Origin of the sequence: Microbacterium sp. NPDC057659, assembly GCF_042799915.1 — a bacterium.
Classification (GTDB): domain Bacteria; phylum Actinomycetota; class Actinomycetes; order Actinomycetales; family Microbacteriaceae; genus Microbacterium.
In genome coordinates, this window is record NZ_JBHVHU010000004.1 from 111,423 (window position 1) to 219,069 (window position 107,647).

The following is a 107,647-nucleotide window of genomic DNA, read 5'->3' on the forward strand; positions in this document are numbered from 1 at the left end:
GGCTGTGACGCCGTGTGACGGGCTGATTCGGGTGGCACCGGCGGACGCACGTACCGTGTTCGAGTCCCCCAAGAGAGGAACTCGATCACCATGTCACGACGCATCACGTCCGTCATCGCCGCCGCTGCGGCAGCCACCGCACTCGTCGCAGCCCTTGCTGGCTGCGCGTCCAAGCCCGCCGCCGACGGCACGTCGGACACCGCCGACAAGGTGGTCAAGGTCGGCGTCGTCGACAAGAGCACCGCCCAGTGGCCGGCGTTCGTCGAGGCCGCGAAGAAGGAGGGCATCACCGTCGAGCTGGTCGACTTCGCCTCCTACGAGCAGCCCAACCCCGCTCTCGCCGAGGGTGAGCTCGACCTGAACCAGTTCCAGCACATCGTCTACCTGGCCGACTACAACGTCTCCTCGGGCAAGGACCTCGTGCCGATCGGTGCGACTGCGATCTACCCGCTGGCGCTGTACTCGTCGAAGTACGACGACGTGAAGGACATCAAGAAGGGCGAGACCGTCGCGGTCCCCGATGACGCGTCGAACCAGGCTCGCGCCCTCCTCGTGCTGCAGTCCGCCGGACTCATCGAGCTGAAGAGCGGCGGCACGACCTTCTCCGACCTCGCCGACGTCGACAAGGACAAGTCCAAGGTCGAGGTCAAGGCTCTCGAGGCGGCACTCATCCCGCAGTCGCTGCCCGATGTGGCCGCCGCGATCATCAACAACGACTTCGTCGAGCAGGCCGGGCTGAAGTTCTCCGACGCCATCGCGCAGGACGACCCCACCGACCCCAACGCGCTGCCCTACGTCAACATCTTCGCCGCGCGCGCAGAGGACAAGGACAACGCGACCTACCTCAAGCTCGTCGACATCTTCCAGAACGACCCCGGTGTGCAGAAGGGCCTGCAGGAGGCGTCGGGCGACACCGCCGTGGCGCTGAAGACGCCGGTCGCCGACCTCGAGGACGCGCTGAAGAAGGTCGAGAAGGACACCGAGTCCGCGAAGGAAAGCGACTGACTCCAGACTGAGAGAGAATCGGGCGGTGCACCATCGCGCCGCCCGATTCCGCCGTTCACAGGAAGTACCCCCGACCATGGCCATCGTGACCCTGTCCGACGTCACGAAGACGTACCCGCCCGCCGACAAGAACGCCACCGTCGTCACCGCAGTCGATGACGTGACGCTCGACATCGAGAAGGGCGACGTCTTCGGCATCATCGGCTATTCGGGCGCCGGCAAGTCGACGCTCGTCCGCCTCATCAACGCCCTCGAACCGGCGTCGTCCGGCTCGATCACCGTCGACGGCATCGACATCACGCGTCTTTCCGAGCGCGAACTGCGCAGGGTGCGCAGCGGCATCGGCATGATCTTCCAGCAGTTCAACCTGTTCTCGTCGAAGAACGTGAAAGCCAACATCGCGTATCCGCTGAAGCTGGCGGGCTGGAAGAAGAGCGACATCGACGCCCGCGTCACCGAACTGCTGGCCTTCGTCGGCCTGTCGGACAAGGCCAAGGCCTACCCCGAGCAGCTCTCCGGCGGGCAGAAGCAGCGTGTCGGCATCGCCCGCGCACTCGCCACCGGCCCCGACATCCTGCTCGCCGACGAGGCGACCAGCGCGCTCGACCCGCAGACCACGCACGAGGTGCTCGAGCTCCTCAAGCGCGTGAACGAGGAGCAGGGGGTCACGATCGTCGTCATCACCCACGAGATGGACGTCATCCAGACGATCGCGACCAAGGTCGCCGTGATGGAGGGCGGCCGTGTCATCGAACAGGGTGATGTGTTCGATGTGTTCTCGAACCCGCAGAACCCGGCATCCCAGCGGTTCGTCGGCACCGTCATCAAGGGCGTGCCGTCGCCGGCCGAGGCGGCTTCGCTGCGCGAACGGCATGACGGGCGGCTGGTGACCTTCTCGTTCCGCGACGGTGATTCGTCGCAGGCGCAGGTCTTCCTGGATCTCGCGAACGCCGGGCTCGGCTTCGAGCTGGTCTACGGCGGCATCAACGACATCCGCGGACGCGCCTTCGGCCACCTCACGCTTGCGATCAGAGGCACGGATGCCGCGATCGATGCGGCACTGTCGACGATCGGCGCGCATGCGCAGGTCACCGAGCTCGAAGGCGAGGCGCGCTGATGGACAGGCTCAACGAGCTGTGGCCCGAACTCTGGCAGGCGGCCCTCGAGACGCTCTACATGGCGACCTTCGCCCTCATCATGGCGGGGGTGCTCGGCACGTTCATCGGAATCGCCCTGTACCTCACCCGTCGCGGCGGCCTGCTGCCGAACCGGGTGATCAGCTTCATCCTCGAGCTGTTCGTGAACTTCTTCCGGCCCATCCCGTTCCTGATCTTCATCGCGGTCGCACAGCCGCTCACCAGGGCCGTCGTCGGCGTCGGCATCGGCACCACGGCAGGGGCCTTCGCGATCGGCCTCGCGGCGTCCTTCGCCATCGGACGGATCGTGGAACAGCACCTCGTCTCGGTGTCGCCCGGGGTGATCGAAGCGGCGCGCGCGATGGGCGCCGGTCCCTGGCGCATCCTGTTCACGGTCGTGATCCCCGAGTCGCTCGGTCCGTTGATCCTCGGGTACACGTTCGTCGTCGTCGCTCTGATCGACATGACCGCCATGGCCGGGGCTGTGGGCGGTGGCGGGCTCGGCGCGTTCGCCCTGACCTACGGCTTCCGGCGCTTCGAGCCGATCGTGATGTGGGCGGCGATCATCCTCATCGTCGTCTTCGTGCATCTGGTGCAGCTCCTCGGCACGAAGCTGGCCCGCAAGGTCATGCGGCGCTGAGCGATCCCTCGGGTTCCGCATAGCGGGATCGCGTAGCGTCCTGTGACATGAACGTGGTCGACGTCATCGTCGTGGTGCTGCTGATCGTGGCACTCCTCAGCGGCATCCGCGCCGGCCTTTTCGCCGTGCTCGGCATGCTCTGCGGCCTGGTCGCCGCAGGCCTGGCCGCGCCTTGGGTGCTGCCGTGGGTCTCCGGTCTGACGGCGTCCGGCGACTGGCACGGCTTCTCCGTCGTCGGCGCTGCCGTGCTGCTGCTCGCGCTCGGCGCGGGCATCGGGGCCGCGATCGGCGCCGTCATCAGAAGCGGTGCCGACAAGCTCAAGCTGCGCGGAATCGAACGTCTGCTCGGCGGGGTGCTCGCCGTCGTGACAGCGGCTCTCGCGCTCACCCTGACCGGGGCGGGCATCGCCGCGGCGGGCATCCCCGTCGTGTCGTCCTCCGTCGCATCGTCCGTGGTCCTCCGCACCATCGAGGACACCACGCCGCCGCCGGTCGCGGACGCGATGGCCCGCCTGCAGTCGGCGGTGCTCGGCGACACCACGCTGCCGACCATCGACGGGCTGCTCGACGAGAGCGACCTGGCGAAGGCTCCTGACCCCGACGAGATCGATACGGACGACCCGGCCCTCGCCGCCGCTGCGCGCTCGGTCGCGAAGGTCTCGGGCATGGCACCCGCCTGCGGCATCGTCTCCAGCGGCTCCGGGTTCGTCGTCGCAGACGACCTGATCGTCACCAACGCGCACGTCGTGGCCGGCGTGGACGCGCCGATCGTCGAGCTGCCCGGCGAGCCCGCGCGGGACGGCCGCGTGGTGTACTTCGACCCGGTCGACGACCTCGCGGTCGTCTCGGCGGACGTGACCGCCCGCCCGCTGACGCTGTCGGACGCGCTGAAGGCCGGTGACGGTGGCGTCGTGCAGGGGTATCCGCACGGTGGCCCGTTCCGCACGATCCCCGCAGGCGTCATCAGTTCGAGCACCCTGCTGATCGACGACATCTACGGCGGGAACGCCACCGAGCGCTCGGTGTACACGCTTCGGGCCGACGTGCAGCCGGGCAACTCCGGCGGACCGCTGCTCACCCAGGGCGGTGCTGTCGCCGGCGTGGTCTTCGCCCGCGACGAGGTGCAGCCCCAGGTCGGGTACGCGATGACGAACGCCGAGCTGCTCCCCGTGATCGCACGGCTCGACTCCCGGATGCGTGCGGTTCCGACCGGCGCCTGTCACGGCTGACTACGACGGCCGCTCCCGCAGCGTCCGCTTCGTGACGAACTCACGCGGTGTCCCGCTGAGCGGGTCGATGAACCGCAGTTCTCTCGCGAGCAGCTGCAGGGGCCTGCCGAAGTCGTCCGGCGCCTCGGGCAGCAGATCAGGATAGAACCCGTCGTTCAGGATGCCCGCGCCGAGAGCCGACAGGTGCACGCGCAGCTGGTGCATCTTGCCGCTGTGCGGCCGCAGCATCGTGTGCACGACGCGATCGTCGAAGTCGATCAGCTCGATCAATGTCTCGGAGTTCGGCTCGCGCTCCGAGTCGCTGCGCACGCAGACGTGCGCGCGCAGCTTCTCGATGTGATTGCGGTACACGATCGGAAAGCGGATGCCCGAGAGCGCAGGCTCCGCGGCATCCCAGTCCTCGGGCAGAGCGGAGACCGCCTCGTAGACCTTCTCGACCGTCCGCTTCTCGAACAGCAGCTGGTAGGCGCCACGGGTCTCGGGGCGCGTCGAGAACATCAGCAGACCGGCCGTCGCGCGGTCGAGCCGGTGGATCGGTGTGAGATCGGCGTTGTCCAGCAGGTTGCGCAGCCGCACCAGCGCGGAGTTCTGCAGGTACTTGCCACCGGGTGTCGTCGGAAGGAAGTGCGGCTTGTCGACGACCACGAGGTCGCGGTCCTGGTGCAGGATCTCGACCTCGAAGGGGATCTCGCGCTCCTCGGGCGGCTCGCGGTAGTACCAGACGAACTCCTCGGCGCCCAGAGGCGTGTGCCGCGTCAGTGCCGAGCCGTCGATCGCGACGATCTCTCCGCGGTCGAAGCGCCGAAGCAGCCGCTCGGGATCGAGGTGCGAGAACCGCTCGGCCATGTACTGCGCGACCGTGCTCCACGGCCCCTCCAGCGGCACGTGCAGCCGCGTCGCTCCGACGCCGTCGCGTACCGGGAGCGGTGACGCCATCGCCATCAGACGTCGAAGCTCAGGCTCAGCTTGCGCAGCAGCCCGGCCAGTCGTTCCCGGTCGGGGCGGGGGAGCGCCGCCAGCAGGGTGGCCTCCGCATCGACCAGCCGGGTGATCGCGGCATCCACCCTGACCTTGCCGTCGTCGGTGAGCGTGACGAGCACGCTGCGGCCGTCACCGGGGTCGGCCTCGCGGCGCACCAGGCGACGGGCGACGAGGCGGTCGATCCGGTTGGTCATCGTGCCGCTGGAGACCAGGGTCTGCTGCAGCAGCTGCTTCGGCGACAGCTGGAAGGGCGAGCCCGCGCGGCGCAGTGCCGAGAGCACGTCCCACTCCCAGGACTCCAGGTCGCTGCGGTGGAACACGTCGCGGCGCGCGCGATCCAGGTGGCGGGACAGCCGGTCCACTCTGGACAGCACCTCGAGCGGCGAGAAGTCGAGGTCGGGACGCTGGGTCTGCCACGCCGCGACGATCCGGTCGACCTCGTCGCTCGCCCGCTGCTCGCCGATGCTCATCCGTCCATTATCGCGGCAGGTCGAGGGCCGGCGGTTCCGCGGCGCGGGGCGCGGCGAGCAGCTGCATCGTGAAGAACAGGCTGTGAGGATCGTCGGTGTACGAGCCGAAGGGCTCGCACTCGTCGAAGCCGGCCTTCGCGTAGAGCCGATGCGCGGGCCAGAAGTAGTCGCTCGCGCCGGTCTCCAGCGACACCCGCTGCACGCCGCGCGCGCATCGTCGATCAGTGCGCGGAGCATCGTCGATCCCACACCGCGGCCGCGTGCAAGGGGAGTCGTCCGCATCGACTTGAGCTCCTCATGGCCCGGGTCCAGCGGGACGAGTGCCCCGGTGCCGACGAGTTCGTCGGCCACGGTCGCGGAGAACAGGCGAACCGTCGGCGCGAACAGCTGGGACTCGTCCAGCGCGTGCCTGCTCTCCGCAGGTGCAGTCGGCGCCAGGTCGCGCAGATGGTCGGCGAGGAAGCGCTCGAGAGCAGGGGTCGGCACGTGCACACGGGTGATCCGGATCGTCATGGTTCCACCGTGGCCCACGCCCGTTACGGTGACGTTGCCGGCTGGTTCCGCGCCCGTCACGCGCGGCGACGCATGGCAGACTTGACGGGCGGCCCGCTCCGGTGGACCGCGGTCCGCCGTGGTGTAATGGCAGCACGACAGCCTTTGGAGCTGTGAGGTTCAGGTTCGAGTCCTGGCGGCGGAGCATGACGCAGAACAATCTCGCCATCATCGTCCTGGCCGCAGGACAGGGCACCCGCATGAAGTCCAAGCGCCCCAAGGTGCTGCACGAGATCGGCGGGCGCCCGCTGGTCGGCCACGTGCTCACCCAGGCAGCCGCGCTGGACGCGTCGTACGTCGAGGTCGTCGTGCGGCACGAGCGCGACCAGGTGGTCGCGGCGCTGACCGCCCAGTACCCCGAGGCCGTGATCGTCGATCAGGATGAGGTGCCCGGCACCGGCCGCGCCGTGCAGGTCGCGCTCGACGCGCTGCCGGCCGACTTCGACGGCGATGTCCTGGTGCTCTCCGGTGACGTGCCGCTGCTCGAGGCCGACACGCTGCGCGCCCTCATCGACGGCCACCGTGCGGCATCCGCAGCCGCCACCCTGCTGAGCGCGGTCCTCGACGACCCGACCGGCTACGGCCGCATCATCCGCGACGCGGCGGGCGGCGTGCAGCGCATCGTCGAGCAGAAGGACGCGGATGCCGCAGAGGCGGCCGTGCACGAGATCAACGCGGGCGTCTACGTGTTCCGCGCCTCTCAGCTGCGCACGCACCTGGCCCGCATCACCCAGGACAACGCCCAGGGCGAGCTGTATCTCACCGACGTGATCGGGCTGCTGCGTGACGACGCCCAGCCGGTCGCGGCGGAGATCGCCGTCGACGCGGCATCCACCTTCGGCATCAACGACCGCATCCAGCTCGCCGAGGCGGGCAAGGTGCTGCGGCAGCGCATCATCCGTCGCTGGCAGCGGGAGGGCGTCACTGTCGTCGACCCTGAGACCACCTGGATCGACGACGACGCCGTGCTGGCGCCCGATGTGACGATCCTGCCGAACACGCAGCTGCTGCGGGCCACCAAGGTCGAGTCCGGCGCGATCATCGGTCCTGACACGACGCTGGTCGACTGCGAGGTCGGCGAGGACGCGGTGGTCAAGCGCACCGACGCGACCCTCGCCGTGATCGGCGCACGCGCCACCGTCGGTCCGTTCTCGTACCTGCGCGCGGGTACCGTGCTCGGTGAGGGCGGCAAGATCGGCGCCTACGTCGAGACGAAGAACGCCCAGATCGGTGAGGGCTCCAAGGTGCCGCACCTGTCCTACGTCGGCGACGCGACGATCGGCCGCGGAGTGAACCTCGGCGCCAGCACGATCACCGCGAACTACGACGATGTGAACAAGCACCGCACCGAGATCGGCGACGAGGTGCACACCGGCTCGCACACGGTGCTCGTCGCGCCCGTTAGGCTTGGTGCTGGAGCGAAGACCGGGGCCGGTGCCGTCGTCCGCAAGGACGTTCCGGCGGGTGCACTGGCCATGAGCGTCGCCCCTCAGCGCAATGTCGAGGGGTGGGTCGAGAAGAACAGGGCCGGCACGGCCGCGGCGGATGCTGCGGCACGGGCCGAATCGGCGGAATAGGCGGACCCATGGGGCGCAAGAAGAAGACGATCGAGCTGGACCGCGAGAACGGCGTCGCGCCGGGTCTGATCGCCAAGACCAAGAAGCGGCTCGTCGTCGCGGGCGGGCGATCGGTTCCCGAGCTGACGCGACAGGTCGCGGGTGCCCTCGGCACCGAGATCGCGCCTGTCGAGCACCGGACGTTCGCGTCCGGTGAGATCTACGCCCGGTTCGAGGTGTCGATCCGCGGCTGCGACCTGTTCATCGTGCAGTCGTTCGGCGAGCCGGTGAACGAGTGGCTGATGGAGACGCTGATCATGCTCGACGCCGCCAAGCGCGCGTCGGCCAAGCGCATCACCGTCGTCGCCCCGTACTACCCGTACTCCCGTCAGGACAAGAAGGGCCGCGGCCGCGAGCCGATCAGCGCCCGCCTCGTGGCCGACCTGCTGAAGACCGCCGGCGCCGACCGCGTGATGAGCGTCGACCTGCACGCCGCGCAGATCCAGGGCTTCTTCGACGGACCGGTCGACCACCTGTTCGCCAAGCCCGTGCTGCTGAAGCACTTCGAGGAGACCCTCACCGCGGAAGACCGTGAGACGCTCACGATCGTCTCGCCCGACATGGGCCGCGTGCGCGTGGCGGACACCTGGTCGGACAGCCTTGACGCGCCGCTCGCGATCATCCACAAGCGCCGCGACCCGAAGGTCGCCAACCAGGTGTCGGTGCACGAGATCGTCGGCGCCGTCGACGGTCGCACCTGCCTGCTGGTCGATGACATGATCGACACCGGTGGCACGATCGTCAAGGCCGCGCAGGCGCTCAAGGCCAACGGCGCCCGCAAGGTGATCGTGGCCGCCACTCACGCGATCTTCAGCGACCCGGCATCCGATCGTCTGCAGGACTCCGCGATCGACGAGGTCGTCGTCACCGACACCATCCCGCTGACCGAGTCGCGCCGGTTCCCCGGGCTTACGATCCTGCCGATCGCGCCGCTGCTCGCGACCGCGATCAAGCAGGTGTTCGAGGACGGCTCGGTCACGAGCATGTTCAACGGCGAGGCGTGACGCGCCTTATCCCGTTCATGGGTTCTCTGGAGAGTTCTCATAGGCCCGCATCGGATGCTGGACTCATGAACTCCCAGACGACCCGCACTCTGACCGCTCTCGCCGGCGCCGCCGGCGTGCTGCTGCTGGCCGGATGCTCCGGCGCGGCGGACGCCGACACCTCGACCTCGGCCGGGTCGTATCAGGACGGCACGTACACCGCCGAGGGGTCGTACCAGACGCCGGAGACGGTCGAGACGATCTCGGTGACCCTGACGCTGTCCGGGGGCACGGTCAGCGACCTCGAGGTCACCGGCGATCCGCAGGCACCGGAGACCGAGCAGTACCAGGGGCAGTTCATCGACGGCATCGACGCGCTCGTCGACGGCAAGAAGATCGACGATCTGAAGGTCGATCGCGTCGCCGGGTCGTCGCTGACCAGCGCCGGCTTCGACCAGGCGATCGAGAAGATCAAGAAGCAGGCCGCCGAGTAGCGTGACCTTCCCTGCCCCGGTCTCACGCGATGCGGTCCGGGGCGTCGAACACCGGCAGGGAGTGAGACCGGAGCCATGGAGACCTGGCGATTCGAGGCGATCGGCACGGTCTGGGAGATCGAGTCCGAGGAGCGGCTCGGTGTGCGGGAGCGGGGTGCGGTCACGACGGCGATCGAGTCCTTCGACGCCGAGTGGTCGCGATTCCGTGCCGACTCCGTCGTGTCCCGGCTCGCGGACGGGGGAGAGGCCCCCGTGCCGGCGGACGCCGCGGCGATGCTGGACCTGTACCGGGAACTCTCGGATGCCACGGCCGGCGCGGTGAACCCGCTCGCCGGTGCGAGCCTCGCGGCGCTCGGCTATGACGCCGAGTACTCGCTGGTCGCCGGTGCGGCGCGGGCAGCACCCGCGGACTGGACCGAGACCCTGCGCTGGTCGGATGCCGCGCTGTCGCTCTCCGCGCCTGCAGCGATCGACGTCGGCGCGCTCGGGAAGGGACGCCTGGTCGACCTCGTGCTCGCCACGCTGCCCTCGGGCGGGCGCGTGGTCGTGGATGCGGGCGGCGACCTCGCCGTCCGCGGCGGCAGCATCCGCATCGCTCTGGAGCATCCGTACGACCCGACCCGTGCGATCGGCGTCGTGGACGTGGGCGACCTGGCGCTGTGCGCCTCGGCGACCAACCGACGGGCCTGGGGCGACGGCCTGCATCACGTCCTCGACGCACGCACCGGCATCCCCGTGCGCACCTGGGCGGCGACCTGGGCGCTCGCGACCGACGCGATGCTCGCCGACGCCGCGACCACCGCCCTGTTCTTCGACGGCGGCCCGGCATTCGCAGACTCCCACGGCATCGACTGGGTGCGGATGTCCACCGACGGGCGCATACAGGCGTCCGCGGGCTTCCCCGGCGAGCTCTTCGTCCGGGCACCATAGGGGAGACTTGTGCCTGTGATCAGTTCTCTCACCGCGTCGCGTCAGCGCGTGCTGGCCGTGCTCGCGGCGATCTCGATGTACAGGTTCGTGCTGTTCGCGCTGATCGGGCTCGCCGTCATCGCCCTCGGGCTGTCGTTCTTCGACGAGATCGGTCCCACCGCCGTCGAACTCCTCGCGACCTTCGTGGTTCTCGCGCTCGTGATCTCGGGAGTGGATGCCGCGGCGCAGCGCATCCTGCGGCTGCCCTGGCGCGTCGAGTCCTCTCTGGTCACGTCGCTGATCCTGCTGTTCGTGCTGCAGCCGCAGCTGACGCTCCCCGGGTTGGGTGGGATCGCGCTGGCGGGCGCACTGGCGAGCCTGTCGAAGTACGTGATCGCGTGGCGCGGCAGGCACATCCTCAACCCGGCGGCTTTCGGCGCCGCGGTCGTGTCGGTCTTCGGCCTGGGCACGACGGCGTCGTGGTGGGTGGGCACGCCGGCGATGGCCGTGCCGGTCGCCGTGCTCGGCCTGCTGGTGCTGTGGCGCACCGAGAAGGTGCGCGTCGTGCTGCTGTTCGTCGTGATCGCGGTCGGCACGTCGGTGGTGCGGCAGGCGGTGCAGCTGCCCGCGGCCGGACTCGACTTCTTCCTCGGCGACTCGATCGGCATGGCGCTGCTGCAGTCGCCGATCCTGTTCCTCGGCGCGTTCATGCTCTCCGAGCCGCTGACGCTTCCGCCACGGCGCTGGCAGCAGTTCTGGGTCGCCGCGGTGGTCGGCATGCTGGTGGGGTGGCCGATCTCGATCGCCGGCCTGCTCACGCTCGGTCAGGAGCGCGCCCTGCTGATCGGCAACCTGCTCGCCTTCGCATTCGCCCTGCGCGGTTCGGTGCGTCTGGTGCTCGAGAAGCGCGAGTTCGTGACGCCCACGGTGCAGGAGCTCACGTTCCGTACGAAGAGCCGGCTGCGGTTCCTCGCCGGGCAGTACCTCGAGCTCGACGTGCCGCATCACCGGCCGGATGCCCGCGGTACACGGCGCGAGTTCAGCATCCTGTCCGCGCCCTCCGACCTGCCGACGCTGCGCATCGCGTACAAGAACGGCGATCAGCAGCATCCGTCCAGCTACAAGCGCGCGCTCGCCGAGGCGCAGCCCGGCGCGGTGCTCGCGGTGACGGGCACCTGGGGCGACTTCGTGCTGCCGCGCGGCGAGGCGCCGGTGCTGATGGTCGCCGCAGGCATCGGCGTCACGCCCTTCGTCTCCCAGCTGCGCGAGCTGCACGGCACCGGCGCGGATCGCGATGCCGTGCTGATCTACGTCGCCTCGGATGCCGCGGAGCTGGCGTTCCGCGACGAGCTGGCCGCGACCGGCGTGCCGGTGATCGTGTTCACCCGCGATCGTCCGCTCGATCTGCCGGCGCACTGGACCTGGGCTCGCGGCGTGCGTCTGGACGCCGACGGCCTGGAGCAGGTCGTCCCCGATCTGCCGACCAGGCACGCGTACATCTCCGGACCGCCCCGCCTGATCGCCGACCTGGCCCCCGCGCTGCAGAAGGCCCGCTCTCTGACCACCGACGCCTTCGCCGGTTACTGAGACGTCGTCCGTCCCGCGGGACTTCCGTTCGGGCCTGACACGGGGTGCACCCGTACGAGCCTCATGCTGCGGGCGAAGTCCGGCTGGGGGAGGTGGGGAGGCGCACGAGGAACGTGGTGTCGCCGGGCTCGCTCTCTACGGTGATCGTGCCGCCGTGACCCTCGACGATCGCCTTCGCGATCGCGAGGCCCAGGCCCGTGCCGCCGGTCTGCCGCGCCCGTGAGGCATCGCCGCGTGCGAACCGCGCGAACAGCTCCTCACGCACCTTCGGGTCGATGCCGGGTCCGTCGTCGTGCACTCGCAGCTCTGCTCCGCCGGGCACAGCCGCGAGACTCAGCGTGATCGTCGTCCCGGCCGGGGTGTGAGTGCGGGCGTTGGCGAGCAGGTTCCCGACCACCTGATGCAGGCGTCCGGCATCCCCGTCGACCGTGATCGGCTCCTCGGGGACATCGAGCTCCCAGGCGTGGTCGGCGGCGGTCGGGCGAGCATCCGTGAGCTCCTCGACCGCGAGCATCGTGAGGTCGACCGGGGCATGGCCGAGCTCGCGACCCTCGTCGAGGCGCGCCAGCAGCAGCAGGTCCTCGACCAGGCGCGTCATCCGCAGGGACTGCGCCTGGATGCGCTCCAGCGCCGTGTGCGCTGTCTCGGGCAGCTCCTTGTCGCGCAGCGACAACTCGGAGTAGCCGCGGATCGACGCCAGCGGCGTGCGCAGCTCATGGCTCGCGTCGGCGACGAACCGCCGCATCCGCTCCTCGTTCTGCTGCCGAGCGGCCAGCGAGGTGTCGACGTGGTCGAGCAGCGTGTTCAGCGCGGCGCCGACCAGGCCCATCTCGGTGCGCGGATCGGCCTCCTCGTCGGCGACGCGCTCGGTGATGGACACCTCACCGCGATCCAGCGGCTGGTTCGCGACCCGGGTCGCGGTGGCGACCACCGCGCGCAGCGGACGGAGTCCGACGCTGATCGTGACCGCGGTGGTGAGCGCGAGCAGGATGAGGCCGCCGAGCGTGGCCAGGGCGATCACGGTGAACAGGCGCGCCATCGTCGCCTGGATGTTCGCGCGGGAGAGCCCGGTCACGACGGTGGTGCCGTCGGGCGTGTGCGTGACGATCAGCGAGTACGAGCCGAAGTCGGGCAGAGACACGGTCGCCGAGTTGGCGGTCTGCAGAGCGTTCTGGATCTCGAACAGATCCCCTGCGCTCAGCTCCTTCAGCGTGGACGGCGGGGTCAGGATCGCTCCGGACGGAGAGCCGCCGGGAGGGGCGACGGCGAGGAGCAGTCCGGGTCCGCCTTGATACCGCTGTCCCTGCAGCACCTGCTGCGCGGTGAATCCGCCTGGATCGGCGGAGAGCAGTTCCGCCTGTCTCACGAGTTGGGTCGTCGCCTTCGAGTTCGCGACCAGCTGCTCGTTCAGCTGCTCGTTCATCGTGGTGCCGAGCGTCACCGTCGTGATGATCGCGACGATGGCGAGGATCAGCGACACGAAGCCGATCACCGCGGCCATCAGCCGCGCCTGAAGGGTCAGTGGGCGGCGCGACACGGGCACTGCCTCACTGCGGCGCCGCGGTTCACTGCGGCGCCTTGATCATGTAGCCGACGCCGCGCACCGTGTGCAGCAGGGGAGTGCGCCCGGCGTCGATCTTCTTGCGCAGGTACGAGATGTACAGCTCGACGACCGAGGACTTCCCGCCGAAGTCGTAGCTCCACACGCGGTCGAGGATCTGCGACTTCGACAGCACCCGGCGCTCGTTGCGCATCAGGTACCGGAGCAGCTCGAACTCGGTGGCCGTCAGTTCGATCTCGTCGTCGCCGCGGAACACCTCGTGGCTGTCCTCGTTCAGCGACAGGTCGGCCACGCGCAGGATGGCCTGCTCGTCGTCGGCACGCACCTGACCCGAACGGCGGATGACGGCGCGCAGACGCGCGATGACCTCCTCCAGACTGAACGGCTTGGTGACGTAGTCGTCGCCGCCCGCGGTGAGGCCGGAGATGCGGTCCTCCACGGCGTCCTTGGCGGTGAGGAACACCACGGGGACGAGGTTGCCGGACTCGCGCAGCCGGCGCAGCACGCCCATGCCGTCGAGATCGGGCATCATCACGTCGAGCACGAGCGCGTCCGGCTCGAAGTCCCTCGCCACCTGCAGTGCCTCGAGGCCGCTCGCGGCGGTCTTGACCTCCCAGCCCTCCATGCGCAGGGCCATGGCGAGCAGGTCGGTCAGCATCGGCTCGTCGTCGACGGCAAGGATGCGCAGCGGGGAGCCGTCGGGACGGCGCAGCTCGGGGTGTTCGTTCGACATGTCCCCATTGTCATACCGCTGTCATCGAGAATCCATAGGTTCCGCTATGCGGCGCCTGTGAACAGACCCGTCGTCCGGATCATCCGACCGATCGTCCGCGACCGGCGGGGCCGCTGTTCCGGATGTCGGTGGTGGCCTCTATCGTCTGGGGGATGACAGAACAACTGATCATCAGCGCGCTCACCGTCGCCGACGTCGTCGAGGCGATCGGCCGGGCGCGACGGGAGGAACGCAGGATCACGGTGGTGGGCGGCGGCCACGGACCGTGGTCGCACGTCCCCGACGCGGGGATGCGCATCGAGCTGTCGGCGATCGACGGCATCGAGGTCGACGGGACGACCGTCCGCGTCGGCGGCGGGGCCACATGGGGAGCGGTGGCGGCGCGTCTCGGGGAGGAGGGGCTGGCCATCAGCTCTGGCGACACGGCATCCGTCGGCGTCGGCGGGCTCACGCTCGGCGGCGGCATCGGATGGATGACGCGGCTGTGGGGCCTCGCGGTCGACCAGCTCATCGGAGCGCAGGTCGTGACGGCATCCGGCGAGGTCGTCGAGACCTCTGCCACGGAGCATCCGGACCTGTTCTGGGCTCTGCGCGGCGGAGGCGGCAACTTCGGAGTCGTCACGCGATTCGACTTCGCCGCGCACCGGCTGCCGGCGATCGTGCACGGCGAGTACTCCGGCGCGTCCGATGCCGCGGCACTGCTGCGGAGCGTGCGCGAGGTGCTGCGCGATGCGCCGCGCGAGCTCACCGTGACGTACATGGATGTTCCGCCGATGGATCCCAGCGCACCGGCCGGAGCCCGTCTGACCGCGGTCTGGGCGGGAGCCGAGCAGGACGCGCTGCGCGGGGCGCTGGCACCGGTCGGTGCTCTCGACGGCGTCGAGGCAGCGATCACGACTCCGGCGTACCGCGACGTCCTCATGACGATGCCGGAGCCGGAGGACCCGGATCAGCGGCCGCCCGGGTTCATCGGCGGCAACGGTCTGTACGCCGAGCTCGACGACGATCTCATCGATCGGCTGGTCGCGTTCCGCGCGGCCCACCCGGCCTCGGTCGTGTTCCTGCGCTCGCTCGGCGGCGCCTACGGCGCGGTGCCTCAGGAGAGCACCCCGTTCCCCGCACGGCACGCCACCTGGTTCGTGATGGCGGGCGGGTTCGACATCCCCGGTCTCGTCGACGACGAGGCGCGCGCAGCCATCGCCGCCGACTGGGCCCTGATCGAGCAGGGGCGGCTCGCGGAGTACGGCAACTTCGCGGCCACCGAGCGGCCGGAGGCCGTGCCCGGCATGTTCACCGACGACGCCTACCGGCGGCTGTGTGCGGTGAAGGCGGAGTGGGACCCGCAGAACGTGTTCCGCCGCAACCACAACATCGTCTGAACAGAAGGACGGGCCCGGATGCACAGCATCCGGGCCCGTCCTCGAGAGCAGTGAGGATCAGTGCGTGTCCTCGGCCTCGATCTCGGTGCGGTCGCCCGACCACAGCGTGTGGAAGGTGCCGGGCTTGTCGACGCGCTTGTACGTGTGTGCGCCGAAGAAGTCGCGCTGACCCTGCACCAGGGCGGCGGGCAGACGGTCGGCGCGGATGCCGTCGTAGTAAGACAGCGACGAGGAGAACGCCGGGGCCGGGATGCCGGCCTGCGCAGCGGCCACGACGACGCGGCGCCATGCTGCCTGTGCGCGGGTGATCGCCTCGGCGAAGTACGGCGCCGTCATCAGCACCGGCAGGTCGGGGGCCTCGGCGTAGGCGTCCGCGATGCGGTTCAGGAACTGGGCGCGGATGATGCAGCCGGCGCGCCAGATCTTCGACACGGCGCCGAGGTCGATGGTCCAGTCGTACTCGGCGGCGCCGGCGCGGATCTCATCGAAGCCCTGGGAGTACGCGACGATCTTCGACGCGTACAGCGCCAGGCGCACGTCCTCGATGAACGCGTCGACGTCGGTGACGGCGAAGGTCTCGTCCGGTCCGGGAAGGGCGGAGGCAGTGGCGCGCTGCTCAGGGTGGCTGGACAGCGACCGGGCGAACGTCGCCTCGGCGATGCCCGAGACCGGAGTGCCCAGCGAGAGAGCGGTCTGCACGGTCCAGGCGCCGGTGCCCTTGGCGCCGGCCTGGTCGAGGATCACGTCGACCAGCGGCTTCCCGGTGGCGGCGTCCACCTGACGGAGCACCTCGGCGGTGATCTCGATCAGGTAGGACTCCAGCTCGCCCTTGTTCCACTCGGCGAAGATCTCGGCGATCTCGGCGGGGGACTTTCCCGTGCCGCGGCGGATCAGGTCGTAGGCCTCGGCGATCAGCTGCATGTCGGCGTACTCGATGCCGTTGTGCACCATCTTCACGAAGTGACCGGCGCCGTCGTGGCCGATGTGCGTGACGCAGGGCTCGCCCTCGGCGACGGCGGCGATGGAGCGCAGGATCGGGCCGAGAGTGACCCAGGACTCGTCCGAGCCGCCGGGCATGATCGAGGGGCCGTTGAGCGCACCCTCCTCGCCGCCGGAGATGCCGGCGCCCACGTAGTTGATGCCGGTCTCACGGACGGCCTTCTCGCGGCGGATCGTGTCGGGGAAGTAGGCGTTGCCGCCGTCGACGATGATGTCGCCGGGCTCGAAGACCTTGACCAGCTCGTCGATGACGGCATCGGTCGGTCCGCCGGCCTTGACCATGATGATCGCGGTGCGCGGCTTCTGCAGGGCGGCGGCGAACTCCTCGTAGGAGAACGCGGGGATGAATCCGGCCTCGGGATGCGCGGCGACCAGCTCGTCGGTCTTCGCGCGCGAGCGGTTCAGGACCGCCACGGTGTTGCCCTCGCGGCTGGCGAGGTTGCGGGCCAGGTTGGACCCCATGACGGCGAGTCCGACGACTCCGATGTTGGCTGCGGCTTCGGGCACGTGTGCGCTCCTCGATATCGCGGAAGGAAGAGCCTTCAGGATATCGCCGCGGGCGTCCGGCGGCCGGACGTGTGACGCGGACTCAGTCCTTGCGGTAGCCCGAGCGGCCCATCGAGAACAGTGCGCCGAAGGTGACGACGGTGGCGCCGACGGCCATCAGGCCGATCAGCCAGGCGATCGCGTGGGACCAGAAGGCGGCGTCGAACATGCGAAGGGCTCCGTTCAGCGGGACGTGAGTTTCCAGCGTATCGGGTCTTCGGGTACGATGGAGGAGTTCCTCGGCGAGGGATGCCTTGCGCGTGCGCAGCATCCGTGATCGACGCGGCGATGTGGGCTCTGCGGTCGTGGCGACCGGGTGGGTTTCGCTTTCCCGTGTCTGTGCCGAGAGATCGACCACCAGACCATCGCGCGGCGCTGACCGCGTGTTTTGAAGGAGAACCTCATGTCCGAAGAGAACACGGTCCACGCCGAGCTCCGCTCGAGCTTCGGCAAGGGCTTCGCCCGCCGCCTCCGCGCCGCCGGCAAGATCCCCGCCGTCATCTACGGCCACGGCACCGAGCCCGTGCACGTCGCGCTGCCCGGCCACCAGGTCAGCCTGATCATCCGCCGCGCGAACGCCGTGCTCGACCTCGACATCGAGGGCAAGGGCCAGCTCGCCCTGGTGAAGGACGTCCAGAAGGACCCGGTGCACCAGATCATCGAGCACATCGACCTGCTCGTCGTGAAGAAGGGTGAGAAGGTCACCGTCGAGGTTCCGATCGTCGTCACCGGTGAGTCCTTCTCGGGCACCATCGTGACCGTCGACGTCGCGACCATCACGCTCGAGGTCGAGGCCACCCACATCCCCGAGCACGTCGAGGTCAGCGTCGAGGGCCTGCAGGAGGGCGCGCACATCACCGCCGGCGACGTCACCCTGCCCAAGGGCGCTTCGCTGGTCGGCGACGCCGAGCTGCTGCTCGTCGGCATCTCCGTCCCGGCCGCTGAGGTCGCCGAGGAGAACGAGGCCGAGGAGGCCGCTGAGGCCGAGGCCGCTCCGGCCGAGGAGGCCGCCGCGGAGTGATCCGCGCGTGAATTCGACGGAGGGGACGCGAGCATCGGTTCGCGTCCCCTCCGGCGTATCACCGACACTGTCTGCTGAGAGAGGACGACCATGGCATCCACCTGGCTGGTGATCGGCCTGGGCAACCCGGGCCCGCGCTACGAGGCGACCCGGCACAACATCGGGCAGATGGTCGTCGACGAGCTCGCCGAGCGTCGCGGCGAGCGATTCCGCGAGCACAAGGCGGGCGCGCGTGTCGTGGAGACCTGGCTGCGCCCCGGCGGCGACAAGCTGGTGCTGGCCAAGCTCAACTCGTTCATGAACGTCTCCGGCGGGCCCGCGGCCGGACTCGCGAAGTTCTACTCCGTCGACCCCGAGCACGTCATCGTCGTGCACGACGAGCTGGACATCCCGTTCGACACTCTCAAGCTCAAGACCGGCGGCGGGCACGGCGGACACAACGGCGTCCGCGACATCGCCAAGGCACTCGGAACCCCGGAGTTCCCGCGCGTGCGCGTGGGCATCGGCCGCCCGCCCGGCCGGCAGGATCCCGCGGACTGGGTGCTCGCACCGTTCGGCACGACGGAGCGCAAGACGCTGCCGATCCATATCTCGGATGCCGCGGATGCCGTCGAGCTCCTGGTATCGGACGGCCTGGTCGCCGCACAGCAGAAGCACCACGCACCGCGCTGAACGGGTGCAGGACGCTTGTCGTCAGAACGCCGTCATTGTGCTGGCGGCGCCGAATCCGGCCCCGATGCCTGCAGCCAGGAAGAAGACCACCGGACCGACTGCGGCGAGGACGAGGCCGGTGATGCCGAGCCCGCGCCCACGGCGCTTCGCCGCCGCGGCGATGCCGAGGACGATGGCCGTGATGCCGACGGCAGTGCCGACCCAGAACGCGATCTCCGTCCACAGCACCTGCGTGCGTGCGGGGGCGAGTGCGGCGAGGTCGTCGTAGTTCCCGGAGGTGTTCATGAAGAACTCCGGCGCCGCCGAGCCGATCTGCGCACCGAACACGGCGCCGATGATCGGGATCAGGATGAGAGCGATCAGACCGAGCGCCAGCGACACAGCGCCGAGCCCCGGCGATCCCTTGGCGGGTGCCTGCGGCGGCGTGTATCCGCCGATGGGCGTCTGGTAGCCGCCCACGGGCACGGCGTAGGCGCCCGGCGGGGGTGCATAGCCGGGTTGCGCCTGGGGTGCGGGTTGCGCCTGGGGTGCGGGAGGCGCCTGCGGCACAGGAGGAGCTGGTGTCTGACCCGACCCGGGGTAGGCGGGCGGCTGCGGCGGGAAGGGATCGGTCACGCCCCTAATCCTAGGCGTGACCGATCCTGATGCTCAGCCTTCCGCGGCCGCAGACAGGGCCGTGCGCGCGGCGCGCCGCCAGTCCCGCGCGATTCTGCCTGCAGCGGTGTCCAGCTCGGCGACCACGACCGATTCGCTGCCGTCGCCGCGGACGGCCCACCGGCCGTCCGGCGCGACGACTCCCGACGGCGAGGTCTCGTCGCCGGCGCCCGCCGCGTACGCGACCCAGTACGAGTTCGTCGCGGCGTGCCCGGCCGCCTCGACGGCGAAGACGCCCGGTGCCTGCGAGAGCCCGGTCGTGGCGACCAGGACGCAGTCGACGCCGGCCTGCTCGTAGCCGGCGAACAGCTCAGGGTAGTGGCTCTCCATCCCCAGCGTGCACCCGAAGCGCACCCCCGCGACGTCGAAGACCACAGGGCGGGTCCCGGCGCGGTACAGGTGGGACGCCTTGGTGTGCGACAGCATCCGCTCTTCGTAGCAGTCGACGAGCACACCCTCGTCGGAGAACACGAACAGGGCGTTGGCAGGTCGGTCGTCGTCCTCGGATAAGCGGATGCCGCCGACGACGGCCCAGATCCGGTGCTCGGCCGCTGCGGCGGATGCGGCGGACAGCTGCTCAGCGACCACCGCGCGATCGACCGCGCTCCAGTCGGCGTCGTGGTCGTCGACGCCGACGGACATGCCGCGTCGAGTCGGCGACGTGAGAGCCCCCTCCGGGAAGAGGACGAGGGCGGCGCCCGCCGACGCCGCGGCCGCGATCAGTCGGCGCACGCGCCCACCGGCGGCGCGCAGCTGCTCCGCAGAGCGCGGGTCGTCATCGAGTGCGGTCTGCGCCACGGCGACAGTGATCCGCCGCCCTGCAGGGTCATCAGGGCCGACCAGACTGCGGCGTGCCGCCGCATAGGACTCCCCGGTGCGGGCCGAGCGCTCCCTGACCCGTCGCTTGAGATTGCTGTTCTTCGTCATCACGAACCTCCGCGTCGAGGACCTGCGCATCCCAGCTGCGGGTTCCCGACGGAATGAGGAACGTGAGCGGCTCGAGCGCAGAAGACCCTTTGCCCCCATGGCCGCCGGCGCTGGGAGCCGACTGCGGAGGTTCGGCGGGAGCCCCGCCAGTCAGGAAGCTATCACGCAGCTCCGACAGAGCGACGAGGCGCGCAGCGTGTCACACGCGGCGGAGCAGGCCGACCCTGTCGTACACATCGCGCAGCGTGGCATCCGCCACCTCGTCGGCCCGGGCGGCGTTCGCCGCGAGGATGCGGTCGAGCTCAGCGGGGTCGTCGAGCAGCTCGAGCACGCGCTCACGCACAGGGCCGAACTCGTTCACCACGACCTCGGCGAGACCCTTCTTGAAGTCGCCGTAGCCGCGGCCCGCGTACTCGTCCTCGATCGACTCCATCTGGCGGCCGGTGAGGGCCGCGTAGATGGTGAGCAGGTTCGACACACCGGGCTTGTTCTCGCGGTCGTAGCGCACCGATCCCTCGGCGTCGGTGACGGCGCGCATGATCTTCTTCGCCGACTTGGCCGGGTCGTCCAGCAGCCACAGCACGCCGGCGTCGCTCTCGGCCGACTTCGACATCTTGGAGGTCGGATTCTGCAGGTCGTAGATGCGCGCGGTGTCCTTCTGGATGACCGCCTTCGGCACCGTGAACGTCTTGCCGAAGCGCTTGTTGAAACGCTCCGCGAGGTCGCGGGTGAGTTCGACGTGCTGCTTCTGGTCGTCGCCGACCGGCACCAGCTCGCTCTGGTAGAGCAGGATGTCCGCTGCCATCAGCACCGGGTAGGTGAACAGCCCGACCGAGGTCGAGTCAGCGCCGTAGCGGGCCGACTTGTCCTTGAACTGCGTCATCCGGCCGGCCTCGCCGAAGCCGGTGATCGTGGAGAGAATCCACGCGAGCTCGGCGTGCGCGCGCACGTGCGACTGCACGTACAGCGTGGACTTCGAGGGCTCGATGCCGGCTGCGATGTACTGCGCAGCGGTGCGGCGCGTCTTCTCGCGCAGCTCGGCCGGATCCTGCGGCACGGTGATCGCGTGCAGGTCGACGACCGAGAAGAACGCGTCGTACGAGCTCTGCATGTCGCGCCACTGCAGGAGCGCCCCGATGTAGTTGCCGGCCTGGAGGGAGTCGGCGGAGGGCTGCATTCCTGAGTAGAGGCGAGGTTTGGTCACGCTGTCAATCCTATGGGGCGGATGCTGCGACCCCGAGCCGTCGCCGACGGCGGTGCACTCACACCGAGGCTGCGACCCGCGCCTGATCGGCTGTGCGCAGGAGCGTCGCGTAGACCGCCACGGCGAGCGTCGTCGCGACGTACAGCACCACCGCCTGCAGGGCGTACGCCGGGTAGTGCAGGATCCACGGCGACTGCGTCGGATCCGTGGCATGCGCGGGGTTGTCCTCGATGTAGGGGACGATCACGCCGACACCGTAGCCGACGGTCTGTCCGAGCGCATAGACGGCGATCCCGGCGATCAGGGCTGCTGCGGCCCGACCCGTCCGCGTCCGCCACACCTCTGCCGCGGTTCGCATGCTGGTCCGCCGAGCCCACCGAGCGGAGCCTGGTGCGGCGACGGAGGACAGCACCGGAGCGACGATGAACGCCGCCGTCACAAGCACGAGCAGCAGCCCCGTGCCGAGAAGCAGGAGCTGTTCGCTGCCGGCCCGGCTGCGCATCAGCTGCGGGACGAGCAGCAGCGCGAGCAGGGGGATGCAGGCGAACAGACAGACGAGCCAGGTGCGCAGCAGGATGTGGAGCTTCATGCGACCCACGATGGTTCCTCCGCCCGGCGACGACCACCGGGGCACCCGTCGAGTGCGGTAGGGAAAACCCTCGTCGTGCTGACGTCCGCGCCCCGATTCCCGATCCGATCAGTACGTGTAGTCCACGACGACGGGGGAGTGGTCGCTCCAGCGCTCCGCGTAGGTGGCGGCGCGTGCGACGCGGTAGTTCGTCGCCCGCGCAGCGAGGGCCGGGGTGGCCAGGTGGTAATCGATCCGCCAGCCCGAGTCGTTGTCGAATGCCTGGCCGCGCATGGTCCACCACGTGTACGGGCCGTCCACGTCGCCGTGCGTCGCGCGGCCGACGTCGATCCAGCCGAGGCCCGTGCCGCTGCCTTCGGACACATAGGGGCGCGTGTCGCTGAGCTGTCCGACCATGCCACGGCCGATGCCCTCCTGGCCTGCCACGGGCTCGCCCGCGGCACCCAGGAAGCGGTCGAAGTAGGCGCGCTCGCGCGCGAGGTAACCCGACTTCTTGACGTTGCCCTTCCAGTTCAGGATGTCGAGCGGGCGGTGCCCGACGTTGAGGTCGCCGGTGACGAGCGCGAGGGCGCCGTCGGCGCCGAGCTGCGACATCCGCTGCTCCATCGCGTCGAGGAACTTCCACTTCTCGACCTGCTTGGGGGAGTCGGCCTCGCCGGAGTGCACATAGGCGCTGACGACGGTGAGCGGCAGACCGCCGAGGTCGAAGTCGGCCTCGAGCCATCGACCTGCGGAGTCGAAGTCGTCAGCTCCCAGCGCGGTGCGCGAGGCGATCGCGGGCTCCCTGCTCACGACGGCGACGCCGGCGCGCCCTTTCGCCGTGGCCTCGTCGTGCACGATCGACCAGCCGGGGAACGCGGCCTCGATGTGCTCGTCCTGCGCGCGCACCTCCTGGACGGTGAGGATGTCGATGCCGGCGTCGTCGAGCCAGCCGTGCATCCCGTTGCGGACGGCGGCACGGATGCCGTTGACATTGACCGAGGCGATACGCAGATGTGGCATCCATCCAGCCTATCGACGGGTACGGACATCCCCATCTGGTGCGCCGGTGCCCTCCCGTCGCGGGGCGGGGGAGAGCAGTCCCTTCTTCGGTGCGGGCGCAGGCGGCGCCGCTGCCTCGACCTGCTTGAGCTCCTCCTGCGCGTCGTGCAGCGCACGGTCTGCAGCCCAGCGCCGGAACCAGGGTGCGCTCGCCCGTTCTTCGACCGCGGTGCGCAGTCGCACCTGCGCGGCCAGCAGCAGCGCCTGATGCTCCTTAGCGAGCCGCTCGGCCTCGGTCTGCGGGATCAGCGCGACGTGGTTGTCGTGTGCGCCCACCGCGATCCAGGAGGCCGCGACCAGCAGCACGATGCCGATCAGGCGGAACCACAGCAGCAGCACGATGAAGAAGATGAACGTGATCAGCAGCGTGTTCGTCGGCGTGTACCCCAGGAACAGGCCGAAGCCCAGCTGCAGCACAGTCGTGGCCGCAGCACCCAGGAACGCACCGGGGAGGATGCGTCGCCAGGTGAGTTTCGTGCCGGTGAGGAAGCGGAACAGACCCGCCATCAGCGCGGTGTTCACCGCGTAGAGCACGGCGACGGTGAGCAGCCAGACCGCCAGCTTGAACAGCGCGGAGGAGCTGCTCATGCCGATCAGGCCGAAGAGGAAATCGAGCGAGACGGTGCCGGCAGTGCCGAGCGCGGTGCCGATCAGCAGACCGGCGCCGAACGTGATCGCCGCCAGGAAGTCGAGGGATTTCAGCAGGAAGTAGTTGCGCCGATCCGGCGGGATCCCGAACACGCCGCGCACAGCGCGACGCGCGAACGAGATCGCCCCGATCGCCGTCCAGATCAGGGTGCCGAGGGCGATCGCACCGGTGATGCTCAGGGTGCCGGCGGAGTTGGCGGCGATCTGCTTCACGTCTTCGGCACTGGCGAGGCCGTTGTCGCTGATCAGGTTCGGGACGTAGTGGTTGATGATCCCGATGAGATCGTTGATGGCGTCCTGGTCGTTGCCGAGCCAGAGCCCCGCGAGAGCGAAGGCGACGTACACGGCCGCGAAGGTCGCGAACAGGGTCTGGTAGCTGATGCCTGCCGCGAGCAGGAAGCCCTCGTGCTGCAGGAAGTTGCGCCAGACCCGCACGGGGAACCACGCCAGTGTGCGTTGGGTGATCTCCGTGGCGCGGGAGATCGGCTCGTCGAACCGCTCGCGCAGGCTCTCCTGGGTGGCCTCCCAGCGCTCGCGCAGATGCTGCTCCTCGCGAACCGCCCGCGCCGCAGCGCCGCGTCGTGCGCGGGCGCTGGGCGCGGGCGTGTTCGAGGACTCCGAGTCGGTCACGATCTCAGAGTAGCGAGCGGTTCAGCGTCCGCCGCGCAGCACAGCCTGCTTGACCTCGGCGATGGCCTTGGTGACCTCGATGCCGCGGGGGCATGCCTCGGTGCAGTTGAAGGTGGTGCGGCAGCGCCACACGCCCTCCTTGTCGTTGAGGATGTCGAGGCGCACGTCCGCGTTGTCGTCGCGCGAGTCGAAGATGAAGCGGTGCGCGTTCACGATCGCGGCCGGACCGAAGTACTGGCCGTCGGTCCAGAACACCGGGCACGAGGAGGTGCACGCGGCGCACAGGATGCACTTGGTGGTGTCGTCGAAGATCGCGCGATCGGTGATCGACTGGATGCGCTCCTTGCCCTTCTCGGGGGTGGAGTTCGCGACCAGGAACGGCTGCACCTCGCGGTAGGAGGCGAAGAACGGCTCCATGTCGACGATCAGGTCCTTCTCGAGCGGCAGACCCTTGATCGCCTCGACGTAGATCGGCTTCGAGATGTCGAGGTCCTTGATCAGCGTCTTGCAGGCCAGGCGATTGCGACCGTTGATGCGCATCGCATCGGAGCCGCAGATGCCGTGCGCGCAGGAGCGGCGGAAGCTCAGCGAGCCGTCCACCTCCCACTTGATCTTGTGCAGGGCGTCCAGCACGCGGTCGGTCGCGTACAGCTCGACGTCGTAGTCCACCCAGTGCGGCTCGGCGTCCTTCTCGGGGTCGAAGCGGCGGACGATGAAGGTGACCAGGAACGACTGCACACCACTGTCTGCTGCCGCGTCCACGGCCTCGGCCGCGGCGTCGACCTCGGGTGCCACGAGAGCGTCGGACATCAGTACTTCCTCTCCATCGGCGGGTACCGCAACTCGCCGTCCTCGTTCTTGGTGAAGACGACGGGCTTCCAGTCCAGCTTGATGTGGTCGGCCGGAGTCGACGAGTGCGGGTCGCCGGTCAGGTAGGCCATCGTGTGCTTCATGTAGTTCTCGTCGTCGCGCTTCGGGAAGTCGTCGCGCATGTGGCCGCCACGGCTCTCCTCGCGGTTCTGCGCGGCGTAGACGACGACCTCGGCGATGTCGAGCAGGAAGCCCAGCTCGACGGCCTCGAGCAGGTCGGTGTTGAACCGGTTGCCCTTGTCGTCGACGTGCACGTTCTTGTAGCGCTCGCGCAGCTCCTTGATGACCCCGAGGACGTGCTCGAGCGACTCGTGGGTGCGGAACACCTGGGCGCCCTTGTCCATCTCGTCCTGCAGCTTCTTGCGCAGCACGGCGATGCGCTCGGTGCCGGCGTTGTTGCGCAGGCCCTCGATCATGTCGCGCACGCCGTCGACCGCGTCATCCGGCAGCGGGGTGAACTCGGCCGTCTTGACGTACTCGACCGCGTTGCGACCGGCGCGCTTGCCGAACACGTTGATGTCCAGCAGCGAGTTGGTGCCGAGGCGGTTCGATCCGTGCACCGACACGCAGGCGCACTCGCCGGCGGCGTACAGGCCGGGGACCGTCTCGGTGTTGCTCTGCAGCACCTCGGCGTTGTTGTTGGTCGGGATGCCGCCCATCGCGTAGTGCGCGGTCGGCATGACCGGCACCGGCTCGACGACCGGGTCGACGCCCAGGTAGGTGCGCGCGAACTCGGTGATGTCGGGGAGCTTCGTCTCGAGGACCTCGGCGCCCAGGTGCGTGCAGTCCAGCAGCACGTAGTCCTTGTGCGGGCCGGCGCCGCGGCCCTCCGCGACCTCCTGCACCATGCTTCGGGCGACGATGTCGCGCGGGGCGAGGTCCTTGATGGTGGGGGCGTAGCGCTCCATGAAGCGCTCGCCCGAGGCGTTGCGCAGGATCGCGCCCTCACCGCGGGCGCCCTCGGTGAGGAGGATGCCGAGTCCGGCGAGTCCCGTCGGGTGGAACTGGAAGAACTCGAGGTCCTCCAGCGGCAGACCCTTGCGCCACACGATGCCGACGCCGTCACCGGTGAGGGTGTGCGCGTTCGAGGTGGTCTTGAAGATCTTGCCGAAGCCGCCGGTCGCGAAGATCACGGCCTTGGACTGGAACACGTGCAGCTCGCCGGTGGAGAGGTCGTACGCGACGACGCCGGCGATCTGCGTCTTGCCCTCGGCGTCCTTCACGGTGACGAGGTCGAGCACGTAGAACTCGTTGAAGAAGTTGATGCCGAGCTTGACGCAGTTCTGGAACAGCGTCTGCAGGATCATGTGGCCGGTGCGGTCGGCGGCGTAGCAGGCGCGGCGCACCGGCGACTTGCCGTGCTCGCGCGTGTGCCCGCCGAAGCGCCGCTGGTCGATCTTGCCCTCAGGGGTGCGGTTGAACGGCAGTCCCATGTTCTCGAGGTCGATGACGGCGTCGATCGCCTCCTTGGCGAGGATCTCGGCCGCATCCTGGTCGACCAGGTAGTCACCGCCCTTGACGGTGTCGTAGGTGTGCCACTCCCAGTTGTCGTCCTCGACGTTGGCGAGCGCCGCCGCCATGCCGCCCTGCGCCGCACCGGTGTGCGAGCGGGTCGGATACAGCTTGGAGATGACGGCGGTCTTCGCACCGGGGCCGGCCTCGATGGCCGCCCGCATCCCGGCGCCGCCGGCGCCCACGATGACGATGTCGAACTGGTGGTAGTGCACGCCGTCGCGGACGACGGAATCCTGGGTCTGCGAAGTCACTCGTATGCCTATCTCTTTACTTGCCGACTGCCTGGCAGGTCTCCCACATCACGCCGTCCTGGAGGACGCCGTTGCAGGGGTCGAAAGTGAACACCACGAGGGTGCCCAGCACGATCAGCAGGGCGGCGGCGAGGCCGATCGCCCAGACGAGCGCCTTGCGAGCGCCCTCGTGCGTGACGTAGTCGTTGACGATCGTGCGCATGCCGTTGCCGCCGTGGATCAGGGCGAGCCACAGCATCAGCACGTCCCACCACTGCCAGAACGGCGTGGCGTACTTGCCGGCGACGAAGCCGAAGTCGACGCCGTGGATACCCTCGCCGACCATGAGGTTGACGAACAGGTGGCCGAAGATCAGCACGATCAGCACGACACCGGAGAGGCGCATGAACAGCCATGCCCACTTCTCGATGTTGAAGCCGCGGCGGGTGCGGGCCGGAGCGGGAGCGACGGTGGTGGTCATCAGTTGCCTCCGAACGCGAGCATGAGGTGCCGCGGGATGAAGCCGGCCATCAGCACGACCCAGACGCCGAGCACGCCCCAGAACATCTGGCGCTGGTAGCGCGCGCCCTTCGACCAGAAGTCGATGAGGATGATGCGGAGGCCGTTCATGGCGTGGAACACGATGCCCGCCACGAGAACGACCTCGCCGACCGCCATCACCGGGTTCTTGTAGGTGCCGATCACCGCGTCGTACGCCTCGGGCGAGACGCGGATCAGGGACGTGTCGAGCACGTGCACCAGAAGGAAGAAGAAGATGGCGACTCCGGTGATCCGGTGAAGCACCCAGGACCACATGCCTTCGCGGCCCCGATAGAGGGTGCCGCGGGGGGTCTTGGATGTCGTCTCCGAAATCGACGGTGTCAAGCGAGTGCTTGCGGACACGTTCGTCCTCCCTGATCGATCCTGATCGATGTGACTCGGGGCGCGCCACAGCGGGCACGCGTGATCGGCTCCATCCTATTCCTGTTCGTTCGCTGGGAGCGAGCAAGGCACACCTAACTATCTTGATGTCAAGATTTCTCGGCGCCGGTACCCTGAAGGCATGAGAGAGCCCATCGAGGACTTCTACGCGGTCATCCCCGCCGGCGGCATCGGCAGCAGGCTGTGGCCGCTGTCCAGGGCGGATGCCCCGAAGTTCCTGCACGACCTGACCGGATCGGGGCACTCGCTGCTGCGCGACACCTGGGACCGTCTCGAGCCTCTGGCCGGTGCGGATCGCATCGCCGTCGTCACCGGGCGGGCGCACCGCGCCGCCGTCGAGGAGCAGCTCCCCGGCATCCCCGACCACAACGTCTTCCTGGAGTCCGAGCCACGGGAGTCCGCCGCGGCCATCGGTCTGGCGGCCGCCATCCTGCATCGCCGGAACCCCGATGTGATCATCGGCTCGTTCAGTGCGGATCACGTGATCCGCGGGTCGCGGGTGTTCGAGTTCGCCGTTCGGGATGCCGTCGAGGTCGCACGAGAGGGCTACATCTGCACGATCGGCATCTCGCCGACCGAGCCCGCCGTCGGCTTCGGCTACATCAAGCGCGGCACGGAGCTGCTCGTGGAGGGTGCCCGCGAGGCCGCGCTGGTCGAGCGCTTCGTGGAGAAGCCCGACCTCGAGACGGCAAAGGGCTATCTCGCGGAGCGCACCTACCTGTGGAACGCCGGCATGTTCATCGCCAAGGCGAGCGTGCTGCTCGACGAGCTCGCCCAGAACGAGCCCGAGCTGCACGCCGGCCTGCGCGAGCTCGCCGAGGCCTGGGACGACCGAGAGCTGCGCGGGCCGGCGGTGGACCGCATCTGGCCGCGACTGAAGAAGATCGCGATCGACTACGCGGTCGCCGAACCCGCTGCCGAACGCGGCCGTCTCGCGGTGGTCCCCGGTCACTTCGACTGGGACGACGTGGGCGACTTCGCCTCGCTCACCAAGCTCATCACCAACGGTCGCAAGAACGACCTGGCGGTGCTGGGGCCGAAGGCCCGTGTGCTCAGCGACGCCGCCAGCGGCATCCTGGTCAGCCAGACGACACGCGTGATCAGCCTGGTCGGCGTGAAGGACATCGTCGTCGTGGACACCCCGGACGCACTGCTGGTCACGACCGTCGAGCACGCCCAGCGTGTGAAGGGCGTCGTCGAATCGCTGAAGCTGACCGGTCGCGGCGACGTCCTCTAGTGCGGCGCGCCCAACGGATGCGGGCGCGCATCATCTCAGCTTTGTAACCTTTCGCCACCCGATACCGTGGTGTGTTCGAAACAGTAGGTAACTTTGATCGATCCGCGATGGGCGCGGATCTTTCCCGGGAGGCTCGAGTGACCATCTCCACCACCAAGAAGCTCATCGGCGCTACCCTCGCCGCGGGCGTCGTCTTCGCACTCGCCGGCTGCGGCCAGGCACCCACCGACGCCGGCAGTGGCGACGGCGCGAAGAAGAGCGACTTCGTCCCCTGCATCGTCTCCGACGCCGGCGGCTTCGACGACAAGTCCTTCAACCAGCTCTCCTACGAGGGTGCGCTGAAGGCCGCCGACGAGCTCGGTGTCAAGCTCAAGAAGGCCGAGTCGAACGCCGAGACCGAGTACGCGCCGAACATCGACAACATGGTCTCGGCCGGCTGCAACGCGATCGTCTCTGTGGGCTTCGCCCTGTCCAAGGCCACTGTCGACGCCGCCAACGCCAACGCCGACATCGACTTCATCCTCGTCGACGACGCCGCCGACAACGACTTCGACGGCAAGAAGGACGCCGAGAACGTCAAGCCGCTGCTGTACGACACCGCACAGGCCGCCTTCCAGGCCGGCTACCTCGCCGCGGGCTATTCGAAGGCCGGTAAGGTCGGCACCTTCGGCGGCCAGGAGTTCCCGACCGTGACGATCTTCATGGACGGCTTCAAGCAGGGCGTCGACTACTACAACAAGGAGAACGGCACCAAGGTCGCCGTGGTCGGCTGGGACGGCAAGACCGGCTCCTTCACCGGTGGCTTCGAGGCCAACCAGGGCGCCAAGACCGTCGCGAAGAACATCATCGACCAGGGCGTCGACGTGCTCCTCCCCGTCGGCGGCCCGATCTACCAGTCGGCGCTGCAGGCGATCAACGAGTCCGGCCGCGACATCGCGCTGATCGGCGCGGACGCCGACCTGTTCGTGACCGACCCCACCACCAAGGACGTCGTGCTCACGTCGATCCTCAAGGCGATGGACCTGTCGACCTACCAGGCCGTGATGTCGAGCGCCGACGGCAAGTTCGACCCCGAGGCCTACGTCGGCACGCTCGAGAACAAGGGCGTCGGCATCGCCCCGCTGCACAACTTCGAGAGCAAGGTCGACCCGGCCCTGGTCAAGAAGGTCGAGCAGATCAAGCAGGACATCATCGACGGCAAGATCACCGTCACGTCCTACCTCAGCAAGTAAGAGGACCCCGCACACGGGGAGGCCGGCTCGCACCGGCCTCCCCGCTGTCGTCTGCCCGGGTGATCCCTGGGCGCGACGGCAGGTGATGAATAGGATCGGACACATGAAGCTCGAACTGCGCGGCATCACGAAGAGGTTCGGCGCGCTGACAGCCAACGACCATATCGATCTCACCGTCGAACCCGGCGAGATCCACTGCCTGCTCGGAGAGAACGGCGCCGGAAAGTCGACGCTGATGAACGTGCTCTACGGCCTGTACCAGGCCGATGAGGGGCAGATCCTCATCGACGATGAGGTGCAGCAGTTCGCAGGCCCCGGCGACGCCATGAAGGCGGGCATCGGCATGGTGCACCAGCACTTCATGCTGGTGCCGGTGTTCACCGTCGCCGAGAACGTCATGCTCGGTCACGAGCAGACGCGCTTCGGCGGGCGCCTCGACCTGGCCGCGGCGCGCAAGCGCGTGCGGGAGATCTCCGATCGGTTCGGCTTCGACGTCGACCCGGACGCGATCGTCGAGGATCTCCCCGTCGGCGTGCAGCAGCGGGTCGAGATCATCAAGGCTCTGTCGAGGGACGCGCACATCCTCGTCTTCGACGAGCCGACGGCCGTGCTCACCCCGCAGGAGACCGACGAGCTCATGGCGACGATGCGCCAGCTCAAGGAGCAGGGCACCGCGATCGTCTTCATCACCCACAAGCTGCGCGAGGTGCGCGAGGTCGCGGACCGCATCACCGTCATCCGGCTCGGAAAGGTCGTCGGCGAGGCCTCGCCCACCGCCTCCAATGCCGAGCTCGCCTCGCTGATGGTCGGTCGCGCCGTCGAGCTGACCGTGCACAAGGACGCACCGCAGCTGCGTGACAACGCGCTGATCGTCGAGGGACTCACGGTGCGGGATGCCACCGGCACCGTGCTCGTCGACGACGCATCGTTCGAGGTGCACGGCGGCGAGGTGCTCGCGATCGCCGGCGTGCAGGGCAACGGCCAGACCGAGCTCACCGAGGCACTGGTGGGCCTGCAGGATCACGTCCGCGGCAGCATCCGTCTCCAGGGCGAGGAGCTGGTGGGCCGCAGCGTGCGCCAGATCCTCGACGCCGGTGTCGGCTTCGTGCCCGAGGACCGCGGTGTGGACGGGCTCGTCAAGGAGTTCTCGATCGCGGAGAACCTCATGCTGGACCGCTCGTCGGGCGCCCCCTTCGTCAAGGGCGGAGCCCTGCAGCTCGGCGCCCTCGACGCCTTCGCCCGGGAGAAGATCACCGAGTTCGACATCCGCACACAGGGGCCGGCGCAGCCCGCAGGACGACTGTCCGGCGGAAACCAGCAGAAGGTCGTGCTCGCACGCGAGCTGAGTCGCGACCTGTCCCTGTTCGTCGCCGCCCAGCCCACCCGCGGCGTGGACGTCGGATCCATCGAGTTCATCCACAAGCGCATCATCGAGACGCGCGACGCGGGCGTGCCGGTGATCGTCATCTCGACCGAACTCGACGAGGTCGCCGCTCTGGCCGACCGGATCCTGGTGATGTACCGCGGCCGGATCGTGGGCATCGTGCCCGGTGACACTCCCCGTGAAGAACTCGGCCTGATGATGGCAGGCGCCGTCAATGAAGGAGCCAGCGCATGACCGCCGCGCAGACCCTGCAGCCGGAGACCACCGCGGCCGCCCCGAAGCCCTCCAAATGGCACGAGGCCTGGCAGCGCGTCGTCACAGGCAATGCGATCATCTCGGTGCTCGCCGTCGTCGCCGCAGTCGTGGTGGGGTCGATCCTCATCGCGATCACCGATCCCGACGTGCAGGAGGCGGCGTCCTACTTCTTCGCGCGGCCGATGGACACGATCGCGGCCGTCTGGGAGTCTGTCGCCGGCGCCTACGCCGCGATGTTCCGCGGCGCGGTGTACAACTTCAACGCCGACTCGTTCGCGATCGGCATCCGCCCGCTCACCGAGACGCTGAAGTTCGCCACCCCGCTGATCGCAGCGGGCCTCGGCGTCGGCCTGGCCTTCCGCGCGGGCCTTTTCAACATCGGTGGCCAGGGCCAGATGCTGATGTCCGCCGCCGCGGCCGGCTACGTCGCGACGGCGATGGACATGCCCTTCCCGCTGCACATGCTGGCGGCGATCGTCGCCGGTGTCGCGGCCGGTGCGGTCTGGGCGGGCATCGCCGGCTTCCTCAAGGCGCGCACCGGCGCGCATGAGGTCATCGTGACGATCATGCTCAACCACATCGCCGTGTACCTGCTGGCGTGGATGCTGGCGACGCAGGGCGTGCTGCAGCAGCCGGGCTCGAGCAACCCCAAGACCGCTCCGATGGCCGAGACCGCCGTGCTGCCGCCCCTGCTGGGGCCGTCGTACAAGCTGCACCTCGGCTTCATCCTGGCCCTGATCGCCGTGGCGGTCACGTGGTGGCTGCTGGAGCGCTCCAGCCTCGGGTACCGGTTCCGCGCCGTGGGCGAGAACCCTGCCGCAGCGCGCACGGCGGGCATCTCGGTGGGCCGGATGTACTTCCTCGTGATGCTGATCGCCGGTGGCCTGGTCGGCCTCGCCGGCGTCAGCCAGGTGCTCGGCACCGAGACCGGCGGGTTCGCCGGCGGCATCGACGCGGGCATCGGCTTCGACGCCATCACCGTCGCGCTGCTCGGTCGCTCGCGACCGCTCGGCATTCTCTGGGCCGGCATCCTGTTCGGCGGATTCAAGACCGGCGGATTCACGATGCAGGTGTCCGAAGGCATCCCGATCGAGATCGTGCTGGTCGTGCAGTCCCTGATCGTGCTGTTCATCGCGGCTCCGCCGCTGGTGCGCGCCATGTTCGGCCTGCCCCAGCCCGGAAAGCCGACCCGCAAGCAACGTCGCATCGCTAAGAAGGAGGTGGCGGCATGAGCACCACGATCGAAGCTCCCGAGATCGGCGCACCTCGCACCGTCACCGTCGTCTCCTGGAAGACGCCGATCATCTTCATCGTGATGACGGCGCTGTTCGCACTGCTTCCGCTGCTCGCCCCGCGTGAGGGCGACAGCACCTTCCGCTTCGGCTCCGGCAGCGATGCCATCGCCATTCCTGACCTTGTGGTCCCGGCCACGGCCACGGCCTGGGTGTGCGCCCTGATCATGGCCGCAGTATCGGTCGTCGCCGTGCTGCTGGCGTCCCGCCGCCGCTCGGTGCCGATGTGGCTCACCGCGATCTACGTGCTCGTGCTGATCTTCGGGTTCCTGGCATGGGCGGCGGCCGGCAGCGGCAGCGTTCCGATGGTCGGCCTGCTCAGCGGCGCGCTCGCGCTGGCGACTCCGCTGATCTTCGGCGCCCTGGGCGGCGTGATCGGCGAGCGCGCCGGCGTCGTGAACATCGCGATCGAGGCGCAGCTGCTCGCCGGTGCGTTCTGCGCCGCGATCGTCGGCTCGATCACCGGTACGCCCTGGGCGGGTCTGGTGGCGGCCATGGCGGCAGGCCTGCTTGTCGCGCTGGTGCTCGGCGTCTTCGCCATCACGTACTACGTCGATCAGGTGATCGTCGGTGTCGTGCTGAACGTGCTGGTGGTCGGCATCACCACGTTCCTGTTCCGGCAGGTGCTGGCCCCGAACCAGGCCACGATGAACACGGTCACGCCGTTCAAGGCCATCGCGATCCCCGGGCTCAGCGAGATCCCCGTGATCGGACCGATCCTGTTCCGGCAGACGGTCGTCGTGTACCTGATGTACATCGTCGTCTTCGCGGTGTGGTTCGGCATGTACCGCACCCGCTGGGGCCTGCGTATGCGCGCGGTCGGAGAGCACCCGCAGGCCGCGGACACGGTGGGCATCAACGTCGCACGCACCCGCTACATGAACGTGCTGATCGCCGGGGCGATCGCCGGGATGGGCGGCGCGTTCTACACGCTGGTGTCCGTGCCGAGGTTCAACCCCGAGATGACCGCCGGCGCGGGCTTCATCGCCCTTGCCGCGGTGATCTTCGGAAAGTGGGACCCGATCCGGGCCACGATGGCCGCGCTGCTGTTCGGCTTCGCGACGAACCTGCAGGGCGTGCTGAGCGTCATCGGCTCGCCGGTGCCCAGCCAGTTCATGCTCATGCTGCCCTACGTCGTGACGATCTTCGCCGTCGCCGGACTGGTCGGGCGCTCGCGTCCGCCGGCAGCAGACGGCGACCCGTACATCAAGTCCTAGGAGGACGGAAAGAGATGACCGACATCGACTGGGACGACCTGCGTCAGGTCGCGACCGAAGCGATGCAGAAGGCGTACGCGCCGTACTCGCGCTACAAGGTGGGCGCGGCCGCGCTCGTCGACGACGGGCGAGTGGTCGCCGGATGCAACGTCGAGAACGCCTCCTACGGCGTGACGCTGTGCGCGGAGTGCGCGATGGTCGGAGACCTGCACATGTCCGGCGGCGGCAAGCTGGTCGCGTTCGTGTGCGTGAACGTGGAGGGGAAGACGATCATGCCGTGCGGCCGCTGCCGTCAGCTGCTCTCCGAGCACGCGACGCCGGGGATGCTGCTCGAGACGGTGTCCGGCATCCGCACGATCGACGAGGTGCTGCCCGACCGCTTCGGTCCCGCCGATCTGGAGGATGTCCGATGAGCGCTGTGGAGCCCTTCGACGCCGTCGACGTCATCCGCTCGAAGCGTGACGGCGGGGCCGTCCCCGAAGACGCGCTGCGCTGGATGGTGGACGCCTACACCCGCGGCTACGTCTCCGACGCGCAGATGGCCTCGTTCGCGATGGCCGTGTTCCAGCGCGGCATGGAGCGTGACGAGATCCGCGTGCTCACCGACGCGATGATCGCGACGGGGGAGCGGATGAGCTTCGCGGCCCTCGGCAAGCGCACCGTCGACAAGCACTCCACCGGCGGCGTGGGCGACAAGATCACCCTGCCGCTGGCTCCGCTGGTCGCCGTGTTCGGCGTGGCCGTGCCGCAGCTCTCGGGCCGCGGCCTCGGACACACCGGCGGCACGCTGGACAAGCTCGAGTCGATCCCCGGATGGCGCGCGGCGCTGTCGAACGCGGAGATGTTCGCGCAGATGAAGTCCGAGGTCGGCGCGGTCATCTGCGCCGCCGGCTCCGGGCTCGCTCCTGCGGACAAGAAGCTCTACGCGCTGCGCGACGTCACCGGCACGGTCGAGGCGATCCCGCTCATCGCCTCGAGCATCATGTCGAAGAAGATCGCCGAAGGCACGGACGCACTTGTCCTGGACGTGAAGTTCGGCTCCGGGGCGTTCATGCAGGACATCGACCGCGCCCGCGAGCTGGCCCGCACGATGGTGGCCCTCGGCACCGACTCGGGCGTCGCCACGACCGCGCTGCTGACCGACATGAACGTGCCCCTCGGGCTCGCCATCGGCAACGCCAACGAGGTGCGGGAGTCCGTCGAGGTGCTCGCCGGCGCCGGCCCCGCCGACGTGCGCGAACTGACCGTCGCGCTCGCCCGCGAGATGCTCGCGCTGGCCGGTCAGCCGGACGCCGACGTCGAAGCCGCGCTGGACGACGGTCGCGCGATGGACCAGTGGAAGGCCATGATCCGCGCGCAGGACGGCGATCCGGATGCCGCGCTGCCGACGCCGCGCGAGACCCATGTCGTCACCGCGCCGGAGTCCGGCGTCGTGACCCGCATGGACGCGCTGCCCTTCGGCATCGCCGCGTGGCGCCTCGGTGCCGGGCGCGCGCGTGCCGAGGACCCGGTGATCCACGCCGCGGGCATCGACCTGCACGTCAAGCCCGGCGAGACCGTGACCGCCGGGCAGCCGGTCTTCACTCTCTCCGCCGAGGATCCGGCGCGGTTCGCCCGCGCTCTGGAAGCGGTGGACGGCGCCTGGGCCGTCGGGGCAGAGGCCCCGGCATCCGGTCCGCTGGTGCGCGAGCGCATCACCGCCTGAACCGAACGCACCCCTGAACCGAACGCTTCCCTGGAGGGACGACGACATGACCATCGACCAGAACGGTGACGTCCGCGTGCAGGGCGCCTCGCTGCGCGGCCTGCCCAAGGTCTCGCTGCACGACCACCTCGACGGCGGCGTGCGCCCCGAGACGATCCTCGAGCTGGCGGATGCGCACGGCGTGAGCGCACCCGCATCCGATCCGGCCGCCCTGCGGCGCTGGATCGCGAAGCAGAGCGACTCCGGCTCGCTGCCGAAGTACCTCGAGACGTTCTCGCTGACGACTGCGGTCATGCAGAACGCGGATGCGCTGGCGCGAGTGGCGCGCGAGTTCGTCGCCGACCTGGCCGCCGACGGCGTGATCTACGGCGAGGTGCGCTGGGCGCCCGAGCAGCACCTCGTCGGCGGGCTGTCATTGACCGACGCGGTCGACGCCGTGCAGCGCGGCATCGAGGAGGGCGAGGACGAGGCGGATGCCGCAGGCCGCAGCATCCGCGTCAGCCAGATCCTCTCCGCCATGCGGCACGACGACCGCACCCGCGAGATCGCCGAGCTCGCGGTGTCGTACAGGGGCCGCGGCGTCGTCGGCTTCGACATCGCGGGTCCCGAGGACGGGTTCCTGCCCGCCGCGCACCGCGATGCGTTCGACTACCTGGCCGGGGAGTTCTTCCCCGTCACCGTGCACGCCGGTGAGGGTGCGGGCCCGGCATCCATCCGCTCGGCGCTGCTGGACGGCCGCGCGCTGCGGCTCGGGCACGGCGTGCGCATCGCAGAGGACCTGCAGATCATCGACCACGAGGGCGACGAAGTGCAGGTGCAGTTCGGCGATCTCGCCCGCTGGGTGCGGGATCGTGAGATCCCGCTGGAGCTGTCGCCGTCGTCGAACCTGCAGACCGGGGCGTCCGCGCTGTGGGGCGACGACCTGGCCGACCACCCGTTCGACCTGCTCTACCAGCTCGGCTTCGCGGTGACCGTGAACACCGACAACCGCACCATGAGCGGTACGTCGCTGACGCGCGAGCTGGCCCTGCTGGTGGATGCGTTCGGGTACGACCTGGAGGACCTGGAGACGTTCCAGTTCAACGCCGCCTCGGCGGCCTTCCTGCCGGTCGAGGAGCGCGAGGAGCTCGTGGAGATCATCGCGGAGGGCTTCGACCGCTGAGTTCTGCCAGGGTGGGGTGATGAGCTCCGTCTTCATCGCAGGTCCCGCTTCCTGGAACTCGCTCGTCGTGCTCGATCGGCTCCCGGAGCCGGTGCCGCACATGCAGTTCGCCGAGGACTCCTGGGAGACCGTCGGCGGTACCAGCGCGGGCAAGGCGCTGAGCATGACCGCGCTCGGCCGCCCCGTGCTGCTCTATGCGATCAGCGGGACGGACGAGCCCGGCGCGCGCGTGCGCGCCGCCGTGGCGGATGCCGGGGTGCCGGCGCTCTGGGCCGACGGCGTGACGGAACGGCACCTCAACCTGATGACGAGGGCGGGGGAGCGCGTGTCGCTGTACCTCGCGTCGCCGGAGGCCACGGACGGCGCCGGCGATGTCGTGCTGACGGCCGCGATGGCGGATGCCGACGTGTTGGTGCTCGACCTCGCCGCCGAGCCGCTGCGCCTGCTGCCGCTCGCCCAGCGCTCCGGCCGGCCGATCTGGGTGGACGTGCACGACTACGACGGCGAGGCCGAGTTCCACCGGCCGTTCCTCGCCGCCGCCGATGTGGTGTTCTGCAACGCCGACCGATTGAACGATCCGATCGCGTTCCTGCGTGCGACTGTGGCGGCCGGCGCGAGGTTCGCGGTCTGCACGCTCGGCGCTGAGGGCGCGGTCGCGGTGGATGCCGCTGGCGAAGTCCACCGGGTGCCGGCGGTTCCCGTTGAGGTGCTCGACACCAACGGCGCTGGCGATGCATTCCTGGCCGGCGTACTGCATGCGCACCTGGAGGGGGCTGCGCTGCAGGAGGCTCTGACCGCCGGGGCGCGCTCCGCGTCGTCCGTGCTGCGCACACGGCACCTTCATCCGCTCCTGGACGACGTGCTCGGCTGAGCGGCTCCTTCGCGAGGACCGATCAGCGCAGGGCGTCGGCGAGCGAGCCGATGGGCTCGGCGAGCTGCCTCCGCATGTCCTCGTCCGAGATCGTCGGCGTGCCGTCGCCGTCCTGTGGGCCGTAGTCGCCGAAGGACGCATGCGAGGCGCCGTCGATCTCGACCATCTCCGCGTCCTCGGGCAGCAGATGCCGGGCATCCGCGATCTTCTGCGGCGTGGACAGGCCGTCCTCGCTGCCGGACAGGCTCAGCGCGGGAAGGTCCGAGTCCGAGAGGTCGTTCGCGCAGTACGAGCCGAAGAGCACGAGGGCGTCGGCGTCGGGTGCGAGCTGGCAGGATCGCACGCCGCCGAGGGAGTGTCCGCCGACCATCCACGTGTCGATGCCGGGTGCCGCCGAGGTGAAGGCGTCCAATCCGCGCAGGTCGAAGAACGCGAGGTTCAGCCACGGGCGGGTGATGACGACGGTGATCCCGTCCTCGGCGGCGAGGTCCTGCAGCTTCGAGATGTACGCCTCGGGCTGCACCTTCGCGCCGGGGATGAACACGAGGCCTACCTCTGAGCCGCCGTCTGCGGGGGCGAGCACGATGCCTGCCGCGGCGTCGTCGTCGATCGTCAGCGCCGGGTTCGCCTCGGCCGCGGCGAGCGGCTCGGGTTCGGCCTGCATGACGCCGACCTGACTCCAGATCACGGTGCCGCCGACCACCAGGACGACGAGTCCGAGCAGGCTCCACAGCACCCAGCGGAGCACGCGTCTGCGGCGCTTCGCGGAGGTCATGAGCGGGCGACCCCCGGGTGCGTGCGCAGGTACCCCTCGAACGCCTCGTGCGTGCTCATCGTCGGAGTGTATCCGAAGTCCCGCTTCAGCCGGTCGTTCGCGAGGACGGGGCGCCAGCGCAGGAAGGGCACCTTCTCGGGGCCGTGCTCGGTCAGTCGCAGCATCCGCCCGATCCGCAGACCCGCCGCGAGGGCCCAGGCGGGGATCGTCATCATCGGCTTGCCCAGGCGACCGGCGATCTCGGGGACGGTCATCCGGCCGTCGCCCGCGACGTTGTAGATGCCGGCGGGCCCGCCGGTCGCGGCGCGCACCATGGCGCCGGCGACGTCGTCGACCCAGACGAACACGAACGGTGAGTCCGAACCGGCGATGCGCAGCAGCCTGCGACCGTCCCAGAGAGCGGTGATCTGGTTGTGCACGGCCGGTCCGAGGATCGTGCCGATGCGGAAGATCACCTGCTCCACCTCGGGATGCGCGATGCGGGCATCCGCCAGCATCTCCTCGACGAGGCGCTTGTGCCTCGAATACGGGAAGGCGTCGTTACCGCGCAGCGGCCAGTCCTCTGTGATCCACTCAGGGTTGTCACCGTGATAACCATAGGCGGCGCCGGAGGAGGAGACGACCAGCCGCCGCACTCCGGCCTCGACACAGGCGGCCAGCACGTTCGCCGATCCCTCCACGTCGACGCGGTACTCCATCGCGGCGTCGCGACCCGGGTTCACGATCGCGGCCAGATGGACCACGGTGTCGATCCGGTGCTTCCGCAGCGTCGGCGCGAGGGACGCCGGATCTGTGACGTCGAAGGACTCGGAGACGACGCCGGGCACCTCGGAGGCACGGAGGTCGCCGCTGACGACGAGGTCGACGTCCGGATGCGCGGCGAGCAGCCCGGTCACGTGCGAGCCGAGGAAGCCGGCTCCGCCGGTGACGAGGACGCGGGTCATGCGGGTTCTCCCGTGGTCGGTGCGGCGGCGACGGCGTGCGGTGACGCGTCCCCGGTCGCCGAGCCGGTGCGGCGCTTCGTGTGGGCGGCCCAGAGCGCTGCGACGATCAGGCCGGCGATGATGTCCCAGATGCCCCACCAGCCGGCGACCACGGCCATGCCGCCGAGGCCGCCGAAGAAGGTGAACACGATGCCGAGGCCGAGACCGGAGTTGCGGATGCCGACCTCGAAGGTCAGAGCCTTGCGCTCCCTGGTGCCCATGCGGCCGACCACGGCCGTGCCGTAGCCGAGCGCGAGTGCCACAGCGTCGTGAGCGGCGACCACGAGCAGGACCGTGCCGATGACGCTGATGAACACCGCCCAGTTGCCCGCCAGGGCGCCGACGATGAAGCCGAGCAGGGCGATCAGGCTGAACCAGCGCACGAACGGCTGCACCTTCGCGGCGAACCGGGGCGCCTTCGCGCGCAGCAGCAGGCCGATCACGAAGGGCACGCCGATGATCAGTACGATCTCGAGCAGCATCTGCCACGGGTTCAGCTCGACCGCGTGCAGCAGCGTGCGCGCCTTGGGGTGCAGCGAGCCCCAGAACGCGATGCTGAGCGGCATCGCGACGATGTAGATCAGGTTGCCGACGGCCGTGAGCGACACTGACAGCGCAACGTTGCCGCCGGAGCGGTGCGTGAGCACCTGCGAGATGTTGCCGGGCGGGCAGCAGGCCACGAGCAGCATGCCGAGCGCCATCGAGGGCGTCACCGGCAGCACCAGTGTCAGCGCGAACGTCACGATCGGCAGCAGGAGCAGCTGCGCGACGATCGCGAACGCGAAGGGCTTCGGGTGCCTCGCCACGACCCGGAAATCGCGGGGCGCGGTGTCCAGGGCGATGCCGAACATGATCAGGCCGAGCACGACGTTGAGAATCATCAGCGTGCCGGGGGTGAAGTTCAGGACCACCTCGTCGATGTTCATGCCTTCTCCAGCGCCTTCTTCTGCTTGCGGACCGCTGTGCGGTACGCGTGCTTGTTCACGTAGTACGACATCCGGTCCAGCCCGAGATACCTGTAGCCGCCCGTGAGGTCGGGCCAGGGCGATCCGGTGACCCGCTCGCGGAACCGGCGCGCGCGCTCGGGGGAGCGCTCCTCCGCGGCGAGGTACGCCGCGACCAGCTCGGCCTGCTCGTAGCGTCCCTGCCAGCCGATCCCGGACGCCTCGATCATTCCCATCACGTACAGACCGTTGAACGACGGCGGGAAGACGTTCAGGAACAGCTGCGGCGCGGCACCCTTCCAGTGCAGATGCTCGCGGTCGACGAACGGGTAGTCCAGCGTGTAACCGGTGGCCAGCAGGATCAGGTCGTAGTCGCCCGACGTGCCGTCGGCGAAGCGCACGGTGTGTCCGTCGAACCGGTCGATGCCCGGCCGGATGCGGAGGTCTCCCTGTCCGAGGTGGTTCAGGATGAGCGTGTTCACGATCGGGTGCGACTCGTAGATGCGGTAGTCCGGCTCAGGGAAGCCGAAGCGCACAGGGTCGCCGGTGAACGCCTTCAGCACCCGGGCGTCGATCGCCTGTTTGATACGGGCCGGCAGCGGGCGCCCCTGGTTGAGAAGGTCGCTCGGCCTGCCGAACAGGTAGCGCGGCACGAAATAGTAGCCGCGGCGCACGCTCATGTCGACGGATGCCGCATGGTGCACCGCATCGACGGCGATGTCGCATCCGGAGTTGCCGGCGCCGATGATCAGCACCCGCTTCCCGTCGAGCTGCGTCGCGCTCTTGTAGGCGCTGGTGTGCATGATCTTCCCGGCGAACTCGCCGGGGAACGACGGCACGTGCGGCTCGGCGAGCGTGCCGTTGGCGAGGATCACGCCGTCGTAGCGCACCGGATCGAGTCCGGCGGGATGCAGCATCCATCCGCCGCCCTGGGTGGGCGCGAGGTGCTCGACCTTCGTGTCGAACCGGAACAGCTCGCGCAGCCCGAACTCGTCCGCGTACGCGTCGAAGTAGTCCTTGAGCACGCGGTGCCCGGGATAGTCGACGTCGGAGTCCATCGGGAACTCGGCGAACTCGGTCGTGGTGCGTGACGAGATCAGGTGCGCGGACTCGTACATGGTGCTGCGCGGATTGCTGATGTCCCACAGGCCGCCCACGTCGTGCGAGGCCTCGTAGCCCTCGACGATGATGTCCTGTGCCTGCAGCGCCCTGGCAGCTGCGAGTCCGGAGGGGCCGGCGCCGATGACGGCGTATCTCTTCATTTCTCTCCCGCACGACGACGTGCTGCTTCTGTCGCCCCCCGGTCTCAGTGATCCTAACCCGGGTGGAATCCGGTTCCGAAACCGGTGGCACTCGGCTCAGATCAGGAGAACAGGGCCACGATGCCGCGGATGAGGACGACGACCGTCCCCGCCCAGGCGCACATCAGCATCACTCGACGGGCGAGGGCGACGGGGACGCGCCGGGCCAGCCAGCCTCCGAGCAGCATCCCGGCGGCCGTGCAGACGCCCAGCACGACGAGATCCATCGGCGGTGAGGAGGGCAGCCCCCTGAGCGCCACGGACACCAGCCCATAGCCGAGGAAGATCACCTGTGCGCTCGCGGCGAACCGACGCTGCGGCCAGTCGTCGCCCAGCGCGTAGGACGCGAGCGCCGGGCCGGACAGGCCGCTCGACGCGTGCATGAACCCGGCAAGGGCACCGGCCCCGATCGCTCCGCCGCGCCCGCGCAGGTGCCGCGCGACGCCGCCGAGCCGCTGCGCGCTGAGGGCGAGCAGCCCCATGAGCCCGATGAGCAGCAGCAGGGCGGCATCCGGCAGCACCAGCGCGGTGAGCGCGCCGAGCGGAGCCGCCACGAGACCGGCGCCCAGCAGCCATCTCGTTGGTGGCCAGTCCACGTCGCGCCATGCGCCGGGGAGGGCGAAGAGCGAGGCGATCACGGCGAGCAGCACGGCGATCGTGACGCCCTCGACGGGCCCGTAGACCAGGACGACGGGGCCGATCAGCACGAGCACGAAGGCAAGCCCCGTGACGCGCTGGATGACCGCGGCGATCACTGTGACCGCCGCGGTCAGAGCGAGCAGCATCAGGGCGTCTGGCGCTCGTCCAGCAGGGCCCGGACGGCCGCCTCGAGGTCGGCGACGGCGGCGCGCGCGGCGTCGGCATCGTCGGCCCTGGCGTCGATGTAGACCTTGAGCTTCGGCTCGGTGCCGCTGGGGCGCACGATCACGCGCGATCCGTCGGCGAGCCGGTAGCGCAGCACGTCGCCGGCGGGCACACCGGACGCCCCGGTGGCGAGGTCCTCGGCGGATGCCACTGAGCGGTCTCCGAACGCGGCGGGCGGCGCCTGCCGCAGCGAGGTCATGAGCCCCGAGATCACCGAGAGGTCGTCGACGCGGATCGACACCTGCCCGCTCGCGAACCATCCGATCTGCGCGGCGAGCTCGTCCAGGAGCCCGGCGATCGTCGTGCCGCGCACGCGGGCGTCGGCCGCGAGACCCAGCATCGCGACGGCGGCGGAGATGCCGTCCTTGTCGCGCACGGTCTCCGGGTTCACCAGGTAGCCCAGGGCCTCCTCGAAGCCGAAGGCGATGCCGGGCGCGCGGGAGATCCACTTGAAGCCGGTGAGCGTCTCGTGGAAGTCCAGGCCGTGGGCCGCGGCGATCGCCCCGAGGCCGGGGGAGGAGACCAGCGAGCAGGCAAGCGATGCGCCGACGGTGCCCTGAGCGGCCTTCGCCGCCCGCAGGCCCAGCAGCAGCCCGACCTCGTTGCCGGTCAGGCGGCGCCAGCCGCCTTCGGCCGTGGCATCCGGGATCGCGACGGCGAGGCGGTCGGCATCCGGGTCGTTCGCGATGACGAACTCGGCGTCCGCGGCGCGGGCGCGCTCGAACGCGAGGTCCATCGCGCCGGGCTCCTCCGGGTTCGGGAACGAGACCGTGCGGAAGGTCGGGTCGGGCTCGCGCTGCTCGTCGACGACGCGCGGCGCCGGATATCCGGCCTTCTTGACGACGCGCGAGAAGGTCTCCCAGCCCACGCCGTGCATGGCGGTGTACACCCAGCGCATCTCCTGCACGCCCAACGGCGCGGGGGAGACTCCCGCGGTCTCGGCGATGTAGGCCTCGACCAGGTCCGCGCCGGCGGTCTCGTAGGCGTCGGAGCGCGGCAGCGCGCCGACGTCACCGGCATCGGCGACGCGCGCGATCTCGGCTGCGATCTCGGCGTCGGCGGGCGACACGATCTGCGATCCGCCGTCGTCGCCGCCGAGGTACACCTTGTAGCCGTTGTCGTTCGGCGGGTTGTGGCTGGCGGTGACCATCACGCCGGCGTCGGCGCCCAAGTGCCGCACCGCGAAGGCGAGCACCGGGGTGGGCAGCAGCCGGGGGAGCAGGATCGCACGCAGGCCCGCGCCGGCGAACAGCTCGGCGGAGTCGAGGGCGAACCGGCGCGAGTTGCGGCGGCCGTCGTAGCCGATCACCACGGTGGGCGCGCCGGCGGAGCGGCCCTTCAGAAACTCTGCGAAGCCCGCCGCGGCCTGCGAGACCAGCACCCGGTTCATCCGGTTGCTGCCGGCGCCGAGCGCGCCGCGGAGCCCCGCGGTGCCGAACGCGAGACGACCGGCGAACCGGTCGGCCAGATCTGCGGCGGCCGCCGCGTCGCCGGAGGCGGCACGGGTGATCACACCGGCGAGCTCGTCGCGGGTCTCCGAGTCGGGATCCTGTCGCAGCCAGGCGCGGGCGGTCGCCAGCAGTTCGGCGTTCACAGCGCCTCGATCACGCGGGCGAGCAGCGCCGAGATCACCGGCTCGGCGGCCTGACCGGCCTCGATCACCTCGGCGTGGCTGAGCGGCGTCTTCTGGATGCCGGCGGCGAGGTTGGTGATCAGCGAGAAGCCGAGGATTTCCATCCCCGCCTCACGGGCGGCGATGGCCTCGAGCGCGGTGGACATGCCGACGATGTGACCGCCGATGGCCTTCGCCATCTGCACCTCGGCCGGGGTCTCGTAGTGCGGTCCGCGGAACTGCGTGTACACGCCCTCGTCGAGCGAAGGGTCGACGGTACGAGCGACGTCACGGAGGCGCTGCGAGTACAGGTCGGTGAGGTCGATGAAGGTCGCGCCCTCCAGCGGCGAGTCCGCGGTGAGGTTGATGTGGTCGCTGATCAGCACCGGCTGACCGGGCTTCCACGTCTCGCGCACGCCGCCGGCGCCGTTGGTGAGGACCATGATCTTCGCCCCGGTCGCCGCGGCCGTGCGCACCGAGTGCACGACGCGGCGCACGCCGTGGTCCTCGTAGTAGTGCGTGCGCGCGCCGATGACGAGCACGTTCTTGCCGTCGGGGGTGCGGATGCTGCGCAGCGTTCCGACGTGGCCCTCGAGGGCGGGCTTGGAGAAGCCGGTGACCTCGGTCGCCGGGATCGTCGCGACCGTTTCGCCGATGAGCTCGGCGGCCTTGCCCCAGCCCGAGCCGAGCGTGAGCGCGATGTCGTGGTGATCGACCCCGGTCAGCCGCGCGATGTCGGCGGCGGCCTGTGCTGCGATCTCGAACGGGTTCGCGTTCGGGTCGTCGAGGGGGTTCGTGAGAGTGTCTGGCATGAGACCACTCTAGGAACGTGAGGGCCGCGCTGCCAGCTTCGGGCGGTGTGCGGCAGTCCGGCGTGTACTGCGAGAATGGTACTCATGGCTCATTCCCCCTTCGTGAACAGGCAGAGCGTCGCCGTCCTCGGCGGCGGCCCCGGTGGTTACGAGGCCGCGCTCGGTGCGGCCCAGCTGGGGGCGGACGTCACCCTCGTGGAGCGCGTCGGCGTCGGCGGCTCGGCCGTGCTCACCGACGTCGTGCCCTCGAAGAGCCTGATCGCCACGGCGGATGCCGCGGTCGCGATCTCCGAGGCATCGGACCTGGGTGTGCAGTTCTACGCGAAGGGCGAGCATGGCAAGCCGCTCAAGCCCGAGATCGCGATCAACCTCGCCGCCGTCAACAAGCGGCTGATGGCACTCGCCGGCCAGCAGTCCGAGGACATGCGCACCGCGCTGCTGGATGCCGGCGTCAAGATCCTCTCCGGCCACGGCCGCCTCGACGGGCACAACGCGATCGTCGTGTCGACGGCCGAGGGCGGCACGGACTTCGACCGCGTCGAGGCCGACACCATCGTCGTGGCCGTCGGCGCCGCGCCGCGCGAGCTCGACTCGGCCAAGCCCGACGGCAGGCGCATCCTCACCTGGACCCAGCTCTACGACATGAAGGAGCTCCCCGAGCACCTCATCGTGGTGGGCTCCGGTGTGACCGGTGCCGAGTTCGCCTCGGCCTACATGAACCTCGGCGCGAAGGTGACGCTGATCTCCAGCCGCGACCAGGTGCTTCCGGGCGAGGACCAGGACGCCGCAGCCGTGCTCGAGCGGGTCTTCAAGCGCGGCGGCATGCAGGTGCTGTCCAAGTCGCGCGCAGACCGGGTCGAGAAGACCAAGGACGGCGTGGTCGTCACCCTGTCCGACGGCCGCACCGTCGAGGGCAGCCACTGTCTGATGGCGGTCGGCTCGATCCCGAACACGCGCGGCATCGGACTGGAGCAGGCCGGCGTCGAGCTGACCGAGTCCGGGCACATCCGGGTGAACAAGGTGGCGCGCACCTCGGTGTCGAACATCTACGCCGCCGGTGACTGCACGAACTTCTTCCCGCTGGCCTCCGTCGCATCGATGCAGGGCCGCACCGCGGTGTTCCACGCCCTCGGTGACATCGTGATCCCGCTCGAGCAGCGCAGGATCACCGCGAACATCTTCACCGCACCCGAGATCGCCACCGTCGGCTACTCCGAGAAGGACGTCCAGGACGGCGTGATCGAGGGCATCGTGCACAAGCTGCCGCTGGCCGCCAATCCGCGGGCGAAGATGATGGGCATCCGCGACGGCTTCGTGAAGCTGATCGCCAGGCGAGGGTCGGGCACGATCATCGGCGGCGTGATCGTCGCCCCGAAGGCGTCCGAGCTGATCTATCCGATCGCGGTCGCCGTCGAGCGCCGGCTCACCGCCGACCAGGTCTCACGCGTGTTCGCGGCCTACCCGTCGCTCTCCGGCAGCATCACGGACGCCACCCGGGCGATGCATCAGGTCGCGATCTCCTGACCCCTGAAACGAGAAAGGGGCGCCCCGCGGGGCGCCCCTTTCTGTTGTCCGAGCTCAGCTGATGGTCAGCAGCTGGTGCCCGGCGGCGACCGTCGCACCGGCGTCGGCGCTGATGTTGCCGATCACGCCGTCCTTGTGAGCCTGAAGCGGCTGCTCCATCTTCATCGCCTCGAGCACCACGACCAGATCGCCCTTGACGACCTGCTGGCCCTCCTCGACGGCGATCTTGACGACCGTGGCCTGCATCGGCGACTTCACTGCGTCGCCGGAGGCGCCGGAGTTCGCGGTGGTGGCGTGGCTGCGACGCGACGGCGGCACGGCCGCAGGGCGTCCTGCGGTGCCGGATGCGACGGCGACGCGGTCGGGCAGGCTGACCTCGAGGCGCTTTCCGCCGACCTCGACGACCACGGTGTGGCGTCCCGGTGCGGTGGCCGGATCCTCGAGTTCGCCGTCCCAGGCCGGGATGTCGTTCACGAACTCGGTCTCGATCCAGCGCGTGTACACGCCGAACTCGCCGTTCTCGGCGGTGAAGGCGGGGTCGCGGACCACCTTGCGGTGGAACGGCAGCACCGTGGGCATGCCGGAGACCTCGAACTCGTCCAGGGCGCGGCGCGCGCGCTCGAGGGCCTCGGCACGGTCGCGCCCGGTGACGATGATCTTCGCCAGCAGCGAATCGAAGGCGCCGGAGACCTGGTCGCCGGCGGTGACCCCGGAGTCGAGGCGGATGCCGGGGCCGCCGAACGTCTTGAAGACGTGGATCGGGCCCGGCTGGGGGAGGAACCCGCGTCCCGGGTCCTCACCGTTGATGCGGAACTCGAGGGAGTGTCCCTGCGGCTGCGGGTCGTCGTAGTCGATCGTGCCGCCGGAGGCGATGCGGAACTGCTCGCGCACCAGGTCGATGCCGGTGACCTCTTCGGAGACCGGGTGCTCGACCTGCAGGCGGGTGTTCACCTCGAGGAAAGACACCGTGCCGTCGGCTCCGATGAGGAACTCGCAGGTTCCCGCGCCGACATAGCCGACCTCCTTGAGGATGGCCTTGGACGCGGAGTACAGAAGCTCGTTCTGCTCGTCGGTGAGGAACGGCGCGGGCGCCTCCTCGACGAGCTTCTGGTGCCGGCGCTGCAGCGAGCAGTCGCGGGTGGAGATGACGACGACGTTGCCCGCGGAGTCCGCCAGGCACTGCGTCTCGACGTGCCGGGGCTTGTCGAGGTACTTCTCGACGAAGCACTCCCCACGGCCGAAGGCGGTGACCGCCTCGCGGGTGGCGGACTCGAACAGCTCGGCGACCTCGTCCAGCTCGCGGGCGACCTTCAGGCCGCGGCCGCCACCGCCGTAGGCGGCCTTGATGGCGATCGGCAGGCCGAACTCCTGAGCGAAGGCGACGACCTCGTCAGCTCCGGCGACCGGACCGGGGGTGCCCGGTGCGAGCGGTGCGCCGACCTTCTCGGCCACGTGGCGGGCGGTGACCTTGTCGCCGAGCGCCTCGATCGCCTCGGGCGACGGACCGATCCAGGTCATGCCCGCACCGATCACGGCGCGTGCGAAGTCGGCGTTCTCGGCGAGGAAGCCGTAGCCGGGGTGCACGGCGTCGGCACCGGCGCGGCGGGCGACCGAGAGGATCTTATCGATCTGCAGGTAGGTCTCCGCGCTCGTGGCGCCGTCGAGGGCGTAGGCCTCGTCGGCGAGTCGCACGTGCATGGCGTCACGGTCCTGGTCGGCGTACACGGCGACAGAGGAGATCCCGGAGTCCCGGGCGGCGCGGATGATGCGTACGGCGATCTCGCCGCGGTTCGCGATGAGCACCTTGGCGATATCAGGCATGGGTTTCAGCCTAGCGAGTGTCGGGCCGATCTATTTGACGACTCTCCACAAGAAAATCACGGTTTCATGTCGGGATGCCTTCAAAGGGGGGATTTCGCGTTCCAGAGGTCGGTCCACACCACGCCGAGCTCGCCGGACAGCCGGCGCAGTGTCGACAGCGACATCCCGACCACGGTCGACGGGTCGCCCTCCACCCGGGTGATGAACGGTCCGCCCAGGCTGTCCACCGTGAACGCCCCCGCGACGTGCAGAGGCTCGCCGGAGGCGATGTAGACGTCGATCTCGGCATCCGTGACGTCGGCGGCGAACGTGACCGCGGCCTCGGCGACCGCGTGCGCCTCGACCGGTTCGGCGCCAGGGCGCACGCGGAACACCGAGTGTCCGGAGTGCAGGATGCCGGTCTCGCCGCGCATTCCGTGCCAGCGCCGCCGTGCCTCCTCGGGCGTGTAGGGCTTGCCGAGCACCTCGCCGCCGATCTCGAACATCGAGTCGCCGCCGATCACCAGGCCGTCGAAGTCCGGAGCATCCGCCTGCAGTGCGCGCACGACATCGGCCGCCTTCGCGCGTCCCAGCAGCAGCACGAGCTCCGCGGGAGCGAGCGGTGCGCCGCGGTCGGCCTCGGCCGCCGCGGCGACGGCGTCCTCGTCGACGCCGGGGGAGCGGGTCTCGGGCTCGATGCCCGCCTGCCGCAGCAGCATGAGGCGGGCGGGGGAGGTGGATGCCAGGCAGACGCGCATGCCTCCACGGTATCTGGGAAGATCGAAGGATGACCTCTTCCGCGGGCGAGCTGCTCGATCTCGACATCACCGGTTTCGCGCACGGCGGCACCGCCATCGCCCGTCACGAGGGCCGTGTCGTGTTCGTCGCCGACGCCATCCCGGGCGAGCGCGTGCGCGCCCGCCTCGCCGAGGCGTCGAAGAAGTCGTTCTGGCGCGCCGACGCCGTCGAGGTGCTCGAGCCCTCGCCGCACCGGGTGCCGCACATCTGGCCGGAGGCCGACATCTCGCGCGCCCCGGCCGACCGCGTCGGCGGCGCCGACCTCGGCCACATCGAGCTGGGTCATCAGAGGGTGCTCAAGCGCCAGGTGCTGCAGGAGGCTCTGGACAAGTTCGCCGGCACCGGCCTGACCGCCCCCGAGGTGGTGGGTCTCGACGAGGGCGACGGCAAGGGGTGGCGCACCCGGATGACCCTGCACGTCGACGACGCCGGCCGTGTCGGGCCGTATGCCGCCCGCAGCCACCGCGTGATCGAGGTCGGCTCGCTCCCGCTGGCGCGCCCCGAGTTGGCCGAGGCGGCCGGCGCGCTGGTCGGCACGCCCTCCGCAGGCCGCATCCTCTTCGTCGAGCCGGCCGACGGCCGCGCACGTGTGCTGCCTCGGCCGGACCGTCCGACCCGGTCACGGCGCGGCGCGCGCGCCCACCGGCCCGAGCCCGAGGTGATCGTCGAGAAGGTCGGGACACGCGAGTTCCGCCTCGACGTCGACGGCTTCTGGCAGGTGCATCCGCTGGCGGCGTCCACTCTCGACACCGAGGTGCGCGCGGCTCTGGAGGGCCGCGTCGATCCGGATGCCACGCACTTCGACCTCTACGGCGGCGTCGGCCTGTTCGCCGCCGCGCTCGCCGATCTCGGCGCGACCGACGTCGTCACGGTCGAGTCCGATGCCCGCGCCACCGCGCATGCGGAGCAGAACCTCGCGCCGCTGGACGTGCAGGCCATCACCGCCCGTGTGGACCGGTTCCTGGCATCCGTCCCCGAGGGCGGTCGCGCCGGCACCGTCGTGCTCGACCCGCCGCGCTCCGGGGCGGGGAAGGCCGTCGTCGAGGCCGTCCACGGGCTGGCGCCGGAGGCGATCGTCTACGTCGCCTGCGACCCGGTCGCCCTCGCCCGCGACCTCGGCACGTTCCGTGCGCTCGGGTGGGAACCGGACCGCCTCAGCGCCTTCGATCTGTTCCCGCACTCGCACCACTTCGAGACCGTGGCGCGTCTGACGCGCTGAGCCGCGTCGACCTCTGAGTATCCTGATTCCATGAGCACCGTCGCCCTCATCGACGATCACGAGTCGGTACGTCTGGGCCTCGAGGCCGCCTGTCAGCGCGACGGGGAGCAGCAGGTGATGTTCTCCGGCGGCACCGTGAAGGACTACCTGCTGTGGCGGGCATCGGCCGGCGCGCCGCCCGTCGATGTCGTCGTGCTCGATCTCACGCTCGGCGACGGCACCACCGTCACCGAGAACGTCGCGACGCTCGTCGCCGACGGTGCGAGCGTCGTGATCCACAGTGTCGCCGACCGACCCGCAGCGGTGCGCGAGGCGCTGGTCGCCGGCGCGGCGGGCGTGGTCAGCAAGTCGTCGGCGCTGGACGACGTGCTCGATGCGATCCGCACCGTCGCCCGCGGCGACGCCCTGAACAACGTCGAGTGGGCCAGCGCGGTCGACGGCGATCGCGAGTTCGCCGACGCGCAGCTGTCCACCCGTGAGCGAGAGGTGCTGCGTCTCTACGCAGCCGGCCTTCCCCTCAAGGTCGTGGCGGAACGGCTCGGAGTCGCCTACTCCACGGCCAAGGAGAACATCAGCCGCATCCGCGTGAAGTACGTCGAGGTCGGTCGTCCCGCACCGACCAAGGTCGCGCTGCTTCGCCGCGCAATGGAGGACGGCATCGTCGCCCCGGACGGGGCCCCGCGTGGCGGTTGACGCCCGCGGCATCCGGGAGGCGTGGAACGAGATCCCGTCGCCGGGTGCGGCGGGAGCCGGGCTGGAGCGGTTCACCGGCAACCGGATGGAGCGCATCCTCCAGATCGTCATCGCGCTCGGCTCCGCGGCGCTCGGCGCGCAGGCCTTCCTCTCCGCGATCAGCACCATGTCGAAGGCCGATGCCGCGCACCTCGCGATCCTGAACCTGGTCTTCCTGCCACTGGTGTGCATGATCGTGGCGTGCCTGACCGGTCATTTCGTGCGTGTCGCGTGCGGAGGGTTCGCCGTCGCCTACATGCTCGCGCTGGTGCTCTGGCCCGCCGTGGTGATCTCCTCCGGGCGGGGCGCCGCCGAGCAGCCCTGGATCTTCTTCCTGGTGAACATCGGGGTGCTCGCCGCGGTCGCGGCGTTCCCGTTCGGCCTGCAGTTCGTCTGGGCGGCGGCACTGCCGCTGGCCTACGGATGGGTGCGCCTGCTGCAGGGCGGCTTCTCGCAGGAGTACTGGATCACCACCGCGTTCGATGTGACCTTCACGCTCATCCTGGGCATGGTCCTGGTGTCGCTGGCGTGGATGTTCCGCTCGGTCGCCGCCGGCGTCGACGAGGCGCGCGCCAAGGCCGTGGAGACCTATGCCGCGGCCGCGGCCGCGACCGCCGCCGAGGAGGAGCGCGTCGCGCTCGCCGCGCTCATGCATGACAGCGTCCTGGCGGCCCTGATCGCCGCCGCGAGGGCCGAGAGCGACCGGGAGAAGGATCTGGCCGTCGGGATGGCGCGTGAGGCGCTCACACGGCTCGCGAACACCGAGGCGTCGGTGGCGCAGGAGGGCAGCGACGAGCCGGTGAGCACCACGGGGATCGTGGCCGAGCTGCGGCGCACGCTGTCCGAGCAGGGCGCGGATGCCGTCGTGGAGGAGCGCGGCGAGCCGGGTAGCGTTCCCGGAAAGGTCGCCCGCGCGCTCGTCCTCGCGGCCAGGCAGGCGATCGGGAACGCGCTGGCGCACGCTGGCGGGCGTGGGCTGCACGTGATCGTGGATGCCGCAGGCGCGGGCATCCGGGTGATCGTCACCGACACAGGGCCCGGGTTCGACCCGGACCACATCGGCGAGGACAGGCTCGGCATCCGTGCGTCGATCCTGGCGCGGATGGCAGCGGTGGCGGGCACGGCGCGGATCGCCTCAGGGGCTCAGGGCACCACGGTCACGCTCACGTGGGAGGCCGCATGAGACTCACCGTGCGCAGCATGGCCACCGGTCTGGCACTGGGCTTCGCGGTCTACTTCGCGGCCCGCGGTGTCTGGTGGACACCGGTGCAGCCCGAGGTGCCGCTGTTCATGGTGGCCGCCATCGGGCTCTACATCGCCACAATGCTCACGGCTGTCCTGGCCGGCACCGATCGGGAGGTGCGGTTGCCGCTGTGGTGCGGCATCCTCTCGATCGTCACGGCGATTGCGGTACCGCACCTCGTTTCCGTGTCGTTGAGCGAGTCCGACCGCGTCGCCCCCTTCGCCACCTGGTACATCGGTGCGACGGGGCTGCTGGGCGTCGTGTGCATCGTCCGGCGCCGGTTCCTGATCGGCTGGCTGATCCTGCTGATCCTCGCGATCTCCTCCTGCGCGCACATGGGAGTCGTGAACGCGTTCACGCTGGGTCTCGTCGGCTCGATCACCTGGGTGGCCGTGGCGCAGCTGCTGGTGCTGTTCTGGGATCGCGCGGTGCGTGACACCGAGCGCCTCGCGGACATCCAGCAGGCCGTCTCGGCCTGGCATGCCACGCAGCAGGTGCGACAGCGCGAGCGGCGGATGCGGGTGCAGCTGGCGCTCGCCGTGGCAGGCCCGCTGCTGGCCAGGACGGTCGCGGCGCACGGTGCGCTCGACTCCGAGGAGAAGGTGCGGGCGCGTATCGCGGAGGGGCGGCTGCGCGACGAGCTGCGCGGCGCGAGTCTGCTCAACGATGCGGTGCGCGAGGCGATCGCCGACGCGCGCGGCCGTGGCATCACCGTGACGGTCTTCGACGAGGGCGGTCTGGACAACGTGGACGAGCATCGGCGAGACGAGATCCGCGACGAGCTCGCCGGCGTGCTCGCGCAGGTCAGCACCGATCGCGTGATCATCCGTGCCGCCAGCGACGAGGTCATCGCCGTGACGGTCGTGGGCCGCGGCGGCGCCGGCGGATCCCGGGACGACGACGAGGTCGACCTCTGGCACGAGATCCCGCGGAACCGTCAGGATTAGACGTCTCTCTGCACGTGAGCGTTCTCAGTGGAGGAGAATCCTCGGAATGAGAAAGGGCGAGGGGCGGCGAAGCCGCCCGCCCCTCGCCAACGCGGACGAGTTACCCGAAAACTGTCCGCATGTGGACGGTTTCTCGCTTGCCTACCCTGGGACAAGGAGACCGTCTAACGCGAAGCGTTGCATCTAGTCTCGCGGGCGGAAAGAACATTGTCTGTAGGTATTTCGGGGGACAAATCCGGCTTTTTTCGCCTTTTTCGGTGTCGAAAGGCGGAATTCAGCCGGAGAAACGCCCCCAGGGGATGTCCCGCCGAAGCGGCGTGCGCATCGGCCGACGCGTGCTCATCCAGGCGGAGACGCGCGCCTCGTCGGCGACCGCGCCGGCGACCTCGGTCGTGTACGCCTCGCTGACGATCGCGACGAGTGCCGCGAGCTCCTCATCGGTCGGGTTGCCCCGCACGACCTCGACGATCGGGACGTCGGACTGTTCGGGCTGCTCGGTCACAGCGGGATGTTCCCGTGCTTCTTGGGCGGCAGCTCGGCCCGCTTGCCCTTGAGAGCCCGCAGGGACTTCGCGATGGCCACGCGGGTGTTCGCCGGCTCGATGATGCCGTCGATCTCTCCGCGCTCGGCGGCGAGGAAGGGGCTGGTCACGCTGTAGGTGTACTCGTTGGCGAGGCGCGTGCGCACGGCGGCGACATCCTCACCGGCCTCCTCGGCGCGCTTGATCTCACCGCGGTACAGGATGTTCACCGCGCCCTGACCGCCCATCACCGCGATCTCGGCGGTCGGCCAGGCGAGGTTGACGTCCGCGCCGAGCTGCTTGGAGCCCATCACGATGTAGGCGCCGCCATAGGCCTTGCGCAGGATGACGGTGACCAGCGGCACCGTGGCCTCGGCGTAGGCGTAGATGAGCTTCGCTCCACGGCGGATGACGCCGGTCCACTCCTGGTCGGTGCCGGGCAGGTACCCGGGGACGTCGACGAGGGTCACGATCGGGATCGAGAACGCGTCGCAGAAGCGCACGAACCGACTGGCCTTCTCACCGGCCTCGATGTTGAGCGTGCCGGCCATCTGCGAGGGCTGGTTGGCGATGATGCCCACCGAGCGGCCCTCCACCCGGCCGAAGCCGATCAGGATGTTCGGCGCGAACAGAGGCTGCACCTCGAGGAAGTCTCCGTCATCGACGATGTGCTCGATGACCGTGCGCATGTCGTAGGGCTGGTTCGGGGAGTCCGGGATGATCGTGTTCAGCGCGCGGTCGGCATCCGTCGTCTCGAATTCGAACGCGGTGTCGTACCCGGGGATCTCGGCCATGTTGTTGTCCGGCAGGAAGCCGAGCAGCGTGCGTGCGTAGTCGATCGCGTCGTCCTCGTCCTCGGCGAGGTAGTGCGCGACACCGGAGCGGGTGTTGTGCGTGTACGCACCGCCGAGCTCCTCCATGCCGACGTCCTCGCCCGTGACGGTCTTGATCACGTCGGGACCCGTGACGAACATCTGGCTGGTCTTGTCGACCATGATCACGAAGTCGGTCAGCGCCGGGCCGTACACGGCGCCGCCGGCGGCCGGGCCCATGATGATCGAGATCTGCGGGATGACACCAGAGGACCGGGTGTTCATCTTGAAGATCTCGCCGTACTTCGACAGGGCGAGCACGCCCTCCTGGATGCGGGCGCCGCCCGAGTCGAGGATGCCGATGACCGGCATCCCGCTGGTGAGGGCGAACTCCATGACCTTGATGATCTTGTCGCCGGAGACCTCGCCGAGCGAGCCGCCGAAGGTGGTGAAGTCCTGCGAGTAGACGGCGACGGTGCGGCCGTGGATCGTGCCGATGCCGGTGACGACCGAGTCGCCGTACGGGCGGTTCCGGTCCATGCCGAACGCGGTCGAGCGGTGCCGGACATACTCGTCGAACTCGACGAAGCTGCCGGGATCGACGAGAAGCTCGATGCGCTCGCGGGCGGTCATCTTGCCCTTGGCGTGCTGCTTCTCCTGGGCTTTCTTCTCAGGATCGACGACGGCTTCGGCGTAGCGGGCGCGGAGGTCCGCGATCTTGGCTGCGGTCGTCGAGAGGTCAGGCGTGTCCGTCACAATTCCACACTAGCGCCGGCCGCGGGAGCGCCGTTGGATGCTCGCCACAACGGATTCGCAGATCCTTTGGGTGTTCGGTTCTTCTCGCCGATCAGTTCTTCGGCGTCCAACTGCCCCGCTCTGCCAGAACTGCCCGATGGGCAGACACGACGGCAGGGGCGAGACGCTCACACGACGAACCGCCATACGTACTCCAGCCCGTCATCGGGGCGGAACCACGCCAGGGTCACCACCACGTCATCGAGATCGGCGGAGCACAGGCACAGCTCGAGCCGCTCTGCGGGCAGCACCTGTCCCCACAGGTCGGTGACGATGCCGGCGCCCGGAACGTCGTGGAACACGCGCACGAAGTCGACCGGCTCCTCGCCTCTGTTGACGACGACCGGATGCGCGCGCTCGGCGCGCTGGATGCGCCAGGGCACGCGGTAGGCCGGAACGGATGAGGGCAGGCGGGGGAGTCCGAGGGTCATGCCGTCAACGTAGGAACGGCTCCCGACGAAGCCGTTCACCCACCGGCATCCGTGGTCGGCACTGTGCAGGACTGCGCGCTACTCGTCGCTTGTGGAGAGGATCTCCGGCGCCTTCTTCTGGCGCACGACGCCGGTGACCTTCCGGCCCGCCCAGCCCACGCCGCGCACGGCGGTGCCCGCAGCGCTCGCGGCGGCGGCGCCCACGAGGCGTGCACCGTGCAGCATCCGCAGCTCCAACCTCTGCGCACCGGGCACCGGCTCGAGCTCGGCGGGCAGCTCCAGCGGCGCCTGGCCGAACGCTCGCCGCGACGAGGTCAGCACGCGCCGGCCGAGCACATGGTTGCCGGCACCTCCGATCGCGGCACCGATGCCGAACGGCAGCGCCTTGCCGAGGAACGACGCCCCGCCGTTGACTGCGAACTGCTTGATGAACATGCTCTTCAGGCGGTCGACCAGCGGCCCGACCGCCGCCCTCGGCAGCGACTTCGTCACCAGCTCGCCCCAGTACGCAGACCGCGTGCCGCCCTTGCCGACAGCCTGCTTCGCGAGCTGGGAGACGAGGTCGACCCCCTCCTTTCCGAGCATGAGCGTCATCACCAGCGCGCGTGCGCGGTCGGGGTTCTCGATCGGGATGCCGTGCACCTCTGCCACGGACTGGGCGAACAGTGCCGTCGACTCCACGAACCCCAGAGTCTCGACGCCCGACAGCGTCAGCGTCACACCGGTGCCGATACCGGGCACGACCGCGGTCGCGCCGACGGCTGCGCCTCCGGCCGTCACGGCGGCGAGGTAACGCAGCTCGAGGATGCGCACGATCTCGGCCGGCGTCGCGTTCGGGCTGCGCAGGCGGATGCTGCGGATGTGCGCGACCACCAGCGGACGCTGCACCGCGAGCACCCGGTCGACGCCGCGGATCACGAACGGATGCTCGTCGGAGCCGGCCGGCGGCAGCCCGGTGTCCCAGGCGGAGTCCGCGGGGAGCGAATGGATCTTGTGCACCTTCTCGCGCATGCGCCGATCCTATGCACTCGCACCTGCGAAACACCCCCGGTCGAGGGAAGGCGAAAGCCCGGCCCCCGCGAGAGGAGCCGGGCTTTCAGGAAGTCGGGGTCAGACGAACAGGTTCGCCCGCTCGAGGTCCTCGGCGAAGTCGATCTCGACCGCGTACAGGTCGGACACGTCCATCGGCTCGATGAGCACGCCGTCCTCGGCGATCGCCAGCTCGAGGCCGCGCTCGAAGTAGTCCTGGTCCTCGACGCGCTGCAGCTGGCGCATGAACGCCTTCTTGTGCGCAGACGAGATGTAGTTGATGCCCACGGCCTCGCCGAGGCCGCCCTTGACGGTCTTGGACAGCTCCTTGATGAAGCCCTCCGGGGTGACGGTGTACTTGACCTCTTCGTCGCTCACCTTCGAGGTGTTGACCGTGACGAACGACTGGTCGCGCTCGATGAGCTCGATCGCGCGACCCAGGATGCGCGGGTCGAAGACGACGTCGCCGTTCATCCAGAGCACGCCGCCGCGACCGGTGACGCTGAGCGCGCGGAGCAGGCTCTTCGAGGTGTTCGTGACGTCATAGCGCTCGTTGTGCACGTAGTTGACGTTCGGGAACGACTCGATGATGGTCTCGGCGCGGTAGCCGACGACGGTCGTGATCCGTGCGTCGCCACCGAACGCGGCGCGGATGTTCTCGTGCTGCTGCTGCATGATGGTGCGGCCGTCGTGCAGCTCGGTGAGCGGCTTGGGCAGGGCGCGCCCGAGGCGCGAGCCCATTCCGGCGGCCAGGATGACGGTCTGAAGAGTCACGAATGCTCCTAAAAAGTATCTGTGTTCACTGTCGATTCATCGACGGGACACCTCTTCGTGCCGGGTTCATGCTACCGAAGCGCCCTGGGAGAGCCCCGGCGGGGGAGGCGGCGTTGCCGTTTCGTGATCGAGTACACACCGGACACTCAGGAACGCTCGCCACGCGAAATACCGCGTCTCGTAGACCCAGGGAAGCCCGAGGTCGGTTGATAGCGTAATAGATGTGACTGCTTCTTCCCCCGCTCCCGGAGACGACCCCGTGAAGGCCCCCGCTGCCGCGAAGGACGGCGCTGCGGCACCGACGAAGAAGACCACGGCGAAGAGGACGACCTCAGCCAGGAAGGCCGCCGCACCCGCCGAGAAGGCTGCGGCGAAGGCGGATGCCGCGAAGCAGGATGCCGAGAAGACGGCGGCCGTGAAGAGCGCGGCGCGCACGACCGCCGCCGCGAAGAGCGCCGCCGCAAAGAAGGCGGCCGGTTCGACCGCCGCCAAGGCGGCCGCCGTGAAGACGGCGACCGCCCGCACCGCAGCATCGAAGACCGCGGCCAAGACGACCGCGGCGCGGACCACGGCGAAGAAGACGGCTGCGGCGAAGACGGCCACCGCGGAGCGGGACGAGGAGAAGGCCGCGACGAAGGCGGCCACCAAGACGACCGGTACGAAGGCGGCGGGAACGAAGGCGGCGGCGGCGAAGAAGCCCGCTGCCAAGCGGCCTGCGGCGAAGACCTCGGCCGCTGCCGAGGCGACCGCGACGAAGACGACCACGGCCAGGAGCACGGCCAAGACGGCGGCGGCGAAGTCCACCGCGGCGAAGAGCACGGCCACGAAGAGCAGTGCGGCCAAGAGTGCGACCACGCGGACCGCGGCGAAGACGACGGGGGCCGCGACGGCCGCGAAGGCGACGAAGAAGCCCGCGGCGAAGAGGCCTGCGACCACGACACGCCCTGCTGCGAAGACCGCAGCAGTGGCCGCGGCGGCCGGGGTGGTGGAGACTGTGGCTGCAGACGCCGTGACGACGGGTCCTGGGGAACCCGCTGTGAAGGAGATCATCGTGGCCGAAGAGACTCCGCAGACCGAGGCGCCGCCGCAGGACGACACGGTCGTCGCCCCCGCGGAGGCGGTCGCGGTCGCCGTGGTGCCGGAACCTGAGTCAGAGCCCGCAACGACAGGCGGGGCTGAGCCCACAGTGGCGGCAGCCGAGCCCGAGCCGGCGCCCGCGGCGGCAGCCGAGCCCGCGGCGGAGCCTGAGCCTGCGCCCGCAGCACAGGCTCCGGAGCCCGAGCCTGCCGTGGACCCGGCGCCCGTGTCTCCCGTGGACCCTGACGACGTTGCCGTGCCGGCGGTGATGATCCGCGGTCTGGTCAAGCACTTCGGCGATACGCACGCCGTCGACGGCGTGGACCTGACCGTCCCGGCAGGTTCCTTCTACGGCATCGTCGGACCGAACGGTGCGGGCAAGACGACGACCCTGTCGATGCTCGCGGGGCTCCTGCGGCCCGACGGCGGCAACATCATCATCGGCGGCGTGGACCAGAAGGCCGACCCGCTGGCCGCGAAGCGGGCGCTCGGCGTGCTGCCGGACCGGCTGCGCACCTTCGACCGGCTCACCGGCCGCCAGCTGCTGCACTACTACGGTCTGCTCCGCGGGCTCGACTCCGGCGTGATCGAGAAGCGCGTCGCCGACCTCGCGCGTGCGTTCGATCTCACCGAGGCGCTCAGCCGCGTGGTGTCCGACTACTCCGCGGGCATGACCAAGAAGGTCATGCTCGCCGGAGCGATGATCCACTCACCGCGGGTCCTGGTGCTCGACGAGCCGTTCGAGTCGGTCGATCCGGTCTCCTCCGGCGTCATCCTCGACATCCTCCGTGCCTACGTCGAGCACGGCGGCACCGTGATCCTGTCCAGCCATGGCATGGACCTCGTCGAGCGGGTCTGCTCGCGCGTCGCGATCATCGTCGGCGGGCAGGTACTCGCCGAGGGCACGATCGACCAGGTGCGCGCGGGCCAGTCGCTGGAGGCCCGCTTCGTCGAGTTGTCCGGCGGCGGCGCCGAGGTGGAGGGGCTCGAGTGGCTGCACACGTTCTCCGCCTGAGGCTCGCCCTCCTGGCAGGGTCGCTGCGCACCGGTCGTCCGGTGCGCACGATCCTCGGTCTCCTCGCCGTCGCAGCGCTGACGATCGCGACGTGCGTCGCCGTGCTCAGCCTCGGCGACGGGTCGATCGACACGGCACGCTCGGTCATCGTGCTCGGCGGTGCCGCCGTCTTCCTCGCCTTCCTGGCCGGCCCCGTGCTCGTCGGCACGGAGGATCAGCTCGATCCCCGCAGGTTCGCGGTGTTCGGAGTCGACGAGAAGCGGATGCCGTGGATGCTGGCTCTCGCATCTGTGATCAGCATCCCGAGCGTCGCGCTGCTCGCCGTCGGCGTCTGCGTGATGATCGTGGGCATCGGGTTCGGCGCGCCATGGCCCGTCGCCGTGCTGTCCACGCTGCTCGGCGTCGCGGTGACGATCGTGGCCGCCCGCATCGGCATGGCGGTCAGCGCGCTGCTGCTGCCGGAGCGACGCTCCCGCGAGCTGACCGCGCTGTTCGCGCTGGCGCTGATCGTCATCGCGTTCCCTGTAGCGGTGTTCTTCGCATCGATGGCATGGGACGGCGCCGTGCCCGCCGCCGTCGCCACGGCGACCTCGATCATCGGGATGACCCCGCTGGGCGCGGCGCAGGGCTTCCTGTTCTCCGTCGCCGACGGCGACGCACCCGCCGCCTGGGTGAGCGCGATCGTCGGCCTCCTCACCGTCGGGGGAGCGGCCGCGCTCTGGGCCTGGCTCGTACGCCGGCTGCTCACCACGGTGGAGCGACCCGTGGCGGCCCGCGAGCGCTCCGGCCTCGGCTGGTTCGCCGTGCTCCCCTCGAACGCGTTCGGCGCGGTCGCGGCACGCAGCCTCGTGTACTGGCTGCGCGATCGCCGCTACATCGTCAATGTCATCGTGGTGCCGATCGCCGGCATACTCACCGTGCTGCCCCTGGTGGTCGCGGGGGTGCCCGTCGAGATCGCCGCCCTCATCCCCGCGCCCCTGATCGCGCTGTTCCTGGGGTGGCTGCCGCACAACGACGTCGCCTACGACTCGACCGCGATCTGGGTGCACATCGCCAGTGGCATGAAGGGCGTCTCCGACCGCCTCGGCCGGCTCGTGCCGATGGTGCTGCTCGCCCTGCCGCTGCTGGCGGTGGCGGTGTCGATCACGTTGGCGGTGGTCGGGGACTGGTCGCTGCTCCTGCCGTTCACGGGCGTCGTGGCATGCCTGTTCCTCAGCGCTCTGGGGATGTCGAGCCTATCCTCCGTGCTCGCGCCGTACGCGGTGTCCCGGCCTGGGGACAGCCCGTTCCAGCAGCCGCAGCGCTCGTCGTCCTACGGGTCCTACGGCGCGGCGATCACACTGCTCGCGGCGATGGTGCTCACGATCCCGGCCGGATGGCAGTTCGTGCTGACACTCATCGAGGGCGATCAGCACGGTCCGACGACGTTCTGGACCGGCATCATCGTGGGCGTGCTCGCGCTGGTCGCGGGCGTGAGCGTCGGCGGGCGCATCTTCGAGCACAGCGGCGAGCGTCTGATGGAGTTCGCCGAGACCACCTGATCGCCCCGGGGCGCCCCCGGGGCGGTCGCGGCGATTAGACTCACCGTCATGAGTACTCCGCTTGACAGCCCCGATCAGGGCGGCGTGGCAACGCTTGATCGCGAACTCGAGGAACTCCTCAAGGAAGAGCATTTCGAGCCGGGCGACCACGAGCGCTTCTCGCACTACGTGAAGAAGGAGAAGATCCTCGAGTCCGCCATCACCGGCAAGCCGGTGCGGGCGCTGTGCGGGAAGAAGTGGACCCCGGGTCGCGACCCGGAGAAGTTCCCGATCTGCCCCACGTGCAAGGAGATCTACGAGTCGATGGTGGGCTGAGACCGACGCTCAGACCGCGTCGACGCCCTTCGTCTCGTCGCTTCGCCGGTTCCTGAGCGAGCGCAGCGAGACGAAGGGCGCTCAGGAACCGGGTTGCCCCTATCGGGCCTCGACGAACATCGTGGGAATCGCCGGGTCCGACTTGCTGAGCGCGAGAGCGCGGATCGGCAGCTCTTCACGAACACGCAGGTGATGCGCGCGAGCGGACGCGGTTCCCTCGGCGCCCTCGTGCGACGGGTCGATCTCACCGTTCTCGACGAGCACCACCTGCAGCGCGCGGGCATCCGGATGCTCGGAGGGCACGTCCAGCTCGTCGAAGCCGGCGGACACGGCGATGGTCTCGGCCGTCGCCGTGCCGTGCTCGAGCGAGCGGAACGCCGCCTTCCTGCCGCCCTTCGAGGCCTTGTCCGTCGACGCCTTCGCGACCGGCACCCATGAGCCTGCGGCATCCTGCCGGGCGACGAGCTTGTAGACCATGCTCGCGGTGGGGTAGCCGGAGCCGGTGACCACCGACGTGCCGACGCCGTAGGCGTCGACGGGCGAGGCGGCAAGGGCGGCGATCGCGTACTCGTCCAGGTCGCTCGTGACGGTGATCCTGGTGCCGGTGGCGCCCAGTTCGTCGAGCTGCGCGCGCACCTCGGCGGCCACGATCGGCAGATCGCCGGAATCGATGCGCACACCGCCCAGCGACGTGCCGGCCACCCGGATCGCGAGCTCCACGCCAGCGCGGATGTCGTAGGTGTCCACGAGCAGGGTGGTGTCGGTGCCGAGTGCCGCGATCTGCGAGCGGAAGGCCGATTCCTCGTCGTCGTGCAGGAGCGTCCAGGCGTGCGCAGCGGTGCCCATGGTCGGGATGCCCCAGCTGCGCCCGGCCTCGAGGTTGCTGGTCGCGCCGAAACCGGCGATGTACGCCGCGCGGGCTGCGGCGACCGCCGAGTGCTCGGCCGCGCGCCGCGAACCCATCTCGGCCAGGGGCCGCTCGCCGGCGGCGATGCTCATGCGGGATGCCGCCGTGGCCACGGCCGAGTCGTGGTTGAGCACGCTGAGGGCGAGCGTCTCGAGCACCACGGCGTCGGCGAAAGTGCCCTCGACGGTGAGGATGGGGGAGCCGGGGAAGTACAGCTCGCCCTCGCGGTAGCCGCGGATCGTGCCGGTGAAGCGGTAGTCCTCCAGATGCGCGAGCGTGGCGGCATCCACCACGTCGTTGTCGCGCAGGAACCGCAGCTCGTCCTCACCGAAGCGGAACTCGCGCAGCAGCGCGAGCAGCCGGCCGGTGCCGGCGACGACGCCGAACCGGCGTCCGCCGGAGAGACGCCTCGAGAACAGCTCGAACACGCACGGACGTGCGCCCGTTCCGTCGCGCAGAGCCGCGGCCAGCATGGTCAGTTCGTAGCGATCGGTGTAGAGCGCCGTCGACGTCGTCATGAGGTCGAGTTTAGTGACGGCGCGTCGGCGGCTCCGTCGCATGAAAGTTATTTGCGCGGACGCCTAATCTAATGAATACTACTTCCAGGTTCGGGATCACCCGTGACTGCTCAACGAAGAACAGGGATGCACAATGAAAACTCGCGTGATCTCCGTCGTCGCGCTGGGCGCGGTCGCCGCGCTGGCTCTCGCCGGATGCTCCAACGGCAACTCCGGAGACTCCGGCGACGCCGTCGACGGCAAGGGCAAGACGATCACCGCCTGGGTGATGCAGGGCACGAACCCTGACTCGTCCGCCTACCTCGACGCCGTGTCGAAGGCGTTCACCGAGAAGACCGGCGCCAAGGTCAAGTTCGAAGAGGTGCAGTGGGCCGACGGCCACCAGCGCTTCGTGACCGCCATCGCCGGCGGCACCGCGCCGGACGTCGCCGAGACCGGCACCACCTGGACCCCCGAGTTCGCCGACGCCGGCGCTCTCGTTCCCATCGACGACTACGTCGCCGAGGACAAGGGCCTGAAGGACGACCTCGTCAAGGGCCTCGCCGAAGCCGGCACCTACGACGGCGAGCTCTACGGCATGCCCTGGTACGCCGGTGTCCGTTCGATCGTGTACCGCGCCGACATCTACGAGGAGCTCGGTCTGAAGGCTCCCACCACCTGGGACGAGATCGTCTCGAACGGCGAGAAGATCAAGGCCGCGCACCCCGAGATGGCTGCGTTCGTCGTTCCCGGCAATGCCGAGTTCGGCGTGTACCCCTGGGTCTGGGGTGCAGGCGGCGAGGTCGCCGTCAAGGACGGTGACAAGTGGAAGTCCGAGCTGGACTCGAAGAAGTCGCAGGCGGGCCTGACCTTCTACACCGATCTGGCACTCAAGCACGGCTTCTCGACGCCCGGCGCGACCACCTGGAAGGAGACCGACGTCCGCGACGCGTTCACCCAGGGCAAGGTCGCCACGATGCTCTCCGGCTCGTGGACCCCGAAGTCGCTGATCGAGTCCAACCCCGAGCTCGAGGGCAAGCTCGGCGTCGCCGTGATCCCCGGTGAGGACGGCGGCATCGCCCCCTCCGTGCTCGGCGGATCGCACCTGTCGATCTTCGCGGACTCCAAGGAGCCCGACCTGGCGTGGGAGCTCGTCAAGCTGATGACCGTCGGCAAGTTCGCGTCCCAGTGGGCCGACTCGACCGGCTACTTCCCCGGCCTGGAGTCGCTGATGAAGGACGCCGTGGAATCCACCGACCCGCTGATCGCCCCGTTCGCGAAGCAGATGGTCGACGGCGGAGCATCCGTGCCGGTGACCCCGCAGTTCGGCGCCGTCCAGGCCAAGCAGACCACCAACACGATGATGCAGGAGATCCTCAGCGGTCAGAAGACCGTCGCCGAGGCGTCGAAGGACGCCGCGGCTGAGATGACCGACCTGCTGAACACCAAGTAGGTCGCATCTTGACCACGTCGCTCCCCGCGACGATGTCCGCGCCGGAGAAGGAGACCGCTCCTTCTCCGGCCGGCGGGCGTCGTCAGAAGCTCTTCTCGATCGCCCGGACGCGCCCCTGGCTGCTGCTCGGGCCCGCACTCATCGTGCTCGGCGTGCTGCTGCTGTGGCCGCTGGTGCAGGTCGTGCTGCTGTCGTTCCAGGACTACGGCCTCCGCGAGATCCGCCGGGGGACGACCAACTTCATCGGCCTCGACAACTACGTCGAGGCGCTCACCGACCCGCAGCTCTGGGCCGTCGTGGTGCCGAACACCGTCGGCTTCGCGATCGTCTCGGTGTTCACCACCGTCGCCTTCGGCACGCTCGTCGCGCTGCTGCTGGCGAGGCTTGGCCTCGCCTGGCGCACCATCGTCGGCAGCGCGATCATGATCGCCTGGGCCATGCCGGCCGTGACCGGCACGTACGTCTGGACCTGGATCTTCGACGCCGATCGCGGCGTGTTCAACGCCGCGCTGCAGTCCATGGGCGTGATCGACGGACCGGTGAACTGGTTCACCAACCGCTGGGCCTTCTACGCCATCGTGCTGCTGAACGTCGTGCACCACGGCTTCCCGTTCGTCGCGATCACGGTCCTCGCCGGTCTCCTCGGCGTTCCCAAGGAAATGATCGAGGCCGCCGAGATCGACGGCGCCGGTGCATGGCGCCGATTCTGGAAGATCATCTTCCCGACGCTGCGGCCGGTGTTCTCCGTCGTCATCATCCTGTCCACGATCTGGGACTTCAAGGTGTTCACGCAGGTGTTCCTGATGCCAGGAGGGGCCGGATCGAACAGATCCGTGCTCAACCTCGGCGTGTGGTCGTACGTGGAGTCCTTCGGCCAGAACAGGTACGGGTTCGGCTCCGCGCTCGCCGTGCTGCTGACCCTGGTGCTGCTGGTGATCACGATCGTCTACATCCGCACCCTTCTCAAGGAGGACCAGCTGTGAGGAAGTCTTCGCCCCTCGGCCGGTTCGGCATCGTCGTCGCGGTGATCGGCCTGCTGCTGTTCACCCTGTTCCCGGTGTACTGGATGATCATGAGCTCCTTCGACAAGAAGGCCTCCAGCGGCGGCGGCAATCTGCTGCCCCGCGAGTTCACCTGGGACAACTTCACCTACGTGCTCACCGACGGCGGGTTCGACGTGTTCCTGCGCAACTCGGCCATCGTCGCTATCGTGACCGTGCTCGCCAGCGCCCTGCTTGCTCTGCTCGCCGCCGTCGCGGTCACCCGGTTCCGCTTCAGGTTCCGCACCTCCATGCTGCTGATGATCCTGGTCGTGCAGATGGTGCCGCTCGAGGCGCTCGTGATCCCGCTGTTCATCCAGATCAAGAACCTCGGACTACTGAACACGCTCATCGGCCTGATGATCGTCTACGTCGCGCTGTCGCTGCCGTTCGGCATCTGGATGCTGCGCGGGTTCGTGGCAGCCGTCCCCATCGAGCTCGAGGAGGCCGCGTACATCGACGGCGCCTCCTGGTGGCGGATGTTCCGCTCCGTGCTGTTCCCGCTCGTCATGCCCGGGCTGGTGGCCACCAGCGTGTTCTCGTTCATCACCGCATGGAACGAGTTCATCTTCGCAATGACGCTGCTCGGCGGAGAAGTGGAACAGTACACTGTGTCGATCGGGCTCCGTCAGTTCTTCGGTGAGCACTCCAACGAATGGGGCTACATCATGGCGGCCTCGACGCTGATCACCCTTCCGGTGATGGTGTTCTTCGTGATCGTTCAGCGCCGACTCAGCGACGGTCTCGTCGCCGGCGCTGTGAAGGGATGACCCGTGGTCGATGACCTGACCCGCCTGGCGAACGGGGTCGTGTGGCCCGGGTTCCTGGGCAGCACCGTGCCGCGCTGGCTCGAGCGGGAGCTCGGCGACGGCCTGGCCGGCGTCGTGTACTTCGCGCAGAACCTGCTCGGCGACACCGCCGCGCTCAGCGCCAGGATCCACGAGATCGCCCCCGGCGCCCTGATCGGGATCGACGAGGAGGGCGGCAGCGTCACCCGGCTCGAGACCGCGACGGGCTCGACGGTCCCCGGTGCCGAGCAGCTCGGCTTCGTCGATGACGAGGCCGCGACGCGCGCGACGGGCGCCGAGATCGGTCGCCGGTGCGCGGCGATCGGAGCCGACGTCGTCCTGGGGCCGGTGGCCGACGTGAACACCGACCCGCGCAACCCGGTGATCGGCACCAGGTCCTTCAGCGACGACACCGACGTGGTCTCCCGGCACACTGCGGCCGAGGTGGTCGGCATCCAGTCCACCGGGCTCGCGGCGTGTGCCAAGCACTATCCCGGCCACGGCGACACCCATGTCGACTCGCATCACGATCTGCCGCGGATCGACCTCACTCCCGAGCAGATCGAGGCAGAGCATCTGCCGCCGTTCCGGGCAGCGGCCGAAGCCGGTGTGCTCTCCATCATGACCGCGCACATCGTGGTCCCGGCCTGGGGCGAGGAGCCCGCCACACTCAATCCGCGCGTGCTGGGCATGCTGCGGGATGCCGGCTTCGACGGCGTCATCGTGACCGACGCCCTCGACATGGCGGCCATCCGCGAGACCGTCGGGCTCGGCGGAGGCGCGGTGCGCGCCCTCGCAGCCGGCGCCGACCTGCTGTGCATCGGCAACCCGACCAACCCGGGACCCGCGATGCTGCCCGATCAGGACGAACGCGACTTCCACGCGGTGCGCGACGCGATCGTCGCTGCGCTGCGCTCCGGCGAGCTGTCCCGCGAGCGCGTGGAGGAAGCCGCCGGTCGTGTGGCGCGGATGTCGGCTGCGGTCACAGCGCGTTCCGCTGCCGAACCGGCCGACTTCGACGCGGCATCCGTCGTGCGACGCGCGGTGACCGTCGTCGGCGACCTGCAGTCGCTGCCGGATGCGCCGACGACGGTGGTCGACGTCCGCCGCCGCTCGTCACTGGCGGTCGACAGTGCTGCGGGGCACGTCGCGGAGGCGCTCGCCGCCGGCGGCGAGATCGTGCGCCTCGATGCCGAGCGGGCCGAGGAATCGGATGTCGCCGACGCCGAGCGTCAGGTCTCGTCCGGACGCACCGTCGTGCTGGCCGATCGCCTGGACGAGCAGTCGCCGCAGCGGGCACTCGTCGAGCGCCTCGTCGCAGCTCGTGCGGGGACGACCGTCGTCGACGTGGGCTTCGGCCCCGCAGTCATCGACGACGCACCGGTCGTGCAGGTGCGCGGGGCGAACCTGATCGGTGCCCAGGCCGCCCGACAGGCGTTGATCGGCCAGTGAGATGAGGGTGTGCGCGCTGCAGTCCGGCACCTCGGCCGACGGCATCGACGTGCTCGTGGTCGAGGCGGAGCCCGAGGGCGACGCACTGGTGCTCCGGACCGTCGACTGGCGCACCGTGCCCTGGCAGCCGGAGCTGCGGCGCAGCATCCTCGATGTCACGCATGGAGCGTCGATCGACGCGGCGGCCTGGTGCGCGCTGGACTGGCGACTCGGTGAGGCTTTCGCCGACACGGTGCGCGACATCCCCGACCTCGACCTCGTCGTCTCCCACGGTCAGACCGTCTACCACTGGGTGGAGGACGGGCATGCCCGCGGCACCACTCAGCTGGGCGAGCCCGCCCCCATCGCCGAGGCCGCCGGATGCCCGGTGCTCTCGCACCTGCGCAGCGCGGACATCGCCGCGGGCGGCGAGGGCGCTCCGCTGATGGCGCTGTTCGACCGGCTGTGGCTCGGTCCGATCGCCGAGGCGTCGGGCGAGGGCATCGCGACCGTGAACATCGGCGGGATCGCCAACGTTCAGGTGGTGCACCCGGACGGCCGCGTGCAGGCCTGGGACAGCGGACCTGGGAATGCGCTCCTCGACGCTCTGGTCGAGCGGCGCACGGGCGGCGAACAGGGCTTCGACCGCGACGGGGCGCTGGCTGCGGCCGGTACGGTCCGTCCTGAGCTGATGCGGGCGCTGCGCGCTCACCCCTACTTCGCGCTGCCGGCGCCGAAGAGCACCGGCCGGCATGAGTTCCATCTCGGGCTGCTCGACGATGCGGCGCGGTCCGAGGCCGCGGAGCCCCTGTCGGATGCCGACGCCGCGGCCACGCTGGTCGAGCTGACGGCATGGAGCATCGCCGAGGCCCTGCGCGCGTCCGGCGCGACGAGTGCGATCATCTCCGGCGGCGGCGTCCGGAATCCGGTGCTGATGCGTCGTCTCGCCGAGCTCGCCGCGCCCGTGCGGATCAGTTCCAGCGCGGAGCACGGAGTGGACCCGGACAGCAGGGAGAACCTGATGTTCGCCGTGCTCGGAGTGCTGTCATGGCACGGCATCCCGATCTCCCTCACGACGACGGGATCGCGGATCGCCGGCCGGTTCACCGCGGCGCACGCGCCGCTCGGTCTGCCGCGCCCGCGGCCGGCCTTCGCCCGTGTGGAGGTAAGACGATGACCCAGGACGACGACCTTCGCGTGTCGCTGCAGACGCTGTCGACGGAGCGCGCCGATCCGGCGTACGCCGACCTGGACGTGCGCAGCACGGTGGATCAGGTGAGCGTCATGATCGCGCAGGCCGCGCAGGCCGCCGAAGCCGTGGCCGGACGCTCCGCAGAGATCGCGGCGGCGGTGGACGGCATCGTCGCGCAGCGCGCGAAGGGCGGCCGGCTGATCTACATCGGTGCCGGCACCGCCGGGCGCATGGGTGTGCTGGACGCGAGCGAGATCCCGCCGACCTACGGCACAGCCCCCGAAGAGGTCGTCGGACTGATCGCCGGGGGAGAGGTCGCGGTCCGCGGCGCCGTGGAGAACGCGGAGGACGACGACGTCGCCGGCGCCGAGGCCATCGATCGGATCGGACTCACCGCGGCCGACGCCGTCGTCGGGATCTCGGCATCCGGTCGTACCCCGTACGTCGCCGGCGCGCTCGAGCGGGCGCAGCGGCTCGGCGCGTTCACGATCAGCCTGGCCGGCAACACCGATGCCGCGATCTCGCGCGGCGTCGACGTGGCCATCGAGATCGACGCCGGCCCCGAGGCCGTTGCGGGCTCGACGCGCCTGAAGGCGGGCACGGTGCAGAAGCTCGTGCTGAACACGCTGTCCACGCTCGCGATGGTGCAGGAGGGCAAGGTGCTCGGCAACCTCATGGTCGACGTGCAGGCGACCAACGAGAAGCTCCGCGTGCGTGCGGAGCGCATCGTCATGCAGGCCACGGGCTGCGACAGGACCGTCGCAGCGGACGCGCTCCGCCGGGCGGACGGCTCGGCGAAGGTCGCGATCCTGATCGCCGCCGGCGCTGACGCGGACGCCGCGCACGAGTTGCTGGCCGAGTCGCACGGACGCCTGCGCCCAGCGCTCGCGGCCCTGGGCGCGCCCGCAGGAGGGAACAGCATCGCGTGACGGACCCGCTCGCCGCCCTGCGCGTCGACCCCTCGGGGTTGAGCGCTGCCGAGGCGCGGCTGGCGCAGCGCATCGCAGCCGATCCCACGATCGTCGTCGACCTGGCGATCACCGACCTCGCCGTGCTGTGCGAGACGTCTCCGGCGACGGTGGCCAGGTTCGCGCAGACACTTGGCTTCTCGGGGTACCGGCAGTTCCGCATGGAGGTGGCGCAGGCCGTCAGCAGGGAGCAGGCCGACCGGGAGCGGTTCGGCATCGACGACGAGGACATCCTCGCCGACGATGACGCCGGCAGTGTCGCGTCGAAGATCGCCTATCAGGAGATGCGCGCGATCGAGCAGACCGCGCACGGGCTCGACCCCAGGCAGGTGGACGAGATCGCCGCACTGATCGGTGCAGCCACCCGCACCGACGTGTTCGCCATGGGGGCGTCCGCGCTCGCCGCGGTCGACCTGTACCTCAAGCTGGTGCGCATCGGACACACCGCCTGGCACGGTTCCGACGTGCACCTCGCGCTCGTACAGGCGGCTCAGCGCGGTCCGGGTGACGTGGTCGTCGGGATCTCGCACAGCGGGACGACGCGCGAGGTCATCGAGCCGATGGAGATCGCGCGGGCGGCGGGAGCGACCACGGTCGCGATCACGAATGCACCGGACTCGGCGATCACCCACCGCGCCGACCACGTGCTGCTGACCAAGGCCAGGGAGTCGCCGTTCCGCATCGGCGCGATGGGCAGCCGGATCGCGCAGCTCGCCGTCATCGACATCCTGTTCACCCGCGTCGTGCAGGCGCACGGCGATTCGGTGCGCACCGCACTGCAGCGCACCCGCGAGGTCATCGAGACGCACAACCTCGGCGCCGACTGACGGCGATCAGCCCAGGTGGTCCCTGGTACTCGACATCACCCGTGTCGCGAGGCGGTTCGCCCTCGCCAGCGAGCCCTCCAGCGACAGCCCGCTGACGAGCCCGGCGAGGAATCCGGCCGCGATCGCGTCCTCGGCACCGATCGGCTCGATCATGCGGAAGTCGATCGGCGGAGCTTCGGCACGCGTGCCGCCGTCGAACGCCGTCGCTCCGGTGGGGTGGGTGACGACCAGATGGCGCGGTTCCGGCAGCAGCGCGCGCAGTGCTCCGGCATCCGTCGCGCCGAACACGCTGAGCGCGTCGGCCTCCGAGACGAACACGACATCGGCGCGGCGGGCGAGATCCGCCAGCGCCGCGCGCCCGACGTCCTCCCGGCCGAGCCAGAGCGGCGGCCGCCAGTGCACGCTGAATGAGCGGATGCCGGACCCTCGGTCGTCCTGGAACAGCGACTCCTGGGCGAGCAGCGCGGAGGAGGACAGCGCCGACGTGACGCCGGTGGTGTGCACGATCCTCGCCTGCTCCAGCAGCGAGCGTGCGGCGGGCGTCTGGAGCGTCTCGCGGGAGAGCAGGCTCCCCGCCGACGAGCTGCGGTAGTAGTGCATGCGGTCGGCGATGCCGGCGGCCTCGGCGGAGACCTCCTTGACGTACAGGCCGGTCGGCGCGTGCGGATCGCGCTCGACGGCCGACGTGTCGACCCCGTACCGGCCGAGCTCGGCGAGCAGGAACTCGCCGAAGCCGTCGTCGCCGACGCGGCCGACGACGGCGGAGCGCACGCCGGCGGTCTGCAGGGCGATAGCCACGTTCAGCTCTGCTCCGCCGAGCGAGCGCGCGAAAGTCTGGGCTTCGGCGAGTGGTCGGGGTGGTTCGGGCGTGAACACCACCAGTCCCTCGCCCACGCTGACGACGGTGACGTCGGATGCTTCGGGCACGTCTCAGACACTACGGCCAACGGGGCGAGCACGGCAATCGCGATAGGCTGGACCATCATGAACGACGCTCCGATCGGCATCTTCGATTCCGGGGTCGGCGGGCTCACCGTCGCGCGGGCCATCCGGGCCCAGCTGCCACAGGAGTCCCTGGTCTACATCGGCGACACCGCGCACTCGCCGTACGGTCCCAAGCCGATCGCCGACGTCCGCCGCTACGGACTCGAAGTGCTCGACACTCTGGTCGAACAGGGCGTGAAGATGCTCGTGATCGCCTGCAACACAGCATCCGCCGCCATGCTGCGCGACGCGAGGGAGCGCTACGACGTCCCCGTCGTCGAAGTGATCGGCCCCGCCGTGCGGCGCGCGGTCTCGACCACCCGCAACGGGCGCATCGGCGTGATCGGCACGGTCGGCACGATCGGCTCCCGGGCCTACCAGGACATGCTCGAGGTGAACGAGCGGCTGGAGGTGTTCACGGCCGCCTGCCCGCGCTTCGTCGAGTTCGTCGAGGCCGGCATCACGGGCACCCCCGAGGTGCTCGCGACCGCGGAGGGCTACCTGGCGCCGCTGCGCGAGGCCGGCGTCGACACCCTCGTGCTGGGGTGCACCCACTACCCGTTCCTGCGCGGCGCGATCAGTTACGTCATGGGAGACGGCGTCAGCCTGGTCTCCAGTGACGACGAGACCGCTGCCGACGTCTATCGCCAGCTGGTGGCGGGCGACCTGCTCGCCTCACCGGATGCCCGGCCGACCCACGTGTACGAGGCGACCGGCGACTCCGCCGACGACTTCGCGGCCCTCGCGAACCGGCTGATGGGCCGCGAGGTGCGCGACGTGCAGCTTGTGCAGACCGGCGTCATCACGCTCCCCGACCTGTCCTTGGAAGGAAACAATGTCTGACATCACCCGGGCCGACGGCCGCACCACCGACCAGCTGCGCGAGATCACCATCGAGCGCGGGTGGAGCGCGCAGGCCGAGGGCTCGGCGCTGATCAGCTTCGGCGGCACGAAGGTGCTGTGCACCGCATCCTTCACCAACGGCGTTCCGCGCTGGCTCACCGGCAAGGGCAAGGGGTGGGTGACCGCCGAGTACGCGATGCTGCCGCGGGCCACCAACAGCCGCAACGACAGGGAGAGCGTGAAGGGCCGCATCGGCGGACGCACCCACGAGATCTCGCGCCTGATCGGCCGGGCGCTGCGCGCCGTCGTCGACACCAAGGCGCTCGGCGAGAACACGATCGTGATCGACTGCGACGTGCTGCAGGCCGACGGCGGCACCCGCACCGCCGCCATCACCGGCGCCTACGTCGCGCTCGCGGACGCGATCGAATGGGGTCGCGAGAAGAAGTTCATCGGGAAGAACTCCACGCCGCTGCTGGACTCGGTGGCCGCGGTGTCGGTCGGCATCATCGACGGCGAGCCCATGCTCGACCTGGCATACGTCGAGGACGTGCGCGCAGAGACCGACATGAACATCGTCGTCACCGGCCGCGGTCTGTTCGTCGAGGTGCAGGGCACGGCCGAGGGGGCGCCTTTCGACAAGCGCGAGCTCGACGCCCTGCTCGACCTGGGCGTGGCCGGTTGCGCCGAACTGAAGGACCTGCAGCTGAAGGCGCTCGCGTGAAGATCGTCCTCGCCACGCACAATCCTCACAAGGTCGACGAGTTCCGTGCGCTGGTGAGCAGCGTGCGGCCCGACCTCGAGATCATCGGCTACGACGGCCCGGAGCCGGTGGAGGACGGCGTGACCTTCGCCGAGAACGCCCTCATCAAGGCGCGTGCCGCGGCTACGCACACCGGGCTGCCCGCCGTGGCCGACGACTCCGGCATCTGCGTGGACGTGCTGGGAGGGTCGCCCGGCGTGTTCTCCGCGTACTGGGCCGGGCAGAAGAAGGATGCGGTCGCCAATCTCGAGCTGCTGCTGGACCAGCTGCGCGACATCGCCGACCCGCACCGCGCCGCGCAGTTCCACGCCACGATCGCGCTGGTCGTCCCCGGCGGTGCCGAGCAGACCGTGGAGGGCGTCTGGCCGGGGCGCCTCGCGCACGCGCCGGCAGGGCCTGGTGGGTTCGGCTACGACCCGATCTTCATCCCGGACGGGCAGGACGCCGGTGCCGAGCGCACCGTGGGGGAGTACACCGCCGACGAGAAGCAGGCCGACTCGCATCGCGGCCGCGCCTTCGCGGCCCTTCTTCCGCTGCTCGAGCAGCTCTAGTCGGTACTGAGAATCATCCCCATTCCCGACTAGGCGAAAAGGCCCTTCACCAGGGAGTTCCCGGCCTACCCTTGAGGCATGCACGATCACGCCCCCACTGACCTCCGGTCGTCGAGCAATCGCCGGCTGCTGACGATCTCGCTGTGCCTGACGGCCTCGGTGATGATCGTGCAGGTCATCGGCGCCATCATGAGCGGGTCGCTCGCGCTGCTCGCCGACGCCGCGCACATGTTCACCGACTCGTCCGCGCTGGTGATCGCGCTGATCGCGAGCACGGTCGCCGCACGCCCGGCGGATGACCGGCGCACCTTCGGCTACCAGCGCGCCGAGGTCTTCGGCGCGCTGATCAACTCGATCATCCTGATCGTGCTCGCGACCGTCGTCGCGGTGCGCGGCATCAGCCGCCTGCTGAACCCCGAGGACGTCGAGGTACAGGGCGGCGTGATGCTGGTCGTCGCGATCGTGGGCATGCTCGCCAACGCGATCTCGATGTGGCTGCTCAGCCGTGCGCAGAAGCACAGCATCAACGTGCGCGGCGCCTACCTCGAGGTGATGGGCGACCTGATCGGCTCGGTCGGCGTCATCATCGCCGCGATCATCATCACCACGGTCGGCTGGATGCAGGCCGACGCGCTCGCATCGCTGTTCATCGCGGCGATGATCGTGCCGAGGGCGATCTCGCTGCTGCGCGAGGTGTTCTCCGTGCTCGCCGAGTCGGCGCCCAAGGGCACCCAGGTCAGCGAGATCCGCGAGCACCTGCGGGGCTACGACGGCGTCGTCGACGTGCACGACGTGCACGTGTGGCAGCTCACCCGCAGCGCGCCGGTGTTCACCGCACACGTGCAGGTCGAGCCCGATGTGCTCACCAGCGGCCGCTCGGCGGTCCTGCTCGACCAGTTCCACAGCTGCCTGTCGGATCATTTCGACGTCGAGCACTCCACCTTCCAGCTCGAGCCGGCGGACCGGTCCGAGTGCGAGGCGGCGCACGACTAGCTCTCCCGGCGCAGCTCCGAGACGCTCTTGTCCGGTCGCAGGCCGCGCCAGCGCGCGTGCCGCAGGATGCCGCCGGGCGTCCAGTTCGCGAACTCGACCTCGCCGACCACTTCCGGTCGCACCCACAGGGCGTCCGAGGCCTCCGGCGCCGGCACCTCGACGGGCGCCTGGTCGACGCGCAGCGGCTGCAGCCGGGTGAGGACGTCGCGCAGCATCCGATCGGTGAACCCGGTGCCCACCCGGCCGGCGTACCGCAGCGCGCCGCCGTCATCCGGCACGGCCAGCAGCAGCGATCCGAACGTGCCTGCGCGGTCTCCGTTGCCCGGGCGGATGCCGATGATCGCGGCCTCCTGAGTGCGGGTCAGCTTGAGCTTGAGCCAGGCGGGCGAGCGCGCGCCCTCGCGATAGGTCGACTCCGGATCCTTGGCGACCACGCCCTCCAGCCCGAACTCGCGGCTCGCAGCGAGGGCGGCGTCGACGTCGTCGAACACCGGCGCGACGCGCACCGGCGCGTCCAGTCCCTCCGCGACCTGCTCCAGCAGCTCCCGGCGCTGCCGCAGCGGCAGGCCGGTGAGGTCGTGCCCGTTCAGCCGCAGCAGGTCGAACAGCAGGTAGACCACCGGGGTGCGCACCACCTCTCGCTCGATCTCGCGGGCCCTGGTCAGGTGCATCCGATCCTGCAGACGGCTGAAGCTCGGTCGCCCCTCGGCGTCGAAGGCGACGATCTCGCCGTCGACGACGGCGTCCTCGGCGGGCAGGTGCGGGGCACCGTCGGCGGTCAGCTCCGGGTAGCGTGCGGTGACGTCGGTGCCGCTGCGCGCGTGCAGCTGCATCCGCTCACCCGACCAGGTGCCCAGCGCACGGATGCCGTCCCACTTGATCTCCGCCCAGCCGTGTGTGCGGGCGCGGCCCGCGGTGCCGGTCTCGGCGAGCATGGGCCGCGGCGCATCCGCATCCTGACCGGGTTCTGAGCGCCCTTCGTCTCGTCGCTTCGCTCCTCGCTCAGGATCCGCGGAGCGAGACGAAGGACGCTCCGGATGCCGATGCGACCGGCTCTCCTTCATCCGGTGCAGCAGCCACTGCGACTTCTCCCCGCTGCCGGAGGTGCGGATCAGCGCGAGCCGCGTCGTGCCGAGCCGCCCGCCTGGGCGGCCGGTGAAGGTGCCGATCACCTCGTCGTCGCGCCACTTCTCGAGGTCGACGGTGCCGGTGTCCCAGATCGTCATGTCGCCGGCCCCGTACTCCCCGTGCGGGATGGTGCCCTCGAACTCGAGGTACTCGAGCGGATGCGGCTCGGTCATCACGGCGAGGTGGTTGCGGGCGGGGGTCTCCGGCACGCCCTTGGGCACGGCCCAGCTGATCAGCACGCCGTCGCGCTCGATGCGCAGGTCGTGATGCAGACTGCTCGCGTGGTGCTCCTGGATCACGAACCGTGTGTCCGGCGACGCGGCACCCGCGGTCCTCGGCATCGGCTCCGGCGTCTTCGCCGCATCGCGCTTGGCGAGATACGGGGCGAGCGCGGCGGCCGCGGGTGCACGCTTCGCCTCGTCGCTGTGCTCCTGGCTCGGGAACCGGGCTTCGGCGAACGGGTCGATGCCGGCCGCGACCCGCGCGAGCACCTCGTCGAACTCGAGCTGCGCGAGGCCGGGATCGTCGAGTTCCGCCCAGGTGCGCGGCGCCGCCACCCATGGCCTGGTCCTGCCGCGCAGCGAGTAGGGCGCGATCGTCGTCTTCGACGCGTTGTTCTGGCTCCAGTCGATGAAGACCTTGCCGGGGCGGAGCGCCTTCGCCATCACGCTCGTCGCGAGGTCGGGATGATCGGCCTCGATCATCCGCGCCAGTTCTTTCGCGACGGCGGATGCCTGCTCGCTGGTCTGCGCCCCCGTGCCGTCCTCCTCCACGGGCAGCGCGGCGTACAGGTGGATGCCCTTGCTGCCGCTGGTCACCGGCACCGGTTCGAGCCCCATGCCGGTGAGGATGCCGCGCGCGATGCGCGCGATCTCCGCGCACTCGGCGAGTCCCGCGCCGGGACCCGGGTCGAGGTCGAGCACGAGCCGGTCGGGGCGGCCCCGGCCGCCGGAGGGCGTGAACCGCCACTGCGGCACATGCAGCTCGAGGGCGGCGACCTGAGCGAGCCAGACCAGCGTCGGCACGTCCTCGGCCAGCGGGTACTCCTTCGTGCCGTCCGAGTGCTCGATCGGCATCCGCCTGACCCATGAGGGTGCGCCGGGTTCGAGCTGCTTCGTGAAGAAGGACGATGCCGGCGCATCGGCCGTGCCCACCCCTTCGACCCAGCGCTTGCGGGTCACGGGCCGCCCGCGCAGCAGGGGCAGCATCGCCGGCGCGACGCGGGTGACGTAGTCGATGATCTCGCCCTTGGTCGTGCCGGTGGAGGGGTAGACGACCTTGTCGAGGTTCGTGATGCGCAGGCGACGGCCGTCGATCTGCACGATCTGCCCGCCGGATGCCATGACGAAAGGCTAGGGCAGATCGCCGGCGGCCGGTATGTCAAGGGGGCTGGCCCGCACCGACGCCACTGGTGTGTACTGGTGCCATGAGGACGATCTGGAAGGGCGCCCTGACCTTCGGGCTGGTGAACGTGCCGGTGAAGGTGTATTCGGCGACCGAGGACCACGACGTGTCGCTGCACCAGGTGCACGACGCCGATGGCGGACGCATCCGCTACCAGCGCGTGTGCGAGGTGTGCGGACAGGTCATCGCCTACGCCGACATCGACAAGGCGTACGTCGACGAGGACGGTCAGACGGTGGTGCTGACCAAGGACGATCTGGCCGCCCTGCCCGCCGAGAAGAGCCGCGAGATCGATGTGGTGGAGTTCGTCCCCACCGAGCAGGTCGATCTGCTGACCCTCGACAAGGCGTACTACCTGGAGCCGGACTCGAAGTCTCCGAAGGCGTACGTGCTGCTGCGCAAGACGCTCGAGCAGACGGATCGCACGGCGATCGTGCGGTTCACGCTGCGGCAGAAGACCAGGCTCGCGGCGCTGCGCGCGCGGGGCGACGTGCTCGTGCTGCAGACGCTGCTGTGGGCCGACGAGGTGCGCGAGGCCGCGTTCGAGTCCCTCGAGGAGGACGTGAAGATCAGCAAGAAGGAGCTCGAGCTGTCGGCATCGCTCGTGGACAGCTACTCCAGCGACTTCGACCCAGAGGAGTACGTCGACGAGTACCAGCGCGAGCTCCGCACCCTGATCGACGCGAAGATCGAGGCCGGCGAGGGCTTCGACGTCGCTGAGACGTTCGCCGAGGAGGGCGCGGCGGAGGGTGGCGAGGTCATCGACCTGATGGAGGCGCTGCGCGCCAGCGTCGAACGGTCGAAGGCCGAGCGCGCGAAGGATGCCGGATAGCCGGCATCCCTCTGCACGGCTGGTGCGCTAGTGCTTGCCGTCGCCGTCGAAGTCGGGCGCGCGGTCGAAGACCTCGGGGTCGAGGACGAGCGCCGAGGTCTCGGGAGCAGTGACGCCCGCGGCCTTGTTCTGCGCGGCCTCGCGGCGCACCTTGCGGCGCTCGGAGAGGTAGTGCCAGATCGTGACCAGCGCAGTGCCGAGCACGGCGGCGATCAGGATCAGGTCGATGTAGGACTGCACGAACTCGCTGAGCCACGGGATGTAGGCGATGACGTAGCCGAACATCGTCAGGCCGAAGCCCCACAGCACGGCACCGATCAGGTTGTACAGCGAATAGCGCTTCCACGGCATGTGCCCGACGCCGGCGGCGACAGGGGCGAAGGTGCGCACGATCGGCACGAAGCGGGCCAGCACGATCGTGAGCCCCCCGAAGCGTTCGAAGAACGCGTTCGTGCGCTCGACGTTCTTCATGCTGAACAGGCCGGACTCCTTGCGCTCGAAGACCGCCGGTCCGCCCTTGTGGCCGATGTAGTAGCCGACCTCACCGCCGATGAACGCCGCCAGCGCGATGAGCAGCGACACCACCCAGATGTTGATGCCGAAGACGTCGTTGGTGTGCGTGAGCAGACCGGAGATGACCAGGAGGGTGTCGCCGGGCAGCAGGAAGCCGATCAGCAGGCCGGTCTCGGCGAAGATGATGAAACACACGACTGCGAGCGCCCAGGGCCCCGCGCCGCCGATGATCGTGGCGGGGTCGAGCCAGGGGATGAGTCCGGCGTGGTGCAAGGGAGGCTCCCGTCGAATGCTGTGAAAGCGGGCATGCGGGAACGACCGAAGAACGGCACCCCTGCCCGGGATCAAGCATAGGGGCGCGCGGCGTCGCGCAGGCTGTGACTCTGCCTGATGATCCGCGGCCGCTCAGTAGACTGGGGGAGCCGCGCGGGAGTGGTGAAATCGGTAGACACGCAGGATTTAGGTTCCTGTGCCTTCGGGCGTGTGGGTTCAAGTCCCACCTTCCGCACTCGGGGCCGAGACAGGGCCGCAGGTCCGGTCTCGGATCCGAATCCGGAAGTCAGGCACCTCGGATGACGGGGCCCCGCCGGCGTGGAGGCTCCGCGCGACGCGAAGCGGCGGGTGGAGGGCGCCGGAGGGACTCAAGTCCCACCTTCCGCACTGGGGTCCGGGCAACCCTGTGGATAACTTTCGAGGCCTCTTCGCGTTTTCTGCCACGATGCCCTCGTGAGTCATCCCTCCGTCGTCGTCGCCGAGCGCGTGCGGCGCCGTCTGCGCCTGGAGAACACCGACCCGTCCACCGCGCCGGATGAGGCCCGGCGGATCGCGCAGGCCGAGGTGCGGCGGCACAACGACATGGCGCTGGCCCGCGGCGAGCTGTTCATCGACGACGAGCCGGCGCTGGTGCGCGACGTCCTGGCATCCGTGTCCGGCTTCGGGGCGCTGCAGCCGCTGCTCGACGATCCCACGGTCGAGGAGATCGTGATCAATTCGCCGGAGCGGATCTTCGTGATCCGCGACGGCGAGAAGATCAGGCTCGACTTGCGGCTCACCGACGCGATCGTGCGCGATCTCGTCGAGCGGATGCTGCACTCCACAGGCCGCCGGGTCGACATCAGCATGCCGTTCGTCGATGCCTCCCTGCCCGACGGCTCGCGCCTGCACGTCGCGATCGCGGACGTGGTGCGCGGCTCATGGGCCGTGAACATCCGCAAGTTCCTGCCGCAGCACCGCACACTCGACTCGCTCGTCGCGGCGGGCTCGATGCCGCCGGAGGTCGCACGGATGCTGCGCTCGGCGATCGCCGAGGGACGCAGCGTGATCGTGTCCGGCGCAACCCATGCGGGAAAGACAACGCTGCTGGGCGCGCTGCTGGCCTCCTGCGCGGACGAGCAGCGCATCATCACCGTCGAGGAGACCTTCGAGCTCGCCGTGGAGGGCCCCGATGTCGTGGCGCTGCAGGGGCGTCAGGCCAGCTTGGAGGGCAGCGGCGAGATCACGCTCCGTCGCCTGGTGAAGGAGGCGCTGCGCATGCGGCCGGAGCGGCTCGTCGTCGGGGAGGTGCGCGACGCGGAGGCCCTCGACCTGGTGCTGGCGCTGAACACCGGAGTACCCGCAGCCGGGACGATCCACGCCAACTCCGCTGCCGAGGCGCTCGACAAGCTCTGCCTGCTGCCGCTTCTCGCCGGCCGCAACATCGATCGGTCGTTCATCGCGCCGGCGCTCGCCGCATCCGTGTCCCTCGTCGTGCACGTCGTCCGCGAGGCCGACGGGCGCCGCAGCGTGGCCGAGATCCTGGCGCCCACCGGTGAGGTCTCCGGCGGGCGCATCCTCACGCGTGCGGTCTACCGGGCCGAGGGAATCGTATGACCCTGTTGCTCGGTGCGACGCTCGCCGCCGGACTCGTGCTCGTGGTCTCGCCATGGCTGTGGCCGGCGGGCGTGCGCGACGCGCGTCCGGCGCGCACCGGTGCGCTCACGCGACTGCTCGGCGAGTCCGGCTACGGACGGACCTCGCCTCGCACCCTGATCGCCGTCATGATCGCCGCGGGTCTCGGCGCGGCGGCGATCGCCTGGCTGCTCACGTCGCTCCCAGTGCTTGGCATCCTCGCCGGCCTCGCGGGAGCCTCAGCCCCGGTGCTGTTCCTGCGCGGGCGGCGACTGCGGCTGCGCAGGGCCCGCAGACAGCTGTGGCCGGACGTCTGCGACCTGCTCGTCGCGGCGATCCGCGTCGGTCTGTCCCTGCCCGATGCCGTCGCATCGCTGGCCGAGAGCGCACCGCAGGCGCTGCGTCCGGCGTTCGCCGTCTTCGCCCGCGACCTGCGAGCCACGGGTCGCTTCGAGAGCAGCCTCGACCGGCTGAAGGCGACGCTGGCCGATCCGATCGCCGATCGGATCATCGAGACGCTGCGGATGGCACGCCAGGTGGGCGGCACCGAGCTGACCGGCGTACTGCGCGCGCTGTCCTCGTCGGTGCGCGCGGATGCCGCACTGCGCGGCGAGGTCGAGGCGCGACAGTCCTGGATCCGTGGTGCCGCCGTGCTCGGCACGATCGCGCCCTGGGTGATCCTCGCGCTGCTCGCCATGCGTCCGGAGGGCGCTCGCGCGTACTCCACGCCCGAGGGCGTGCTCGTGATCGTCGTGGGCGCGATCGTGTCCGTCGTCGCGTACCGGATCATGCTGCGGATCGGCCGGCTTCCCGAGCCTGGGAGGTGGTTCGGATGAGCGGTGTGACCGATGCCGCCATCGCGGTCCTGCTCGGCGGGGCGCTCGCCGCGGGTCTGATCGCGATCCTGTTCGCACTTCCGCGTTGGCGTGCGCTGCCGCTGGATCGCCGCATCGCGCCCTACGTGCGCGACGTCGTGCCCGATGAGCGGCTGCCCGCCGGAGTCCTCCCCAGTTCAGGTGTGCTGCCGGTGAGCGGGCGACGGGCGCGGGATCGCGTGCAGGCTGCATTCGAGCGGATGCTGGGCGGCGGCGAGGCACTCCGCCAGCGACTGTCGCAGGCCGGCAGCGACCAGGAACCGGCTCGCTTCCGAGCCCGGCAGCTCGGTTGGGGCCTGACCGGCCTCCTGCTCGGCGCGATCGCTGTGGTCGTGCTGGCGATGTCGGGGCGGCTGAGCGTGCCTGCGGCGCTGCTGCCGATCATCTGCGCGGCCGTCGCCGCGGTGGGCTATGACGCCCAGCTGACCGCGCGCGCGAAGGCCCGCCGTGCACGACTGGCCGATGAGCTGCCGACCATGCTGGAGTTCCTCGCCCTCTGCCTGTCGGCGGGGGAGTCGCTGCCCGATGCGCTGAAGCGTGTGTCGTCGATCGGCACCGGCGAGCTCACCGAGGAGCTGCGGAGGGTCGTGCTCGCCGTGAACACCGGGTCGCCGCTCGCGGACGCGCTGACCGAGATGGCGGCTCGACTGCAGCTGCCGGCGCTGAGCAGAGCAGTCGATCAGCTGGTCGCGGCACTGGAGCACGGAGCACCGCTGGCCGGGGTGCTGCAGGCGCAGGCCGGCGACGCCCGCGAAGAGGCGAAACGCGTGCTCATCGAGCAGGCAGGGCGCAAGGAGATCCTCATGCTCCTGCCGCTGGTCTTCCTGATCCTGCCGCTGAGCGTTCTGTTCGCGATCTACCCCGGGATGTTCATACTGCGGCTCGGCCTCGGCTGAGCCCCGATCGGAGGAAACACATGAAGACCATCAGACGCTGGTTCCGCGACGCGCGGGAGCTTGCCGCCGATGAGCGCGGGGACGTCCCGGGTTGGGTGCTGGTCACGCTCATGACGGCTGGACTTGTGGTCCTGATCTGGGCTGTCGCCGGCCCGGCGCTGACCGATCTGTTCAAGCAGGCGATGTCCAGCGTCTCGGGCATCGGCTGACCGCGACGTGTCGAGACGGGAGCGGGTTCTGAGCGATGACAGCGGGTCCAGCCCCGTCGAGTTCGTCCTCGTCGGCGCTCTGCTCACCGCCCTCACGCTCGCTGTCCTGCAACTGGGGTTCGCCGTGTATGTGCGCAACGTGGTGCACGACGCAGCCGTCGAGGGAGCGCACTACGCGGCTCTCGCCGACACGACCCTCGCGGAGGGCGCGAAGCGCACCGAGCAGGTGATCACGCGGGCAGTCGGCACCGGATTCGCCGAAGACATCGCTGTCGGCGAGAGCGCCCGCCTGGGTCACCCGACCGTCGTGGTGCGGGTGCGTGCGACCCTGCCCGTGATCGGCCTGATCGGCGTCCCATACGCGATGGAGGTGGAAGCGCATGCGCCGGTGGAGACTCTGGGCGACGGATGACGAGGGCTCGGCGGCGCTGGAGTTCATCACCGCCGGCGTCCTGCTGCTCGTCCCGCTGGTCTACCTGGTGATCGCGCTCGGTTCCGTGCAGGAGCAGACCCTGGGCGCCGAGGCCGCCGCGCGGCACACCGCGCGGGCCATCAGCCAGGCGTCCGATTCCGCGTCGGCGACGGCACGCGCCGATGCCGTGCTCGCCAGCGTGCGCGAGGAGTACGGCATGGGCGACGTCGACGTAGCCCTGAGATGCGTGCCCGCCGGAGGCACCTGCCCCCGGGCCGGAGCGACCGTGGTCGTGACGGTCTCCACCCGCATGGTGCTGCCGTTCATGCCGCCGATCGCCGGGCTCGACGAGATCACGGCGATCCCGATCGAGGCCTCCGCCGCCCAGAAGACCTCCCGACTGTGGGGCTCGGAATGACCAGGGCGACCCGCATCCGCCGAGCCCTCGCCGACGACGAGGACGGCAGCATCCTGCCGCTCATCCTCGGCTACGTGGTGCTCGCGATCGCCGTGATCTTCGTGTGCGTGTGCGCCACCGACATGTACATCGCGCAGAAACGGCTCGACGCACTCGCCGACGCGGCGGCCCTCGCCGGGTCGGACGGCTTCAGCCTGACAGCCGAAGACGGCGGGGTGCGCGCCGAGCTCACCGACGAGCTGATCCGTGAACAGGCCGAGGCGATCGTCTCGGCGACCGCACCCGAGGCCGCACTCGTCTCGGCCACGAGCCCGGACGGTGTCTCGGCCCGCGTGACGGTCGCCGCGGCGTGGCATCCGCCGCTGTTCTCGCCGTTCGTCCCCGACGGCGTGCCGCTGCGCGCCACGGCGACCAGCCGCACGGCGCTGGAATGACCTACTCCGCGGGTCGCGGAGTGAAGCGCGGGATCCAGCGGATGAAGCCGACCGCGCCGAGCAGACCGACCACTCCCATCGCCGCCGCCGCGAACGGCAGCGCGAACAGGGCGGTGATCGCCGACACCAGCAAGGGCGCGATCGCGCCGCCGGCATCCGTCAGCGTGCGCCACGAGCCGAGGTAGGCCGCGGGATCCCGCTGCGGCGCGGTGTCCGCGCCCAGCGTCAGCAGGATGCCGCTGGAGAGTCCGTTGCCCACGCCGAGCACGGCCGCGAGCATGCCGAACCACAGCGTCGCGGCGTCGCCGTCGTGCGTGAGCGAGAGCACGAGGAAGCCGCAGCCCATCAGGATCATCGCCGGCATGGCCGCCCAGAGGCGTCCGAACCGGTCCATCACCTGTCCGCTGGCGTAGAAGAGCGCGAAGTCGATCGCGCCGGATACACCCACGACCAGCGCGATCGTCTGCGCGTCCAGGCCGAGGGAGACGCCCCACAGCGGCAGCACCACCTGGCGGGCGGAGCGCACGGCCGAGAGCGCGGCGGCCGCCAGACCGAGCCGGCCCAGCACACCGCGGTTCTGCCACATCGTGCGGAACACGCCGCCCGGTGCGGTCGGGATGCCGCCCGTGACCGCCTCGCCGGTGTCCTCCCGCATGCGCGAGTCGACCACGGGGAGCGGGGCGAACTCCTTCTCCGGATCCGGTCCGAAGGTGACAAGCACCACCATGGCCACGAGGCAGATCAGGAAGAACCAGATCGCCGCGTACTCGGTGCGGAACAGTCCCAGCAGCCCGGCGGCGACGAACGGGCCGATGAACACGCCGAGCCGGTAGCTGCCGCCCAGCAGCGACAGCGCCCTGGCACGGAACTCCAGCGGCACCCGCGTGGTCATGAACGCGTGCCGCGCCAGGCCGAAGGCCGCGGCGCAGAAACCGAGGAGGAACACCGATGCGGTGAATCCCCACAGCACGGGGGAGAGCAGCATCCCCGCCGCGGCACCCATCGACACGATGCCCGCGATCACCATCGTCCAGCGCTCGCCGAACTTCGCCACCGCCCACCCCGCAGGCAGGTTTCCGCACAGCTGGCCTACGACCAGCGCGGAGGCGACCAGAGCGGCGAACGCGACGTCGGCACCGAGCCGGGAGGCGACGATCGGGATCAGCGGGATCACGGCGCCCTCGCCGAGTGAGAACAGCAGCGTCGGTGCATACACCATCGGCCCGAACTGTCTCAGGACCGTGGATGCGCTGCTCACGCCTTCCACGCTACTGCCGCCGGACGACTCGGTCGCACCGCGCGTCAGCAGCGCTCGAGCAGATAGCCCTTCTCGTCGGGCCCGACGAGAAGACGGTCGCGCAGGACAGCGCGGTCCGGGAGCACCTCAGCGGCGCAGGCGGCATCGAAGTCGTCGAGCGTGTCCGGGTACTCGATGTCGATCAGGTTCTCGCCGTACACGTCGGTGTAGGCCGCGCACTCCTCGAACGCCGCGCACTCCTCCGCGACGGCGAAGTCGAACCCGGCTTCGTCGTGCATCCGCGCCGAGTACTCGGCGGCGTTCTTCTGGCCGATCAGCAGCCCGGACTCGTGCGCGATCTCCGCGAGACCAGCGGCCGTCTGCACGGCGGCATCGACGTCGAATGCGCCGCCCGAGCGCGTGAAGCTGTCGAGGTTGTCCAGCTCCACGGCGTCGAAGCCCGCATCGCCGCAGTCCTCGATCCAGCCGCCGACGCGCTCCACGACCAGGCGGCGCACCCCCGCTTCGCCGAGATCGAGCAGGGCCTCGTCCGGCCAGTCGGGGTCGTAGACGATCTCGCCGCCCGAGCGCAGCAGCGCGTCGGCCGGCCAGTCGCCGAGTTCGCCGGGCTGTGTCTGGAACGCGTTGACGTAACAGATCGAGAACACACCGGATGCCGGCTGCGCAAGCCTGTCCCTGGCGACGATCGCGGTGCCGTTCGGAGGTGCGTACGGCGTGCCGAGCTGATAGTCGACGCCGCCGGCGGGCAGCAGACCCGTCGAGACGGAGGAGGTGCACCCGGACAATGCGAGCGCGCCCGCCAGCAGTGCGGCACAGCAGAATCGGCCGCGGACCGTGGAGGAGAGCACAGTTCAGGCTACCCGCGCCGATCGGCACCGGACCCGTGCGGCGGTAGGCTGGTGGGACCATGCTCGAACTCGATCTCTCCGCCGACATCCAGGCCCTGCGACTCACCTTCGGCGACATCCGCGAGGTCGTCGACGTCTCCCGACTGCGCGACGAGATCGCGCGACTCAGCGAGGAGGCCGGTGCGCCCGACCTCTGGGACGACACCGAGCGCGCCCAGAAGGTGACCAGCGCCCTCAGCCACCGTCAGTCCGAACTCGCCCGCATCGAGGGCATCGCCCGGCGCCTGGACGACCTCGAGGTGCTCGTCGACCTCGCGAACGAGATGGGCGACGAGGACTCCGCGCAGGAGGCCCGCGCCGAGCTCGCGACCCTGACCGAGACCATCAACCAGCTCGAGGTGCAGACGCTGCTCGACGGCGAGTACGACGAGCGCGCCGCGATCGTGACCATCCGCTCCGGCGCCGGCGGCGACGACGCCACCGACTTCGCCGAGATGCTCATGCGCATGTACCTGCGCTGGGCCGAGCGCCACAAGTACCCCGTCAAGGTCATGGACACGTCCTACGCCGAGGGGGCCGGAATCAAGTCCGCCACCTTCGAGATCGACGCTCCGTACGCCTTCGGCACCGTCTCGGTCGAGGCAGGCACGCACCGCCTCGCCCGCATCAGCCCGTTCGGCTCCGCCGACAAGCGCCAGACGTCCTTCGCCGCGGTCGAGGTCATCCCGCTCATGGAGGAGGCCACCGAGGTCGACATCCCCGAGGGTGACATCCGCGTGGACGTGTTCCGCTCCTCCGGCCCGGGCGGCCAGTCGGTCAACACGACCGACTCCGCCGTGCGCATCACGCACCTTCCGACCGGCATCGTCGTCTCGATGCAGAACGAGAAGTCGCAGATCCAGAACCGCGCGGCCGCCATGCGCGTGCTGCAGACCCGCCTTCTGCTGCTGCAGAAGGAGGAGGAGGCCGCGAAGAAGAAGGAGCTCGCCGGAAACATCACCGCGAGCTGGGGCGACCAGATGCGCTCCTACTTCCTCTACGGCCAGCAGCTGGTCAAGGATCTGCGCACCGGCTACGAGTCGGGCAACCCGGCGAACGTCTTCGACGGCGACCTCGACGGCTTCATCTCGGCCGGCATCCGGTGGCGCAAGCGCCGCGACGAGGACGACTGATCCGCGTCAGCGCGCCGCGCCCTCCAGGGTGCCGGTGACGACGTCGCCGTCGGTGTCGTAGACAACGCACTGCACGGCGCGATCGTCGTCCTGGTTCCAGGTGTCCTCATTGGGCCAGATCCCGTAGTACTCCAGTTCGGAGTCCTCGAAGGGTGTGCCGACGAAGTCGGTGAACGCCTCACGGCAGGTCTCCGTGGCCTCGAGCTCGGTGGCCTTGTCGCCGGGGTAGACGTCCTGCGACATCTCGTACTGGTGGAACACCTCGTCCGAGTGCGGCTCCGAGCACGGCACGACGACGATCTCGCCGCTGTCGTCGGTGTACGGCTGGTCGCTCGGCATGCAGTCGCCGACCTCGAGCTCCCACCAGTCGATGACCTCCGATCCCGGCGGCGTCGCGCCGGAGGACGACGCGGGGGCCGGGCTGGTGTCGCCCTGCAGCTCCTTGATGCCGCTGATCATCGCGGTGGACACGAGCATGGTCACCACCGCCAGCGCTCCGACCGAGGACACGATGATGCCGGTGACGCCCGGCCAACGGGCGCCAGGACGCACCAGCGCGATGATCGACAGCACGATCCCGGCCAGAAGCACGAGCAGGCCGATGACGAAGATCGGCGGGATGCAGGAGAGCACCGCTCCGGCGAGGGACACCGCGAGTGCGACCCAGCCGAGCGCCGACGCACGGCGTGCGGCCGGCGCCGCGACCGGCGCACCGGCGAGGTACCCGGATGCTGCAGCGTGCGGCCCGCCCGGATACCCGGGGGCGACCAGGGGCGAATGCGCCTGGTGAAACTGCTCGACCTGCGGTGCGGGCGCGACGTAGGGCGGCTCGAAGACGGGGACGGGGGCGGCCTCGACCGTGGCGAAATGCTCGGTCCACTGTGTTCCGTCCCACCAGCGGCGGCGACCGGAACCGTCGTCGTACCAGCCTGCGGGGATGCTCATGGCTCATCTTCCCACGCTTCACGAAGCCACTGAGAAACGAGGAAGGGCCCGGCGATGCCGGGCCCTTCCTGACGGGTGTCGCGTGGTGCGCGACTCAGCGCAGCGCGCAGGTCGGAGCCGCGTCCATGAGCTCCTTGCTGAAAGCGGAGAGCGCCGCCGAGTCGGTCAGCGCCGGCTCGCCGGAAGCGATCACCTGCAGCACGTCGTCGGGGATGTCCGAGGCGACGAACTCCTCTCCGAAGCACTGCAGCTGCGAGTCGGTGAAGGTGTCGGTGGTACCGGTCTCGGCCAAGATCGTCTCGATGCCGCCGGTGACCTCCTCCGCCGTCGGACGGCCATCGCTCGACGACGAGCCGGTGCTGTCGTCGGTGTCCTCGGTCTGCGTGTCCGAGGTGCTGCTCGAGGAGCCCTCGTAGTCGTTGACGTTGTTCGCCCAGTAGACGATGCCCACGATCATCAGGATCGACACGACCAGGCCGATGACGGATGCCACCAGGCCGACGATGCCGGGCCACTTCGCGCCCTTCAGGAACAGCGCGATGATCGACAGCACGAGACCGACGAACGGCAGGACCACACCCACGAACGGGATCCAGCACATCAGAAGACCCAGCAGCGCGACGCCGAAGGCGATCCACGACAGCACCGAGACCTTCTTCTTCTCGGGGCCGCCGGGAACGCCGCCCACGGGGTAGGCGCTCGGCGTGTACGCACCGGTGTACGCGGCGTCCGGTGCCTGGCCGGTGAGCGGGTAGCCCTGAGCCGTGACGGCGGGGCCCTGCGGGCCGGCCGCCTCAGGAAGCCCGGCCGCGGCGAGTTCCGCGGAGAGCCCCTCGGTCAGGTTGTCCGCCGACCGGGGCGCGCCGCCCTCGAACTGCTCGGTCGCGAACTGATCGGTCCACTGTGCTCCGTCCCACCAGCGCTGCCGGCCGGAGCCGTCGTCGTACCAACCTGCGGGAATGCTCATGATGCTCCTCGTCGCGCCGATGATTCCGGCGCCGATCCTCCGTGATGGGCGTGATCGCCCCCGTGTACGTGTATATCAGTCGCGCGGACCGCGAGCCATGGGCAGTGCTGCCCATCGGCGCGGCGGTCGGCTCGCGGGGGAGTGTCGCTCAGGGTCTGCGCCCGTGGCCCGCTTAGGCTCGAAAGGCCATGATCCGATTCGAGAACGTCACCAAACGGTACCGCGGCACCAAGCGTCCCGCCCTGGACGAGGTCGACTTCGAGGTGGAGCGGGGCGAGTTCGTCTTCCTCGTGGGAGCCTCGGGGTCGGGGAAGTCCACCTGCCTCCGCCTCATCCTGCGCGAGGACGTGCCCACCACCGGCCGTGTCGCCGTGCTGGGCCGCGACCTGCGCTCGCTCGCCAACCGCAAGGTGCCGTACTTCCGGCGCAACATCGGTTCGGTGTTCCAGGACTTCCGCCTGCTGCCTTCGAAGACCGTCTACCAGAACGTCGCCTTCTCGCTGCAGGTGATCGGCTCCTCTCGCGGGTTCATCCAGCAGGCCGTGCCCGAGGCGCTCGCGCTCGTCGGTCTGGAGGGCAAGGAGAAGCGGATGCCGCACGAGCTCTCCGGCGGCGAGCAGCAGCGCGTCGCGATCGCCCGAGCCCTGGTGAACCGGCCGCAGATCCTGCTCGCCGACGAGCCGACCGGAAACCTCGACCCCGCGACGTCGGTGGGCATCATGCAGCTGCTCGCGCGAGTCAATGCGGGCGGCACCACCGTGCTCATGGCCACGCACGAGGCGGGCTTCGTCGACCAGATGCAGCGCCGCGTCATCGAGCTGCAGGACGGCGTGATGGTGCGCGACGAGCGCAGCGGCGGCTATGGCGACACCTCGAACATCCCGATGCTCACCCCTGAGGCGCTGCGCGGAGTCGCTGCGGCGGCCGCGCTCACCAAGGTGCAGGAGGTGCAGCGGCAGACCGAGGCGGTGCCGGTGATCGTGCCGGATGCAGCCGATGCCGAGCCCGTTCCGCTCCCGCCGCAGGTGGCCGAGCCCGAGCCGCCGGCCGCTGATGAACCACCCGCGGCTGAACCACAGGCGCACGCGATCCCCCTCCCCGAGGTCGACGTCGACGTCGCCGAGCTCGGCGTCGCGGACCGGCTCGGACTCGGTGACGGCACCGACGAGGAAGTGGGACCCACCTCGTGAACTTCGGACTCATTCTCAAGGAGGCCCTCGGCGGCCTCCGCCGCAACCTCTCGATGGTGATCTCGGTCATCCTGGTCACCTTCGTGTCGCTGACCTTCGTCGGCGCCGCCATGCTCATGCAGACGCAGATCAGCACGATGAAGGCGTTCTGGGGCGAACGGGCCGAGGTCACGGTCTACCTGTGCTCGCCGCTGTCGACCAGCAAGGGCTGCGCCGACGGCGTCGCCACCCAGGACCAGGTCGACGCAGTCAAGGCGCAGCTCGAGGGCGACGCGCTCAAGCCGCTCATCAGCGAGCTGCGCTTCGAGACGAAGGAAGAGGCGTTCAAGGACTTCGTCGACCAGTTCGGCAAGGAGCAGGCCGACGTCTACGGCGTCGATGCGATGTCCGAGTCGTTCCGCGTGACCCTCAAGGACCCTTCGAAGTCCGATGTGATCACCGAGGCGGTCGGCGGCATGGCGGGCGTCGACGAGGTCAATGATCAGCGCAAGCTGCTCGATCCGCTGTTCTCCGCGCTCACCGTCGCCACCTACATCGCGGTCGGCATCGCCGTGCTGATGCTGATCGCCGCGGTGCTGCTGATCGCCACCACCATCCGCCTCTCGGCCTATGCGCGGCGCAAGGAGATCGGCATCATGCGCCTGGTCGGCGCGTCGAACAGGGCGATCCAGACGCCGTTCGTGCTGGAGGGCGTGTTCTCGGCGTTCATCGGCTCGGTGCTGGCCGGCATCGCCGTGCTCGCCGGAGTGAAGTTCGGCGTCGAGGGGTATCTCGCGGAGCGCGTCCCGTTCATGCGTCCTCTGGTGGGCATGCAGGATGCCGTGTTCGTGGTGCCCGTGCTGATCGGCATCGGCGTGCTGCTGGCGGCACTGTCCGCAGGTTTCGCGATCCGGCGCTGGCTGCGCACCTGACCCTGTAGGCTTGAGGGCTGTCTGTCGTCAGGAGAAGAACATGCCCAGGGAACGCGGTGAGAAGGTCATCGCGACCAACCGTCGCGCGCGCCACGACTACAACATCGAGAAGTCGTATGAGGCGGGCCTCGTGCTCACCGGCACCGAGGTGAAGTCGCTGCGCCAGGGGCGCGCGAACCTCAGTGACGGCTACGCGTTCATCAAGGGCGGCGAGGCCTACCTCGACGCCGTGCACATCCCGGAGTACTCCCAGGGCCACTGGACGAACCACGCATCCAAGCGCATCCGCAAGCTGCTGCTGCACCGCGAGGAGATCGCCAGGCTCGAGCACGCGGTGTCGGCGGGCGGCTACACGCTCATCCCGCTGCGGCTGTACTTCTCGGACGGCCGGGCCAAGGTCGAGATCGCGCTGGCGAAGGGCAAGCGCGAGTTCGACAAGCGTCAGACCCTGCGCGAGCGTCAGGACAACCGCGAGGCCGAGCGCGCGATGCGCATGCGCAACCGGATGGGCGAGTAGGCGCCGGATCAGGCGTCGCGCAGTTCGCGCTTGAGGATCTTCCCGCTCTGGTTCCGCGGCAGCTCGTCGATGAACCGTACGGCCTTGGGCACCTTGAAGGAGGACAGCCGGTCCCTCACGTGCGCGATGAGCTCGGCTTCGGTGACCGACGTCTCCGGCCTGCGCACCACGTACGCCACGATCGCCTCGATCCAGCGCTCGTCCGACACGCCGATGACCGCCACCTCGGCGACATCCGGATGCGTGTACACGGCATCCTCCACCTCGCGGGACGCCACCATGATCCCGCCCGTGTTGATCGCATCCTTGATGCGGTCGACGACGGTCAGATATCCGGCCTCGTCGCGCGTGACGAGGTCGCCGGAGTGGAACCATCCGTCGCGGAACGCCTCGGCGGTCTCCTCCGGCTTGTCCCAGTAGCCCTGCGCCAGCTGCGGTGAGCGGTACAGCACTTCACCGGGCTCGCCGACGGCCGCCTCCGCGCCGCTCTCGTCGACCACACGGGTCTCCACGAACAGGATGGGTCGTCCCGCGGATGCGGGCCGCTCCGCATGCTCCTCGGGGCGCAGCACGGTCGCCAGTGGACCGATCTCCGATTGGCCGAAGCAGTTGTAGAAGCCCAGGGCGGGATAGCGCTCGCGCAGTCGGTTCAGCACGGTGACGGGCATGATCGATGCGCCGTACTGCGCCTTGGTGAGTGAAGAGAGGTCGGCGTGATCGAGGTCGGGGTGGCCTGCCAGGGGCACCCAGACCGTCGGAGCGAGGAACAGCGAACCGATGCGCTCCTCCGCGACGGTGCGCAGGATGCGCGGGATGTCCGGTGCGGGCAGCAGCCGCACGGTGGCGCCGATGGCGAGGTAGGGGAGCATGAACACGTGCATTGCCGCCGAGTGGTACAGGGGCATGCAGATCAGCGGAGCGTCATCCGCCCTCAGATCGAGGGCGACGATCACGGACGAGTACTCGGCCACGAGAGCCGCGTGAGTGAGCATCGCGCCCTTGGGCTGTGAGGTCGTGCCCGATGTGTACAGCAGCTGCACGAGGCGTTCGGCGTCGATGTCCGACGGCAGTTCAGGAACCGCGCCGGAGGTCGCCCTCGCCAGCAGCGAGTCGTCCGTGTCACGCAGCGATGCCACGCGCTCCACCACCGTGTCCGAGCGCACCGCGTCGAAGTGCGTCCGCAGCTGCGGATCGACCAGCGCCGCCCGTGCGCCCGACTGCGCGATCACGTAGGCGAGTTCCGCGCCGTGCAGCGCATAGTTGACAGGCACGTGCACGAGGCCGGCCCTGGCGATCGCGAGGAACGCGATGACGTAGGCGTCGGAGTTCGTCCCGTAGGTGACCACCCGCTCGCCGGCGGAGAGGCCCCATTCGCGCAGTTCGGCGGCAGCGCGGCTCACCGCGTCATCGAGCTCCCGGTAGGTCCAGTCGCGGTCCTCGAACCGGAGGGCGAGCGCGTGCGGCTCACGCGAACTGCTGCGCCGGAGCACCGCGTCGACGGTGTTGCTGCGCCAGGGTTGGAATGCGGACGTCGTCGTCATGACGCTCACGCTATCCCAGCCGTCGTCACGCCGGTGTGAAGCCGAAGGTCCTGCCCAGGAAGGCCAACTCGGCCTCGAACGCGGCGATGATGTTCTCGGCACGCCGGAAGCCGTGTCCCTCTCCGGAGAACAGCACGTACTCGTGCGGGATGCCGCGTGCGGCAAGGGCGTCGCGGATCGCCTCGGACTGGTTCGGTGGCACGACCCTGTCGTCCGCGCCCTGCAGGAGCAGCACCGGTACGTCGATGCGATCGGCGTGGGTGAGCGGCGATCTCTCGATGTAGGTCTGCTCCGCCTCGGGCAGCGGTCCGACCAGCCCCGTCAGGTAGTGCTTCTCGAAGTCGTGGGTGTCCGACGCCAGCATTCGCAGATCGGCGACGCCGTACCGGCTGATCCCGGCGCTGAATGCGCCGCCCCGCACGAGCGCGCAGAGAACCGTCCAGCCGCCCGCCGAGCCGCCGCGGATGGCGATGCGGTCCGGGTCGGCCGCGCCGGATGCCACGAGGCCGCGCGCTGCCGCGATCACATCGTCCACGTCGGCCACGCCCCACTGCCCGTCCAGGCGCTCCCGATAGGCGCGGCCGTACCCGGTGGAGCCGCCGTAGTTCACGTCGAGGACGCCGATGCCGCGGCTGGTCCAGTATGTGTAGGCGGTGGATGCCGCCCCGCCGACGTGGGCGGTCGGCCCGCCGTGCACCATGACGATGTACGGCGGAAGCTCGCCGTCGGCGGCCACGGCATCCGGGTGCGTCGGCGGATAGTCGAACGCGTGCACGGGTCCGTGCGGCCCGTCGAAGGTCACCGGTCGCGGCGCCGCCACCCAGTTCCGGTCGACCGGGGCGCCGCCGCGAACCGCGAACGCCTGGCCGGTGACGGTGTCCAGCACCCACAGCCCGCGATCGACGGTCGCTCCGGTGCCGGACACCAGGATGCGTCCGCCGGAGGCATCGTCGATGCTGGCCTCGGCCGTCACCGGCAGCGACAGGTGCGTGCTTGTTCCGTCGCGCTCGATCAGGACGAGCTCGTCCGCCCCGTTCGTGCGCACTGCCGCGATCCGGCTGTCGCCCAGAGGGCGGTACCACCGGTTGCCGAGCACCCACAGACCGCCGCCCGTGTCGGCGTCGATCGGGTACGCGGTCCGCGAGGCGACGTGCAGGCCGTCCAGCTCGACGCGTTCGAGGTTCCAGCGCCCCTTCGGGTCGTCCAGGAACAGCAGCTCGGTGTCCGTCACCCACTCCGGCTGCAGTGCGGCGCCGGTGCCGATGGTGGCGAGTTCATCGGTGCCGATGGCCGCGAGGTGCAGGAGACACTGCTCCCATGGCATCCGCTCCGTGCTCCACTGCACCCAGGCGATGCGGGTGCCGTCGGGGGAGAGCGCGGGATGCGCGACGAAACCGCTCGTCGACACGAAGACGCGCGCGGCGTCATCGTTGTCGGCGGCGGAGCCGTCGGTGGGGATCTCCACGATCGCCCGGACGTGCCGTTCGGGGCGCAGGTCCTCGCGCACCGCGAGCAGGCGCCCGTGCTGCACCGACAGACCGCCGTACTGGGGGCCGGCCTCGGTGATCGGCTGGGGCGATCCGCCCCGCGGCATCCGGTACACACGCTGGTCGCCGCCTTCGACGAAGTACAGGGTGCCGGCGGCGTCTGTCGTCCACGCTCCGCCTCCGTACTCGTGCACGCGAGAGCGCGCGTTCCAGGGTGACGGCAGGATCTCGGCGCCGGTCGAGCTGCGCACCGCGATGCGGCCGCCCTCGGCGGGCACCGACTCGCCCCACCAGATCTCATCACCGACGAATCGTGCGCCGTCGATCCGCGGCGTCGCGGCCGCCATGCTCGCGGCGTCGAAAGGGGAGTGCCAGGTGCCGTATGCGGATGCCATGTCTCGAGGGTACGGCTCTGCGACATACGGAGTCACACGGAACGACGAAGGCACTCCCTGGATCAGGGAGTGCCTTGGTCGTAGGTGCAGTAAGGCGGTCAGACCGCGCGGAGAACGGCGACGATCTTGCCGAGGACGACGGCATCGTCGCCGAGGATCGGCTCGAAGGAGGAGTTGCGCGGCAGCAGCCAGGTGTGGCCGTCGCGCTGCCGGAAGGTCTTCACTGTGGCCTCGCCGTCGAGCATCGCCGCGACGATCTCACCGTTCTCGGCGGTGCTCTGCGAGCGGACCACGACCCAGTCGCCGTCGCAGATGGCGGCGTCGATCATCGACTCCCCCTGCACCTTCAGCATGAACAGCTCGCCCTTGCCGACCAGTTGCCGGGGCAGGGGGAAGATCTCCTCCACCTGCTGCTCGGCGGTGATCGGGACACCGGCGGCGATCTGGCCGACCAGGGGCACCAGTGCTGCGTCGCCCACCGGCGGGACGGCGTCGGCGGGGTTCTCGGTGCTGGCTCCCGGCAGATCGATCAGCACCTCCATGGCACGGGTCTTGCCGGGATCGCGGCGCAGATAGCCGCTGAGCTCGAGCTGGCCGAGCTGGTGGGTGACGCTGGACAGCGACTTCAGCCCCACCGCGTCACCGATCTCGCGCATGCTCGGCGGATACCCGTAAGTGGCGATCGAGGTCTGGATGACCTCCAGGATCGCCATCTGCTTCGCGCTCAGGCTCTTGCGCCGGCGGGTGCGCGGCGCCTCGGATGCGTTGCCTGCGATGTCGCTCATCGGTGCTCCTTCGTGCGCCGGCCCACCGTGCTCCGAGAGCAGCCGATTCGAATGTCGGTGGTCCGTGATGGGGTGTCGTTATCGAAACCGTATCCGAGAAGTCGCCGGAATCGGAAGATCTGTTCGAGCGTGTCGGTGAACGAGGGTCGCGGATTTCGAAGAACGCTTGACAAGTATTCGATATCGAAGATAAGTTCGGAACACAGCTTCGCATCCGCCGTTCCCGGCCGAGCGGCGGATGCGAAAGCTGATTCCATCTGACGAGGAGCACGACATGAGCACCATCGGCATCGCCCCCACTGCAGTCATCGGCACCCGCCTGCGCATGACGCGGCGCGGACGCCGGGTGCTGAGCGCTCTCGTCGCCACCCCCGTCGCCATCGGCATCGCCTACGCGGGCATCGCCGGCGGTTCCGCGCTCGCGTCGGGCGAGCGCACGGCCCCCGTCGACTTCGAGACGGTCATGGTCATGCCGGGCGACACACTCTGGTCCATCGCGGGCGAGGTGGCTCCCGGCGCTGATCCGCGTGACGTCGTCGACGAGATCAACAGTCTGAACAACCTGCACGGCGGCGTCCTGCAGGTCGGCCAGGAGATCGCGATTCCCGCACGTTACACGGACTGAACCAGGGTGGCACCCGCCATACGATTGACGGGTGACCTCACTCGACGAGCTGCCCCTCCGCGATGATCTGCGCGGACTCACACCGTACGGCGCGCCGCAGGCGCCGCTGCCGGTCGCGCTGAACGTCAACGAGAACACCCATCCGGTTCCGGATGATGTGGCGGCCCAGATCCTCGAGGACGTCGCCGCGGCGCTGCGCGAGGTGAACCGCTATCCGGACCGGGAGTTCACGCGGCTGCGCGAGGGCTTCGCGAACTATCTCGGCCACGGTCTGCGTCCGGATCAGATCTGGGCGGGCAACGGGTCCAACGAGGTGTTGCAGCACATTCTGCAGGCCTTCGCCGGCCCCGGCCGCACGGCCTTCGGGTTCGCTCCGACGTACTCGATGTACCCCCTGCTCGCGCAGGGCACCGGAGCGAGGTGGATCGCCGGCACGCGTGGCGACGACTACCGGATCGACCCGCAGGACGCCGCGGATCAGGTCGCAGCCGCTGACCCGGATGTCGTCTTCCTGTGTGCGCCCAACAACCCCACCGGCACCCCCCTTGGACTCGATGTCGTGGAGGCGGTCTACGAGGTCGCCCGCGGCGTGGTGATCGTGGACGAGGCCTATCACGAGTTCGCCCCCAAGGATGCGCCGTCGGCGCTCACTCTTCTTGATGGGCGTCCGCGGCTGTGCGTGTCGCGCACGATGAGCAAGGCCTTCGCCTTCGCCGGTGCACGCGTCGGCTACCTGGCCGCGGATCCTGCCTTCATCGATGCGCTCCGCCTGGTGCGTCTGCCATATCACCTGAGCGCTCTGACCCAGGCGGCGGCGACTGCGGCCCTGCGCAACGCCGACGTCATGCTGCGCATGGTCGACGACATCGTCGTGCAGCGCGACCGCATCACCGCAGGGCTGACCGAGCTCGGCTACCTCCCGCACGAATCATGGTCGAACTTCGTCCTGTTCGGCGGTGTCGACGACCCGCACACGACCTGGCGCGCCCTGTACGACCGCGGTGTGCTGATCCGCGACATCGGCATCCAGGGACACCTTCGCGTCAGCGCCGGCACCGAGGCCGAGACCACCGCGTTCCTCGATGCCATGGCCTCGATAGGATCGGCAGTATGAGCGACCGCACCGCCAGCCGCACGCGCAGCACATCCGAGTCCACCGTCGAGCTCGAGCTGAACCTCGACGGCACCGGCCGCAGCAGCATCGACACCTCGGTGCCGTTCTTCGACCACCTGCTCACCGCGTTCGCGAAGCACTCGCTCACCGACCTCACCGTCCGCGCCTCGGGCGACACCCACATCGACGCGCACCACACGGTGGAAGACGTCTCGATCGTGCTCGGCGACGCGATCCGCGAGGCGCTCGGCGACAAGGCCGGCATCTCGCGCTACGGCGATGCGCTGGTGCCGCTCGATGAGGCTCTCGCACAGGCCGTGGTCGACATCTCGGGTCGACCGTACCTGGTGCACTCCGGCGAGCCCGAGGGCTTCGAGTTCCACCTCATCGGCGGTCACTTCACCGGGTCGCTGGTACGTCACGCGTTCGAGGCGGTCACCTACCACGCAGGCCTGACCGTGCACGTGCGCGTGCTCGGCGGCCGCGACCCGCACCACATCGCCGAGGCGGAGTTCAAGGCGTTCGCACGGGCGTTCCGCCAGGCCAAGGCGCTCGACCCGCTGATCGTGGGCATCCCGTCGACGAAGGGCGCCCTGTGAGCGAAGCTTCTCGCGTCGTCGTCTACGACTACGGCTCCGGCAACGTGCACTCCGCCGTCAAGGCGCTGGCCGCCGCCGGCGCCGACGTCGAGCTGACCGGTGACCGCACCAAGGCGCTCGAGGCCGATGGACTGTTCGTCCCCGGCGTGGGGGCCTTCGCGGCGGTAGCGACCGCGCTGCGCGGGCACGGCGGCGATGAGATCATCGAGCGGCGTCTGGCCGGCGGCCGCGCCGTGCTGGGTGTCTGCGTCGGCATGCAGGTCATGTTCGAGCGCGGCGTCGAGCGTGGGCACGATGCCGAGGGGCTCGGCGAGTGGCCGGGCACCGTCACCGAACTCGACGCCCCGGTGCTCCCGCACATGGGTTGGAACACCGTCGAGCCGGGGGAGGGGTCGGTCCTGTTCCGCGGCATCGAGCAGGAGCGGTTCTACTTCGTGCACTCCTTCGCCGCCAAGGAGTGGGAGCTCGACGTGCAGGCGCCGTTCCCGCAGCCCGCGGTGACCTACGCCACGTACGGCGAGCGCTTCCTCGCGGCCGTCGAGAACGGGCCCCTGGCCGCGACGCAGTTCCATCCCGAGAAGTCCGGCGATGCCGGCATCCGGCTGCTGCGCAACTGGGTGACCTCGCTCTGAGACCCGCGCGCGGACGCGCGGATCAGAGCCCGCGGGCAACCGCGGCTGCCGCGGTCAGCCATGCGCGCTGGGTGGCGGGAGCGAGCCCGCCGAGGAGGAGAGTTCCGTCGACCATCTCGTGGTCGAACGGGATGCTGACCACGTCGCGGGCGAGTTCCCGGTAACCGGACACCACCTGCTGCACGTCGGCGCCGGTCGCCTTCGGGTCGGCCTGCGAGACGACGACGACGGAGTTCCTCGCGAGTCGTGCGGAGCGCTCGTCGCGCTCTGCGAGAGCCTCGAGCAGCAACGCCCCGGCCTCGGCGTGGTCGTCGCGGGTGGTCGTGGCGACGACCACCTGATCGGCGTGATCGATCATGCGCAGCCACATCGGATCGGACTCGTCGTTGCCCGAGTCGATCAGGATGACGCGGTAGAACTTCGCGGCGACGGCGTGGATCGCGTCGACGTCCGCCGGGTGCAGGCGGTTCTCGTGCGCGAGTCGGATCGGCTTCGAGCGCAGCACGTCGTACTTCTCGCGGGGCTGGTGATGCACGAACTGCGCGAGGTCCGCGGACTGCGCGGAGGCGCCCAGCAGCCGCTCGGTCTCGGGCAGCAGCTCGAGCAGTGTGCGCTCATGGGCGCTGCTCTCGGTGCGCCAACCCAGCGTCCCACGGGTCTGATTGTTGTCCCAGGCGAGCACGCCCGCGCCGCCGTAGCGGGCGAACACGGCGGACAGCAGGGCGGTGGTCGGCGTCTTCCCCGCTCCGCCCTTGCCGTTCACGATCGCGATGGTGCGCGGGCCGGGCCAATGCTGACCGACCACCTGCTGGTCGTCGCGGACGGCCTGTTCCGTCGCACCAGGCGCGAGCTTGAAGCCGATCCTGTTCAGCGCGCCGCGAGTGCCCCTTCGCGCCGGCTCGTCGCGTCGGTCCTGGTGCAGGAACGACTGGCGCTCGCGTCGCTCGCGTCGCAGCGGAGCGGATGCCGCGTCATCGCCGCGCTCGGCGGCGGCGGAGGAACGGCGGAGGTAGCGCGGTCCGCCGGTGGTGGAGGAGACGTCGGGCGCGGACGGCATCGGCGTCAGAGTCGACGCCGAGCGCCCGCGTACGGGTGCGTCCGCACCGCCTTCGAACTGCGGGTCGGACATGCGGTCGCTCCTCGTGATCTCGGGCGTGCACGCCGGATCTCGGGCACACGCGCCCCCGATCGTAGTCGCGTGCGCCTGGGTGAAAGCCGACCACGGGTGTCATGTCATTTGAGACGCCGCGGAGCCCGGGCTACGCTTTTCTCTCGTGCCCGGGCTCGGGCATCCGATCTTCCCGAACAAGGACGACATGAACGACTTCGCACAGGCTCCCTCTCTCATCCTGCTTCCCGCGGTCGACGTCGCCGGTGGAAAGGCCGTGCGCCTCACCCAGGGCGAGGCCGGCACTGAGACCAGCTACGGCGACCCCGTGGACGCTGCGGGCGAGTGGGTCGACCAGGGTGCGCAGTGGATCCATCTCGTCGACCTCGATGCGGCGTTCGGGCGCGGCAGCAACGCCGGCATCCTGCGCAAGGTCATCAAGCAGTTCCGCGGCGTGAGCGTCGAGCTCTCCGGCGGCATCCGTGACGACGCGAGCCTCGAGGCCGCGCTCGAGTCGGGTGCGTCGCGCATCAACCTCGGGACCGCTGCGCTCGAGAACCCGGAGTGGGCGGCCGATGTGATCGCGCGCTACGGCGAGGCCGTGGCTGTCGGACTCGACGTGCGCGGAACGACTCTGGCGGCACGCGGGTGGACGAAGGAGGGCGGCGACCTCTGGGAGGTGCTGGACCGCCTCGAGGATGCCGGCTGCAGCCGCTACGTCGTCACCGACGTCACCAAGGACGGCACGCTGCGCGGTCCGAACCTCGAACTGCTGCGTGAGATGACCCAGCGCACCCCCAAGCCGGTCGTGGCCTCGGGTGGCATCGCCAGCCTCGACGACATCGCCGCACTGCGCGAGCTCGTGCCGCTCGGCGTCGAGGGCGCGATCGTCGGCAAGGCGCTGTACGCGGGCGCGTTCACCCTGGCCGAGGCGCTGGATGTCGCCGGCGACTGACGACGCCTGCGATCACGGCGACGGCAACGCAGCGGATTCCGCCGGCGTCCCCTGGGCCGGTCGCAGCTTCGAGTCGAACCCGCACACCGCGGACGACGGCTCCGCCGATCCGGCACTCCTGGATGCGCTGCTGCGGTTCCGTGCGGGCACCGGCACCCAGGTAGAAGTCGTCGACGCGTTCCGCACCGCGCGGGTACTGGTACCCCTGGTCGCCGAGAAGGGCGACCAGGGGGTGGGACCCACGGGCCTGAAGGTCGACAAGACGCAGGAGCTCTCGATCGTCACGGTCGCCGCCCCCGACGGGCGCCGCGTGCAGCCGGTGTTCTCCTCCGTACAGACGATGTCGCGATGGGATGCCACGGCACGCCCTATCCCCGTCGAGGCCATGCGCGCGGCGCTCTCGGCGTCGAGCGAGGAGACCGACCTGATCGTCCTCGACCCGGCATCCGAGACCGAGTTCGTGTTCCGACGCCCGGCGGTCTGGGCGGTCGCGCAGGATCAGCGCTGGGAGCCGAGCTTCCTCTCGCCGGAGGTGTTCGCCGCGCTGCAGGCCAGCGTGGCGCACGAGCTGGCGGTCATCGATCTGCACGTCACGCCCGGCGACCCGGATGCTCGGATGCGGGGCCCCGAGCTGATCGTCACGCTCGAGCTCGCCGACGGCCTCGACCAGCAGACGCTGGATGCCGTCCTCGCACGGCTCGCGCAGCGCTGGGCGGCCGATGACCGCATCGCGGTGCTCGTCGACTCACTGAGCGTGAAGCTGAGGCGCGCCGTCTGAAACACGGCCGAGTGCCGGGCGGCGCTCACCTAGAGTCGGGGGATGTCTCCGATCATCGCTCTGCATTTCCACCCTGATTGGCCTTTCCAGGGCGTGAGCGTCATCGAGGCCATGGCGGACGCCGGGAGGTACCGATCCCAGTTCGAGACAGGGACCTCCAACGGCGGACTGACGGCTCGCCCGGGAGGGGACCGCTGGCGGTGGGAGAGCCGCCTGTTCGCGGGGCGCTACGACCAGCGGCCGGCGGAGGAGCGTCCGGCCTACGGCGCGCTCGTCCGCGACGACCCGTACGGCCCGGCCACACGGTTCGGATCCGCTCACTTCCGGCTACGCCCTGAGGCGACGGTCCGGACCACGTTCTGCTACCCCGACTCGGTCTTCGAGCCCGACGGCGTGGTCGAGGAGGGCGGCGTGGACCTGCTCGTCGCTCGCATGCAGGCGGATGATCTCGATCTGCTCGACAGGTACGTCGAAGCGCATGTGCACGGCGGCATCCGCTTCTCGGTCGACGTCGAGGCGATCGTGCTCGACCCGTGCTTCCGCGGCACGGCGGTGCAGGCGGCGGCGGAGCGCCTGGGCTGCGCCGTCGAGTTCCACCCGGGGTTCCGGGTGCGCACCGCTGACCTCGACGAGGACTACCGCGGCGCCGAGCCGCTGCGGCTGGCTCGGGAGCTCGGGACGGAGCTCACCCCCGAAGTCATCGGAGCGGCGGCTCGGGCGGGCGAGCACGACCCGCAGACGCTCAAGCGCGTCTGGCATCTGCTCGCCCGCTACGGACGCACCTGAATCGCAGCAGCCGACCCTCGACTCAGCTGACCGGCCCGGTCCACTTCTCGCCCGGTCCCTTGCCCACAGCGTCGGGGACGGGGGAGGCCTCGCGGAAGGCGAGCTGCAGCGAACGGAGTCCATCGCGCAGCGGACGCGCGTGCGCGTCGCTGATCTCGGGGGCGCCGGCGGTGATGAGACCCGCGAGCGCATTGATGAGCTTGCGGGCCTCGTCGAGGTCGAGCTGGCTCTCCGGGTCGTCGGCGAGGCCGAGCTTGACGGCGGCGGCGCTCATCAGATGCACGGAGGTGGTGGTGATGACCTCCACCGCGGGGACGTCCGCGATGTCGCGGGTGGCGGCCGTCGCCGCCTCTTCCTGCTCCGCCCAGCGCTCGTGACGCTCGTCGTCGTGGTGGTGCGGGGGCTGGTCCTGGGCAGGAATCGTCACTTCGGGGTGCCTTCTGGTAGACTTCTGCGGGCTCCGGAGCGTCATGCTCCGGCACGAAAGAGGATTCATTCCCACCCGCGCTTGCCGTTCAAGGCTACCGGGTTCTGCACCCCGCCGGCTCCGCCGGTGGAAAGGGTGTGTAAGCCGGTGCGTCTGATGCATCGGTGGGTGGGGAGACTCCGATTTCGCCCGGAACGTCGCACGACGGACCGGTGGCCGAAACCCCACGTCTAAGGAGTTCCGCATCAGCGATCCCCGCACCAATGACCGCATCCGAGTGCCCGAGGTCCGCCTCGTCGGCCCCGGAGGCGAGCAGATCGGCGTCGTCGCCATCCAGGTGGCGCTGCGTCTCGCGCAGGAGGCAGACCTCGACCTCGTCGAGGTGGCTCCCAACTCGAAGCCCCCCGTGGTCAAGATCATGGACTACGGCAAGTTCAAGTACGAGGCTGCGCAGAAGGCGAAGGAAGCGCGCCGCAACCAGGCGAACACCATCCTCAAGGAGGTGCGGTTCCGCCTGAAGATCGAGGCTCACGACTACACGACCAAGCTCAAGCGCGCCGAGGGCTTCCTCAAGGCGGGCGACAAGGTCAAGGCGATGATCCTGTTCCGCGGTCGCGAGCAGTCGCGCCCCGAGCAGGGCGTGCGTCTGCTCCGCAAGTTCGCCGAGGACGTCGCCGAGTTCGGCACGGTCGAGTCGAACCCGACGATCGACGGTCGCAACATGGTCATGGTCGTGGCCCCCCTGAAGAACAAGTCCGAGGCGAAGGCCGAGCAGAACGCTGTTCGCGACGCGAAGAAGCAGGCTGCTCGCGACGCGCGCACCGGTGCTCCGGCCGACGCCGCTGAGGACGCCACCGCGGAGTGATCCGCCCCTGAACTCCCGCCGCGTATGCAGGCGGGTACCCCACCAGCATCCGCACGGGTGCCACACGAAGGAAGAGAAGATGCCGAAGCAGAAGACCCACTCGGGTGCTAAGAAGCGCTTCAAGATCACCGGCAGCGGCAAGCTGAAGAAGCAGCAGGCCGGTATGCGCCACAACCTCGAGCACAAGTCGAGCCGTCGCACCCGCCGTCTGAACCAGGACCAGGTGCTGTCGAAGGCAGACACCAAGGTCGCGAACAAGCTCCTCGGCCGCTGACGCGCCCGAACGCACGATAGGAACACGAAAATGGCAAGAGTCAAGCGCGCAGTCAACGCGCACAAGAAGCGTCGCGTCATCCTCGAGCGCGCCTCGGGTTACCGTGGCCAGCGTTCGCGCCTCTACCGCAAGGCGAAGGAGCAGGTCACCCACTCGCTCGTCTACGCGTACCGCGACCGCCGCAAGCGCAAGGGCGACTTCCGTCGTCTGTGGATCCAGCGCATCAACGCCGCTGCCCGTCAGAACGGCATCACCTACAACCGCTTCATCCAGGGCCTTGGCCTCGCGGGCGTGCAGGTCGACCGTCGCATGCTCGCCGAGCTCGCCGTGACCGACGCCGCGACCTTCACGTCGCTGGTCGAGACCGCGAAGAAGGCGCTTCCCTCGGACGTCAACGCTCCGAAGGCCGCCGCCTGATCATCCGGCATCCATGAAGGGCGTCTCCCGAACGGGAGGCGCCCTTCTGCGTTCCCGCGCGGTTCCCTAGACTGGGCGTGTGCTGGAGAATCCTCGCTCGCCCCGCGTCCGTGCCGTCGCCAAGCTCACCAAGCGCAGTGCGCGCACCGAGACGGGTCTGTTCCTGCTCGAGGGCCCGCAGGCCGTGCGCGAGGCGCTGACGTATCGCCCGGAGGCGATCGTCGACCTGTTCGTCACCCCCACCAGCTGGGAGAAGCACAACGACCTGCGTGACATGGCGGCGGATTCCGGTGTCGAGGCCGAGTTCGTCACCGAGAGCGTGCTGGCCGCGATGGCCGACACCGTCACCCCTCAGGGCCTGGTCGCCGTCGCGCGGCAGACGCCGACCTCGGTGAAGGACATCTTCGCAGCATCCCCGCGCCTGATCGCGATCTGCGAAGAGGTGCGCGATCCGGGGAACCTCGGCACCATCATCCGTGCCGCGGATGCGGCGGGGGCGGATGCCGTCGTGCTGACGGGCCGCACGGTCGACCCGTACAACCCGAAGGTGGTGCGCTCGACCACCGGTTCACTGTTCCACCTTCCGGTCTCGGTCGGGGGAGACCTCGCCGACGTCGTGCAGCGCGCCCATGCGGCGGGGCTGCAGATCCTCGCCGCCGATGTGAAGGGTGACGACCTGCTCGCCGCTCGCGCCGAGGGCGTGCTGGCCCAGCCCAGCGGATGGCTGTTCGGCAACGAGGCCCGTGGCCTCGACGAGGAGTCCCTGGCATTGGCGGATCGCACTCTCAAGCTGCCGATCTTCGGGCGTGCGGAATCGCTGAACCTGGCGACCGCCGCGAGCGTGTGCCTGTACGAGAGCGCGTTCGCGCAGCGGGCCTGACCCACGGTCACGAAACGATAACGGGCGGTCTCGCGCTCGCGCTGGGTCGGTGCCGACTCATAGTGTTGAGGAATGGCAGAGAGCAAGGGCGCCGACGCCCTGGTCGTGGTCGACCACGTCGAGAAGCACTACGGCGAATTCCATGCGCTGAAGGACATCAATCTCACCGTCTCCCGGGGTGAGGTGGTCGTGGTCATCGGGCCGTCGGGCTCGGGCAAGTCCACACTGTGCCGCACGATCAACCGGCTCGAGACCATCACCAGCGGTGAGATCCGCATCGACGGCGAACTCCTCCCCGCCGAGGGCAAGGCGCTGGCCAAGCTGCGCTCCGACGTGGGTATGGTCTTCCAGTCGTTCAACCTGTTCGCCCACCTCACGATCCTCGAGAACGTCACCCTCGGGCCGATCAAGGTGCGCGGCATGAAGAAGGCCGACGCCGAGAAGGAGGCGATGATCCTGCTGGAGCGGGTGGGCGTCGCGCAGCAGGCATCCAAGCTCCCCGCTCAGCTGTCCGGCGGACAGCAGCAGCGCGTCGCGATCGCGCGTGCGCTGGCGATGCAGCCCAAGGCCATGCTGTTCGACGAGCCGACCAGCGCTCTCGACCCCGAGATGATCAACGAGGTGCTCGACGTCATGGTGCAGCTCGCCCACGAGGGCATGACCATGATCGTCGTCACCCACGAGATGGGCTTCGCCCGCAAGGCCGCAGACCGGGTGGTGTTCATGGCCGACGGACAGATCGTCGAAGAGGCCACGCCCGAGGAGTTCTTCACCAGCCCGAAGAGCGCCCGCGCCAAAGACTTCCTGTCCAAGCTGCTCACCCACTGACCGTCACTGCTTGACCGACCTGATTCCCCACACAGCACTCAAGGAGACGCACATGCGAAGCACGAAGAAGACACTCGCCGCGATCGGCATCGTCGCAGCTGCGATGCTCGCCCTGACGGCGTGCAACAGCGGATCGCCGTCCAACCCCGGCGGCACAGGAGGCAGCGAGGGCGACGCGGGCGGCGACAAGACCCCGTGGACGGTCGCCAAGGATGTGAAGCTCGACGGGAGCCCCACGTTCGAGGCCATGCAGAAGCGCGGCAAGGTGATCGTCGGCGTCAAGGAGGACCAGCCCGGTATGGGCTACCTCGACGTCACCACGCAGGAGCGCAGCGGGTTCGACATCGACACCGCTCGCTGGATCGCCGCCTCGCTGGGCTTCGACCCCTCCGACGACAGCAAGATCGAGTACAAGGCGATCGCCTCGGCGAACCGCGAGCAGGCGCTTGTGAACGGCGACATCGACTACTACGTCGGCACCTACTCGATCACCGACAAGCGCAAGGAGCAGGTCGACTTCGCCGGCCCCTACTTCATCACCGGCCAGGGCCTGCTCGTCGCCGCCGACAACGACACGATCAAGAGCGAGAAGGATCTGAACAAGGACACGACGGTGTGCTCGGCGACGGGCTCGACGCCGATCCAGAACATCCGCGACAACTTCCCGGGCGTTCCCACCAAGGAGTTCGATCTCTACTCGGCCTGTGTCGAGGCTCTGCTGAACGGCACCGTGCAGGCGGTCACCACCGACCAGGCGATCCTGATCGGCTACGCCGCTCAGGACCCCGACAAGCTGAAGGTCGTCGGCGAGCCGTTCACCGTCGAGAAGTACGGCGTGGGCCTCGCGAAGGGTGACGACGTGCTGCGCAAGCACATCAACGACCTCTTCACCGACGGCAACGACGTCTGGCAGCAGATCTTCGACAACAACCTCGGTTCGACCGGCATCAAGGTCGAGCAGCCCGAAGTCGACGCGTACTGATCATCCGGTCGGGGGGGGGGGCCCCCCCCCCCCCCCCCCCCCCCCCCCCGCGGGGCGCGGGGGGGGGGGCGCGCGGGGAAACAGAAGGTTGGGCCCCCGGCCGGCGGGCCGCCGGCAGGCGCGTAATAGCAGGGG

General features: G+C 69.6%; 109 protein-coding genes, 2 tRNA genes and 1 pseudogene. 67 read left to right on the top strand and 45 right to left on the bottom strand.

What is annotated here, in order from left to right:
- Window positions 1-90 precede the first annotated feature (90 nt).
- The 4 genes from ACFVAE_RS16965 (at window position 91) to ACFVAE_RS16980 (ending at window position 4,010) form a co-directional block, all read left to right on the top strand.
- The gene (locus ACFVAE_RS16965) at window positions 91-1,005 is read left to right on the top strand and encodes a MetQ/NlpA family ABC transporter substrate-binding protein (protein ID WP_378894720.1); all 915 of its coding nucleotides are present in this window, start codon (window positions 91-93) and stop codon (window positions 1,003-1,005) included.
- A 76-nt stretch (window positions 1,006-1,081) separates the two neighbouring features.
- Window positions 1,082-2,122, top strand: coding sequence for a methionine ABC transporter ATP-binding protein (locus ACFVAE_RS16970; RefSeq protein ID WP_378894723.1), 1,041 nt, complete (start codon window positions 1,082-1,084; stop codon window positions 2,120-2,122).
- Window positions 2,122-2,781 carry a methionine ABC transporter permease gene (locus tag ACFVAE_RS16975; protein WP_378894726.1) on the top strand — a complete coding sequence of 220 codons (660 nt, stop codon included), beginning with the start codon at window positions 2,122-2,124 and terminating at the stop codon, window positions 2,779-2,781. Before ACFVAE_RS16970 ends, ACFVAE_RS16975 begins: the two co-directional genes overlap by 1 nt.
- Before the next feature lie 47 nt (window positions 2,782-2,828).
- Window positions 2,829-4,010 (top strand): MarP family serine protease, encoded by a 1,182-nt coding sequence (locus ACFVAE_RS16980; RefSeq protein ID WP_378894729.1) that lies wholly within the window; start codon window positions 2,829-2,831, stop codon window positions 4,008-4,010.
- Here the strand turns inward: ACFVAE_RS16980 and ACFVAE_RS16985 are convergent, their stop codons facing one another.
- The 4 genes and pseudogenes from ACFVAE_RS16985 to ACFVAE_RS17000 form a co-directional block, all read right to left on the bottom strand.
- Window positions 4,011-4,946 carry a pseudouridine synthase gene (locus ACFVAE_RS16985; protein WP_378894732.1) on the bottom strand — a complete coding sequence of 312 codons (936 nt, stop codon included), beginning with the start codon at window positions 4,944-4,946 and terminating at the stop codon, window positions 4,011-4,013. It lies immediately after the preceding gene.
- Between the two features lie 5 nt (window positions 4,947-4,951).
- Entirely contained in the window at window positions 4,952-5,461 is a 510-nt protein-coding gene (locus ACFVAE_RS16990; RefSeq protein WP_378895044.1) for a MarR family winged helix-turn-helix transcriptional regulator, read from the bottom strand.
- Between the two features lie 7 nt (window positions 5,462-5,468).
- Window positions 5,469-5,654 (bottom strand): hypothetical protein, encoded by a 186-nt coding sequence (locus ACFVAE_RS16995; RefSeq protein WP_378895057.1) that lies wholly within the window; start codon window positions 5,652-5,654, stop codon window positions 5,469-5,471.
- Window positions 5,655-5,710: 56 nt separating this feature from the next.
- A pseudogene (locus ACFVAE_RS17000) lies at window positions 5,711-5,974 on the bottom strand (GNAT family N-acetyltransferase); the annotation flags it as partial.
- Window positions 5,975-6,086: 112 nt separating this feature from the next.
- Here ACFVAE_RS17000 and ACFVAE_RS17005 point away from each other — a divergent pair.
- The 6 genes from ACFVAE_RS17005 to ACFVAE_RS17030 all read left to right on the top strand — a co-directional run bounded on the left by ACFVAE_RS17005 (window position 6,087) and on the right by ACFVAE_RS17030 (window position 11,602).
- Window positions 6,087-6,158: transfer RNA gene (locus ACFVAE_RS17005), tRNA-Gln, on the top strand.
- A gap of 1 nt (window position 6,159) precedes the next feature.
- The gene (gene glmU / locus ACFVAE_RS17010; RefSeq protein WP_378894734.1) at window positions 6,160-7,590 is read left to right on the top strand and encodes a bifunctional UDP-N-acetylglucosamine diphosphorylase/glucosamine-1-phosphate N-acetyltransferase GlmU; all 1,431 of its coding nucleotides are present in this window, start codon (window positions 6,160-6,162) and stop codon (window positions 7,588-7,590) included.
- A gap of 8 nt (window positions 7,591-7,598) precedes the next feature.
- On the top strand, window positions 7,599-8,633 hold the full coding sequence (locus ACFVAE_RS17015) for a ribose-phosphate diphosphokinase (protein WP_378859058.1): 1,035 nt from the start codon (window positions 7,599-7,601) through the stop codon (window positions 8,631-8,633).
- A 65-nt stretch (window positions 8,634-8,698) separates the two neighbouring features.
- A complete protein-coding gene (locus ACFVAE_RS17020) occupies window positions 8,699-9,106 on the top strand; it encodes an FMN-binding protein (protein WP_378894736.1) in 408 nt (135 codons plus the stop codon).
- A gap of 75 nt (window positions 9,107-9,181) precedes the next feature.
- Complete coding sequence (locus ACFVAE_RS17025) at window positions 9,182-10,036, top strand: FAD:protein FMN transferase (protein ID WP_378894739.1); 855 nt, start codon at window positions 9,182-9,184, stop codon at window positions 10,034-10,036.
- 15 nt (window positions 10,037-10,051) lie between these two features.
- On the top strand, window positions 10,052-11,602 hold the full coding sequence (locus tag ACFVAE_RS17030; protein WP_378894741.1) for an FAD-dependent oxidoreductase: 1,551 nt from the start codon (window positions 10,052-10,054) through the stop codon (window positions 11,600-11,602).
- Window positions 11,603-11,663: 61 nt separating this feature from the next.
- Here the strand turns inward: ACFVAE_RS17030 and ACFVAE_RS17035 are convergent, their stop codons facing one another.
- Together ACFVAE_RS17035 and ACFVAE_RS17040 are read right to left on the bottom strand one after the other, a co-directional pair.
- Window positions 11,664-13,139 carry a sensor histidine kinase gene (locus tag ACFVAE_RS17035; RefSeq protein WP_378894744.1) on the bottom strand — a complete coding sequence of 492 codons (1,476 nt, stop codon included), beginning with the start codon at window positions 13,137-13,139 and terminating at the stop codon, window positions 11,664-11,666.
- 28 nt (window positions 13,140-13,167) lie between these two features.
- The gene (locus ACFVAE_RS17040) at window positions 13,168-13,896 is read right to left on the bottom strand and encodes a response regulator transcription factor (protein WP_378894747.1); all 729 of its coding nucleotides are present in this window, start codon (window positions 13,894-13,896) and stop codon (window positions 13,168-13,170) included.
- Between the two features lie 152 nt (window positions 13,897-14,048).
- On the opposite strand from ACFVAE_RS17040, the gene ACFVAE_RS17045 reads away from it, so the two are divergent.
- The gene (locus ACFVAE_RS17045) at window positions 14,049-15,275 is read left to right on the top strand and encodes an FAD-binding oxidoreductase (RefSeq protein ID WP_378894749.1); all 1,227 of its coding nucleotides are present in this window, start codon (window positions 14,049-14,051) and stop codon (window positions 15,273-15,275) included.
- A 57-nt stretch (window positions 15,276-15,332) separates the two neighbouring features.
- Here ACFVAE_RS17045 and gndA read toward each other — a convergent pair whose 3' ends face one another.
- The gene (gene gndA, locus ACFVAE_RS17050) at window positions 15,333-16,781 is read right to left on the bottom strand and encodes an NADP-dependent phosphogluconate dehydrogenase (protein ID WP_378894752.1); all 1,449 of its coding nucleotides are present in this window, start codon (window positions 16,779-16,781) and stop codon (window positions 15,333-15,335) included.
- A gap of 82 nt (window positions 16,782-16,863) precedes the next feature.
- Window positions 16,864-16,989 (bottom strand): hypothetical protein, encoded by a 126-nt coding sequence (locus ACFVAE_RS17055; RefSeq protein ID WP_378894755.1) that lies wholly within the window; start codon window positions 16,987-16,989, stop codon window positions 16,864-16,866.
- A gap of 234 nt (window positions 16,990-17,223) precedes the next feature.
- Between ACFVAE_RS17055 and ACFVAE_RS17060 the strand changes: the two genes are divergently transcribed.
- Both ACFVAE_RS17060 and pth read left to right on the top strand, forming a co-directional pair.
- Entirely contained in the window at window positions 17,224-17,841 is a 618-nt protein-coding gene (locus ACFVAE_RS17060) for a 50S ribosomal protein L25/general stress protein Ctc (protein WP_378894757.1), read from the top strand.
- A 90-nt stretch (window positions 17,842-17,931) separates the two neighbouring features.
- The gene (gene pth, locus ACFVAE_RS17065) at window positions 17,932-18,513 is read left to right on the top strand and encodes an aminoacyl-tRNA hydrolase (protein ID WP_378894760.1); all 582 of its coding nucleotides are present in this window, start codon (window positions 17,932-17,934) and stop codon (window positions 18,511-18,513) included.
- Between the two features lie 21 nt (window positions 18,514-18,534).
- On the opposite strand, the gene ACFVAE_RS17070 is transcribed toward pth, so the two are convergent.
- From ACFVAE_RS17070 to sdhC, 10 genes are all read right to left on the bottom strand, one after another.
- The gene (locus ACFVAE_RS17070; RefSeq protein WP_378894763.1) at window positions 18,535-19,128 is read right to left on the bottom strand and encodes a hypothetical protein; all 594 of its coding nucleotides are present in this window, start codon (window positions 19,126-19,128) and stop codon (window positions 18,535-18,537) included.
- Between the two features lie 33 nt (window positions 19,129-19,161).
- A complete protein-coding gene (locus ACFVAE_RS17075) occupies window positions 19,162-20,094 on the bottom strand; it encodes a carbon-nitrogen hydrolase family protein (RefSeq protein WP_378894766.1) in 933 nt (310 codons plus the stop codon).
- Window positions 20,095-20,293: 199 nt separating this feature from the next.
- Entirely contained in the window at window positions 20,294-21,298 is a 1,005-nt protein-coding gene (trpS, locus tag ACFVAE_RS17080; RefSeq protein WP_378894769.1) for a tryptophan--tRNA ligase, read from the bottom strand.
- Between the two features lie 58 nt (window positions 21,299-21,356).
- Window positions 21,357-21,887 carry a hypothetical protein gene (locus ACFVAE_RS17085; protein WP_378894771.1) on the bottom strand — a complete coding sequence of 177 codons (531 nt, stop codon included), beginning with the start codon at window positions 21,885-21,887 and terminating at the stop codon, window positions 21,357-21,359.
- Between the two features lie 108 nt (window positions 21,888-21,995).
- A complete protein-coding gene (locus tag ACFVAE_RS17090) occupies window positions 21,996-22,889 on the bottom strand; it encodes an exodeoxyribonuclease III (protein WP_378894774.1) in 894 nt (297 codons plus the stop codon).
- Window positions 22,890-22,898: 9 nt separating this feature from the next.
- Window positions 22,899-24,206 (bottom strand): YihY/virulence factor BrkB family protein, encoded by a 1,308-nt coding sequence (locus ACFVAE_RS17095; protein ID WP_378894777.1) that lies wholly within the window; start codon window positions 24,204-24,206, stop codon window positions 22,899-22,901.
- 21 nt (window positions 24,207-24,227) lie between these two features.
- The gene (locus tag ACFVAE_RS17100; RefSeq protein ID WP_378894780.1) at window positions 24,228-25,016 is read right to left on the bottom strand and encodes a succinate dehydrogenase iron-sulfur subunit; all 789 of its coding nucleotides are present in this window, start codon (window positions 25,014-25,016) and stop codon (window positions 24,228-24,230) included.
- Window positions 25,016-26,842: a succinate dehydrogenase flavoprotein subunit gene (gene sdhA, locus ACFVAE_RS17105; protein ID WP_378894783.1), complete on the bottom strand. Its 1,827-nt coding sequence runs from the start codon at window positions 26,840-26,842 to the stop codon at window positions 25,016-25,018. Before sdhA ends, ACFVAE_RS17100 begins: the two co-directional genes overlap by 1 nt.
- A 16-nt stretch (window positions 26,843-26,858) precedes the next feature.
- Window positions 26,859-27,302 carry a succinate dehydrogenase hydrophobic membrane anchor subunit gene (locus ACFVAE_RS17110; RefSeq protein WP_378894785.1) on the bottom strand — a complete coding sequence of 148 codons (444 nt, stop codon included), beginning with the start codon at window positions 27,300-27,302 and terminating at the stop codon, window positions 26,859-26,861.
- Entirely contained in the window at window positions 27,302-27,724 is a 423-nt protein-coding gene (gene sdhC / locus ACFVAE_RS17115; protein ID WP_378894788.1) for a succinate dehydrogenase, cytochrome b556 subunit, read from the bottom strand. The genes ACFVAE_RS17110 and sdhC overlap by 1 nt, the downstream gene beginning before the upstream one ends.
- Before the next feature lie 160 nt (window positions 27,725-27,884).
- On the opposite strand from sdhC, the gene ACFVAE_RS17120 reads away from it, so the two are divergent.
- The 9 genes from ACFVAE_RS17120 to ACFVAE_RS17160 all read left to right on the top strand — a co-directional run bounded on the left by ACFVAE_RS17120 (window position 27,885) and on the right by ACFVAE_RS17160 (window position 38,118).
- Window positions 27,885-29,000 carry a mannose-1-phosphate guanylyltransferase gene (locus tag ACFVAE_RS17120; RefSeq protein ID WP_378894790.1) on the top strand — a complete coding sequence of 372 codons (1,116 nt, stop codon included), beginning with the start codon at window positions 27,885-27,887 and terminating at the stop codon, window positions 28,998-29,000.
- Between the two features lie 137 nt (window positions 29,001-29,137).
- Window positions 29,138-30,232 (top strand): BMP family protein, encoded by a 1,095-nt coding sequence (locus ACFVAE_RS17125; RefSeq protein ID WP_378894793.1) that lies wholly within the window; start codon window positions 29,138-29,140, stop codon window positions 30,230-30,232.
- 103 nt (window positions 30,233-30,335) lie between these two features.
- Window positions 30,336-31,850, top strand: a complete 1,515-nt coding sequence (locus tag ACFVAE_RS17130; RefSeq protein WP_378894796.1) for an ABC transporter ATP-binding protein — start codon at window positions 30,336-30,338, stop codon at window positions 31,848-31,850.
- Window positions 31,847-33,103 (top strand): ABC transporter permease, encoded by a 1,257-nt coding sequence (locus ACFVAE_RS17135; RefSeq protein WP_378894799.1) that lies wholly within the window; start codon window positions 31,847-31,849, stop codon window positions 33,101-33,103. The genes ACFVAE_RS17130 and ACFVAE_RS17135 overlap by 4 nt, the downstream gene beginning before the upstream one ends.
- Window positions 33,100-34,380: an ABC transporter permease gene (locus ACFVAE_RS17140; RefSeq protein WP_378894802.1), complete on the top strand. Its 1,281-nt coding sequence runs from the start codon at window positions 33,100-33,102 to the stop codon at window positions 34,378-34,380. Before ACFVAE_RS17135 ends, ACFVAE_RS17140 begins: the two co-directional genes overlap by 4 nt.
- Window positions 34,381-34,394: 14 nt before the next feature.
- The gene (locus ACFVAE_RS17145; protein WP_157310783.1) at window positions 34,395-34,793 is read left to right on the top strand and encodes a cytidine deaminase; all 399 of its coding nucleotides are present in this window, start codon (window positions 34,395-34,397) and stop codon (window positions 34,791-34,793) included.
- Complete coding sequence (locus ACFVAE_RS17150) at window positions 34,790-36,085, top strand: thymidine phosphorylase (protein ID WP_378894805.1); 1,296 nt, start codon at window positions 34,790-34,792, stop codon at window positions 36,083-36,085. Before ACFVAE_RS17145 ends, ACFVAE_RS17150 begins: the two co-directional genes overlap by 4 nt.
- A gap of 46 nt (window positions 36,086-36,131) precedes the next feature.
- Window positions 36,132-37,247 carry an adenosine deaminase gene (locus tag ACFVAE_RS17155; RefSeq protein ID WP_378894808.1) on the top strand — a complete coding sequence of 372 codons (1,116 nt, stop codon included), beginning with the start codon at window positions 36,132-36,134 and terminating at the stop codon, window positions 37,245-37,247.
- A 19-nt stretch (window positions 37,248-37,266) separates the two neighbouring features.
- Window positions 37,267-38,118 carry a carbohydrate kinase family protein gene (locus ACFVAE_RS17160; RefSeq protein WP_378894811.1) on the top strand — a complete coding sequence of 284 codons (852 nt, stop codon included), beginning with the start codon at window positions 37,267-37,269 and terminating at the stop codon, window positions 38,116-38,118.
- 22 nt (window positions 38,119-38,140) lie between these two features.
- Here the strand turns inward: ACFVAE_RS17160 and ACFVAE_RS17165 are convergent, their stop codons facing one another.
- From ACFVAE_RS17165 to ACFVAE_RS17195, 7 genes are all read right to left on the bottom strand, one after another.
- A complete protein-coding gene (locus ACFVAE_RS17165) occupies window positions 38,141-38,893 on the bottom strand; it encodes an alpha/beta hydrolase (protein ID WP_378894814.1) in 753 nt (250 codons plus the stop codon).
- The gene (locus ACFVAE_RS17170; RefSeq protein WP_378894817.1) at window positions 38,890-39,837 is read right to left on the bottom strand and encodes an SDR family oxidoreductase; all 948 of its coding nucleotides are present in this window, start codon (window positions 39,835-39,837) and stop codon (window positions 38,890-38,892) included. Before ACFVAE_RS17170 ends, ACFVAE_RS17165 begins: the two co-directional genes overlap by 4 nt.
- Window positions 39,834-40,802, bottom strand: coding sequence for a bile acid:sodium symporter family protein (locus ACFVAE_RS17175; protein ID WP_378894820.1), 969 nt, complete (start codon window positions 40,800-40,802; stop codon window positions 39,834-39,836). Before ACFVAE_RS17175 ends, ACFVAE_RS17170 begins: the two co-directional genes overlap by 4 nt.
- Window positions 40,799-42,082: a flavin-containing monooxygenase gene (locus ACFVAE_RS17180; RefSeq protein WP_378894823.1), complete on the bottom strand. Its 1,284-nt coding sequence runs from the start codon at window positions 42,080-42,082 to the stop codon at window positions 40,799-40,801. The genes ACFVAE_RS17175 and ACFVAE_RS17180 overlap by 4 nt, the downstream gene beginning before the upstream one ends.
- A 101-nt stretch (window positions 42,083-42,183) precedes the next feature.
- On the bottom strand, window positions 42,184-42,906 hold the full coding sequence (locus ACFVAE_RS17185) for a TSUP family transporter (protein WP_378894826.1): 723 nt from the start codon (window positions 42,904-42,906) through the stop codon (window positions 42,184-42,186).
- Window positions 42,906-44,579 carry a phospho-sugar mutase gene (locus ACFVAE_RS17190; protein WP_378894829.1) on the bottom strand — a complete coding sequence of 558 codons (1,674 nt, stop codon included), beginning with the start codon at window positions 44,577-44,579 and terminating at the stop codon, window positions 42,906-42,908. Before ACFVAE_RS17190 ends, ACFVAE_RS17185 begins: the two co-directional genes overlap by 1 nt.
- A complete protein-coding gene (locus ACFVAE_RS17195; protein WP_378894832.1) occupies window positions 44,576-45,409 on the bottom strand; it encodes a purine-nucleoside phosphorylase in 834 nt (277 codons plus the stop codon). Before ACFVAE_RS17195 ends, ACFVAE_RS17190 begins: the two co-directional genes overlap by 4 nt.
- A gap of 84 nt (window positions 45,410-45,493) precedes the next feature.
- Here ACFVAE_RS17195 and ACFVAE_RS17200 point away from each other — a divergent pair, with 84 nt between their 5' ends.
- Window positions 45,494-46,933: an NAD(P)H-quinone dehydrogenase gene (locus ACFVAE_RS17200; protein ID WP_378894835.1), complete on the top strand. Its 1,440-nt coding sequence runs from the start codon at window positions 45,494-45,496 to the stop codon at window positions 46,931-46,933.
- 54 nt (window positions 46,934-46,987) lie between these two features.
- On the opposite strand, the gene ACFVAE_RS17205 is transcribed toward ACFVAE_RS17200, so the two are convergent.
- Together ACFVAE_RS17205 and ACFVAE_RS17210 are read right to left on the bottom strand one after the other, a co-directional pair.
- Window positions 46,988-48,754 carry an acetyl/propionyl/methylcrotonyl-CoA carboxylase subunit alpha gene (locus tag ACFVAE_RS17205; RefSeq protein WP_378894838.1) on the bottom strand — a complete coding sequence of 589 codons (1,767 nt, stop codon included), beginning with the start codon at window positions 48,752-48,754 and terminating at the stop codon, window positions 46,988-46,990.
- Between the two features lie 80 nt (window positions 48,755-48,834).
- Window positions 48,835-49,491, bottom strand: coding sequence for a Maf family protein (locus tag ACFVAE_RS17210; RefSeq protein WP_378894841.1), 657 nt, complete (start codon window positions 49,489-49,491; stop codon window positions 48,835-48,837).
- Window positions 49,492-49,520: 29 nt separating this feature from the next.
- Between ACFVAE_RS17210 and ACFVAE_RS17215 the strand changes: the two genes are divergently transcribed.
- From ACFVAE_RS17215 to ACFVAE_RS17230, 4 genes are read left to right on the top strand one after another with little or no spacing between them, the layout of a single operon-like run.
- A complete protein-coding gene (locus tag ACFVAE_RS17215; RefSeq protein WP_378894844.1) occupies window positions 49,521-50,750 on the top strand; it encodes a class I SAM-dependent RNA methyltransferase in 1,230 nt (409 codons plus the stop codon).
- Between the two features lie 30 nt (window positions 50,751-50,780).
- Window positions 50,781-51,443 carry a response regulator gene (locus ACFVAE_RS17220; RefSeq protein ID WP_378894847.1) on the top strand — a complete coding sequence of 221 codons (663 nt, stop codon included), beginning with the start codon at window positions 50,781-50,783 and terminating at the stop codon, window positions 51,441-51,443.
- Window positions 51,433-52,665 (top strand): sensor histidine kinase, encoded by a 1,233-nt coding sequence (locus tag ACFVAE_RS17225; protein WP_378894850.1) that lies wholly within the window; start codon window positions 51,433-51,435, stop codon window positions 52,663-52,665. The genes ACFVAE_RS17220 and ACFVAE_RS17225 overlap by 11 nt, the downstream gene beginning before the upstream one ends.
- Window positions 52,662-53,672 (top strand): hypothetical protein, encoded by a 1,011-nt coding sequence (locus tag ACFVAE_RS17230; RefSeq protein WP_378894853.1) that lies wholly within the window; start codon window positions 52,662-52,664, stop codon window positions 53,670-53,672. Before ACFVAE_RS17225 ends, ACFVAE_RS17230 begins: the two co-directional genes overlap by 4 nt.
- Window positions 53,673-53,946: 274 nt before the next feature.
- Here ACFVAE_RS17230 and ACFVAE_RS17235 read toward each other — a convergent pair whose 3' ends face one another.
- The 5 genes from ACFVAE_RS17235 to ACFVAE_RS17255 all read right to left on the bottom strand — a co-directional run bounded on the left by ACFVAE_RS17235 (window position 53,947) and on the right by ACFVAE_RS17255 (window position 58,033).
- Window positions 53,947-54,174 (bottom strand): acyl-CoA carboxylase subunit epsilon, encoded by a 228-nt coding sequence (locus tag ACFVAE_RS17235; protein WP_378894856.1) that lies wholly within the window; start codon window positions 54,172-54,174, stop codon window positions 53,947-53,949.
- Window positions 54,171-55,760, bottom strand: a complete 1,590-nt coding sequence (locus ACFVAE_RS17240) for an acyl-CoA carboxylase subunit beta (protein ID WP_378894859.1) — start codon at window positions 55,758-55,760, stop codon at window positions 54,171-54,173. The genes ACFVAE_RS17235 and ACFVAE_RS17240 overlap by 4 nt, the downstream gene beginning before the upstream one ends.
- 167 nt (window positions 55,761-55,927) lie before the next feature.
- A complete protein-coding gene (locus tag ACFVAE_RS17245; RefSeq protein ID WP_378894861.1) occupies window positions 55,928-56,230 on the bottom strand; it encodes a hypothetical protein in 303 nt (100 codons plus the stop codon).
- A gap of 78 nt (window positions 56,231-56,308) precedes the next feature.
- Window positions 56,309-57,241, bottom strand: coding sequence for a hypothetical protein (locus ACFVAE_RS17250; protein WP_378894863.1), 933 nt, complete (start codon window positions 57,239-57,241; stop codon window positions 56,309-56,311).
- A 99-nt stretch (window positions 57,242-57,340) separates the two neighbouring features.
- On the bottom strand, window positions 57,341-58,033 hold the full coding sequence (locus ACFVAE_RS17255; protein WP_378894865.1) for an NTP transferase domain-containing protein: 693 nt from the start codon (window positions 58,031-58,033) through the stop codon (window positions 57,341-57,343).
- Between the two features lie 223 nt (window positions 58,034-58,256).
- Between ACFVAE_RS17255 and ACFVAE_RS17260 the strand changes: the two genes are divergently transcribed.
- From ACFVAE_RS17260 to ACFVAE_RS17270, 3 genes are read left to right on the top strand one after another with little or no spacing between them, the layout of a single operon-like run.
- Window positions 58,257-60,125, top strand: a complete 1,869-nt coding sequence (locus ACFVAE_RS17260; RefSeq protein ID WP_378894867.1) for an ABC transporter ATP-binding protein — start codon at window positions 58,257-58,259, stop codon at window positions 60,123-60,125.
- On the top strand, window positions 60,101-61,666 hold the full coding sequence (locus ACFVAE_RS17265) for a hypothetical protein (RefSeq protein ID WP_378894870.1): 1,566 nt from the start codon (window positions 60,101-60,103) through the stop codon (window positions 61,664-61,666). Before ACFVAE_RS17260 ends, ACFVAE_RS17265 begins: the two co-directional genes overlap by 25 nt.
- Window positions 61,667-61,714: 48 nt before the next feature.
- A complete protein-coding gene (locus tag ACFVAE_RS17270; protein ID WP_157310764.1) occupies window positions 61,715-61,981 on the top strand; it encodes a DUF3039 domain-containing protein in 267 nt (88 codons plus the stop codon).
- A 99-nt stretch (window positions 61,982-62,080) separates the two neighbouring features.
- Here the strand turns inward: ACFVAE_RS17270 and ACFVAE_RS17275 are convergent, their stop codons facing one another.
- Complete coding sequence (locus ACFVAE_RS17275; RefSeq protein ID WP_378894873.1) at window positions 62,081-63,406, bottom strand: nicotinate phosphoribosyltransferase; 1,326 nt, start codon at window positions 63,404-63,406, stop codon at window positions 62,081-62,083.
- Window positions 63,407-63,539: 133 nt separating this feature from the next.
- Here ACFVAE_RS17275 and ACFVAE_RS17280 point away from each other — a divergent pair, with 133 nt between their 5' ends.
- The 7 genes from ACFVAE_RS17280 to ACFVAE_RS17310 are packed head-to-tail and all read left to right on the top strand — an operon-like array spanning window position 63,540 to window position 71,084.
- The gene (locus ACFVAE_RS17280) at window positions 63,540-64,838 is read left to right on the top strand and encodes a sugar ABC transporter substrate-binding protein (RefSeq protein WP_378894876.1); all 1,299 of its coding nucleotides are present in this window, start codon (window positions 63,540-63,542) and stop codon (window positions 64,836-64,838) included.
- Window positions 64,839-64,870: 32 nt separating this feature from the next.
- Entirely contained in the window at window positions 64,871-65,821 is a 951-nt protein-coding gene (locus tag ACFVAE_RS17285; protein ID WP_378895047.1) for a carbohydrate ABC transporter permease, read from the top strand.
- Complete coding sequence (locus ACFVAE_RS17290; protein WP_378894879.1) at window positions 65,818-66,648, top strand: carbohydrate ABC transporter permease; 831 nt, start codon at window positions 65,818-65,820, stop codon at window positions 66,646-66,648. The genes ACFVAE_RS17285 and ACFVAE_RS17290 overlap by 4 nt, the downstream gene beginning before the upstream one ends.
- A 3-nt stretch (window positions 66,649-66,651) precedes the next feature.
- Window positions 66,652-68,118 carry a glycoside hydrolase family 3 protein gene (locus ACFVAE_RS17295; protein WP_378894882.1) on the top strand — a complete coding sequence of 489 codons (1,467 nt, stop codon included), beginning with the start codon at window positions 66,652-66,654 and terminating at the stop codon, window positions 68,116-68,118.
- 7 nt (window positions 68,119-68,125) lie between these two features.
- Entirely contained in the window at window positions 68,126-69,274 is a 1,149-nt protein-coding gene (locus ACFVAE_RS17300; RefSeq protein WP_378894885.1) for an anhydro-N-acetylmuramic acid kinase, read from the top strand.
- Window positions 69,271-70,218 (top strand): N-acetylmuramic acid 6-phosphate etherase, encoded by a 948-nt coding sequence (gene murQ / locus ACFVAE_RS17305; protein WP_378894887.1) that lies wholly within the window; start codon window positions 69,271-69,273, stop codon window positions 70,216-70,218. The genes ACFVAE_RS17300 and murQ overlap by 4 nt, the downstream gene beginning before the upstream one ends.
- On the top strand, window positions 70,215-71,084 hold the full coding sequence (locus ACFVAE_RS17310) for a MurR/RpiR family transcriptional regulator (RefSeq protein WP_378894890.1): 870 nt from the start codon (window positions 70,215-70,217) through the stop codon (window positions 71,082-71,084). Before murQ ends, ACFVAE_RS17310 begins: the two co-directional genes overlap by 4 nt.
- A 6-nt stretch (window positions 71,085-71,090) precedes the next feature.
- Here the strand turns inward: ACFVAE_RS17310 and ACFVAE_RS17315 are convergent, their stop codons facing one another.
- Window positions 71,091-72,011, bottom strand: coding sequence for a sugar kinase (locus tag ACFVAE_RS17315; RefSeq protein WP_378894893.1), 921 nt, complete (start codon window positions 72,009-72,011; stop codon window positions 71,091-71,093).
- 57 nt (window positions 72,012-72,068) lie between these two features.
- On the opposite strand from ACFVAE_RS17315, the gene murI reads away from it, so the two are divergent.
- The 4 genes from murI to ACFVAE_RS17335 all read left to right on the top strand — a co-directional run bounded on the left by murI (window position 72,069) and on the right by ACFVAE_RS17335 (window position 75,218).
- Window positions 72,069-72,911, top strand: coding sequence for a glutamate racemase (gene murI, locus ACFVAE_RS17320; protein WP_378894895.1), 843 nt, complete (start codon window positions 72,069-72,071; stop codon window positions 72,909-72,911).
- Complete coding sequence (gene rph / locus ACFVAE_RS17325) at window positions 72,904-73,635, top strand: ribonuclease PH (protein WP_378894898.1); 732 nt, start codon at window positions 72,904-72,906, stop codon at window positions 73,633-73,635. The genes murI and rph overlap by 8 nt, the downstream gene beginning before the upstream one ends.
- Window positions 73,632-74,225: an RdgB/HAM1 family non-canonical purine NTP pyrophosphatase gene (rdgB, locus tag ACFVAE_RS17330; RefSeq protein ID WP_378894900.1), complete on the top strand. Its 594-nt coding sequence runs from the start codon at window positions 73,632-73,634 to the stop codon at window positions 74,223-74,225. Before rph ends, rdgB begins: the two co-directional genes overlap by 4 nt.
- A 78-nt stretch (window positions 74,226-74,303) precedes the next feature.
- Window positions 74,304-75,218, top strand: coding sequence for a cation diffusion facilitator family transporter (locus ACFVAE_RS17335; RefSeq protein ID WP_378894902.1), 915 nt, complete (start codon window positions 74,304-74,306; stop codon window positions 75,216-75,218).
- Here ACFVAE_RS17335 and ACFVAE_RS17340 read toward each other — a convergent pair.
- Complete coding sequence (locus ACFVAE_RS17340; protein WP_378894905.1) at window positions 75,215-77,689, bottom strand: ATP-dependent DNA ligase; 2,475 nt, start codon at window positions 77,687-77,689, stop codon at window positions 75,215-75,217. The genes ACFVAE_RS17335 and ACFVAE_RS17340 overlap by 4 nt on opposite strands.
- Before the next feature lie 83 nt (window positions 77,690-77,772).
- Here ACFVAE_RS17340 and ACFVAE_RS17345 point away from each other — a divergent pair, with 83 nt between their 5' ends.
- Window positions 77,773-78,582, top strand: coding sequence for a Ku protein (locus ACFVAE_RS17345; RefSeq protein WP_378894908.1), 810 nt, complete (start codon window positions 77,773-77,775; stop codon window positions 78,580-78,582).
- Between the two features lie 27 nt (window positions 78,583-78,609).
- Here ACFVAE_RS17345 and ACFVAE_RS17350 read toward each other — a convergent pair whose 3' ends face one another.
- Entirely contained in the window at window positions 78,610-79,368 is a 759-nt protein-coding gene (locus tag ACFVAE_RS17350; RefSeq protein WP_378894911.1) for a DedA family protein, read from the bottom strand.
- Window positions 79,369-79,521: 153 nt separating this feature from the next.
- On the opposite strand from ACFVAE_RS17350, the gene ACFVAE_RS17355 reads away from it, so the two are divergent.
- The 8 genes from ACFVAE_RS17355 to ACFVAE_RS17390 all read left to right on the top strand — a co-directional run bounded on the left by ACFVAE_RS17355 (window position 79,522) and on the right by ACFVAE_RS17390 (window position 84,226).
- Window positions 79,522-79,603: transfer RNA gene (locus ACFVAE_RS17355), tRNA-Leu, on the top strand.
- A gap of 218 nt (window positions 79,604-79,821) precedes the next feature.
- Window positions 79,822-80,964, top strand: coding sequence for a CpaF family protein (locus ACFVAE_RS17360; RefSeq protein ID WP_378894914.1), 1,143 nt, complete (start codon window positions 79,822-79,824; stop codon window positions 80,962-80,964).
- Entirely contained in the window at window positions 80,961-81,818 is an 858-nt protein-coding gene (locus ACFVAE_RS17365) for a type II secretion system F family protein (protein WP_378894917.1), read from the top strand. The genes ACFVAE_RS17360 and ACFVAE_RS17365 overlap by 4 nt, the downstream gene beginning before the upstream one ends.
- Window positions 81,815-82,753, top strand: a complete 939-nt coding sequence (locus ACFVAE_RS17370) for a type II secretion system F family protein (protein WP_378894919.1) — start codon at window positions 81,815-81,817, stop codon at window positions 82,751-82,753. Before ACFVAE_RS17365 ends, ACFVAE_RS17370 begins: the two co-directional genes overlap by 4 nt.
- A gap of 20 nt (window positions 82,754-82,773) precedes the next feature.
- Entirely contained in the window at window positions 82,774-82,962 is a 189-nt protein-coding gene (locus ACFVAE_RS17375) for a hypothetical protein (RefSeq protein ID WP_378894922.1), read from the top strand.
- A gap of 7 nt (window positions 82,963-82,969) precedes the next feature.
- Complete coding sequence (locus ACFVAE_RS17380; RefSeq protein WP_378894925.1) at window positions 82,970-83,374, top strand: TadE/TadG family type IV pilus assembly protein; 405 nt, start codon at window positions 82,970-82,972, stop codon at window positions 83,372-83,374.
- Window positions 83,343-83,792, top strand: a complete 450-nt coding sequence (locus tag ACFVAE_RS17385) for a TadE family protein (protein WP_378894928.1) — start codon at window positions 83,343-83,345, stop codon at window positions 83,790-83,792. Before ACFVAE_RS17380 ends, ACFVAE_RS17385 begins: the two co-directional genes overlap by 32 nt.
- Complete coding sequence (locus ACFVAE_RS17390; protein WP_378894931.1) at window positions 83,789-84,226, top strand: pilus assembly protein TadG-related protein; 438 nt, start codon at window positions 83,789-83,791, stop codon at window positions 84,224-84,226. Before ACFVAE_RS17385 ends, ACFVAE_RS17390 begins: the two co-directional genes overlap by 4 nt.
- Window position 84,227: 1 nt before the next feature.
- On the opposite strand, the gene ACFVAE_RS17395 is transcribed toward ACFVAE_RS17390, so the two are convergent.
- Complete coding sequence (locus ACFVAE_RS17395; protein WP_378895050.1) at window positions 84,228-85,445, bottom strand: MFS transporter; 1,218 nt, start codon at window positions 85,443-85,445, stop codon at window positions 84,228-84,230.
- An 83-nt stretch (window positions 85,446-85,528) separates the two neighbouring features.
- A complete protein-coding gene (locus tag ACFVAE_RS17400) occupies window positions 85,529-86,332 on the bottom strand; it encodes an endo alpha-1,4 polygalactosaminidase (protein ID WP_378894934.1) in 804 nt (267 codons plus the stop codon).
- A gap of 59 nt (window positions 86,333-86,391) precedes the next feature.
- Between ACFVAE_RS17400 and prfB the strand changes: the two genes are divergently transcribed.
- Window positions 86,392-87,504, top strand: a complete 1,113-nt coding sequence (gene prfB / locus ACFVAE_RS17405) for a peptide chain release factor 2 (RefSeq protein ID WP_378894937.1) — start codon at window positions 86,392-86,394, stop codon at window positions 87,502-87,504.
- A gap of 6 nt (window positions 87,505-87,510) precedes the next feature.
- Here the strand turns inward: prfB and ACFVAE_RS17410 are convergent, their stop codons facing one another.
- Window positions 87,511-88,449 (bottom strand): septum formation family protein, encoded by a 939-nt coding sequence (locus tag ACFVAE_RS17410; protein WP_378894940.1) that lies wholly within the window; start codon window positions 88,447-88,449, stop codon window positions 87,511-87,513.
- Window positions 88,450-88,543: 94 nt separating this feature from the next.
- The gene (locus ACFVAE_RS17415; RefSeq protein WP_378894943.1) at window positions 88,544-89,416 is read right to left on the bottom strand and encodes a DUF2510 domain-containing protein; all 873 of its coding nucleotides are present in this window, start codon (window positions 89,414-89,416) and stop codon (window positions 88,544-88,546) included.
- Between the two features lie 188 nt (window positions 89,417-89,604).
- Between ACFVAE_RS17415 and ftsE the strand changes: the two genes are divergently transcribed.
- The 3 genes from ftsE to smpB are packed head-to-tail and all read left to right on the top strand — an operon-like array spanning window position 89,605 to window position 92,034.
- Window positions 89,605-90,606 (top strand): cell division ATP-binding protein FtsE, encoded by a 1,002-nt coding sequence (ftsE, locus tag ACFVAE_RS17420; protein ID WP_378894946.1) that lies wholly within the window; start codon window positions 89,605-89,607, stop codon window positions 90,604-90,606.
- On the top strand, window positions 90,603-91,517 hold the full coding sequence (gene ftsX / locus ACFVAE_RS17425) for a permease-like cell division protein FtsX (protein ID WP_378894949.1): 915 nt from the start codon (window positions 90,603-90,605) through the stop codon (window positions 91,515-91,517). The genes ftsE and ftsX overlap by 4 nt, the downstream gene beginning before the upstream one ends.
- 40 nt (window positions 91,518-91,557) lie before the next feature.
- Window positions 91,558-92,034, top strand: a complete 477-nt coding sequence (gene smpB, locus ACFVAE_RS17430; protein WP_378894952.1) for an SsrA-binding protein SmpB — start codon at window positions 91,558-91,560, stop codon at window positions 92,032-92,034.
- A gap of 8 nt (window positions 92,035-92,042) precedes the next feature.
- On the opposite strand, the gene ACFVAE_RS17435 is transcribed toward smpB, so the two are convergent.
- From ACFVAE_RS17435 to lexA, 3 genes are all read right to left on the bottom strand, one after another.
- Window positions 92,043-93,575 (bottom strand): fatty acyl-CoA synthetase, encoded by a 1,533-nt coding sequence (locus ACFVAE_RS17435; protein WP_378894955.1) that lies wholly within the window; start codon window positions 93,573-93,575, stop codon window positions 92,043-92,045.
- A 25-nt stretch (window positions 93,576-93,600) separates the two neighbouring features.
- Window positions 93,601-95,457 carry a prolyl oligopeptidase family serine peptidase gene (locus tag ACFVAE_RS17440; protein WP_378894958.1) on the bottom strand — a complete coding sequence of 619 codons (1,857 nt, stop codon included), beginning with the start codon at window positions 95,455-95,457 and terminating at the stop codon, window positions 93,601-93,603.
- A 98-nt stretch (window positions 95,458-95,555) separates the two neighbouring features.
- On the bottom strand, window positions 95,556-96,242 hold the full coding sequence (gene lexA / locus ACFVAE_RS17445) for a transcriptional repressor LexA (RefSeq protein ID WP_378894960.1): 687 nt from the start codon (window positions 96,240-96,242) through the stop codon (window positions 95,556-95,558).
- 274 nt (window positions 96,243-96,516) lie between these two features.
- Here lexA and ACFVAE_RS17450 point away from each other — a divergent pair, with 274 nt between their 5' ends.
- The 4 genes from ACFVAE_RS17450 to hisH are packed head-to-tail and all read left to right on the top strand — an operon-like array spanning window position 96,517 to window position 99,212.
- Entirely contained in the window at window positions 96,517-96,867 is a 351-nt protein-coding gene (locus ACFVAE_RS17450) for a LysM peptidoglycan-binding domain-containing protein (RefSeq protein WP_378894963.1), read from the top strand.
- Between the two features lie 31 nt (window positions 96,868-96,898).
- Window positions 96,899-97,981 (top strand): histidinol-phosphate transaminase, encoded by a 1,083-nt coding sequence (locus ACFVAE_RS17455; protein WP_378894966.1) that lies wholly within the window; start codon window positions 96,899-96,901, stop codon window positions 97,979-97,981.
- A complete protein-coding gene (hisB, locus tag ACFVAE_RS17460) occupies window positions 97,978-98,580 on the top strand; it encodes an imidazoleglycerol-phosphate dehydratase HisB (protein ID WP_378894969.1) in 603 nt (200 codons plus the stop codon). The genes ACFVAE_RS17455 and hisB overlap by 4 nt, the downstream gene beginning before the upstream one ends.
- Window positions 98,577-99,212: an imidazole glycerol phosphate synthase subunit HisH gene (gene hisH / locus ACFVAE_RS17465; protein ID WP_378894971.1), complete on the top strand. Its 636-nt coding sequence runs from the start codon at window positions 98,577-98,579 to the stop codon at window positions 99,210-99,212. Before hisB ends, hisH begins: the two co-directional genes overlap by 4 nt.
- A gap of 22 nt (window positions 99,213-99,234) precedes the next feature.
- Here hisH and ACFVAE_RS17470 read toward each other — a convergent pair whose 3' ends face one another.
- The gene (locus ACFVAE_RS17470; RefSeq protein WP_378894973.1) at window positions 99,235-100,341 is read right to left on the bottom strand and encodes an AAA family ATPase; all 1,107 of its coding nucleotides are present in this window, start codon (window positions 100,339-100,341) and stop codon (window positions 99,235-99,237) included.
- A gap of 187 nt (window positions 100,342-100,528) precedes the next feature.
- On the opposite strand from ACFVAE_RS17470, the gene priA reads away from it, so the two are divergent.
- Genes priA through ACFVAE_RS17485 form a run of 3 tightly spaced genes read left to right on the top strand, consistent with a single transcriptional unit; the run spans window position 100,529 to window position 102,839 of the window.
- Window positions 100,529-101,275 (top strand): bifunctional 1-(5-phosphoribosyl)-5-((5-phosphoribosylamino)methylideneamino)imidazole-4-carboxamide isomerase/phosphoribosylanthranilate isomerase PriA, encoded by a 747-nt coding sequence (gene priA, locus ACFVAE_RS17475; RefSeq protein WP_378895053.1) that lies wholly within the window; start codon window positions 100,529-100,531, stop codon window positions 101,273-101,275.
- Window positions 101,259-102,053, top strand: coding sequence for an SseB family protein (locus ACFVAE_RS17480; RefSeq protein ID WP_378894976.1), 795 nt, complete (start codon window positions 101,259-101,261; stop codon window positions 102,051-102,053). The genes priA and ACFVAE_RS17480 overlap by 17 nt, the downstream gene beginning before the upstream one ends.
- Before the next feature lie 42 nt (window positions 102,054-102,095).
- Entirely contained in the window at window positions 102,096-102,839 is a 744-nt protein-coding gene (locus ACFVAE_RS17485; RefSeq protein WP_378894979.1) for a DUF3626 domain-containing protein, read from the top strand.
- A gap of 22 nt (window positions 102,840-102,861) precedes the next feature.
- Here ACFVAE_RS17485 and ACFVAE_RS17490 read toward each other — a convergent pair whose 3' ends face one another.
- Entirely contained in the window at window positions 102,862-103,260 is a 399-nt protein-coding gene (locus tag ACFVAE_RS17490; protein ID WP_378895055.1) for a DUF1844 domain-containing protein, read from the bottom strand.
- Between the two features lie 283 nt (window positions 103,261-103,543).
- Here ACFVAE_RS17490 and infC point away from each other — a divergent pair, with 283 nt between their 5' ends.
- The 6 genes from infC (at window position 103,544) to ACFVAE_RS17520 (ending at window position 107,512) form a co-directional block, all read left to right on the top strand.
- Window positions 103,544-104,131 carry a translation initiation factor IF-3 gene (gene infC / locus ACFVAE_RS17495; RefSeq protein ID WP_378894982.1) on the top strand — a complete coding sequence of 196 codons (588 nt, stop codon included), beginning with the start codon at window positions 103,544-103,546 and terminating at the stop codon, window positions 104,129-104,131.
- A 79-nt stretch (window positions 104,132-104,210) separates the two neighbouring features.
- Window positions 104,211-104,405, top strand: a complete 195-nt coding sequence (rpmI, locus tag ACFVAE_RS17500; RefSeq protein WP_116243323.1) for a 50S ribosomal protein L35 — start codon at window positions 104,211-104,213, stop codon at window positions 104,403-104,405.
- 30 nt (window positions 104,406-104,435) lie between these two features.
- Window positions 104,436-104,822, top strand: coding sequence for a 50S ribosomal protein L20 (rplT, locus tag ACFVAE_RS17505; protein WP_378857518.1), 387 nt, complete (start codon window positions 104,436-104,438; stop codon window positions 104,820-104,822).
- A gap of 79 nt (window positions 104,823-104,901) precedes the next feature.
- Window positions 104,902-105,702 (top strand): TrmH family RNA methyltransferase, encoded by an 801-nt coding sequence (locus tag ACFVAE_RS17510; protein WP_378894985.1) that lies wholly within the window; start codon window positions 104,902-104,904, stop codon window positions 105,700-105,702.
- 72 nt (window positions 105,703-105,774) lie between these two features.
- Entirely contained in the window at window positions 105,775-106,530 is a 756-nt protein-coding gene (locus tag ACFVAE_RS17515; protein ID WP_378894988.1) for an amino acid ABC transporter ATP-binding protein, read from the top strand.
- A 52-nt stretch (window positions 106,531-106,582) separates the two neighbouring features.
- A complete protein-coding gene (locus ACFVAE_RS17520) occupies window positions 106,583-107,512 on the top strand; it encodes a glutamate ABC transporter substrate-binding protein (protein ID WP_378894991.1) in 930 nt (309 codons plus the stop codon).
- Window positions 107,513-107,647: the final 135 nt, after the last annotated feature.

Bases quoted from the DNA above. Each gene is read 5' to 3' on its own strand.
- prfB (WP_378894937.1), top strand. From the start codon at position 86,392: ATGCTCGAACTCGATCTCTCCGCCGACATCCAGGCCCTGCGACTCACC.
- ACFVAE_RS17515 (WP_378894988.1), top strand. From the start codon at position 105,775: ATGGCAGAGAGCAAGGGCGCCGACGCCCTGGTCGTGGTCGACCACGTC.
- ACFVAE_RS17205 (WP_378894838.1), bottom strand. From the start codon at position 48,754: ATGCCTGATATCGCCAAGGTGCTCATCGCGAACCGCGGCGAGATCGCC.
- ACFVAE_RS16990 (WP_378895044.1), bottom strand. From the start codon at position 5,461: ATGAGCATCGGCGAGCAGCGGGCGAGCGACGAGGTCGACCGGATCGTC.
- priA (WP_378895053.1), top strand. From the start codon at position 100,529: ATGAACGACTTCGCACAGGCTCCCTCTCTCATCCTGCTTCCCGCGGTC.
- ACFVAE_RS16985 (WP_378894732.1), bottom strand. From the start codon at position 4,946: ATGGCGTCACCGCTCCCGGTACGCGACGGCGTCGGAGCGACGCGGCTG.
- ACFVAE_RS17020 (WP_378894736.1), top strand. From the start codon at position 8,699: ATGAACTCCCAGACGACCCGCACTCTGACCGCTCTCGCCGGCGCCGCC.
- ACFVAE_RS17450 (WP_378894963.1), top strand. From the start codon at position 96,517: ATGAGCACCATCGGCATCGCCCCCACTGCAGTCATCGGCACCCGCCTG.
- hisB (WP_378894969.1), top strand. From the start codon at position 97,978: ATGAGCGACCGCACCGCCAGCCGCACGCGCAGCACATCCGAGTCCACC.
- rpmI (WP_116243323.1), top strand. From the start codon at position 104,211: ATGCCGAAGCAGAAGACCCACTCGGGTGCTAAGAAGCGCTTCAAGATC.
- ACFVAE_RS17435 (WP_378894955.1), bottom strand. From the start codon at position 93,575: ATGACGACGACGTCCGCATTCCAACCCTGGCGCAGCAACACCGTCGAC.
- ACFVAE_RS17285 (WP_378895047.1), top strand. From the start codon at position 64,871: ATGTCCGCGCCGGAGAAGGAGACCGCTCCTTCTCCGGCCGGCGGGCGT.
- ACFVAE_RS17220 (WP_378894847.1), top strand. From the start codon at position 50,781: ATGAGCACCGTCGCCCTCATCGACGATCACGAGTCGGTACGTCTGGGC.
- ACFVAE_RS17110 (WP_378894785.1), bottom strand. From the start codon at position 27,302: ATGACCACCACCGTCGCTCCCGCTCCGGCCCGCACCCGCCGCGGCTTC.
- murI (WP_378894895.1), top strand. From the start codon at position 72,069: ATGAACGACGCTCCGATCGGCATCTTCGATTCCGGGGTCGGCGGGCTC.
- ACFVAE_RS16980 (WP_378894729.1), top strand. From the start codon at position 2,829: ATGAACGTGGTCGACGTCATCGTCGTGGTGCTGCTGATCGTGGCACTC.
- ACFVAE_RS17140 (WP_378894802.1), top strand. From the start codon at position 33,100: ATGAGCACCACGATCGAAGCTCCCGAGATCGGCGCACCTCGCACCGTC.
- ACFVAE_RS17245 (WP_378894861.1), bottom strand. From the start codon at position 56,230: ATGACCCTCGGACTCCCCCGCCTGCCCTCATCCGTTCCGGCCTACCGC.
- ACFVAE_RS17025 (WP_378894739.1), top strand. From the start codon at position 9,182: ATGGAGACCTGGCGATTCGAGGCGATCGGCACGGTCTGGGAGATCGAG.
- lexA (WP_378894960.1), bottom strand. From the start codon at position 96,242: ATGAGCGACATCGCAGGCAACGCATCCGAGGCGCCGCGCACCCGCCGG.
- ACFVAE_RS17040 (WP_378894747.1), bottom strand. From the start codon at position 13,896: ATGTCGAACGAACACCCCGAGCTGCGCCGTCCCGACGGCTCCCCGCTG.
- ACFVAE_RS17520 (WP_378894991.1), top strand. From the start codon at position 106,583: ATGCGAAGCACGAAGAAGACACTCGCCGCGATCGGCATCGTCGCAGCT.
- ACFVAE_RS17180 (WP_378894823.1), bottom strand. From the start codon at position 42,082: ATGAAGAGATACGCCGTCATCGGCGCCGGCCCCTCCGGACTCGCAGCT.
- ACFVAE_RS17340 (WP_378894905.1), bottom strand. From the start codon at position 77,689: ATGGCATCCGGCGGGCAGATCGTGCAGATCGACGGCCGTCGCCTGCGC.
- ACFVAE_RS17165 (WP_378894814.1), bottom strand. From the start codon at position 38,893: ATGACCTCCGCGAAGCGCCGCAGACGCGTGCTCCGCTGGGTGCTGTGG.
- ACFVAE_RS17280 (WP_378894876.1), top strand. From the start codon at position 63,540: ATGAAAACTCGCGTGATCTCCGTCGTCGCGCTGGGCGCGGTCGCCGCG.
- ACFVAE_RS17210 (WP_378894841.1), bottom strand. From the start codon at position 49,491: ATGCGCGTCTGCCTGGCATCCACCTCCCCCGCCCGCCTCATGCTGCTG.
- rplT (WP_378857518.1), top strand. From the start codon at position 104,436: ATGGCAAGAGTCAAGCGCGCAGTCAACGCGCACAAGAAGCGTCGCGTC.
- ACFVAE_RS17135 (WP_378894799.1), top strand. From the start codon at position 31,847: ATGACCGCCGCGCAGACCCTGCAGCCGGAGACCACCGCGGCCGCCCCG.
- ACFVAE_RS16970 (WP_378894723.1), top strand. From the start codon at position 1,082: ATGGCCATCGTGACCCTGTCCGACGTCACGAAGACGTACCCGCCCGCC.
- ACFVAE_RS17075 (WP_378894766.1), bottom strand. From the start codon at position 20,094: ATGACGAAGAACAGCAATCTCAAGCGACGGGTCAGGGAGCGCTCGGCC.
- ACFVAE_RS17130 (WP_378894796.1), top strand. From the start codon at position 30,336: ATGAAGCTCGAACTGCGCGGCATCACGAAGAGGTTCGGCGCGCTGACA.
- ACFVAE_RS17230 (WP_378894853.1), top strand. From the start codon at position 52,662: ATGAGACTCACCGTGCGCAGCATGGCCACCGGTCTGGCACTGGGCTTC.
- ACFVAE_RS17470 (WP_378894973.1), bottom strand. From the start codon at position 100,341: ATGTCCGACCCGCAGTTCGAAGGCGGTGCGGACGCACCCGTACGCGGG.
- ACFVAE_RS17270 (WP_157310764.1), top strand. From the start codon at position 61,715: ATGAGTACTCCGCTTGACAGCCCCGATCAGGGCGGCGTGGCAACGCTT.
- ACFVAE_RS17100 (WP_378894780.1), bottom strand. From the start codon at position 25,016: ATGTCCGACGCTCTCGTGGCACCCGAGGTCGACGCCGCGGCCGAGGCC.
- ftsE (WP_378894946.1), top strand. From the start codon at position 89,605: ATGATCCGATTCGAGAACGTCACCAAACGGTACCGCGGCACCAAGCGT.
- ACFVAE_RS17395 (WP_378895050.1), bottom strand. From the start codon at position 85,445: ATGGTGTATGCACCGACGCTGCTGTTCTCACTCGGCGAGGGCGCCGTG.
- ACFVAE_RS17160 (WP_378894811.1), top strand. From the start codon at position 37,267: ATGAGCTCCGTCTTCATCGCAGGTCCCGCTTCCTGGAACTCGCTCGTC.
- smpB (WP_378894952.1), top strand. From the start codon at position 91,558: ATGCCCAGGGAACGCGGTGAGAAGGTCATCGCGACCAACCGTCGCGCG.
- ACFVAE_RS17045 (WP_378894749.1), top strand. From the start codon at position 14,049: ATGACAGAACAACTGATCATCAGCGCGCTCACCGTCGCCGACGTCGTC.
- ACFVAE_RS17385 (WP_378894928.1), top strand. From the start codon at position 83,343: ATGCGCCGGTGGAGACTCTGGGCGACGGATGACGAGGGCTCGGCGGCG.
- ACFVAE_RS17275 (WP_378894873.1), bottom strand. From the start codon at position 63,406: ATGACGACGTCGACGGCGCTCTACACCGATCGCTACGAACTGACCATG.
- ACFVAE_RS16975 (WP_378894726.1), top strand. From the start codon at position 2,122: ATGGACAGGCTCAACGAGCTGTGGCCCGAACTCTGGCAGGCGGCCCTC.
- ACFVAE_RS17175 (WP_378894820.1), bottom strand. From the start codon at position 40,802: ATGAACATCGACGAGGTGGTCCTGAACTTCACCCCCGGCACGCTGATG.
- ACFVAE_RS16965 (WP_378894720.1), top strand. From the start codon at position 91: ATGTCACGACGCATCACGTCCGTCATCGCCGCCGCTGCGGCAGCCACC.
- ACFVAE_RS17170 (WP_378894817.1), bottom strand. From the start codon at position 39,837: ATGACCCGCGTCCTCGTCACCGGCGGAGCCGGCTTCCTCGGCTCGCAC.
- ACFVAE_RS17390 (WP_378894931.1), top strand. From the start codon at position 83,789: ATGACCAGGGCGACCCGCATCCGCCGAGCCCTCGCCGACGACGAGGAC.
- ACFVAE_RS17200 (WP_378894835.1), top strand. From the start codon at position 45,494: ATGGCTCATTCCCCCTTCGTGAACAGGCAGAGCGTCGCCGTCCTCGGC.
- rph (WP_378894898.1), top strand. From the start codon at position 72,904: ATGTCTGACATCACCCGGGCCGACGGCCGCACCACCGACCAGCTGCGC.
- pth (WP_378894760.1), top strand. From the start codon at position 17,932: ATGGCATCCACCTGGCTGGTGATCGGCCTGGGCAACCCGGGCCCGCGC.
- ACFVAE_RS17345 (WP_378894908.1), top strand. From the start codon at position 77,773: ATGAGGACGATCTGGAAGGGCGCCCTGACCTTCGGGCTGGTGAACGTG.
- ACFVAE_RS17195 (WP_378894832.1), bottom strand. From the start codon at position 45,409: ATGCCAGACACTCTCACGAACCCCCTCGACGACCCGAACGCGAACCCG.
- ACFVAE_RS17185 (WP_378894826.1), bottom strand. From the start codon at position 42,906: ATGCTGCTCGCTCTGACCGCGGCGGTCACAGTGATCGCCGCGGTCATC.
- glmU (WP_378894734.1), top strand. From the start codon at position 6,160: ATGACGCAGAACAATCTCGCCATCATCGTCCTGGCCGCAGGACAGGGC.
- ACFVAE_RS17015 (WP_378859058.1), top strand. From the start codon at position 7,599: ATGGGGCGCAAGAAGAAGACGATCGAGCTGGACCGCGAGAACGGCGTC.
- ACFVAE_RS17370 (WP_378894919.1), top strand. From the start codon at position 81,815: ATGAGCGGTGTGACCGATGCCGCCATCGCGGTCCTGCTCGGCGGGGCG.
- ACFVAE_RS17060 (WP_378894757.1), top strand. From the start codon at position 17,224: ATGTCCGAAGAGAACACGGTCCACGCCGAGCTCCGCTCGAGCTTCGGC.
- ACFVAE_RS17120 (WP_378894790.1), top strand. From the start codon at position 27,885: ATGAGAGAGCCCATCGAGGACTTCTACGCGGTCATCCCCGCCGGCGGC.
- ACFVAE_RS17215 (WP_378894844.1), top strand. From the start codon at position 49,521: ATGACCTCTTCCGCGGGCGAGCTGCTCGATCTCGACATCACCGGTTTC.
- ACFVAE_RS17150 (WP_378894805.1), top strand. From the start codon at position 34,790: ATGAGCGCTGTGGAGCCCTTCGACGCCGTCGACGTCATCCGCTCGAAG.
- ACFVAE_RS17410 (WP_378894940.1), bottom strand. From the start codon at position 88,449: ATGAGCATCCCCGCAGGCTGGTACGACGACGGTTCCGGTCGCCGCCGC.
- ACFVAE_RS17480 (WP_378894976.1), top strand. From the start codon at position 101,259: ATGTCGCCGGCGACTGACGACGCCTGCGATCACGGCGACGGCAACGCA.
- ACFVAE_RS17365 (WP_378894917.1), top strand. From the start codon at position 80,961: ATGACCCTGTTGCTCGGTGCGACGCTCGCCGCCGGACTCGTGCTCGTG.
- ACFVAE_RS17145 (WP_157310783.1), top strand. From the start codon at position 34,395: ATGACCGACATCGACTGGGACGACCTGCGTCAGGTCGCGACCGAAGCG.
- ACFVAE_RS17085 (WP_378894771.1), bottom strand. From the start codon at position 21,887: ATGAAGCTCCACATCCTGCTGCGCACCTGGCTCGTCTGTCTGTTCGCC.
- ACFVAE_RS17090 (WP_378894774.1), bottom strand. From the start codon at position 22,889: ATGCCACATCTGCGTATCGCCTCGGTCAATGTCAACGGCATCCGTGCC.
- ACFVAE_RS17485 (WP_378894979.1), top strand. From the start codon at position 102,096: ATGTCTCCGATCATCGCTCTGCATTTCCACCCTGATTGGCCTTTCCAG.
- ACFVAE_RS17055 (WP_378894755.1), bottom strand. From the start codon at position 16,989: ATGTTCGACGCCGCCTTCTGGTCCCACGCGATCGCCTGGCTGATCGGC.
- murQ (WP_378894887.1), top strand. From the start codon at position 69,271: ATGACCCAGGACGACGACCTTCGCGTGTCGCTGCAGACGCTGTCGACG.
- ACFVAE_RS17375 (WP_378894922.1), top strand. From the start codon at position 82,774: ATGAAGACCATCAGACGCTGGTTCCGCGACGCGCGGGAGCTTGCCGCC.
- ACFVAE_RS17415 (WP_378894943.1), bottom strand. From the start codon at position 89,416: ATGAGCATTCCCGCAGGTTGGTACGACGACGGCTCCGGCCGGCAGCGC.
- ACFVAE_RS17250 (WP_378894863.1), bottom strand. From the start codon at position 57,241: ATGCGCGAGAAGGTGCACAAGATCCATTCGCTCCCCGCGGACTCCGCC.
- ACFVAE_RS17335 (WP_378894902.1), top strand. From the start codon at position 74,304: ATGCACGATCACGCCCCCACTGACCTCCGGTCGTCGAGCAATCGCCGG.
- ACFVAE_RS17440 (WP_378894958.1), bottom strand. From the start codon at position 95,457: ATGGCATCCGCATACGGCACCTGGCACTCCCCTTTCGACGCCGCGAGC.
- ACFVAE_RS17155 (WP_378894808.1), top strand. From the start codon at position 36,132: ATGACCATCGACCAGAACGGTGACGTCCGCGTGCAGGGCGCCTCGCTG.